Below are 115,343 nucleotides of genomic sequence, written 5' to 3' on the forward strand. Positions count from 1 at the left end.
CCCGAGGGATTCGGGTCAGACCACTCGCCGCGGAACGCGACCGATGGAAGGGGTGGACACGAGGCGGCGTCTGCGCGTGCTTTCGGCAACACGACCATCGCTGGGATGGTCCACGTTGTGCGTGTCACCACGCGGCGAGTGACGCCTTGCGGTTCGGACATCATGAAGGTTCCACCTTCGGGTCAGCCCGTGAATCACTGACTTTTCGCCCCGGGCTCCTCGTGGCGGGCACCCATGAACCAGGAGGAACTTGTCTCACCATACGGGACGGCGCGACCAGAGATCCTAGTGCTGGCCCCCACCAATGATGAAGACCGCGCGTCAGTCGGCTTTCATGACGCGCGCTGTCGTAGCAGATCGAGAATCAGCGCGGCGGTCCAACTGAACTGTCGCGTGCCGTGGCCCGCGCCCGTCCAGGGGTTGACGTACTCGGGGAAGTCCTCGGCCAAGGCGATGTCGACTGCCTCGTCGAGGCCGCTCTGCATCACGTCGGGTGCTCCGTGCTCGCGCAGCCCGGCGTGCAGCAGCCACGTCATGTTGAACCACGCCGGCCCGCGCCAGTAAAGGCCCGGGTCCAGATCGGGTGCCGTGGCGTCATAACTGGGCGCCATCACAGGCGGACGTATCCCCGCGATGCTGAGGAACCGCTCGCCTTGCAGTGTGGCCACCAAGGTCGCTGCTCGCGACTCACCGAGGACGTCTGCCGGGAGGAGCAATGGCAGGAGACCTCCGACGGTGGCCTTCTCGATGACATCACCAGTGCGGCGGTCGCGTGCACCGTACGCACCGAAGTCCGGGCACCACAGCATGTCCATCGCGGTCGTGATGCGCCCCGCTTCGGCGCGGTGCGGGGCGCCGTCTTTGCCGAGGGTCTCGGCGATGTCGGCCAGCGCGATCTCCGAGCGCGCCCAGAGGGCATTGGTCGTCGGATCCTCGACGACAAATGGGTGGTCCACGTCGGCGTCGTCGCACGCGTGGTCGCGATATCGCTCCGCGAGCCAGAAGTACTTGCCGTACTCCCGTCCGCTCGGCCGCTCGCTTGCCGCCGCATGGCGCAGATCAGGCCGCTCCAATGGGCTCTGCGGTGTCGCGGGCACCTCGGCGAGGGCCTCGTCCCACAACGGTGAGTTGTCCGTCCCCGACTCCCAGGGGTGCACGATCGTCGCCAGGCCGGTGTCCGCCGCCCGCCGTGTCCGCAGATAGCGATGCCACGCCACCAAACGGGGGTATGCCCGCTCCAAGAAGCGGCGACGCTCGGACTCCTGCGGGTCCTGGGTGTGGACCAGCCACACCGCCCATGCGTGGATCGGGGGCTGGATCAGCCCCGTCGTAGGCACGGGCGGACTTCCGGCCTGGTCCGCCGAGCGCCAGAACTCCGCGCTCGGCGCGTAGTCGTCGTCGCGGCGGGTGTCGTAGACGATCTGCGGGATCCGCCCGTCGGCCCACTGGCCCGACAGCAGGCTGTCGAGTTCCCGTTGCGCGCGACGCGGCGACAGGTGCCGCAGCCCAATCGAGATGAACGCTGAGTCCCAGCTCCATTGGTGGGGATAGAGTCCGGTCGCTGGCACGGTGTATGCGCCAGTCCAGTTGCGGCGCAAGACGATTGACGCCCGGACTTCCGGCATTGCGCTCGGTGGCATGACCGTCATCGCAGGTACCGCCGCAGCATCGGAGGCGCCGTCGGCAACACGTCCTTCGCCGGGCCAGACAGTCGTGACTCGACCGCGATTGGCCCGGTGTAGCCGCCTGCCCGCAGGGTCGCCATCTCCAACGCCCAGTCCACGTGTCCCGCGCCGGGCTCGAGCCCGTTGGAATCGGAGGCCTGCACGTGCGCGACGAGGTCCAGTGTGTCGCCGAGCGCCGCTGCAGGATCGGCTTCTTCGATGTTCAGGTGGAAGGTATCGGCCACCAGCCGGAAGGCCGGGTTGTCCACCGCGCGGCACAGGTCTGCACCCTGCGCAAGGGTGTTGACCATGTGATCCTCGTAGCGATTCAGCGGCTTCAGCAGGATCAGCGTGCCGACGGCGGCGGCGTGCTCAGCGAGTTGACCGAAGGCATCAATCAACTGGGCGCGGTCGCCTGCGGGGGAGCGTGGCGGCTCGAACGGCGGAAGCAGTCGGGAGAACATGCCATGGGACGCGGGCGTCACCGCGCCGACCCCGCCGATCTGCGCCATGACCGACAGTTGGGAGGTCAGTTGTCGGATGGCATCCCGTGCTAGGCCCTGGTCGAAGGCCCCGACGAAGTGCGACATCTCGACACAGGCCGTCGGTATGACGGCCCCGTTGGCGCGAGCGCGCGTCAACTCCGGCAGGCGCGCCTCGAAAGAGAAGTCGCCCTGCGCGCGCAGTTCGAGACCGTCGAATCCCCATGATCGGGCGACGGCGAACTTCTCCTCGACGTCCCGCCCCGGGACGTGCTGCTCCTGGACGAGGATCGGGTTGGTGAACTCGCTCACGCCGCCAGCACCACCTGGAAAGCAGCGGGTTCAGCGTCGAGGATCTCGACGCGGTGAGGTGCGGAAAAGCGCACGACGTTGGTCACGACGTTGGTCCGTTCCCGGCCGCGGACGGCCATTTGATGATCGGAGGATGTGCAACTTCAGCATACTTGATATGCAAAAGTGCTAACGTGCGGTCCGCGACATGACGAAGTGCGACCTATCCGCGACACAGGAGGCGGCACATGAGAAGAGACCATGGGAGCGGAGCTGGCCGACGGCGAGCCGCGGCGGTGGCACTCGCGGTGGGCGTGGCGGCAGGGGCCGGCGCGTGCGCCCCGGCGTCCGAGACAGAGTCCGACACGTTGGTGGTCTGGTCCCTGGAGAACCTGCCTGACCGGGTCGCCGCGACCAAGGCCAATCTCAAAAAGTTCACCAAGAAAACGGGGATCAAGGTCGAACTGGTCGCCGTCGACGAAGCGCAAGTGCCCTCCCTGATCCAGTCTGCGGTGCTCTCGGACACGCTGCCGGACATCATCGGCTCGCTGTCGTTGTCATACGTCCGGCAACTGCACGGTCTGGGTCTCCTCGACACCAAGACCAGCGGGTCGGTCGTAGCCGACCTGGGCTCCACAACCTTCGAGAAGTCCGCGCTGGAGTTGACTCGGGACGGCAGTCAGCAGTTGGCGGTGCCCTCCGACGCGTGGACCCAAATCCTCATCTACCGCAAGGACCTCTTCCGCAAGGCGGGCCTGAAGCCGCCGACGACATACGACGCAATCCGCACTGCCGCGCAAAAACTGAACACCAAAGGCCGGTTCGGAATCACCTTGGCGACCGATCCCGCCGATGTGTTCACCACGCAGACGTTCGAGTCGATGGCCCTGAGCAACGGCTGTCAACTCGTCACGGGCAAGGGCGAGGTTGCCTTGAACTCCCCGCCCTGCCAAGAGACCTGGAATTTCTACGGGGAGCTCGCCACGAAGCGATCGCCTAAGGGAACCCAGTCCGTGGACTCCACCCGCGCGAGCTATTTCAACGGCGACGCCGCCATGACGATCTGGTCGACCTTCATCCTCGATGAGCTGGCCGGGCTACGCAACGACGCCGCGCCCGCCTGTGATCAGTGCGAGGACGACCCGGAGTGGCTCGCGAAGAACTCCGGGGTGGTAACCGCCATCGGCGGACCGGACAAACCGCAAGGCACGACCTATGGCGAGGTCACGTCCTGGTCGATCATGGAAGGCGCGAAGGCCGCGGACTCGAGCAAACTGGTGCGGTACATGCTCTCCGAGGGCTACACCGACTGGCTGGGCATGGCCCCGGAGGGCAAGTTCCCGGTCCGCACCGGTGACGCCGACAACCCCAAGCGCTTCACCAACGCCTGGGCTGACCTCAAAGCGGGTGTCGACACCAAGAAGCCGCTTTCAGAGGTCTACGACCCGCAGACCATCAGTCAGCTGGGCTCGGTCGCGCAGCGCATCGACCGCTGGGCCATCGCTGAGGGCCAGGGCGGCCTGCTCGGCCCGGTGAGCTCGCAGCTGCCGATCTCCAAGACGGTCAGCGAACTCGGGTCGGGAGCGCTAAACCCGACGGGAGCCGCCCGAACGGCGCAGCAGGACGTCGTGACGATCCAGGAGGCGAACGACTGATGTCGACGATGTCTCTCCGGCGCCGAGCGCCGTCCTCCAACGCCCGTCAGGAGAATCGCGACGGGCTGCTGATGATCGCCCCCACAACGATCATCATCGGGATCATCATCATCGTCCCGATCCTGTGGAATGTCGTGCTCGCCTTCCAGGACAGCTCGCTGCGGACTATCGCCGAGGAGGGGCTGACCGGCTCGCCCACGCTCGACAACGTGATCGGCGTGCTCACCTCCCGCGGGTTCTGGTCTTCACTCCTGACGACGGTCATTTACTCGGTCGGTGCCACCGTCGGATCGATCGCGCTCGGGCTCGCCGCCGCGCTGGCCTTCCGGCGGCCCTTCCCCGGGCGTGGACTGATGCGAGCGGCGATGCTGCTGCCGTACGTCGCGCCCGTCGTGGCAGTTGCGTTCGTCTGGAAGGTCCTGCTCAACCCGCAGTACGGCCTGATCAACTCCTGGGGCACGACGTACTTCGGGTGGGACGAGCCGATCGACTTCCTCGGCCAAGAACCGTTCGCGCTGTTGACGGTGATCGGGTTCGAGGTCTGGCGCTACTTCCCGTTTGCCTTCATGTTCCTCACCGCACGGTTGGTGGCGCTGCCCGCCGACGTGGAGGAGGCTGCCAAGGTCGATGGCGCTTCGCCGTCCCAGTCCTTCCGACACGTGGTGCTGCCGCAGCTCATGCCGACTATCGCGCTGCTGGCACTGCTGCGCCTCATCATGGCGTTTAACAAATTCGACGACGTCTATCTGCTGACCGGTGGTACGGCCGGGACCGAGATCGCGCCGGTCCGGGTCTACGACCAACTCACCGGGAACCTCGACATCGGTGGCGCCGCCGCCAACGCCCTGGTGCTGGCAGTAATCCTGGCCCTGTTCCTGGTGGCCTACATGCGCTTCCTCGGACGAAAGGAGCAGTCGTGAATCGGCACGCCCTAGAGATGCGGCTGTGGCCGGTCCTGCGATGGGTTCTTATCGTCGGGCTCGTACTCATCACCGTGTTCCCGTTTTTCTACATGGTGCTGCTCAGCTTTGTCCCGATCGAGCAGTTGCTTCAGCATCCGGAGCGGCTGTGGGTTCCGTTCGATCAACTCACGACCGAGACCTACGCCGAGGTGCTGCGCAGTGAAGACGATGGCGGCCAAGGCTTTGCGCAGTTCATGCGCAACTCGGCACTCGTCGCGGTGGGTTGCACTGTCCTGACCTTGCTCGTGGTCATCCCGGGCGCGTACGCCGTTGCGCGGCTGCGTTTCCGCGGTCGCCGCTTCATGGGTGGACTGTTCCTAGCCGTCTACCTGTTCCCCGCGATCGTCATCGCCATCCCACTCTTCGTCGGATTCTCCAGGGTCGGGCTCGGGACGTCGTTGGTTGGCCTGGTGCTGGTCTACATCGCCCTGACCGTGCCGGTGTCGATCCACATGCTGCGGTCCTACTTCGAGACGATCCCGGTGTCGATCGACGAGGCGGCCACACTGGACGGCGCCAGCCGTTGGACCACTCTGACTCGCATCACGGTGCCCCTGGCGATGCCGACGATCATGTCGACGGCGTTGTTCATCTTCATGATTGCCTGGAACGAGTTGCTCTTCGCACTGCTGTTCCTGGTGACCGACCGGGATACCTGGACCGTCTCGCTCGGGCTGACCCAACTGTCTAACGGCATCGAGGTCTCCAAGACCGTCCTGATGGCCGGGTCGGTGCTGCTCACCGTGCCTGTGGTGCTGCTGTACGGTCTGGCCGAGCGAGCGTTGACCGAAGGCCTGACGGCCGGAGCCGATAAGGGGTGAAGCCGGGTGGGTTTCGGACCGGGTGAGGTGCTCGACCTCATCCGTCGGCGACAGGCATACACGCGTGCGCAGATCGCCGAAGTCACTGGGCTCTCCAGGGTCACGGTGGCCCAGCGGGTCGACGCCCTCATCGACGCCGGCCTGATCTCAGGGGCGGGCGAGGCTCGGTCGACCGGCGGTCGCCGCGCCACCCAACTGTCGTTCAACGCCGACGCGGGCGTGTGCGCCGTCGCGGCGCTCGAGACCACCCACGCTGACCTCGCACTGACCGACCTAGGCGGCGCCATCCTGACCCGCGCCCGGGTCGAGATTGACGTACGGGACGGTGCCGCAGGCACCCTCAGCCGCGTCACCGAGCCGTTGATGAGGCTGCTTGAGGGCGGGCCAGACCGACCACTCCTGGGGGTCGGCGTCAGCGTGCCCGGCCCGGTGGACCCGGTCACCGAACGGCTGAGCGACCCGCCGATCCTCCCGGGCTGGGACGCCTTCCCCATCGCGGAGACGATGACGCACCACGTTGATCGGCAGGTGCCGGTCGTGGTGCGCAACGACGCCGACGCGATGGCGGCCGGTGAATACACCGCCATGGACGCGCCGTCGGCCGCGCTCCTGTTGGTCAAGGTCTCGACCGGAATCGGCGCGGGCATGATGATAAACGGAGAGATCTTCCGCGGCCACGACGGAGCCGCTGGCGATATCGGGCACATTCGGGTCCCGGAGGCTGAGGACCGGGTGTGCCGTTGTGGGGCCACCGGCTGCCTGGCAGCCGTGGCGTCCGGGCGGGCGCTCGCCAGCCGCTTACGCGACGAGGGGCGAGAGGTTGACTCCGGGCGGGACGTACGTGAGTTACTCGCCCACGGTGATCCGGCGGCGACCCGGATGACGCGAGAGGCCGGGCGGATCATCGGTCGGGTGCTGGCCACGGTCGTGACCATGATCAACCCGGGCACGATGCTGATTGGCGGAGACCTTGCCTCGGCCGCTCTGCTGAGCGGCATCCGCGAGTCGCTGTACCCCGCCGCCTTGCCGCGAGCGACCCGGCATCTGACGATCGACCTGGCCGCGCTAGGGCACGATGCCGGGCTGGTCGGCATGGCCCAACAGGTTTTGCACGCCGAGTTGTCCGCCGACGCCGTCAACAGGAGACTTCCATGACCACACCCGTCCGCATCGGCCTGGTGGGCACCGGCTACCACGCCCGGCGCGTCCACGCTCCGCTGCATTCCGGCGACGGTCCGACCCGGCTGGCCGGGATCTGGGGGCGAGATCCGCACAAGACGGCGGCGATCGCCGCCGACTTCGGGGTCCCTGCGTGCGCCAGTCTCGACGAGTTGTTCGAGCGGTGCGAGGCGGTCGACTTCGCGGTCCCGCCCGACGTGCAGGCGCAGGTGGCGGTCCAGGCTGCGGAGGCAGGCAAGGCGTTGATGTTAGAAAAGCCGCTTGGTCTGACGCTAGCCGAGGCGGAGCGGGTGGCCGGTGCGGTGCGTACGGCTGGTGTCCCCGCCATCGTCGCGATGGCCAAGCGATTCCACCCCCGGACCGAGGAGTTCATCGCTGCGGCGGCCGAATTGCGGGCCTCCAGTCGGGTGTTGGGGCTCACGGCGCGGTTCTTCCATTCTGGGTTCCTCCCGGGCGGGAGCATCGGTGCTGACACCTGGCGACTGGCCGAGCACGGCGCACTGCGTGATCTCGGGCCCCACCTGCTGGACCTGGTCGAGTTGGCGGCCGGACCAATCACCGCGGTCCGCTTCGAACCCGCCGACGGCGCCTACTGCGCGGTGACGACCCGGCATGAGTCCGGAGTGGTCGGGCAGGTCGCGATGTCCGGGGCGATCCGAATTGACCGCCCACTGACCGATGTCGAGGTCTACTCCGACGGCGGGCACCTGCACTTCAACGCGGCGGAGATCGAGCACCAGCACACGTGGAACCGGATCCGAGACGAGTTCGCTGCGACCGTACGCACCGGCTCATCCGTCACCGTTGATGTCGACCGAGCGCTACAGATGTCGCAGGTCATCGACGCCATCGAACGCTCTGCCCGCGAGGGCAACCAGATCGAAGTGAACGGCTGATTGAGCAGGTTGCACCAATCAATCGCCGTCCGTCTCCCGACTGTTCACCCAGACCGTGCTACCGTCTTGCTGGTTGCAGTTGCAGTTCCTTGAGTGTCGAATGGCTCGCGAAGGCGGGCACGAGTACGTTCAGGGTCGGAAACGGCCCAGGGTGCCTCATCTAGCAACCGGTCCCAATTCTGGGGCCTTGACCATCATGTAGACAGATTGAGAGTTACACCCAATGGCACAGGGAACCGTTAAGTGGTTCAACGCTGAGAAGGGCTTTGGATTCATTGCCCAGGACGGCGGCGGCCCGGACGTTTTCGTCCACTACTCCGCTATCCAGACTCAGGGATACCGCAGCCTCGACGAGCAGCAGCGCGTCGAGTTCGAGATCACCCAGGGTGACAAGGGGCCGCAGGCCTCCGACGTCGCACCGATCTGAGTCTCGACCAGAAACTCAACGTCAAGGCCCCGCACCTCACGGTGCGGGGCCTTTTCGTATGTCGGGTTTCCGCGAGAGAGGTCAGCGCTTCGCGAGTTCGCTGAGGAAGTCCTTAGCCACAGGCGCCGCCTTGTCTCCGCCACCGCTGCCGCGGGGGACATCTTCGACCAAGACGGCGAACGCCACATCGCCCTGCCAACCAGTCAACCAGGCACGGGAGACCGGTTTGCCGCCTTCGCCGGTGAACTCGGCGGTGCCGGTCTTGGCGTAGACATCGCCCCCGGGGGTGCCGTTGAGCACCTTCCCCGTGCCCTCGGTCACGACCTTGCGCATCATGGTTTTGATGTCTGCGGTGGCTGTCGTGTTCAACGGTTTTGGCGTGCGTTCACCGCCAGCCCCCACGATGAGCTGGGGCGGGATCATGCTGCCTCTGGCTACCGAGCCAGTCATCACCGCGATCGACATCGGTGAGGCGAGGGTGCGGGCCTGGCCGAACGTAGTGGCCGCGTGATCGACCTCGCCCTCGGTCGGCGGGACGGAGCCGGTAAAGGCGCTCACGCCGAGTTGCTTGGTCCAGTCGACTCCGATGCCAAGGTCCGCGGCGGCCTTGGTCATCGCGTTCGGGCTCAGTTGGGTGCCGGCCTGGACAAAGGCGGTGTTGCACGAGTGGGCGAAGGAGTCCACGAAGGTCGAGTCATCGGGCAGGGTTTCCTGCTCGAAGTTTCCGATCCGGCGACCGTCGACCACGATGCTGGGCGGGCAAGGCACCTTCTCGCTGGACGCGAACCCGTCGGTGAGGAGTGCGTACGTCGTGGAGACCTTCAGGGTCGAGCCCGGCTGATACCGCCCGGTCAAGGCCCGGTTGATGCCTGAGGATGGCGAGTTTGCGACCGCGAGCACATTCCCGGACTTCACGTCGAGGGCGACGATCGCCGCAGGGGAACTGTCACCGGCTGCGGCCAGCGCCTTCTCAGCGGCGGTCTGAACGCTGGGATCCAGCGTTGTCCGTAGGTCTTTGCCGGCGGTGGACTTCGTTCCGTGAAGTACCTCGTCGCTGTTGCCCGCGACGGTGACCGTGAGCCCGCCCGTTGGCGCCAGCAGGCTGTTGAACTGGGCCTGCAGACCCGAGCGTCCCACGACTGTGTCTGGCCGGAGTTTTCGGTCCTTCTCAACCATTTCGGCGGTGACGGGGCCGACGGTGCCGAGCAGTGGTTGGCCGAAGGTACGCGTCGCGGCCAAAGGCTGTTGCCGCTTATTGACCACCACACCGGTCAGCGCCGAGATCTGATTTTCCTTGGCTTGGTAATCCGCCTCGCGGTAGGTGATGACCGAGATGAGAGCTGTGCTCTTTTTGCCCTGAGCGGCTTTGAGTTGAGCGGCGAGGTCGGATTGGCCCACGATGCCCTGCAATGACGTAGCACTGGCGGCGGTGGCCTTGGCCGGGTCCAGCGCGATGTCGTACACGGGACGGTTCGCCATGATCTTGGCGTTGTCCTTGCCCAGGATTTCCCCACGCTCGGCGGACGCTGACTGCACGGCGAAACTGCCGTTCGCGGGAAGCTTGGGATGCCAGAGCGAGACGTTTTCACGAACTTTGACGCCCCATCCGCCCTCGGCTTCTTGAAGAGACACCGGGTCGGTCCATGCGAAGGTCTTGCCGTCGCGCAGGGTCCACCGAACCTGCAGATCTGCGACCGCCGTCTTGCCATCGCGGTTCACGGTGCCGACTTTCACAGCCACCGGGCCGTCGCCGAGTGCGCCGGTGGCGGTCTTGAAGTTCTCCGCGGCGGCCGTCCCAGAGGATCCGAGGAAGCGCGCATCCTGCACCTTGCCCTTGCTCCAGGCGGTGGCCAGTTGTTGCGCCGCGGAGCGGGCCGCGTCGTCGGAGGCGGAGTCGGCGCGGTGGTCGGACACCACCATGTAGCCACCGATGCCGCCGGCCAGGATCACGCCGGCCGATATCGCGGTGAGGACGGTCCTACCAGCCATGTGCGCTCCTGTCGGCGAAAGGTACTAGCAGGATGCCCTAGTGTCGTCGATCGGCTTCTCGCTGGTTGACGTTGACGGCTCTGCCGCATCGGTCGTGGCTTTGGCCTTGGGCTTTGGCTTGGGTTTCGCTGAGCCCTTCGACTTTGGCGCCTTGCTGTCGTGCGGGGTTTCGATGCCCTTCTTCACGAGCGTACGGATCTTGTCGTAGTCCGGGTTGCCGGTGTTGATCGTCGGCGGCGAAAGGTTGACGCTGCGCATATTGCCCTTTTTCATCGTCTGCGCGAGGGTCGCGAACGCAGGCAGATAGTCCTGCGGGATGTCGAAGGTGATGTTGTCACCGGCCGCGCTCATGATTCCGGGGAATTTCTGAAGCAAGGTGGTCGGACTGGCCTGACTGACCAGGGCATTGACCATGCAGCGCTGACGGCGGGTTCGGTCGTAATCACTGGACAAGGCGCGGGAGCGGGCGTACCACAGCGCGTCGTAGCCATTGAGCTTGCGATCTCCCGGCTTGAGGTAGCCCTTGATGCTGCCTGGAATGACAACCCCGTTTTCGACCTTGCCGCCGATGGGGAGTTTTTCAGGCACGTTGACCCGGACCCCGCCGATGGCGTTGACGAGTTGCTCAAAGCCCTGCAGGTTGACCACGGTGGTGTAGTCGATCGGCTGCCCGACGACTTCCTCGACGACCTCGCGGGTGGTGTTGAGACCCGGGTTCTTCTCGTTCTTGGGGAACAACTCGCGCTCGTTGACGCCAGCCTCGGTCCAGACCGCATCCAGGATGCATTCGTTGCCGCAGTTATAGCCGTCGGGGTATTTCTTATGGAGGGGGTTGTCCTTGGGGAAGGGCACGTTCTGAAGGTTGCGCGGAAGGCTCACGAGCGTGGTGTCACCCGACCGAGTGTCGATGCTGACGAACATCACCGTGTCGGCCCGGATCTTGAAGCGTCCCGCGCCAGCGTCGGAGCCGATCAGCAGCATGTTGACGCGCGGTACGTTCCGCCACGGATCTTCACCGCCCTGGGCCGGGAGGTTTGACGTGCCGCCGCGCCCCTCGAAGCGGTCCTGTGACATGCGACTGAAGGCGTCCCGGGTGATGAGGACATAGTTCGCGCCGATGGCGGCCGGCGTGGCCACGACAAGGCACAACAGGGCCGCGAAGCCGCGATGCCACCACACCGTGCGCATGGACCATCCGTCTTTGCGGGTCTCCTGCGCGGTGAGCATGATCCCCAGGACCCACAGCAAACCGCCGACGACGAAGAGCGTGAGCAGGATGAACAGGCCGCGTGCGGTGAGGAAGCGCGCCGCTCCGGAGATCACGCCGCCACTGAGCAGGGAGTAGGCCGCGAGGAGCAGAACCACCACCGCGGCCAAACTCATGATCAGGCCGAGGGTGCGACGCCGGGTAAACACCAAGCCGAGCCCAGGAAGCAGGGCGCTAATACCGGTGAACCGGTAGGCGTTGCGTACGTCGTGTGCGTTCTGGATCTCGCGGGACCGACGGTCCGCACGCGACTCCGGAGTCTCTGACCGCGGTCGGTTCTGCCCCCGCTGCGGAGGTGTCGCAGGATGCTGCGGCATGGACCATGCTTTCTTTGTTGACGGTCGGGTCGGTCTTGACCCGCCGTTCGGAACCAGATCGCGCGATGGATGTGCCCGCAACCCGATCGTGACCTAAATGATACCGGGATGTTGTGCTTCTAACCAAAGTGCGGAGTGGTCAATCGAGGCTTATTCCTCACCTCTAGGACGCCACACGACCCTGGGAGGTTGCCGTACGTGCCTCAGTTTGGTGGGTGCTCCGGTGCGCAGGTAGCCTGGCGCACGCTTGCGTATGGAGGCGTCGCCTAGTCTGGTCTATGGCGCCCGCCTGCTAAGCGGGTTTGGGGCTACAACCCCATCGAGGGTTCAAATCCCTCCGCCTCCGCCATGCACTTCGTGCCCCCGGCCGTTCTCGGTCGGGGGCACGCTTGTTTGCGACGCGGCAGGTGAGGTGCTCAGCCAGCGCCGCAAAAGAACGAAGCGCACCACGGTGGCGATGAGGTTGCCCACGGTGAAAGCCACCACGGCCGCGACAGTGTCGGCCTGCGGGGCCATCCACTCCAGCACGGCCAGGGCCAATGCCGTCACGCCCAGCGTCATCGCCAGCAGAACGAGCGCTTTGAGCTGAACCTGCCAGTGACCCTCGCGTCCGGTCACCCCAAAACTGAAGCGACGATTCACGGCGGTGTTTGCGATGGTGCTCAGCACCAGCGAGAGGGCGCTGGCGACCTGGTGATGATCCAAGAGGTGCGCAAATAGCCAGAACAGTGCCGTGGCCAGGACCGTGCTCCCGACCCCGACGATGGCAAAGCGCACCAACTGGCCGCGCAGGACGGCGCGTCGATCAGGGTCGTGAGATCTGGGCATGGTCTTCCCGGGAAGGGGGCGGTCGATCTTCGGAGCGTACGAGCCCGTGGGGCCCAGGCGCACCGCCGGCCTGCTCGGCCATGAGTTCTGCAGCAGACCGAGGGGCTCGACCGAGGAGCTCGCTCAGCGCCGGGCTCATGGCCGCGAAATGACCGCTGCGGCTTGCCTGGAACATCGCGAGGCTGAAGCGGGCCGCAGCCTCGGGGATGCCCGCAGCGATCTCGCTGGCCACCCACTCCTCGTCGCCGAGGACGACTCGTTCGATCGTGCGCCCCGTGAGTTCGGAGCCGATGGCGGCGAAGTCGGCCAGGGTTACGGCGATTGGTGCGGTGAGGTCAATGGGCCCCTCGAAGGCATCCTCGCTGGTCAGGATGGCGGCGGCAGCCTCGCCCGCGTCAACCCGAGACGTCCATGAAAACGGACCGTCGGCGGGTTTGGCGATGACGCCGGTCTTCTGCCACGGCCCGAGCAACTGGCTTAGGTCGCCGAAGAAGCCGTTGCGCAGTGCCGTCCACGCGACGCCCGAGGTGGCCAGGTGGGCCTCGGCATCGGCGGCCAGGGCCGACCCGGGATAGGGCGAGTCAAAGCCTGCGCCGTGCTGGCTGGTGAACAGGATTCGCTGCGCGCCCGCCGCGACGGCGGCATCGATGGCTCGCCGGTGCTGGTCCGCGACATTCGCGTCCATGTCATTGGACGAGACCAAAAGCACCTGAGTGGCGCCCTCGAAGGACGCGCGCAGGGCATCGGGATCGTCATAACTTCCGGTGCGGACGCGTACGCCCTGGTCGGCGAGGTGCTGCGCGCGGGTGGCGTCCCGCACGCTGACCCCGACCTCATTCGCTGGGAGGCGACGGAGAAGGTGCTCGACAGTGACGCCGTTGAGCGCGCCGGTGGCGCCGGTGACCACGATCATGAGGGTTCCTTTCGAAGGGACGAGTCGGCTCGACGAGTCGACCGATGAGGGGGCTGACCTAACTTGACCTGATGAGTCAAGTTAGGAGATCTGGCCACGGTAGGTAAACTGACTGCTCGAGTCAACTTAGGCTCGAGTCGCGAAGGAGGTCACATGAGGCAGGAGCCTGCGCCCGTGCTGCGCGCCGACGCCCGCCGCAACACCGCACAGATTCGGGAGGCCGCGCTCAGTGTTTTTCGTGACCGTGGGCTCTCGGTGCCGCTGGAGGAGGTCGCTGCTGCCGCGGGCGTGAGCAAGGCGACGATCTTCAACCGGTTCGGTGGTCGAGTCGGACTTATCGAGACGGTGGTCGACCAGATCGTGGCAGTCGAGATGGACCGTATCGTTGCGCACACGCGGTCCCTTCCCGAACCGCGCGAGCGCATCGTGCACTACGTCACCGCAATGCGCGACCTGCAATATGACCGCCCAGCGGCCAATGACGTGCTGCTGCAGGCCTATCCGCACTCAGCTCAGCTGATGGACATTTGTCGAGCCGCGGGAGAGATGAATGCCGAGCTCATTGCCGATGGGCGGGCCGCCGGAGCGCTGCACCCGCAGGTCGGCGAGGCAGATCTGCACGCGCTCGTCGTGGACAACGCGCTCGCGTTGAAGCATGGGGCCAGGCCAGAGCGCGCCGACTACGACCGCCGGACCGGCTTTGTCCTGCATGGCATCTGCAGCGACTGAGATCAGTCGGTCGAGGTGTCCTCGGGTGTAGGTGTCGGCAACGTGACGGTGAAGGTGGTCTGTCCTGGCTCGCTGTGTACCCCGACGTGGCCGCCATGCGCGCTGACGACGGCCTGCACGATGGATAGGCCAAGGCCGGTGCTGCCCTCGCGGCGGGTACGCGCCTCGTCGCCGCGTGCGAAGCGCTCAAAGATGTGCGGCTGCAGGGGAGTGGGGATGCCCGGCCCGTTGTCGCTCACCGTGAGCTCGACTCCAGCAGGACCCTGCCGCACGCCCGTCGTAATCACCGTGCCGGCGGGAGTGTGCTTGCGGGCATTGCCCAGCAGGTTGATGAGCACTTGGCGCAGCCGTGCCTCATCCCCGATGACCTCACACGGCTCATCCGGAAGGTCGAGCGACCACTGATGGTCCTGTCCTGCGGCGCTGGCATCACTGACGCTCTCGATGACCATCATCGTGAGGTCGATACTGGCTCGTTCAAGAGGTCGGCCAGCATCGAGCCGGGCGAGCAGCAGAAGGTCCTCCACAAGTGCGGTCATCCGGTCAGACTCAGACTCAATTCGACTGAGTGCGTGCGTGACTGAGGTGGGTACCGGCTCGGTCTGGCGCCGCGACAGTTCGGCGTAGCCGCGAATCGAAGCCAGCGGCGTACGCAACTCGTGGCTGGCATCGGCGACGAACTTTCGCACCTGCAGTTCCGAACGATGCCGGGCCTCAAGCGCGTCGTCGACGTGGTCGAGAAGGTCATTGAGGGCCGATCCAACCTGGCCGACTTCGGTGCCCGGATCAGTGTCATCGGGCGGTACGCGCTCGTGGGTCCGACCTTCGCCCGCCGCGAGCGGAAGGTGGGCGACCCGCTGCGCGGTGGTGGCGACCCGGCGCAGTGGGCGCAGGTTGCGTCGTACGAGCCACCATGCGGCCAAGCCGATCAGCACCAGACCGAACAGGCTGACGGCAACCACCGTCTTGGTCAGCCGCAGCACCGAGTCCTCGACAGCAGAAAGCGGCAGTCCGCGGATGCTGATGACCTCTTGGGTGGTGACGGCGCTGGTGTCGGTGTCGATCACCTGGTCGTAGTGCTTGGCGCTCACGACACGGTATTTCTCGCCCAACACCGTCACGGTGGTGGGCGTCGTCCCCATCCCCTTCTCGCGCAGGTCGTCGACCTCCCCTTGGGCGATCACGGCCTGTCGGCCGTCTCGGCCAACGACCGCGCACGAACTCACCGTGCTGCGGGTACGCCGGTCATAGTCAGACAGCACCGTCCCGCGGACGTCGGTGGTGCAACTCAACTGCCCCAGCCCGACATCCGGTGGAGGGCCCGATCCTGGTCGGCCTTTTTCATCGCCGGTCATCGCCGACACCACGCCGACCAGGGAGCGGTCGACTTGATCGAGTTGGGCGTTACGCGAGGTCAGCACCGTCGCGGTGCCAGTCACCACCGTGACGAGCAGGTAAAGCGCGACGATCGAGACCACCAGCTTGGTCCGCAACGTCCACCCGCGCGGACCTCGTCCGCTCATGGTGCGGGCTTCAGGACATAGCCTGCGCCGCGCATCGTGTGAATCATCGGGTCACGACCGGCGTCGATCTTCTTGCGAAGGTAGGAGACGTACAGCTCAACCACATTGGCCTGGCCGCCGAAGTCGTAGTTCCACACGCGGTCGAGGATTTGTGCCTTTGACAAGACTCTCTTCGGGTTGCGCATCAGGAAGCGAAGCAGCTCGAACTCTGTTGCTGTCAAAGAGATTTCATCGCCGCCGCGGATAACCTCGTGGCTGTCCTCGTCGAGTGAAAGATCGCCCACGGTCAGCACGGACGAGGAGTCCGGAGCAAGCATGACTGAGCGACGAAGCAGCGCGCGCACTCGGGCCACCACTTCCTCCAGGGAGAACGGCTTGGTGACATAGTCATCGCCTCCGGCCGTCAGGCCAGCGATGCGGTCCTCAACTGAATCGCGTGCGGTCAGGAACAGCACGGGGACAGCGGGGGAACTCGCTCGGAGGCGGCGAAGCACTTCCCTGCCATCGAAGTCCGGGAGCATCATGTCGAGCACCACGGCGTCCGGGGCGAACTCCTTGGCCATGCGGACCGCCTCAGACCCGCTGCCCGCGCTGCGGACGTCCCACTTTTCCAGGCGAAGGGCCATCGACAACAACTCGGTCAGGTTGTCCTCGTCGTCGACCACCAGGACGCGAACAGGGCCGCCGTCGACCCGAACCAGGGGCGCATCTTGTGTGCTCATGGTCCCAGTCAACCGGCAGGCCCTGTGTCTCGACCAGGACTTTCCTGTGTGGATTCTGTGCGTACCCGATGAACCGGGTGGAACTCAGGTCGTCGCAGTGACCGTGCGCAGGTCCTGGCGGGTCTCCGGGGCCTTGGTGCGCTCGGCGTCGCTTTCCTTGTCGGTGACCAATTGCTGGGAGGCCCGCTCGGCCGCAACGCGCTCGCGGTAGGCCGCCACTTCACGAGCCTTCGTGGCCTCATCCCAACCCAGGACTGGCCCCACGATGTCGGCGGTCTCCTCGACAGCGTCGACGCCACGGTGCTTGGTGTCGATCGACATCCGGGTCCGGCGGGCCAGGATGTCGGTGAGGTGCAGCGCGCCTTCGTGGGTCACGGCGTACTTCAACTCGGCCCGCAGGTACTTTTCGGCGTTCTTGACTGGCTGCAAAAGCGTCTTGTCTTCGTCGGCGAGGGCGAGGACCTCGTGCAACTTAGAGCCGTAACGTCCCAGCAAGTGCTCCACTCGCCACTCCGGCAGACCGGTCTCGCGCGCGAGTTCGCTCTTGAGGTTCATCATGGCGGCGTATCCGTCGGCGCCGACCAACGGGACCTGCTCGGTGATCGACTCCTTCAAGTCACCGATGTCCTCGGCGGCGGCGTCGACTGCGTCCTTGGCCATGATCCGGTAGGTCGTGTATTTGCCACCGGCGATCGAGACCAGGCCGGGTACCGAACGCGCGACGGCATGCTCGCGGGACAACTGGCTGGTGTCCTCGCTCTCCCCGGCGAGCAGTGGACGCAGGCCGGCGAAGACCCCGACGATGTCGTCCTCGGTGAGCGGCACAGCGACGACCTCATTGAGGTGGTCGAGGATGTACGTGATGTCGGACTTGGTCGCCGCCGGGTGCTGGAGGTCCAAGTGCCAGTCGGTGTCCGTGGTGCCGATCAGCCAGTGCTGGTCCCAGGGGATGACGAAGAGCACGGACTTCTCGGTGCGCAGGATCAGGCCGACCTCGCCGGCGATCCGGTCGCGGTCGACCAGGATGTGCACCCCCTTGGACGCGCGCACCTTGAACTGTCCGCGGCCACCGACCATCTTTTGGATGTCGTCGGTCCACACGCCCGTCGCATTGACCACAACCTTGGCCGACACGGTGTAGCGCTGGTCGGTCTCGACGTCACGCACGATGGCGCCCACCACACGGTTGGCTTCCTTGAGGACCTCGACCACCTCGGCAGAAGCGAGCACCACGGCGCCGTAGTGGGCGGCAGTGCGGGCGACGGTCATGGTGTGGCGGGCGTCGTCGGCCTGGCCGTCGTAATAGCGGACGGCGCCGACCAGGGCATCGGATTTCAGCCCGGGGAAGAGGTTGAGTGCGCCGCCCTTGGTGAGGTGCTTCTGGCGGGGGACGGTTCGGGACGAGCCAGCCATCTGGTCATACATCGCCAAACCGGTCGCGACGTATGGGCGCTCCCAGCCACGGTGAGACAGCGGGTAGAGGAAGGGGACGGGGTGCACAAGGTGCGGGGCGATATGCGTCAGCATCATCTCCCGCTCCTTGAGTGCCTCGGCCACCAGCGAGAAGTTGAGCTGCTCGAGATAGCGCAGGCCGCCGTGGAAGAGCTTGCTGGAGCGCGATGAGGTGCCACTGGCGAAGTCGCGTGCCTCGACCAAGGCCGTACGCAATCCGCGCGTTGCGGCATCGAGTGCGACACCAGAACCGGTGACGCCCCCACCGATCACCAAAACGTCGAACTCACGCTCGGTGAGCTCGCGCCAGGCCTGTTCCCGTTGGGCAGGGCCGAGGGTAGAACTGAACGGCTGCATGACCATGGATTGGGGTCCTCTCGATGCGATTCGCGCCCGGAGCCACGAGCGTCCCAGCGACAAAGACCACCTTAGGCGCTGGCACAGCAGGCGCAGGCGGCACCCGGAAGATCTGACCCGAACGTAGTCCGCAGGTCACATTCAGGCCCAGACCAGAAGAAACGCTAGGCCAGAGGTGGTTGGGTGGGGTAGGAACAGGGTTGGTATGTCATTTTTTGTCAGTGCGGATCCGTAGACGTGGGTCGACGGGGAGAGTAGGTCTTCATGAGTTTGGGCCAAGTGTTCGTGAGCGAGGTCCTCGGGACCATGCTTCTAACGTTGCTCGGTTGCGGTGTAGTCGCGAACAACGTGCTCCCGAAGAACAACGGCTTCGGGGGCGGGTTCCTGATGGTCAACTTCGGCTGGGGGCTCGCGGTCTTCGCGGGTGTCTTCGCCGCCTTCAAGTCCGGTGCGCACCTGAACCCGGCGGTCACTGTTGGATTGCTGATCAACGGCGATGAGTACGCCAAGGGCGTCGAGATCACCGCGGCGTCGACGCTCGTCTACTTTGCTGCCGAAATGCTCGGTGCCATCATCGGTGCCGTGCTCTGCTGGGCTGCATATAAGAAGCAGTTCGACGAGCGCGAAGACGCCGGCTCCTTGGGCGTCTTCTCCACCGGCCCACAGATCAAGAGCAACGTCTGGAACGTCGTAACCGAGGTCATTGGGACCTTCGTCCTGGTGTTCGTCATCCTCGCTCTCGGCAAAACCCCTTCGGAACTTGGCCCGCTCGCGGTGGCGATGCTGGTGGTCGGTATCGGTGCCAGCCTTGGTGGCCCGACGGGATACGCCATCAACCCTGCTCGTGACCTTGGTCCGCGTATTGCCCACGCGCTCCTGCCGATCCCCAACAAGGACGACAGCAACTGGTCCTACGCCTGGGTGCCGGTCGTTGGCCCGCTGATCGGTGGCGTTCTGGCGGCACTGGTCGCCAACCTCTATATCTGAACGCTGTCGTCTAGAAGGAGCACTACATGAGCAAATACATCGCTGCCATCGACCAGGGCACGACCAGCACTCGATGCATGATCTTCGACCATGACGGCAAGGTTGCCGCGGTCGCGCAGATGGAGCACGAGCAGATCTTCCCGAAGGCCGGGTGGGTCGAGCACGACGCGAAGGAGATCTGGGAGAACACCCGCAAGGTCTGCGCCGAGGCGCTCGCCAAGAAGGACCTCAAGGCCGATGACATCGCGGCGGTCGGGATCACCAACCAGCGTGAGACCGCGGTGGTCTGGGACAAGACGACCGGTGATCCGGTTTACAACGCGATCGTCTGGCAGGACACGCGTACTGACGACATCGTGGAGGAGCTCGGCGGCTCCGAAGGCCCGGACAAGTACAAGGCCAAGGTCGGTCTGCCGCTGGCAACCTATTTCTCTGGGCCCAAGGTGACCTGGATCCTGGACAACGTCGACGGCGCTCGCGACAAGGCCGAGGCCGGTGACCTGTTGTTCGGCAACATGGACACCTGGCTGATTTGGAACATGACCGGCGGTGTCGACGGTGGAATCCACATCACCGACGTGACCAACGCCTCCCGCACGCTGCTCATGGACCTGGACTCCCTCGCCTGGGATGAGTCGATCGCCGCGGACATGAAGGTCCCGACGTCGATGCTCCCGGAGATCAAGTCCTCAGCGGAGGTCTACGGCGAGGTGCGGCCGAAGGGCGTGTTGGCCGGCGTACCCATCGCCGGAATCCTCGGTGATCAGCAGGCTGCGACCTTCGGGCAGGCGTGTTTCGAGGTCGGCAACGCCAAGAACACCTATGGCACCGGCAACTTCCTCCTGCTCAACACCGGTGAAGAGAAGGTCGCGTCCAAGAACGGCTTGCTCACCACGGTCTGCTACAAGATCGGCGACAACAAGCCGGTGTACGCCCTTGAGGGCTCGATCGCCGTCACGGGCTCGCTGATCCAGTGGCTGCGCGACAACCTCCAGATCATCAAGGATGCTCCAGAGGTTGAGACCTTGGCCAAGAAGGTTGAGGACAATGGCGATGTCTATGTCGTGCCTGCGTTCTCGGGCCTGTTTGCCCCGCACTGGCGCAGTGATGCGCGCGGCGTGATCGTGGGTCTGACCCGCTACGCCAACAAGAACCACATCGCCCGGGCGGCCCTGGAGGCAGTGGCCTTCCAAAGCAAGGAAGTCGTCGACGCGATGAACGCCGACTCCGGTGTCGACCTGACCGAACTCAAGGTCGATGGCGGCATGGTCGGCAACGACACCTTGATGCAGTTCCAGGCCGATCTGTTGGGCGTGCCGGTCATCCGGCCGCAGATCACCGAGACGACCTGTCTCGGCGCGGCCTATGCGGCCGGTTTGGCGGTGGGCTTCTGGGAGTCCGAGGACGAGCTGCGCAAGCAGTGGGCCGAGGACAAGCGCTGGGAACCGCAGATGGACGCGGAGACGGTGAAGGCGCGTACGACGAAGTGGAGCAAGGCCGTCAAGCGCACGCTGGATTGGGTCAAGGGCGAGGAATAGCTCACTCGCATGACGTGACCACCTGACCGACCGCGATGTTGGTCAGGTGGTCAGTCGATGTTGGTCACTGGGCGGACCACCTACCAGTGGCCGGATCTCCCCCGAGGTGATCCGGCCACCGGTCTACGGTGGTCCGCCCAGTGCGTTTTAGGGGGCGCCCGGCACGATGACCGAGTTCGAGGCGGTGTCGGTGGCGGTCCCGTCTGCGGTGCAATACGTCACGATCACCATCACGCGGTAGGTGCCCGGCGCGGCGTACTGATGGTGCTGTGGACCAGTGGAAAAGGCCGTCTGCTGGCCGGAGTCTGGTCCGCAGGCTCCTTGAACTTCCTGCACGGCGCTCGCGCCGTCGCCAAAACGAACGGTGTATTTCAGGACGCCACCAGAGGTGCCTCGAGCATCGGCCTTCCACGTGGCCGAGGTGCTACCTGATGGTCGTGTGGTCATGGAGACCGCAAGACCCTTGGTCGCTGGAACTGACCCGCGGGCCCGCGATCCCACGGAATGTGTCGGCGGGGACGTCACGGTGGGCTGCTCCTCGGTCGGCGGCGCCGAGGTCGATGAGGACGAGGGCGGCGCGGCCTGTTGAGTGCCTGTGGCGGCCGATCCCTGCGGAGCCGGTGTCGATCGCGCAGGTGGCGGCGTCGTCGACGGGCGGTCAGTGCGTTGAGTCGCCGGCGAAGACGGCTGCGTCGAGGGTGCTGAGGTTTCGGTGCCCGTCCCAAGACCCCCGCCCGGTGAGGTGGATGGCGTCGCGGCCGGGCTCAGGAGTTCTTCGGCCTGGGTGGGCCGGGAACCGTCGTTGATGAAGTGGCCGACGGCCATACTGCCGATCGCGATGGTCGCCGCGGCGAGTCCGGCGATGGCGAGCCGGAACGGCCAGGGCGAGCCCGCGGGAGCAGACTCCGTGACCGGCTCGGCCTGCATGGCGGCGGCGAACTCGGCTTCGCGTGCTGGGTCAAGATCCTTGGGCGTGACCGAATCAGCGGACGCGGCGAAGGCGTCTCGGAGTCGTTGTTCGAATGGGTCGGTCATGACGGTGCTGCTTCCAACTGCTGCTGTAGGGCCTTCATGGCGCGGCTGGCTTGGGATTTCACGGTGCCCTTGCTCACGCCCATGGCGTCGGCGATTTCGGCCTCGGAGAGCTCTGACCAGTAGCGCAGGACGAGGACCTCGCGCTGGCGGTCAGGTAGGTGTTTCAACGCCTGCAGCACTTCGCGGTGCTCCTCGGCGATCTCCAGGTCGGCATCGGCAGGAGGACCGACCTCTGGCTCGGCGACCTTGAGGTGAGCGCGGACGGTGCGCCGCCGCCGCAGGGTGGAGCGGGCTTGGTTGACCACGGCTCTGCGGATGTAGCCCACCGCGGCTCCGGGATCGCGAAGGGAGTGTTGGTTGCGATGCAGTCCAAGAAAGGCGTCCTGGACGACATCCTCGGCGGTCGCGATGTCATCGACGAGAAACCGGGCGAGCCGCACCATCGTGAGCCGATGGGCGGAGTACAGCGCAGCAAGGTCCACTTCTTGCGGCACGCAGGTTACCCCCTGAATCATCCTCTCGGCCGGGATGCTCGTGGGCGAGATCGGTAAGGCCAAGGTTGTCATGTGCGGCCTCCTTCGTCTCGGGGATTCGCCGAATGTTGCTGGTCTTACCCATGACGACGCATCAGTGCGCCAAAGGTTGCAGCGAGCGGAGACCGGATTTCTAGGAGCGGCGGGCGACCACCGTGAGTTCGCTGCGATTGTGCTGAAGTTGCCGCACGAACTCGATGTCGTAGGCCTCGCTCAGTGTCTCCAAACTCTCGTCGGCCTGTTTGATCGGATTCGAGGTGCCGATCTTGAAGGTCACGACGCCCAGGCCGCCGACGGTGAGCAGATCGGCTGCCTCGACCATCGTTGCCGCGGACAGGTGCGGGACCATCCGCATGTCGTTCACGATGAGATCCACGGGAGTCTGTGATCCTGCCGATGCGTGGAGGAACTCGCCGGCCGTCGTGCGGTGGTGGCGTACGCCGGGATCGTCGGCGAGGCGCGGATCGAGGTCCGCTGGGTCCACAGTGATGACGTCGGAGAATCCGATGTCGCGCAGGACTCGGGTCCACCCGCCAGGGCTCGCACCCAGATCGATGGCCGTGGTGCCGGTCGGCGTGCCGATCAAGCTGAAGAGTTCTTCGAGTTTAAAACCAGCGCGCGAAATCTGGTCTGGCCGGCTGGCCAGCCGAATCCGACCACCGGCCCAGTCGATGAGACCGTCCTGGCTCGGTCCCACGCCGGCAGTACTGCGTTCTTCACCGAGGCACACACTGACCGTGGACGGCGCGCCAGAAGTGACGATGCGCGCACCGGCATCCATCAACGCTTCGAGTAGGGGCCGGCGGACCTTGCCCGGCGCGTACGGCGATTGGCCGCTGTCCCAGACATGCAGGCTGATCTCGTCGCCCGGTTCGATCTGATCGAGTACGGCATCGAGAACCCAATCGACGGCGACCTCGGGCCCACCGCGCAGGGCGCTGGTCTTGGTTTGCGCGTCGGCCGCAGCGAGGTGGCGCACGAACTGCACCTCGTTGGCTCGGACGGCATTCGCGAGGCGATGCTGGGCGCTGGCGTCCTCAGGACCGGTCCGTAGTTCGACCACACCGGCGTCCTCGCCCAGGCGGCGGACGACGGAAACGGGGAGTGCGAGGCGAATCTCAGAGACCGCATGGCGATAGAAGTCGGGCGCGACGGAGAAGGTTACGGCGGAGGGCACGACCCCATCCCACCAGATGCGGACCGATTTAGCGTTGGCGAGAGGCTTCGTAGAGCGCCACGGTGCCGGCGGAGGCGGCATTGAGCGAGGATGCGGACCCGACCATCGGGATGGTCAGGACCTGATCGCAGGCCTCATGCCAGGCCCGTGCCATGCCTCGGGTTTCGTTGCCAATCACGATCAACGTCCGTCCCGTGAGGTCAGTCTCGGGGAGCGGGGTATCGCCTGATTCATCGGTTCCAAGCACGCTCAGGTCGAGTTGTCGAGCCCAGTCGAGCACGGTTGCCGTGGCATCGCAGCGCACCACCGGCACGGTGAAGAACGAGCCGGTGCTGGCGCGTACAGCCTTGGGGTCGTAGGGGTCTGCCGCGTGACCGGTGATGATCAGCCCGCTTCCGCCGAGGGCGTCGATGGACCGGATCAGTGTGCCGATGTTGCCGGGCGTACTTGGCCGGTCGAACACCAAGACCGGACCACCCATATGTGGGGCGATCCGGTCGAGGCGGTCGGGTGGCATGGTGACCACTGCGAGGAGCTCTGCGCCGTCCTCCTTCTCGGAGAGTTCGGCCATGAGGTCGGGGGAGAGTTCGTAGGTCTGAGCGGGTCGCTCGCGCATCATTGATGCGGCCCATTCGGAGCGGCGGCCAGTCTGGGCTAGCCAGGACTGGATCTCCCAATCGTGTTGTACGGCAAGGGAGATCGGGCGTACGCCCTGCACGATGAACGCTCCGGCACGGCTCCGCTTGGTGCGATTGGTCAGCAGTGTTTGCCACTGTTGAAAAGTCGCGTTGCGGCGGTCGATCCGGGTGAGGCGCACGCCCGTGACCCTACGCTCTCGCCGTTATGCGGTGACCGCGACCGATGCTTCGGCTGCGCTGAGCAGTGCCTGACGGTCAACGTCGCCGAGGACAGCGTCCAGTGCCGGGTCGTCGCTGCGCAGGATGGCAATGAGCGTGCGGACGGGTAGGTCCTGCATCACGTCGTGGGCGCCAGCGCGACCGGCGGACTCAAAGTGGTCGCGCATCCCCTCGCGCATGTCTTCGGCAATGGTCTTCAGCGAGGCGCTGAAGGCGGGCCGACGTCCGCGGCCACGCGGGCCGCGTCGTCCGCCGCCCATGCCGTCGCCGCCTCGGTGGCCGCGGTGACCCCGGTGGCCGCCACGACGGCGGTCGCGACCGGTGTCCCGGCCGCCCCATTCCTGGGTCACGTCAATGCCGAAGTGTTTCTGCATGGCGTCCCGGACGGCGTCGAGGTCGATGCCGATCGAGTTCAGCGCGTCGCGGTCGCGGTCCAGGCCGTCTTCGCCTGGTTGCTCGGGCTGCGCCTCGTGGAACGCGACGAGGCGCTCGCTGGCTGAGGCGTATTCCAGTCCGTGGTCACTCAGGATGCGGAAGGTGCGGCCGCGGACGTTGGTCAGCATGGCAACCAGCAAGTGGTCGGGGCCGATCTCACGGTGTCCGTGTTCGCGGGCTTCATCGCCTGCCTGGGTGAGGGTGATCTTCAACTCTGGGTTTCGTGTGGGAAACATGTGGTTCTCCTTGTGGAACGTGTCTGTGGTCGCACGGCGCGCTTATCGCGAGTGCTTTTGATGGACGGCTTGCCGGCTCACCTCGAGTGCGTCAGCGATCGCCTGCCAACTCCATTCCTGCTCGCGCGCTTTCTCGACCTGGATGTCTTCCAGGCGGTCGGCGAGCTGGCGGAGGGCGCGTACGGCATCGAACCCTTGCTGTGGGTCTAACGAAGTGCTCTCGGTAGGTTCCTTGACGTCGTCCATGTGTCAATAAAACATGACGGTGCTCGGGTTGTCAAGTTATATTGACGGACATGCGAGCGCCGACCTTCCCAATACCGGTCGAGCCGACTTCCCCAACGCCGGTCGAGCAGGCGAGCGCCGACTTTCCCCAACGCCGGTCGAGCAGGCGAGCGCCCTGGCGCGAGCCGTGTCGAGGCCTGTGGCGGCGAGAGTGGTCTCGATACGGCCTCGGCTAGCGCCTCGGCCTACTCGACCGGCGTTAGAACCCCCAAACGCTGGTCGAGCCGGGGAGCGCAGCCCTTTCTTAACGCCGGTCGAGCCGGGGAGCGCCTTGGCGCGAGCCGTGTCGAGGCCTCTGGGGTCGGGGGTGGTCTCGATACGGCCTCGGCTTGCGCCTCGGCCTACTCGACCGGCGTGAGAACCCCCAACGCTGGTCGAGCAGGGGAGCGCCTTGGCGCGAGCCGTGTCGAGGCCTGTGAGGTCGGGGGTGGTCTCGATACGGCCTCGGCTAGCGCCTCGGCCTACTCGACCAGCGTTGGGGGGTCTCGACAAGCTCGCGACCAGCGTTGGGCAAGCTCGACCGGCGGTATGGGGGTCTCGACCGGCGCAGACAGTGCAAGGGTGTGCGGGTGATGGAGTTTTTGGTGATCGCTGTTGTCGGTCTGGTGGTGATCGCGTTGTCGACGCTGCTTGGCCCGCGGCTCGGCGTTGCGGCCCCGTTGTTGTTGGTGGTGATCGGGGTCGGTGCGAGCCTGCTCCCGGTCTTTGATGGTGTGCTGATCGAGCCGGAGTGGATTCTGGAAGGGCTGCTTCCGCCTCTCCTGTATTCCGCGGCGGTCTCGATGCCGCCGATGAATTTCCGTCGTGAGTTTGGTGCGATCAGCGGCCTTTCCGTCGTCCTGGTGGTGGGCACCTCGCTGCTTTTGGGGCTGTTCTTCATGCTCGTGCTGCCAGACCTCGGGTTCGCCTGGGGCGTGGCGCTGGGGGCGATCATCAGCCCGACGGATGCCGTCGCCACGTCCATCGTGAAACGGTCGCCGGTATCGACGCGTGTGGTGGCCCTCCTGGACGGGGAGAGCCTGCTGAACGACGCGACTGCTCTGGTGCTGCTGCGTACGGCGATCCTTGCCACCGCGTCGGCGTTCTCGTTCTGGGGTGCGCTTGGGACGTTTGCCTACTCCGTCATCGTGGCCGTCGTGGTGGGTGGGCTGGTCGGGGCACTTAATCTCGCTGGGCGCCAGCGGGTTTCGGATCCGACGGTGAATACGGTGCTGTCGTTCACCGTTCCGTTCCTCGCCTCGATTCCGGCAGAGCTGTTGAACGGATCGGGTCTGGTCGCTGCCGTCGTCGCCGGCCTGGTCACTGGGGTGCGCGCGCCGCGCGAACTGTCACCGCAGAGTCGCCTTTCGGATGCGCAGAATTGGCGCACGGTGGAGCTCGTTCTCGAGGGAATCGTGTTCCTGACGATGGGTCTCCAGATTGAGTCGATCGTCAGGGATGTCATCCGCGATCACGACAGCGTCGGGATCGCGCTCGTGGCCGCGGGCGGTGCGCTGGCCTTGACGGTCCTCATTCGCGCCGCGTTCGTCGCGCCCCTTTTGTACCTGCTCAGTCAACGAGCTCGTCGGGGGTCCAAGCGCCAGGACTGGCTGCAGTCGTTGCAGGAGAACATGCAGTCCGAGGACGGCATGCAGACCACCCGCGACATGATCAGTGCCCGTAGTCGGCGTGCTCCAACCGAGCGGGATGTCGCTCGGTTTAGAACGCGGGTCACCCGCGCGCTCGCCGACATGGACTTCTTCCTGAAGCAGCCGCTTGGGTGGCGTGATGGCGCTGTGGTGGTGTGGGCCGGAATGCGCGGCGCGATTACTGTCGCGGCGGCACAGACCCTCCCCGAGGACGCCCCGCAGCGACCGCTGCTCATCCTGGTCGCCTTCATCGTTGCCCTGGCGTCCTTGCTCATTCAAGGAGGGACGATGGGGGCGTTGGTGTCGGCGTTGACGCGCGATGCCGGGCCGTCGGAGGAGGACCGCGCGGAGCGGGAAGCCGAGCAAGTCCGGATCATTGAATTGCTCCGTGACGCCGGGGCCACCATCCCTGAGGTGGAGCGGGACGATCAAGCCCCGCGTACCGAACAGTTCAACGCCGCGACGGGCTATCGACTCGCGGTGCTGGAGGCCCAACGCACCGCAATCCTCGACGCCCGCGATGACGGGACGTTCGCCGCTGAACTCTTGGAGAACACGTTGGATGACCTCGACGCCTCGCAGATCGCGATCGAGATGCGCTCCACGCACGTGAATTGACGTACCGCGCCCACGACAAAGCCCCGACTCGCAGATGCGAGTCGGGGCTTTGTGACTGTCTCGACACAGTGTGCACCCGTAGGGATTCGAACCCCAAACCTTCTGATCCGTAGTCAGATGCTCTATCCGTTGAGCTACGGGTGCGTGCGCTGCCGTGATGGACAGCGACGAGCCATACTAACCAAGCGCGCCGGGGATAGGCGAATCGAGCCCTCGTGGCGGGCTTCGGTCAGACCATCCGTGCGCTCGTGCTCCCGGATGGTCTGACAGAGATGGTGCTGAATCTGTAGTAATTGCAAGCGAATCCGCTAGGGCGAGCGAGACGGATAGGTCGCTAACCCTCCGATCGGTCAGTTCCGCTGCATCCACCGGTGAAACTAATGTGTCGAGCGTCACATCCGCCGACGCAGGAGGCTCTGATGGAGCGCACCGACCAGACCGAGACCACCGAGAGCACGGTGTCGACCGACGCTGTGGAGCACGCAGACACCAGCGCACCCGAGGGTGCTGTGACCGCCGAGAGCCTGATCGAAGAGGTCTCGATCGACGGCATGTGTGGCGTCTACTAGTCCACCCTCGGCAGGAGGAGATCCCATGACCGACGTGATGCTCGAGGAACCCTGGGCGCTGTCACCGTCCGTGGCGCTACGGCCGGAGCCGTTCGGTGCGCTGGCCTACCACTTCGGCAATCGCAAGCTCACCTTCTTGAAGCGGCCGGAGTTGGTCGCACTCGTCCGGGAGCTCGAGCATCACGCGGACGTACGGCACGCCTTAGAGGCCGGCGGCGTACCGACCGAGCAGCACACGGCCTATGTCGCGGCACTGCGCGGGCTGGCTGACACCGACATGATCCGCAAACGTCAGGAGGATGCGGCATGACTCTCGCACCGGTACGACCGAAATCGCCCGAACGCCCCATGGGTGGGCGCTTGATCGACCAGTTTGAGCTTGGATTGGATGCACCGATCTGCCTCACCTGGGAGTTGACGTACGCCTGCAATCTGGAGTGCGCGCACTGTCTCTCAAGTTCGGGGCGGCGTGACCCGCGCGAGCTCACCACCGAGCAGTGCAAGGCGGTGATCGACGAGCTGCATCGCATGCAGGTCTTCTACGTCAACATCGGCGGCGGGGAGCCGACCATCCGCCCAGATTTCTGGGAGCTGCTTGAGTATGCCGTCGCTCACGACGTGGGAGTTAAGTTCTCCACCAACGGAGTTCGTATTAATTCCGATCGCGCCCGCTTCCTCGCGAGCACCGACTACGTCGACGTGCAGATCTCGCTCGACGGCGCGACTGCTGAGGTTAACGACTACGTTCGGGGGCCCGGGTCGTACGACACCGCGATTCGGGCGCTAGCCAACTTGCAAGAGGCTGGCTTCGAGGACGCAAAGATCTCGGTGGTCTGCACCCGAGAGAACATCGGCCAACTCGACGACTTCAAGGCCATCGCTGACCAATACGGCGCCACCCTGAGACTCACTCGGCTGCGTCCGTCGGGACGTGGCGCTGACGTCTGGGACGAATTGCACCCGCTCCCTGAGCAGCAGCGAGAGCTCTATGACTGGCTTATGGCGCAGGGCGACGACATCCTCACTGGCGACTCGTTCTTCCACCTAGCGGCCTTCGGCGAGTCCCTGCCAGGGCTCAATCTCTGCGGTGCCGGCCGGGTGGTTTGCCTCATCGACCCCATTGGTGATGTCTACGCGTGCCCGTTTGCGATCCACGAGGAGTTCCTTGCGGGAAATCTGTTGCGCGACGGGGGTTTTGGGCAGGTATGGCAGACGTCACCGTTGTTCGCCGACCTGCGCTCACCGCAGACAGGCGGTGCGTGCAGCAAGTGCCAGTTCTTCGACTCCTGTCGTGGGGGCTGCATGGCTGCGAAGTTCTTTACCGGCCTGCCGTTGGATGGCCCAGACCCCGAGTGCGTTCAGGGCTACGGCGAGTCGGCCCTCGCCAGCGACCGGGTGATCCCCGCAGCGAGTCAGGACCATTCGAAGGCCAACCCGACGAGGAATCAGCCGGTCATGCTCACGCTGGGACGACGCCCGGACAACGACGACTCAGTCTTCGCGCCGCAAAGCCGACCAGTCTCGGCGTGTGCCGAGAGCCCGCTAGCTGGCTTCACCCCCTGACCGAACTACCCAGGAGACCTCGATGCCCAAGGCGGAATGGCTACAGAATCCGTGGAAGCGCAACCCCTGGTTCGAGTCAGTTGCGGTGGCGCAGGAGCGTGCCCGAAAGAGGCTTCCGAAGCCGGTGTATGGCGCGCTCATCGCTGGCTCCGAGCGGGGCCAGAGTGTGACTGACAACCAGGCGGCATTCGCCGAACTTGGTTTTGCGCCACATGTCGTCGGCCAGCAGACCGAGCGCGACCAGAGCACCACGGTGTTTGGCCATCAGGTGGGCTCGCCGGTCCTCATCAGCCCGACGGGGGTTCAGGCTGTGCACCCTGACGGCGAGGTCGCGGTGGCTCGCGCGGCGGCGGCCCGCGGCACGATCATGGGGCTCTCAAACTTTGCGTCCAAATCGGTCGAAGAGGTTGCCGAGACCGGAGCGATCACCTTCTTCCAGATGTACTGGACTGGAGCGCGTGACGTCATGGTGCAGAGAATGCAGCGGGCACACGACGCTGGCGCGCAGGGCCTGATCGCGACCCTCGACTGGTCCTTCTCGATGGGCCGTGACTGGGGCAGTCCAGAGATTCCGGAGAAGGTCGACCTGCGAACGATGGTCCGCATGGCGCCCCAGGTCGCCTTGCGGCCGGGCTGGCTCTGGGAGTTCGGCCGCACTGGGCAGATTCCCGACCTGACCGCGCCCAACCTCGCGCCCCCCGGCGGTTCTGCACCGACCTTCTTTGGCGCGTACTTCGAGTGGATGACTACGCCGCCTCCCACGTGGGATGACGTGAAATGGATGCGCGACACCTGGACCGAGATCAGCGGAACACCGTTCATCCTCAAAGGAGTCGGCCGGATCGACGATGCGCTCCGCGCGGTCGATGTCGGGGTCGCGGGGATCTCGGTGTCCAACCACGGTGGCAACAACCTGGACGGCACACCTGCTGCGATCCGCATGGTGAAGCCCATCGCCGACCGGGTGGGTGACCAGATCGACGTCGTGATGGATGGCGGTGTCCGGCGCGGCTCGGACGTGGTGAAGGCGGTCGCACTTGGCGCTAAAGCGGTCCTCATCGGTCGGGCCTACCTGTGGGGCTTGGCGGCCAACGGGCAAGCAGGCGTCGAGAACGTTCTCGATGTCCTGAACGGTGGCGTCGATTCGGCGCTGCGGGGCTTGGGCCTCTCCTCAGTCTCTGAGCTGACGCCCGATCACCTGCTCGTCCCTGATGGCTTCTACCGCGCGCTTGGACAACCAGCGAGCGAGCACGCGGCGTCGTGATCGCCGTCGAAGGCACCACGATGACGTCGCTGGAGTCGACGACTTGGCCACAGGTGGGTATGCCGGACCTCGTGATCGTGCCCGTCGGATCCCTGGAGCAACACGGTCCGCACCTGCCGCTGCATACTGACACCACAATTGCCGTCGCCGTCGCTCATGGCGTCGCGGAGCGGCTCTGCGCAGCGGCACAGAAGACCGTGGTGACTCCGCCGGTCGCGATGGGGTCCAGCGGCGAGCATCAGTCGTTTCCTGGGACCGTCTCGATCGGGACTGCGGTACTACGCCAGGTCCTCGTCGAGATCGTGCGCTCGGTACGCACCTGGGCCGACCGTGTTCTTCTGGTCAATGGGCACGGAGGCAATGTCCAAGCAGTCCGCGACGCAGTCGACCAACTCGTGCACGAAGGTCATGACGTTCGGTGGGTGGCGTGCCGCATCGAAGGCGCGGACCTGCATGCAGGACGGACAGAGACGTCCTTGATGTTGGCCCTGGCCCCCGACGAGGTGCGCCTGGACTCCTCAGAGCCTGGAAATACGTTGCCGCTTCACAAAATTCTGCCCGACATGTTCGCCGGTGGGGTCAGCGCCGTTTCGGCTAATGGCGTGCTGGGGGATCCCAGCGGCGCCTCGGCGCGGGAGGGAACAGCTTTCCTCGCAGCCATGGTTGAGGAGGTCCTCGATGGTGTCCTGGAACGGCGTGGGTCTGCATGAGTGAACGGGTCGCTTTGGTCACCGGCGCGGCCCGGGGGATCGGGGCTGCCGTGGTCAGCCGCCTCGCCGACGACGGAGTCGACGTCGTGGCCCTCGATTGGTGTGCGGGGCCTGCGGCAACTCCCTACGCGATGCCGACCATCGACGACCTCGAGCAGGTGGCCCACGGGCGACCGAATGTGCTGACTCGCGTTGCCGATGTCCGTGACCCCGCGGCCCTCAACTCGGTGGTCGATGATGCTCTTTCGAGGTGGGGCCGACTCGATGTTGCGGTCGCTGGAGCGGCTGTCGTCAGTGGGGGTTCACCCCTATGGGAGACCGATCAGGGCGAGCTTGATCTGCTGTGGGACATCGACGTGCGGGGCGTGTGGAACACGGCGGCGGCCGTGATCCCCGCGATGTTGAGCGGACCTGCACCCCAGGGCTGCCGGTTCATCGCCATCGCCTCGGCCGCCGGTTCGCACGGGCTGTACCGGCTCGCGGGTTACACGATGGCAAAGCATGCGGTGGTCGGTCTGGTGCGGGGGCTCGCAGCAGACCTGGTCGGCACGGGCATCTCCGCCGTCGCGGTATCGCCCGGGTCGACTCACACCCAGATGCTGGCGCAGACCGCAGCCCTTTACGGCACCAGTGTCGATGACCTCGTGACGCGACAACTGTTGCGCCGACCCTTAACAGCACCTGAGGTCGCAGCGACGATCGTGCACTGTTGTTCAGTCGACGGTGCCGCGCTCAATGGTGGGGTCGTGCACGCGGACGGCGGCTTCTCACCATGACTTCTCGCTTGAATGTCCTTCCGGTCGAACGATTTTCGCGCGGAATGTCCGTGCGGGTCCGAAGCGATGTGCGGCGGGTGAGCGATGACCTTCTGGTGGGTGGCTCGCCGTTGCGGGCGGTGCGCCTGACGTCGGCGGCGCAGGAGTTGATCGCGATCGCGGACGGCGATATCCACGTATGTGATTCGGTTTCGGCGGCGCTGGCGGCGCAGTTGGTCGACGGCAATGTTGCCGATCCGGTGCTGACCGGCGATGGAGTCGACCCAGCCGAGCTGACGGTGGTGGTCCCCGTACGCGACCGGGTCGGGCAACTCGATCGGATGCTCGCGGTGCTCCAGGGCGCATCGGTCATCGTCGTCGACGACGAATCCCTTGACCCAGAAGCCCTCGCGAAGGTCGCGAACCGGCATGGCGCCCGAGTGTTGCGCCTGCCCGTCAATCTCGGACCGGCCGGAGCGCGCAATGCCGGTCTGGCAGAGGTGATGACTCCCTATGTCGCCTTTGTCGACTCAGATGTCACCGTCAGTCCGGTCACCCTCTGTCGGTTGTGTCGGCACTTCTCCGACCAGTCGGTCACGATGGCCGGTCCGCTCGTACGCAGCGCGTCCCGCTCAGCCGCGCCGCGATGGTTTGAGCGATTCGACGAGCAGGTGTCGTCCTTGGCGCTCGGCACCCGATCCTGCTCCGTGAGGCCGGGCGCCGCAGTCGCCTGGCTCCCGAGCGCGTGCTTGGTCGCTCGAACTCATCGGCTGCGCGAGGTGGGCGGTTTCGCTGAGGACATGCGGGTAGGGGAGGACGTCGACCTGGTTTGGCGACTGGTCAACCTCGGTGACCGGGTGCGCTACGACCCCGATGAGACCGCGTGGCACGACACCCGCACGACCGTCCGGGATTGGCTCGGCCGAAAGTTCCTCTACGGCACGGGTGGTGCTGCACTCGCACAGCGCCACGGTCGCAATGGTGCCCCCGCCATCATGTCGGCCACGATGGCGATCGCGGCCGCCGCCGTACTCGTCCGGCGGGCATGGTCCGTCCCAGTCGTGGCGCTGGGGTTGGCGGTGGCCACCCGCAATCTGCACCTCCGGCTCCCACCCTCGGAGCACCGCCGCCGGTTGGTCCTTCGCCTTGGTTTGCAAGGTCTGGGATGGGCCATCCGGCAAGAGGCAGCGCTCCTGCTGCGGCACTGGTGGCCGGCGCTTGCTCTTGCCGCGATCTGCAGCAGAAATGTGCGCCGCGCCTACCTTTCGGCCCTGCTGGTCGACATCGTCGTAGCCCGGATCGACCACCCGAGGGCGCGCTGTGCGCCGCTCTCTCGACGCCTCGATGACCTCGCCTATGGATCCGGCCTCTGGGTAGGCGCCTTGCGGTCCAGGTCGATGGCTTGCCTTCTCCCACGACGGCCGGCATCGCGTTAGTCGCGGCTGGCTATCACGTTGGGACACATGGTGATTCGGCATGCCCCGGACAAGGTTCGACGCGGCGCGGGCGCGACCTATCCGGTCTGGCAGGTCGCGACCAATCCTTACGGTTGGGATCCGCTTGGGGGCCTACTAGATATGACTTTGGTCACATAGCGTCGCTGGCATCCGGCACCCGATCTAGAGGAGAGTCCGATGCAAGTTGACGAGCTGATCAAGCCGTTCCCTATCAAAGAGTTCCACCCCTTCCCGCGCGCTCTGCTCGGCCCGGGAGCGCACGAGATCGTGGGCCCAGAGGCGCTCAAGCTCGGTTTCCGCAAGGTGCTGGTCATGACGTCCGGACTGCGGGGCACCGACGTAGTCGAGAAGATCGTCGGGTCGTTGAAGTACCACGGGCTCGACGTAGTGCTCTACGACAAGGTTGAGTCCAACCCCAAGGACTACAACGCCATGGACGGCGCGAAGGCCTACATGGAGAACGACTGCGACTCGTTCGTCTCCATCGGTGGTGGTTCCTCGCACGACGCCTGCAAGGGCGCCCGGATCTCGGTCGCGCACGATGGCCGCAATGTCAATGAGTTCGAAGGCTTCAACAAGTCTGAGAATCCGAAGAATCCACCGCACATCGCCATTTCTACGACGGCTGGCACCGGCTCGGAAACATCCTGGGCGTACGTCATCACCGACACCACGACCGACCCGTCGAAGCCGCATAAGTACGTCGCCTTCGATGACGCCGCCGTGCCGACCCTCGCGATCGACGACCCGGTGCTGTACTACGACTGCCCACGACACTTCACTGCGCAGTGTGGCTTCGACGTTCTCGCGCACGGCTCCGAGCCATTCGTGTCCCGACTGGACTTCGAGCCCTCGTATGGCAACGCGCTGCGGTCCATCGAGCTGGTGAGCCAGAGCCTGGTGCGGGCGACCTGGAACGGCTATGACCTGGCCGCGCGTACCGACTTGATGAACGCGCAGTACATCGCCGCGCAGGCCTTCAACTCCGGCGGCCTGGGCATCATCCACTCGGTGAGCCACGCGACGAGTGCGTTCTTCGACACCCACCACGGACTCAACAACGCGATCGCCTTGCCGCGCGTCTGGGCGTTCAACTTGCCCGCGCGGTACAAGCGCTATGCGCTGATCGCGCAGGCCATGGGCGTCGACATCGGCGGTATGACCACCGTGCAGGCAGCCGACGCGGCCGTCGCGGCATCGATCCGGCTGCTGCGTGACTGCGGTATCCCAGAGAAGTTCACTGACATCACCAAGGGCACGCACGAGAAGAACCGCCTGGGTGAAGGCCCGACCGAGTTCTACAAGGATCGCCCGACGGTGACGGGCGACGCGGAGACGATCGACAACATCACCAACCACGTTCTGGGCGATGCGTGCACGGAGGCGAACCCACGCGAGTGCACCTTCGACTCGGTGCGGCCGGTGGTCGACCACGCCTACAACGGCGACTTGGACGACCTGCTGACCTGACCTGCACCACTTGGCCCCGCGAGTCGGTCACTGGTTATCCCAAGGGCCGGCTCGCGGCCACCAGCAGTTGAGCTTTCCGACCCCGAGGAGTGAGATGAGCCAGCCCGAGAGCGTCCAGGTTGAGGATGAGTTGTTCGCCGATGTGGACGAGGTCGCCCATCGGCTGGGGTCGGTCGGCTATCTGTGTGATGAACAGATCGCCACCACGGTCTTCATCGCGAGCAGGCTCGGGCGCCCGCTCCTGCTGGAGGGACCGGCTGGCGTGGGCAAGACCGACATGGCTCGCAGCCTGGCTCGAGTTCTTGGCCGCGAGTTGGTCCGGTTGCAGTGCTATGAGAGTCAGGACGAGTCTCGCGCCCTGTATGAGTGGGACTACGGCAAGCAGCTGCTCTATACGCAGATCTTGCGCGAGAAGATCGCCGAAATCGTCGGCGACGCAGCCGATCTCGACGAGGCGGTCGGGCGCATCGCGGCCCGTGAGGAGGTGTTCTTCTCCGAACGATTCCTGTCCGAACGCCCCCTCCTGAAGGCGATGCGGAATCCCGAACCCGTCGTCCTGCTCATCGATGAAGTCGATCGCTCGGACGAAGCTCTTGAGGCCGTACTGCTGGAGACTCTCGCCGAGAACCAGATCTCCATCCCGGAGATTGGCACCATCGAGGCGGTCTACCCGCCGCTGGTGATCCTCACGTCCAACAACACGCGCGACCTCTCCGCGGCGTTGAAGCGTCGCTGCCTGCACCTCTTCCTTGACTACCCAGAACATGACCGCGAGCTGGAGATCCTGAAGTCGAAGAAGACTGGGCTGAATGAGGCCGTCGCCGAGGAACTCGTTTCGCTCGTACAGGAGTTGCGTGGCCTCGACCTTCGCAAGGCTCCGAGTACCGCCGAGACCGTCGACTGGGCGCGTACCCTCGCGGTGCTCGGAGTCACCGAGCTCGAGCGCGGCACGCTCGACAACACGGCCAATGTCGTCCTCAAATACGAGCGCGATCTTGAGCGGGCGTTGCAGCACATCGCGACGCGCTACGGAGACGGAGACGGAGACTGGGCGGACAAGCCTGCCGGCCCAGAGGCGCAGCCGGTGCCGTCGGATGCTTCAGACCGGTCCCGCCCGCAGGGCGTGACGGACGGTCCAGCGGTCATCCACGAGCCGGACGATGCGCGAGACACTCGTGACGAACGCGAGCGCCCGGGTCGGCATGGCGCGGCGGCCTTCTTTGGCGGGCGTGGATCGGGCGCATCCGGCTCGCGACGCCGTCCGGTCTAAGGCCGCGCGCATGGACGCATCGCTGCAGCGTTTTGCGCAGATGCTCCGCCTCCATGGGGTCCGGGTGAGTACCGCAGAGGTGATCGACGCCGCCGGATGCGCCGCGCTCCCAGGCGTACTCGCCGATCGAGCACGTTTCCGGGCGGCACTGCGCGCGTGTTTTGTGACCCGGCCGAGCGATCTCACGACCTTCGATGAGGTGTTCGACCTCTTCTTCGGCGGCGGACAGGCGCGGGACGTCGTAGAAGCCGGTGGGTCGTCGGCGGAGATGTCTGACGGCGGCGATGGCCAGTCCTCGGACTCGCTGGACGAGATGGCTCTGGTCGATGGGACACAGGGCGCTGCCGAGATCCAGAGTGGGTCGGCGGGCGAGGCCGACATGCGGGAGTTCTTCGATCCCGATGTGCTGCGCTCCGGCTCGAACCTTGATGACGACGCTGATATCGCGGATCTTGCGGCGATGTCGGACGAAGTGTCGTTCAGTCCCTCAGGCGCGACCTCCCGTGGAACGGGGATGAAGGTCCAATTAGAGGTGTCCCGTTCGCGGGGGGTCGAGAACCCCGGTTCGCTCAGCCCAGCGACGGGTCAGGCACTGGATGTGACGCTATCCGACGACGAGGAAGATCGGCTGCTGACTTGGCTTGGAGCCGCCGGATCGAGCAGTTCGGATCCGTCTCTCGACGACGCGCAGATCACCGGTCTGCTGGAGCGTCTCCCCGCGCACCTCGCCGACCACCTGCGGAGATTGGCCGGGCTGCGGCGGACGACCCAGGTCGCCGGCGATATCAGCCCGGTCGTCCTTGATCGAGTGTCTCCGGCTGAGCGAGAGCGCTTGGAGGAATCCTTGCGCAGGCTCGCCCATGATCTGCATGGCGGCCTGAGTCAGCGCAAGAAGCCTCATCCGCGGGGCCGGATCGAGCCCATTCGTACGACTCGGTCGAGCATGCGCTACGACGGTGTGCCGTTCACGCCGGTCCGGGTTCGCCAGGTTCGGGAGCGACCGCGTGTGGTGGTCCTCGCCGACGTCTCCCTGTCGGTCCGGGTGACCGCACGCTTCACGCTGCACGTCATGCACGGGATGCAGTCTCAGTTCCGGCACGTGCGCTCGTTTGGCTTCGTCGACGAGTTGGTCGAAGTGACCGAGCTATTCCGGACTCATCCCGTCGAGCATGCCCTCGGTCTGATTTTCGGGGGAGAGATCCTCGACCCCGACGCCAGCTCTGACTACGGGACGGTTTTCGACCAGTTCCTGCACAACTATCCGGACGCGATCAACCACCGCACGTCCGTGGTGGTGCTTGGCGACGGCCGCAGCAACGGCAAAGACCCAGGGCTGGACAGCTTTGCGCAGATCGCCCGCCGCGCCAAGTCAGTCGTCTGGCTCAGTCCTGAGCCCTCCCGGTCATGGCGGCTCGGCACCTGCGCCATGCCGCAGTACGCGCCGCTGTGCGACCGAGTGGAGGTCGTCCGCGATCTTGCAGGTTTGGAGCGGACCTCCCGTTCGGGAGGCCCACTGTGAGCGCCGCGGCCCTCTCAGCGATCGACCCCGTTGGCCCACTCGTCGACGGTGCCTATCTCGATGACCTAGTCGAGGTCCGCAGGGTCAACCGCCTGGAAAGGGTGGGCGGTGCCACGGCTCTGCGCAGTCGCTACTTCGTCGTCGACACCACAGGTGCCCAACTGCGCGTATGGCATAGCGTGCCGCCAGAACACCGAGGCGAGGGCCTGACGACGCTTCTGGTCGATGAGCTTGGTGGCGCGGGTGTGATCGATGAAATCGACCTGTTTGAAAGGGTTTTCGTCGGCATCGTGCGGACGTTCGACGCCAAGGAGAGTGAGGCGATCGACGCATGGACCAGCTTCTATCGAGCGGGGTTGGAGCAGAGCGTTGCCGCGCCCATGTCCGAGCTGGCGGCGGTCCGCACCTTTGCCGCGGAGCTCGTACCTGCGGGCTCAGTTCTCGAACTGGGAAGTTGCTTCGGGTTCCTGTCGCTGCACCTCGCGCTCAACGGGCACCAAGCCACCGCGTCTGACCTGAACCCGGGGACGATGCACCTGCTAGGGCAGGTAGCCCACGCCTTAGGGGCTCCACTCCAGACCGCCATCATCGACGCCGCGGACGTGCCCTTGGCTGATCGTTCAGTCGACACCGTGCTGGCGCTCCACCTGCTCGAGCACGTCGATGACGACACCGGGGAACGCATTCTGAGGGAAGCCCTTCGTGTCGCACGGCGTCGAACGATCATCGCCGTGCCATTGGAAGAAACCCCGGACCCGACCTTCGGCCACGTCCGTTGCATCACGCTCGATGACCTCACCAACTGGGGCCAGCAAAGCGGCCGACCGTTTGGGGTGCGCGAGCACCACGGCGGCTGGCTCGTCGTCGAAGCGTGAACCCCGGTCAGAGCAGGTCGAGCTTGGACGCCTCGTAGACCGCTTCGGCCCGACTCGCGGCGCCGAGCTTGCGCAGGATGTTGCCGACATGGAACTTCGCTGTCGTCTCGGAAATGAACAGCCGCTTGCCGATCAACCGGTTCGAGAGGCCGTGCGCCAGGAGCTGCAAGACTTCGCGTTCGCGCGAGGTGAGCTCGGGTAGGGCCTCTGGGGCGTTCAGCCCGCTGACCATCGCGGCGGCAGAGCGGGGGTCGAAGGCGCTGCCGCCTCCGCTGACGTCACGGATGGCACGCACGAGTCCGGAGGTGTCGACGTCCTTGACCACATAGCCGCGTGCACCGGCCCGAATCGCACGAAGCACAAGGTCTTGGTTGAGGAAGGTCGTCAGGACCAGGACCGCCAGACCGGGATGCCTCGCGGTGAGTTCCGCGCACAGGTCGATGCCCTCGCTGTCCGAGGAGGTCGACAGCTTCAGGTCGAGGAGGACCACCTGCGGTTGCGCATGCGCGACGAGTGGCAGGGCCTCGGCGGGACTCGACGCTTCGCCGACGATCCGCAGATCGTGTTCGCGTTCCAGCACCGAGCGCAGTCCTTGGCGGACGATCGCGTGATCATCGACCAGCATGATCCGTACCTCATCCACGACACCGAGCTCGATGCTTGGCTGGGTGCGTTCGGACTCTAGGTTCATGACGCTGCCTCCTCGTCGCGTTCTATGGGAATGCGCGACACGACCCGAACGCCGCCCATCGTCGCCCGCCGGAAGGCGAGATTGCCGCCGATGGAGCGGATGCGTTTGTCCATGTTGGCCAGGCCGCGGTGTCGGCCATCACCGACTGCTGCCTGCTCCAGGCGCAGAACGCGCCGGAGCGCCGTGGGGTCGCCGTCGCCGTCATCGGAGATCGAGACGAAGAGATCGTTCTGGCGGTATCGCAACCGGATCGAGACGTGCCGGGCATCGGTGTGGACCAGCACGTTGAAGAGGGCCTCGCCGACTACTCGGGCGATCTCGTGGTGGATGGCGTCGCCAAGGTGGGTGTCTTCGCCCTCGGTCACGAGGGTGATGTTGAGCAGTGAGGTGTGGTGGGCGACCAGTTCCTTGATGAGTTCCTGGAGTGACCCGACGTCATCGTGCTGACCCGCCGTCAGCGCATAAATCGCGGACCTCATCTGCTCGACTGCGGTCTGCGTCAAGGACTTCGCGGTGCCAAGCTGGGAGGCGAGATCGGTCTGGCCAGCGGCCTCCGCCTCTCCCCGCGCCAGCTCGACCGCCATTCCCGCAGAGAGGACGTACTGCGTGACGCTGTCGTGCAATTCGCGGGCGATCCGGTGGCGTTCGTCGTCGATCAACTGGCGCCGGATCGCGACAGCCAGTCGTTGTTCGGTGGCGTGTAGCTCTGCGGTGCGTTGCGCGAGATCTTGTGCTTGTGCCTGTGCTTCACGCTTCAGCCGTTGCGCCTCGCGGTGCAGGTTGGCGCCATTCCGGTGTTGCTCCGAGGTGTGCAAGGCCATGGCCGCGAACCCGGCGAGTACGCGCAGCGCGGCCAAATCCTCCGATTCGGGGTGCGGGATGCTGGGATGAAAGATCGACAGCCCGCCCACGCGTCGGCTTTCGAGGTACATCGGGATGCGCGTCCAACTGTCGGTGCGCGCCGTCGGGACGGCGTGACCCGCTCTGATGGCACCGAGTTCGCGTCGCGCGACGTCGGGAAGATCCTCATCGGCAGCGCGCATCCGGCCGTCCGGTCCGACCGCGACGTAGCGCGGCCGAGCACCGTGGACATGGCCGTCGGAGAGCCCAAGAACGACCCACGCCGCGTCAAGGTGTACGGCTGCGGCTGAGGCGACGGCCTCCAGGACGGCCAGTGGAGCATCGGCGGTGCGTACGACGGCGCGCGAGATGCGATCCATGGCCCGGACGGTGCGTTGCATCCGTTCGTTCGATCGCACGAAGGCCGGGTAGTAGGAGTTCTTGCCCGAGCGGACCCCCGTGAGCCGGGACAGATCGGAGGCGTCGGAGCTCACAGCGCGGCCCGGAAGATGCGTTCGATATCGGCGGCATCGGATGACCTGGGGTTGGTGGTCAGGCAGGCATCGTCCAACGAGTTGCGAGAGAGCGCCTCGATATGGCTCTCGTCGAGGCCAAGTTCCCGCAGCGTCCGCGGTACGCCAACCTCATCAGCGAGCATCCGGATGCGCTCGACAAGGGCCTCGGCCACCTCCTCACCCGGCGCGCCCACTTCCCCGATGCCCAGGTGTCGAGCGATGTCGATGAAGCGTTCGGGTGCGCTCTCTGCGTTGTAGCGGATGACGTGGGGGAGCAGGACCCCGTTGATCACGCCGTGCGGGGCATCGAGCAGACCGCCGACCTGGTGGCTCATGGCGTGGGTCGCGCCGAGAATCGCATTGGTGAACGCCAGTCCCGCGTTGAGGCTGGCTTGCGCCATCCCCGAGCGGGCCGTGCTGTCGGTCGGTGCGGTCATCGTGCGGAGAAGGTGCTGGTCGACCAGACCGACCGCGTGCAGGGCGTGCACATCGGCAAGCGGGTTATGCGCGCGAGACACGAACGCCTCGATCCCGTGCGTGAGCGCGTCCAACCCGGTGGCGGCGTTGAGCCACTCCGGCATGGTGACCAGCAGGCGCGGATCGGTGATCGAGATCTCTGGGACCAGCGCTCGACCCATGATCGTGACCTTCACGTGCCGGGTGGTGTCGGTGACGATGCAGAACTGGCTCACGTCGGCGCCGGTGCCGGAAGTGGTGGGAACCATGAGGAGGGGAGGGATCTGGTGGCGGACGTGGTCGACCCCGCGGTAGTCGAGGATCGAGCCGGTCTGGCCAGCGAGGATCGCGACTCCCTTCGCGGCATCCATAGCGGAACCGCCGCCGATGCCGATGACGACGTCGCACCCCTCCGCCTCGTAGAGTTCGCGCGCTGACTCGACTTCGTGCTCGCGGGGGTTCGGCGTGATTTCGTCGAAGATGATCGAATGCAGCCCGACGTCGCTCAGGTGGCGTTGGGCGATCGTCACCCAACCCGCTTCAACGATGCCCCTGTCAGTCACGATGAGCGGACGTCGTGCGCCGAGTCGTCGCGCGGCGAAGCCGATCTCAGCGAGGGCACCGTCTCCGAAGACGATCTCCGGTGCGTGGAACTTGATGAGGGCCGCGCTGTCGTCTCCGTCGGGCCGTGCTCGCACCAAGTCGGTCACGTCGTCCTCCGTCGGCTGTCGCCCGTGGCGGTGTCCAGGTCCGATCATGGTAGGTCGCACCTACCCGGTCCGAACACCTTCGCGCTGCAGACCTACCCGATCAGGCAGGGGTCGACCAGCCCGATCGGGTGATTCGGGCAGTTAGCCCGAATACGGCAGCGCAGGCAGCCCACGAACCCCTGGCTGGCAGGCGAATACCGCTCCGGCGAGAGGTTCCTCGTCATCGCCGAGGTTCTCGCGGGACGTCGTGATGTAGAGCGTGTCGAGATCCGGTCCGCCGAAGGTGCACGCGGTGACCTGGGATGGCTCGACCGTGATGATGGCCTCGAGGCTCCCCTCGGGCGAATAGCGTCGAACGCCCGCGCCGCCGAACAACGCCACCCACACGCCGCCCTCGGCGTCCACGGTCAACCCGTCCGGTCCGCCCGTCACCGAGGCGTCCAACTCGACGAACGGCCGTCGGTTTGTCAGTCCCGCTTCGGGGGACCAGTCGAAGGCGCTGATCGTGCGGGTCGGGGTGTCGATGTAATACGCGAGCGTGCCGTCTGGCGACCACCCCAAGCCATTGGAGATGGTGAGGTCCGTCAAGATTTCGCTCGTCGAGCCATCGGGGTCGAGCCGCCACATCGACGCTGCGCCCGGCGTGACGGCGTATGCCATCGTGCCGCAGTAGAACGCTCCTGACGGGTCGCAGCCGCCTTCGTTGAAGCGAATTTCGTTGCCAGTCCACAACTCTCGCGCAGGCGTCAGGTCAGACAAATCGTTGGCGTGACCCAGGAGGAAGCCGCGTTCGCCCGCGACGACGGCGCCACCACCGGACCGGGGACGCATCGCTGCGGCAACGGAGCCGACGTGGGTGCGGGTGACGGTCCCGTCATCGCCGAGCAACAGGATGTCGCCGGCGAGCATGTCGACATAGCGAAGGCCGCCCCACGGTTCCCACCAGATCGGGCCCTCGGCGTGGTAGGCGTGCGGGGAGGACAGGGGTTCAGCGCGCATACCGTCAGCCTAGAGATCAGACGTCTTCGGCGTCTTGTGTCAGGGGATCCCATTTGGTGATGTGCGCATCGGTCCATCCACGCTTCTTGACCGCATCCCGGGCCTGCTGACGCAGCGTCGGGCTCAGGCGCTCGACATAGAGCTTGCCGTCGAGATGGTCGGTCTCATGCTGCAAGCAGCGGGCGAGGGTGCCCCCGTCAGACTCCACCACCACGGGGTTGCCATCGAGGTCAGTGCCGGTGACCCGCGCCCAGGTCGCTCGCGACGTCGGGAACCACTCACCGGGAACCGACAGGCACCCCTCGGAGCCCTCGGACGGCTCGGGGTCGCCCGGCGGAACCGGCCCGCGCTCCAGGACCGGATTGATGACGTGCCCTCGCTGCTGCACATCGTCGCCGTCTTCGCAGTCATAGATGAAGATGCGCCAGCGCGCACCGACCTGATTCGCTGCGAGCCCAGCACCATTCGCGGCTTCGTTGGTGTCGAACATGTCCGCAACCAGAGTGCGGATTTCGTCGGTCACCTCGCGGACCTTCTTGGTCGGTTGGTGCAGGGCCTTGTGGCCGATGACGGTGATGGGACGGACGGCCATGGTGGTTGCTCCGGGTCGATGACGTCGTACGCCGCGTAAGCCTAGAACGTCGGGCTTCGGCTAGTCCCACCAGCCGTCTGTGCTCTTGGGGACTCGTTCGTAGTCGGAGGCGTGCTCGCGGCTCACCTCGACGGCAGGCGCATCGTCAACCAACCCGGTCGGAGCATCGGGCACGGTCCGGCGGCGACGCCGAATCCAGCGCCGCCCAAAGGACGAACGATCTTCCGGCAGCAGGTAGGCGCCGATCGATTGAACGGGAAGGTCGGTGTCGTGCAAGGTGTCTGGCGGTCGGGGTCCGGTGTCGGGACCAGACCAGCCGTCGCCGCCGTCATCGTTCGGTGGGTCGTCCCAACCGTTGTCGTCGTCGGTCGCGAGAGATTCATCGCCGAAGATCTCTTGGCAGATGGTGCGATAGGTCGTGTCGGGATTCCGGACAAAGGTGATGCGCTGGAGCGCCTGTTCCTGGCCCGCGCTTTCGAGCGTAAAGGTGCCGTACCCGAGGAGTTGCCCGAGTGGACTGCGCGAGTACGACATGTCGGTCACCTTGCTCAGCGGCATCATCGCCACCTTGCGGGTGACGACGCCGTAGATCAGCAGGAGGCGCTTGTTGGTGGCGACGAACCAACTCACGTGCCAATTGATGAACGTCCAGGCCAGTCGGGCGAGAAGGGCGAACCACAGCCACCAGGCCAGGTCGGCGAGCATCCCCAGCCGAGCCGGCATCAGACTGCCGATCATGAGGACCATCACCAGAGAGACCAGTGTCGTGAGGACCGGTTCGATCTTGGCGGCCCAGTGTTCTTGCATCGCCACCCGGAGGCGCTCCTCGGGCAGGCGGTAAGGGGCGAGGCGGGCGATGGCACGCCGGTCGAACTCGCCCATCGCGGTTAGCCGCCGAGCAGGTTGGCGAAGAACTGCCCGATGTTTTCGAAGCCCTGCTTCAGGATGTCCCAGAGGTTGCGGACGGTGTCGGCCGACTTGTCGGGCGAGGTGATGACGGCATACACGAAGAAGGCCGCGATCACCCACGGCACGAACTGCCGGACTTTGGCCATGACGCCCTCTTCGAGAAATGTATGCCCCGCACCCGGGTGGCACAGAACCATTCGATGGTGCCACAGGAGTGACCCCTGTGACGGATGTGACGCGCCGAGGCAGGGGCTGAATGTCGACGACTCCCAAAGGAGTGTTTGACACTGGCCGACGCCGCATAGACACTCTCCAACATGTCTTTGGGAGATGACGCAGTGCGCCGACTGCGGGCCAGCGCCCACCCCGCCCGGCTGCGGATCATGTCGCTCCTCACCGGCGCCGAGCTCAGCGCGGCCGAGGTCGCCCGCGAGCTCGACCTCACCCAGGCCAACGCGAGTTACCACCTGCGCCAGCTTGCCGATTGCGGTCTCATCGAGGTTGCAGGCACCGAGAAGGTGCGTGGCGGGGTGGCCAAGCGCTATCGCTACGTCCTCGACTGCAACGCGCCGCGGGAGGGGCGTGCGGCGCGGCCCACGGCGGCGCAGGCCACCGAGGAGTTTCCGATGATCGTGGCCGCCATCTCGAGCGAGCTGCAACGGCGGTCCCATCACTATCGGCCATCCGCCGCCAACGACATCCCGAACGATTTCACCGACCTGGAGACCTGGATCGAGCCGGAGGTCTGGGCTGAGGTCGTCGAACTCGTCCAGCGCGCGAGCAGCCTCGCCCACCGAAACGCCCGCCCGCCGCGCACCGAGGGGGCGATTCCGGTGAGCTTCGTCGCCAGCCTGTTCCGGATGCGTATGGCCGAGGGTGGCGAGTCGTGAGCCGATCCCGCGCCTCAGAAGTGCTGGCAATTAAGGACTTTCGCTGGTTCTTCCTCGCGCGGTTGGTCTCCTCCCTGGGGTCGTCGATGGCGCCGGTCGCTCTCGCGTTCGCGGTTCTAGAGATCGACAACTCGCCGTCGGCGGTCGGGTTGGTCGTCGCTGGACGGATGGTCGCGCTCGTGGTCTTCCTCCTCATCGGAGGGGTGGTGTCCGACCGGGTTTCCCGACGAGTGGTGCTCCAGGTCTCGCACATCCTGACGGGATTGACTCAGGGGCTGGTGGCGTGCCTCATCATCAGCGGGCACGCGACGGTCATGTCGGTGCTGGTGATTGAGTGCCTGAACGGGGCGGTGTCGGCGTTCACGATGCCCGCTATGCAAGGCATCATCCCGCAGTTAGTCCCGTATCGGCTTTTGCAGCAGGCGAATTCGTTAATGTCGTTCACTCGGCATGGCAGCTTGTTGCTCGGCCCGGCGATCGCCGGGGCCATTGTTGCCGGTCCGGGTGCGGGGTGGGCGCTCGCGGTCGATGCGGGCACCTATGCCGTGGCCGTCATCGCCCTAGCCATGGTCGCGTTGCCGCCAGTCATCAAGCGCGAGTCGAGCATGGTCGCCGACCTGCGTGAAGGGTGGGGCGAGTTCGCTTCGCGGACCTGGCTCTGGGCGGTCGTGGTGGCCTTCGGTTTCCTCAACGCGATTCACGTCGGAGTGATCTCCGTGCTGGGGCCGTACTTCGCGAAAGAGCATCCGGTGACTCTGGGCGAGCGAGGCTGGGGTCTGGTGCTATCCGCCGAGGCCGTCGGCGCCTTGGTGATGACCTTCATCCTGATCCGGGGAGACATGAAGCACCCGTTGCGGGCCGGCATGATCGGTATCGCGTGCCTCGTACCGCTCATCATGGCGCTCGGACTGGCGCCGACATTGTGGGTCTTGATCCCCATCGCTATTTTTGCGGGGGCGGGCGGCAACGTGTTTGGCACGGGGTGGTCGATTGCCGTGATGGAGAACGTCCCAGCCGAGGCGCAGTCGCGCGTGTGGTCCTACGACATGTTGGGCTCGTTTGTCGCCATCCCCATCGGGACGGTGGTTTTTGGCTGGTTGGCCGAGGCAGTCGACCCGGGCCCACTCGTCGTCTGCGCTGGCGTGGCGTACGCCGCGCTGTGCCTGGCCACGCTGGCTGTCCCGAGCGTCCGCAACCTGTCCCGCGTCGCGAACTAACTGCGTTAGGTGCCCTTGACTGGGAAATTTCCCGGTCAGGGGGCACGTATCGCAGTTAGTTCCGGGTTAGTCGGCGGCGACGCCGTAAAGGCGGTCGCCGGCATCGCCGAGGCCAGGCACGATGTAGCCCTTGTCATTGAGTCGTTCGTCGACGGCGCCGGTGACCAGCGTGATGGGGACGTCGAGGTCGGCCAGTTCTTGGCGTACGGCCTCAATGCCTTCGGGTGCGCACAGCAGCGTGACCGCGGTGATGTCATCGGCTCCGCGCTCGGCGAGATAGCGAATCGACATCGCGAGCGTCCCCCCGGTGGCCAGCATCGGATCTAGGACGTAGCACTGGCGGCCGGAGAGGTCGTCTGGGAGTCGGTTGGCGTAGGTGACGGCCTCCAAGGTTGTCTCGTTGCGCACCATCCCGAGGAAGCCGACTTCGGCGCTCGGCAGCAGCCGCACCATGCCCTCCAGCATGCCGAGCCCGGCACGCAGGATCGGGACGATGAGCGGTTTTGGAGTCGACAACTTGATTCCAGTGGTGGGCGCTACCGGCGTCTCGATCTCGAACGGTTCGACGCGCACCTCCCGGGTCGCCTCATAGGCCAGAAGGGTCATGAGCTCTTCGGCCAGTCGTCGGAAGGTTGGTGAGTCGGTCCGCTGGTCCCGCAGATAGGTCAGCTTGTGAGCAATGAGCGGGTGGTCGGCCACGATGACGCGCATACGTCAGACTCTAGTTCGTGGATGACCTGCTTCCCCCCTCGCTCGCCGAGCGCTACGCCGGGTGGATGGATCGCGCGCTCGAGTTGGCCCGGATGGCCCCCGATACGGGGGATGTCCCGGTCGGTGCCGTCCTGGTGGACGAGAGTGGGGTGACGTGGGGCCAAGGAGTGAACCGTCGGGAGGCGGACGGCGACCCATTGGCGCATGCTGAGTTGCTCGCGGTCCGTGATGCTGCGCGTTCGCGGAGTGGCTGGCGATTGGATGGCCTCACCGTTGTCGTGACGCTCGAACCGTGCGCGATGTGTGCGGGTGCGCTCGCCCAAGCCAGGGTGGGACGCATCGTTTTTGGCGCGTGGGATCCCAAGGCCGGTGCGTGTGGCAGCGTGTGGGACCTGGTGCGGGACCGGCGGACCCCGACCTGGATCGAAGTTGTCGGTGGCATCCGCGAGCAGGAGTGCGCTGCCGAGCTGACCGCGTTCTTTGGTCGCCGGCGCTCTTGACCGAGGTGCGATGACCGGTCTAGCGTTCCATTCTACGTAATTCACATTCCACAATATGGAATTTATGGGGAGGGAGATTCAGGCATGTCGAGAATCGCCCAGCCAGGACAACCTCCTGCGCGCATGATGGGATCTATGCACGCCACGGTCAACGGAAGCGCCAGGACGCTTGAGGTTACGTCCCACACGAATGCCCTGGACTGGCTTCGGGGCCAAGGTCTGACCGGCGCCAAGGAGGGTTGCGCTGAAGGCGAGTGCGGCGCGTGCGCGGTACTCGTCGCCAGGGCGGGCGAGGACGGCGGCACCACCTGGACCCCGATCAATTCCTGCCTCATCCCCGCGGCGACCCTCCATGGTCAGGAAGTTGTGACCTCCGAGGGGCTCGGGTCACCCGATGACCTCCACCCGGTACAAACGGAGATGGCCAACCGCGGGGGATCCCAATGCGGTTATTGCACACCGGGTTTCGTGTGCAGCATGGCTGCCGAGTACTACCGACCGGGGCGTGCCGAAGCGGCGCCCGATGCGTCTGGCGAATCCGCCCATGAACATGGGCCCAACGGATTCGACCTGCACGCACTCTCGGGAAACCTGTGCCGATGCACGGGCTATCGACCTATTCAAGAGGCCGCCTACGCGTTGGGCGAGCCGAACAGTGGGGACCCGCTGCTGGCGCGTACGCACCAGGCGCCACCACGTCCCACCGCCAGCACTCTCGAGGGTCCCGACGGGACGTTCGTTCGGCCTCGCGATCTCCGGGAGTGCCTCGATCTGATCGCCACTCACCACGACACGGTCCTCGTCGCGGGCTCGACCGACTGGGGGGTCGATGCCAACCTCAAGGCGAGAAGAGTTCCGCTGCTCGTGGCGATCGACCACCTCGATGAGTTGCGTTCCCTGGAGATCGAAGACGCGCACATCACGATGGGTGCGGCCCTGACACTGTCGGAGATCGAGCGGCGACTCGATGACCGAATCCCGTTGCTCAACCAGATGTTTCCGCAATTTGCGTCTCGACTGATTCGCAATAACGCCACCCTCGGCGGAAACCTCGGCACGGGCTCGCCGATTGGTGACGCGCCGCCAGCGTTGCTGGCACTGGAAGCATCCCTCGTGCTCGCCTCCCGCGACGGTGAGCGCGAGATTCCCTTGGCCGATTACTTCACCGGGTACCGCCAACACGTCAGGGCGGCAGGCGAACTCATCAAGGCTGTACGCATACCCCTGCCACTGTCAACGACTAGCGCCTTCCACAAGATCGCGAAGCGCCGGTTCGACGACATCTCTTCTGTCGCAGTCGGATTCGCGCTGCAGATCGAGGGTGGAATGGTGCGCAAGGCGCGGATTGGTCTGGGCGGGGTCGCGGCAACTCCGCTGCGGGCCTATGCCACGGAGTCGGCACTGGAAGGACAGCCATGGGATCGCTCAACCGTCGTGAGTGCAGCGCGAGTCATGGCCGCAGAGGGAACGCCCATGGATGATCATCGCGCTTCAGCCGCCTACCGTTCGGCGATGTTGGGGATGGCCTTACGCAAGTTGCACGCCGACCATGCGGAGGTGCCGCGATGAGCGCCCTGTCTGAGCGTCCCGAGCATGCACAGGTCGGTGCAGTCCTGCCGCATGAGGCCGCAGCGGCGCACGTCACCGGCCGTGCGCTTTACACCGATGACCTGGTCGATCGCACCCCCCATGCGTTGCACGCGTGGCCCGTTCAATCACCGCACGCCCACGCCCGAGTCCTCGACGTGCGGCTGGACGCGGCGCTCGCGCTCGATGGTGTGGTGCGCATCCTGACCGCCCAGGATGTGCCCGGCATCAACGACGCGGGCACCAAGCACGACGAGCCCTTGTTCCCCTCAGAGGTCATGTTTGTCGGTCACGCCGTCGCGTGGGTGCTGGCCGAAACTCTCGAGGCCGCACGCCAGGCGGCAGCCATCGTCGAGGTCGACTATGAGCCGTTGCCGTCGGTGATTACCGTGCGCGAGGCCATCGCGGCCGAGAGTTTCCAAGGGGCGTCGCCGACCATGCAGCGTGGCGACTGCGAGGCGGGCATGGCGCGCGCACGACGCGTGTTCGATGGCGAGTTCGAGTTCTCCGGCCAGGAGCACTTCTACCTCGAAACCCACGCCTCGCTGGCGATCGTCGACGAGAACGATCAGATCTTCGTCCAGGCCAGCACCCAACACCCCACTGAAACCCAGGAGATCGTCGCGCACGTCCTCGGTCGTGCGAGCCACGAAGTTACGGTGCAATGCCTTCGTATGGGCGGCGGCTTCGGCGGCAAGGAGATGCAGCCGCACGGCTTCGCCGCGATCGCGGCCCTTGGTGCGACCCTGACCGGGCGGCCAGTTCGCCTGCGGCTCAACCGAACTCTTGATATGACGATGACCGGCAAGCGCCATGGGTTTCACGCAAAATGGCGCGTCGGTTTTGACGACGACGGGCTCCTCCAGGCGCTCGATGTCACCCTGACTGCTGACGCTGGATGGAGTCTCGACCTGTCCGAGCCCGTGCAGGCTCGCGCGTTGTGTCACATCGAGAACTCCTACTGGATTCCCGATGTACGGGTGCACGGCCGGTTGGCGAAGACCAATAAGACCTCCCAGACAGCTTTCCGCGGATTCGGCGGGCCTCAGGGCATGATCGTCATTGAGGACATTCTCGGTCGGTGTGCGCCAGCGCTTGGCATCGATGCCGAAGAGCTTCGTCGCCGCAATCTCTACGTCGAAGGCCAGCCCACGCCGTACGGCCAGCCGGTTCGTCAGGCTGAGCGTCTGCATCGAAGTTGGGCTCAGGTGAAGAGCACAGGTGACTGGAACCGGCGGGTAGCGGAGATCGCTGCCTTCAATGCCAGTCATGCAGACCGCAAGCGTGGCCTAGCCATCACGCCAGTGAAGTTTGGAATCTCCTTTAACTTCACCGCTTTCAATCAGGCTGGCGCGCTTGTGCACGTCTATAAGGACGGCTCGGTCCTGATTAACCATGGCGGCACGGAGATGGGTCAGGGGCTGCACACCAAGATGTTGCAAGTCGCGGCGACGGCACTTGGTTTGCCGATGAGTGCTGTACGCCTCGCGCCGACGCGCACAGACAAAGTGCCGAATACGTCTGCTACAGCTGCAAGTTCAGGCGCCGACCTCAATGGTGGCGCAGTCAAGAACGCGTGCGACCAGATCCGCGAGCGGCTGGCGCAGGTTGCGGCGCAGCGCCTGGGCGCAAGTCCAGCGGACGTTCGCTTTGCCAGCGGACAAGTGTGCGCCGTTGGACGCGAGCGCGACGGCATGGAGTGGAAGAGCGTCGTGGCCGATGCCTACATGCAGCGCGTTCAACTGTGGGCCGCTGGGTTCTATCGGACCGAGGGCCTGCACTGGGATACCAGCGTGATGCAGGGCTCGCCGTTCAAGTACTTCGCCTATGGCTGCGCAGCAGCGGAGGTCGAGGTCGAGGGATATACCGGCGCTTACACCACTCGCCGTGTGGACATCGTCCACGATGCTGGAGACAGCCTGTCACCGCTGGTTGATATCGGCCAGGTCGAAGGCGGATTCGTCCAGGGCGCAGGGTGGTTGACGCTCGAAGACCTTCGTTGGGAGGACGCCGACGGCGACAATCGTGGTCGCCTCCTCACTCAGGCGGCCTCGACCTATAAGTTGCCCAGCTTTTCCGAGATGCCACAGGAATTCAACGTCACGCTGCTGGAGCAAGCACACGAAGAGGGCGCGATCTATGGGTCGAAGGCGGTGGGGGAGCCGCCCTTGATGCTGGCGTTCTGCGTGCGCGAAGCGCTGCGGCAAGCGGCGGCCGCGTTCGGGCCAGCCGGGACGTGCGTCGAGTTGGCATCACCGGCCACACCCGAGGCGGTCTACTGGGCGCTGACTGAGGCGCGGGACAGTGGGGAGGTGGCGGATGGACTGGCACCAAGCGATCGGGTTCCTGCGGTCCACGCGTGAGGCCGGCGTCCTCGTGACGCTGACCGAGGCGCGTGGGCATACCCCTCGAGCGGCTGGCGCGAAGATGGTCGTTGCGGCGCAGCGGAGTTGGGACAGTGTCGGCGGTGGCAATCTCGAGGAGACGGTGATCGCTCAAGCGCGGGAGATGTTGCGCGATGGCGTGACCGCACCACGGTCACTGTCGTTCCGGCTCAACGACAAGTCGCCGACGAGCTATGGCCAGCAGTGTTGCGGGGGTGAGGTTTCGGTCATGCTCGACCCCATCGCGGTAGTTCCGGCCGTCGCGATCTTTGGGATGGGTCACGTTGGCTGGGAACTCGCGCGGATCCTCGATCGCCAGCACCTCGACTTGCACGTGGTCGATTCGCGCGCCGACCAGATCAGTGACGCGCACGTGAGCCGGCTGGACGGCCCTGCGCACGTGACGGCTCACCACTCGCCGGTGCCCGAACTCGTGCTCGGGCAGATTCCGAGCGGCACTCACGTACTCGTGATGACCCATGACCACAGCGAGGACATCGCGCTCATTGACAGCGCGCTTCGCCATAGCCACCTCGGATCCATTGGGTTGATTGGCTCCTCGGCGAAGTGGAGCCGATTTCGAGGTCGCCTCGCAGACGAGGGTCATACCGACGACGATCTAGCACGCGTGATCACACCCATCGGTCTTCCCAACCTCGACGGCAAAGAGCCTGCGGTCATTGCAGTTTCGGTGGCAGCGGCCACCCTCCAGCGAATCGCTGCGAACCGCCCGCCGGTCGAAAGTGCTCGCACGTGACCGTTTTCAGGGGCCGCGTGATCGATACCCCTGAAGATCCCTTCACCGGTGGAACGCTGCGCGCTGGCGCAGACACTGCGCTCTTGGTTCGCGACGGATTCATCATCGAGCGGGACGATGCGAGTGCGGTCCTGGCGCGTCACCCCGACGAGGAGGTCGTCACCCTCGCTGACGGCGTACTCCTGCCCGGCCTCGTCGACACGCATGTCCATCTGCCGCAGGTACGCGCCATCGGCGGGCTCGGTATGCCGCTGCTCGATTGGCTCGACCAACGGGCGCTCCCTGAAGAAGCACGTCTTGGCGATACCGAATACGCCTGCGGGGTGGCGCGTGACTTCCTCGCTGGGTTGCGAGCCAGCGGAACCACCACCGCGCTGGTGTTCGGTGCACATTTTGCGCCTGCGATGGATGAGTTCTTCCGACAGGCTGACGCATCCGGCCTACGCATCACCAGCGGCCTGGTGGTGTCGGACCGGATGTTGGGCGACGAACTCCACACCGATCCGGAACGGGCCATCCGCGAATCGCGCGACCTGGCGGATGCGTGGCACGGTCACCGGCGATTGCGCTACGCCGTGACACCACGCTTCGCGCTGTCCACCACACCCGCGATGCTCGAGGCCTGCCGCAGCATTCTCGACGAGGTCGACGGTGCGTACTTCACCTCCCATCTCAACGAGAACGTGCGTGAAGTCGACACGGTTCGCGAGCTCTTTGGTTCGACCTACCGCGACTACCTCGACACCTACGACCGACACGGCTTGCTTGGTGAGCGCGCCGTCCTGGCACATAACGTGCATCCCAGTGACCGCGAACTGGCCCGCCTCGCGGAGACCGCGACCGTGGTCGCGCACTGTCCCACCAGCAATGCCTCCCTCGGCTCGGGACATTTTCCGATGCGTCGGCACCACGATGCTGGGGTACGAATGGCGCTCGGCTCAGATGTCTGCGCGGGCACCGGATTCTCCCTTCTCAAGGAAGGCTTGCAGGCCTACTTCTTGCAGCAACTACAAGGCGAGGAGGGATTCCCGCTGACCTCGGCCCATCTGCTCTGGCTTGCGACACGGGCTGGTGCGCTCGCGCTTGGACTGGGCGATGAGGTGGGCGATTTGTCGGTCGGCAAGCAGTTCGATGCCATCTGGATTCAGCCCGACCGCGGCTCGGTCCTTGCCACCAACCTTGAATATGCGGTGAGTGACGCCGATGCGTTAGCCCGCATCTTTGCGTTGGGAACGCCCGCCGACGTGCGCCAGTCGTGGATTGCTGGCGGCGACCGATAGGCGATGATGCCTCGCATGCAAAGCGAGCGTGAGGCCACGAGCCCGCTATGGCGGGCCGCGCAGGCGTTCCGCGCCGCATCGTTGATCTACGTCATCGCGATTCAGGTGTCCTCCGACCAGGATTACGAGCGGCCTGGTCTCGCCTGGTCCCTCACCGGGCTGTTGTTGCTGTGGTCCGGTGTGGCCATCGTCGGTTTCACGCTCAAGATCGCTCGCGGCCGCCTGGTGGTGCTCGACCAGATTATGGTCACCGCCCTGATGCTCTCCTCGTACGCGGTCGCTGACCCGTCCTGGTGGAACCATCACCAAACGTTGCCGACAACGCTCTGGGCAGCCAATGCGGTGGTATCAGCGGGGCTTTGGGGCGGGCCGTGGTGGGGGATGGCCAGCGGGGCGTTGGTGAGCACGACGGCCATGATCGTCTCTGGCGAACTCAGCAACCTGTGGCTGGACGCGGCATTGCCAGTGCTCCTGGCGGTCGGTGGAGCCCTCGGAATCGCCGCATCCTCGGCCCGGAGGGCTCAGAATCAACTTGCCGAGGCCGTACGCCTGCGCGCCGCTACCGCCGAGCGGGAACGCCTCGGACGCGAGGTGCATGACGGGGTACTCCAAGTCCTCGCGCTGATGCGACGTCGTGGGGCGAGCGCAGAAGGCGAGTTGCGTGACCTCGCGCTGCTGGCGGGGGAGCAGGAACGCGCTCTGCGGACCCTTCTTGCCGGGCGACGACCGACCGCGGCACCCGGTGAGCACGTTGAAGTGGTCGCCGGATTGCACGATCTGGAAGCGTTGGGCGTGCGAGTGTCGGCACCGGCGGACCCGGTTCTACTGCCCGCACCTACGGGCGAGCCGTTGGTGGGTGCTGCTCGCGCCGCGGTGACCAATGCACTCCAGCACGCAGGCGATGAGGCGGACGTCTTCGTGCTGGTCGAGGATCTGCCCGATGAGGTGGTCGTGACCGTGCGTGACGACGGACGGGGAATCGAAGCCGGGCGGGTGCGCGCGGCCGAAACCGAAGGACGGATGGGCATCGCGCAGTCGATCAGAGGCAGGATGACCGATATCGGTGGCGAAGCCCGGCTCACCACGTCCCCGGGCGAAGGTGTCGAATGGGAACTGGCCGTGCGACGCGACCAACCGGAGGAGAAGTCGTGACTGACCACCCGATCACCGTCATGGTTGTCGACGATCACCCCATGTGGCGTGATGGGGTCAGCCGCGACCTGACCGCGGCCGGCTTCGACGTCGTGGCGACTGCCGATGGTGTGCGTACGGCCGGCGACCGGGCGGCGGCCACACAGCCGATCGTGGTGCTGATGGATATGACGTTGCTGGACGGCAATGGTGCTCAGGCGACAGCCGCGGTGCTCGGCGTCTCGGCGCACAGCCACGTGCTGGTGCTGTCGGCGTCGTCCGAGCGGGAAGATGTGCTCGAGGCGGTGAAGGCAGGAGCGAGCGGCTATCTCGTGAAGTCCGCCTCGGCGGCTGAGCTCGTCGATGCCGTCCAAGCCACCGCCCAGGGCCAGCCCGTCTTCACGCCGGGGCTGGCCGGGCTGGTGCTGGGCGAATATCGCCGGATGTCTGCTGAGCCCGCTACCGATGGCGCGCCGGTCCCCACGATCACCGATCGTGAAACGGAGGTCCTGCGGTTGGTTGCCAAAGGGCTGACCTCCCGCCAGATCGGCACCAGGCTGTCGGTGTCCCATCGCACCGTGGAGAACCACGTGCAGTCGACCTTGCGCAAGTTGCAGTTGGCTAACCGGGTCGAACTGGCGCGGTACGCGATCGAAAAGGGCCTCGACTAAGCACCCGTCAGTACCCGCGCGGAAGTCCCCACGCAGGACGCGTGGAACTACTCATGTCGTGAGCCGTCCGGGCGGCGAGGCTCATTCCATGAATACTCAAGTCACCGATCCGTTCGCGCCCCCTGGGTGGGAGACCGACTCACCGGCGCCACCGGAGGCGCCCCAACAGCCCTGGTGGCAGCGCGATGGGGTGATCAGCCGACTCTTGGTCCTTGCTGGCGTCGGCGTGACCCTCATCGGCGTCGTCATGCTGCTCGTCGTCGCCGCTCAGCACGGCCTGCTCGGCCCGCACGTTCGGGTCGCCGGCGGCGGGGTGTTGTCCGCCGCGCTGATCGGCGCCGGGTGGCGCGTCATGGACCGTCCGGGTGGACGTATCGGGGGAGTCGCCCTGCAAGCCACCGGCTTCGCGGGAATCTTCCTGGAGATCCTTGCGATCACGACGTTCTACGAGTGGGTGCCGCCGCTCGTCGGCCTGGTGCTCGCTTTTGGTGCCACTGTCGGCGGCGCCTTGTGCGCGATGCGCTGGAATGCGCAAAGCCTGGCCGTCCTGGTGATCGGGTCCGGCGCGCTCTTGGCGCCGTTCCTCACCCGCGAGTTGAACTCCACGTTGGTGGCGTTCTTGCTCGTGTTCGCCGTGGTCGGCGCGATTCCGGAGATCCTGCGTGGCTGGGAAGCGTTGGCGCTGGTGCGTACCACCCCCGTCGTCGTGGCTGCGGTCGCCGCCTTCGGTCTCGAACCGACGATGACCAGCACCACACCGTCAGTCATTGATTTCCTGACCTGCCTCAGCATCCTCATGGTCGGACTCGTCTCTGGACTCGTGAGCATGCGCCAGCACGCGAACCCATTGCCCCTCATCGCGATGGCGATCACGTCGTTGCCAGCGTTCGGGGTCGGCGCGATGCTGGAGACCTGGCCCGCCGTCAGTTGGTATGCACTCATCGCAGCGATCCTGATCGCTCCAGTGCTCTTGGTTCGTGACCTTGATCGCGTCCATGTCGTCACGCTCGGCGTCCTGAGCGCGTTCAGCATGCTGATCTGTGTAGCCCTTCTGACGGTCAGCTACCAGACGGCGCTACCGCTCTTGGGCCTGTCGATCGTGTTGTGTGCGATCGATCTGGTTCGTCCCTCGGCCGCGACTCAGATCGCGGGTCAGGCGATGCTGTTGGTCGGTGGCCTCTATCTGATGAATGATGTTCCGCTGGGTGAGTTCGTCAGGGCGGACCTCGCGGCCGGACTGTCGGCTGGCGCGGCAGTCTCCGCCTGGGTCGGTGTGCTTGCAGCCGCGGTGGCGGGTGTCTCGGCGGCCCGGTCGAGTGCTGTGGTGCGCGATGCGCGGCCCGGGTTCCTGGTCGGCGACCTCATGGTTGGCCTGTACTTCATGACCGCCGGATTCGTTGCTGCGAGTGTGCAAGCCCTCGGAGTCAGTGCGGGCTTCCCGCTCGGCCAGTTCCTGTCCACGGCTACCGCCATGGTGGTTGCGGTGGCGCTGCTTGCCTTCGGACTGCGCCGCCCAGACCACGCTCGGGTCGCGTTGACCGCCGGACTCGGATTGGTTGCGGCAGCGCTGGCCAAGCTGTTTCTTTTCGACCTGGCATCAACGGGCGGACTCGGCCGTGCGGCTGCGTTCTTGGTCGTTGGTCTGCTGTTGCTGGCCGCCGGCACCCGTTATGCGCGGACCTTCGCTGAGCGCGGAATGAAGCCAGCGGTCTAGTCCGTGAACGTTGGTGGGCCGGGAATCTCGTACTCTAGGGGCATGCTTTCGAATGACCCTGACGACGAATGTAGTCCCCTGCCGGGTAGCGCCCGGCTCACCAGCTGGGTCAGCCGATGAACATCACGATCGGTCTGGCCAGCATCGTCCTCCTGACACTTGCCACCGCATACTTCGTGGCACAGGAGTTCGCGTACGTCGCCGTTGACCGCGGCAAACTGAAGCGTCTGGCCGAAGAGGGAGACAAACCCGCCGAGCGCGCGCTCCGCGTCACCTCGCGTTTGTCCTTCGCTCTATCCGGCGCCCAACTCGGGATCACCGTCACCGCCTTGCTCGTCGGATATGTCTCCGAGCCCTACCTCGGTCAGGGCCTCGCCGAGCTTTTGGTGGGAGTTACCCCGCTATCGTCGGCGGCCTCCCTTTCAATCTCGGTGATCTTTGCGCTGGTATTCAGTACCGCGATTCAAATGGTCGTGGGCGAACTCGCCCCCAAGAATTACGCAATCGCCCGGCCGGTCGCACTGGCCCGTTGGCTCTCGCGGTCCACGCTGGCCTACCTTGCGATTGCCGGCCCGCTGATCAAGCTCTTCGATGGTGCGAGCACCAAATTGTTGCGCTCAGTCGGCATCGAGCCCGTCGAAGAACTTGCGCACGGCGCCTCCGCCGAGGACCTGCAGCACATCATTGATGAGTCCGAGGCTGGCGGACTCCTGGACGCCGACCTGAGCCAGTTGCTTGACCGGGGCTTGGCCTTCTCGGAATTAACCGCGGGCGAGGCGATGACCCCCCGCGTCGACGTCGAGACCATTCCGGAGACTGCGACGGTCGCTGAGGTCGTCGAGCGCCTGGGCACCGGCCACTCCCGGTTCCCCGTTGTCGGCGAATCGGTGGATGACGTCGTCGGTTTGGTCGGCACGCACGAGGTCCTTGACGTTCCGCCAGCGGAGCGCAGCAGCCGTCGGGTGTCCGACGTGATGGACGAGCCGCTGCGACTGCCCGACACCGTCCCGCTCCCGGGCGCACTTGAGCAATTGCGGGCAGCGCATCGCCAGCTCGCGGTCGTCGTGGATGAATACGGTGGCCTCGCGGGCGTGCTCAGTCTGGAAGACATCTTGGAAGAGGTCGTGGGCGAGATTGAAGACGAGGGCGACGCGCCGGAGGTCAACGAAGTCCCCAGTGATGACGGTTGGAGCGTGCCCGCCCGTAAGCGCCTGGATGAGATCGAAGACCAGACCGGAATTTCCCTGACTGAATCCGATGACTACGACACCCTCAGCGGACTGGTCCTGTCCGAGCTGGGCCGTACGGCCGAGGTCGGTGACGTCGTCGAGGTCAGTTGGACCCACCATGACGGCGAGGAGACGCAGAGCCGGGGCGCTCGCTTGATCGTCGAGGCGGTGAGCCGCCACGTGCCAGAGACGGTGCGCTTGGTTGACACCGGAGCTGTCGCGCCGAGCGAAGAGGAGGTTTCGCGATGAGTATTGGTGTCGCACTGAGCCTTTCGCTGGTCCTGCTCATTCTCAATGCGTTCTTTGTGGCCGCGGAGTTCGCGGTGATCGCGAGCAAGAAGCACCGCCTGCAGGATGCCGCCGAGTCGGGTGGGCGCGCGGCGCGTGCGGCGCTCGATGCCTCACGCGAACTCACGCTCATGCTGGCCGGTGCCCAACTCGGGATCACCTTGTGCACGCTCGGCCTCGGTGCACTGGCGAAGCCGGCAGTCAAAGAACTGCTGTCGCCGGTCCTCAAGTTGACCGGCCTGCCCGATGCCTTCGCCACGGGCATCGCGTTTGCCTTGTCTGTGGCCGTCGTGGTCTTTCTGCACATGGTGGTGGGCGAAATGGCGCCGAAGTCCTGGGCGATCTCTCACCCTGAGCGCAGCGCCACCTTGCTCGCGTTGCCGTTCCGGGCTTTTACGCGGTCGGTCCGCTGGGCGCTCACCGGCCTGAACGCGGTGGCAAATGCGTTAGTGCGGTTGGCCAAGGTCGACCCGGTGGACACGGTGGCTGACGCGCATGGGCCACAGGAACTTCAGATGCTGCTGGCTCAGTCCCATGAACACGGCGTTCTGCCGGACCATGAGCACCGCATGCTCAGCGGGGCGCTTCGACTAGAGCAGGAGACGCTCGCGGATGTCACGCGTCCCTGGCGGGAAATCGTCGGCGTCCAGGTCGATGCGACCATGGATGAAGCGTGCGAGATGAGCCGGTCTACGGGTCGTTCGCGACTCGTCGTGCTCGACGGTGAGGACGCTGTGGGTCTGGTGCACGTACGTCAACTGTTGATCGCTCCTGCGACCTCGAGCGTGCGCGAACAGATGCACGAGATCGTGTCGATTCCAGCGGCGGAGCCGTTGATTGACGCATTGGAGACCATGCGGGCACGGCGCGCGCACCTGGCGCTGGTGACGTCCGGATCGATGATGATTGGTCTCGCGTCCCTGGAGGATGTGTTGGAGCGCGTCGTCGGTCGGTTCGACGACGAGTCCGACCTGATCGACGCTTAAGCGCCCGCAACCGACTTCGGTCAGACCATCAGTGCGCATGTGCTCACGGATGGTCTGACCGAAACGTCGGGGCATCGCCCTTGACATCAGTGCAATGTCACATAACATAAAGCCATGACCCAGCCCACTCCGTGGCGCGGCATCCACGTCGCCACTGCCCTGCCCTTCCACGACGACCTCTCCGTTGACTACGACGCCTGGGGTGAGCATGTGCGTTGGCTCGCTGAAAACGGCATGGACGGTGTGACCCCCAACGGGTCACTCGGTGAGTACCAGACTTTGACCGATGCGGAGCGTGCGAAGGTTGTCGAGGTCGCGGCTCAGGCGTCTCTCGAAGGCTTCGGCCTCATGCCGGGCGTGGCTGCGTACGGGTCACAAGAGACCTGCCGCTGGATCGAGCAAGCGGCCAGTGCCGGAGCGCACTCCGTGCTCCTGCTGCCGCCGAACACTTTCCGAGCCGACCGCGAGACGGTTCTGGAGCACTATCGCGCGGCGGCTGCTGTCGGACTGCCCATCGTGGCCTACAACAACCCGATCGACACCAAGGTTGATCTGACTCCTGACCTACTCGCGGAGTTGCACGGCGAGGGTCTCATCGTGGCCATCAAGGAGTTCACTGGAGACGTACGGCGCGCGTACGAGATCCGTGAACTGGCGCCTGACCTTGATCTGCTCGTGGGGAGCGATGACGTGCTGTTGGAGCTTGGTCTAGCGGGCGCAGTCGGATGGATCGCTGGCTACCCGAACGCCCTGCCGAACTCGACCAAGGAGCTCTATGACCTTGCGACGTCAGGGGATTCGGCAAATCTCGACCGTGCCCTCGAGCTGTACCGCGACCTGCACTCCCTGTTGCGATGGGACTCCAAGACCGAGTTCGTCCAGGCGATCAAGCTCTCAATGGACATCGCTGGTCGTCCAGGTGGGGCGTGCCGACCGCCGCGCCGGGCGCTCCCGAGCGACATCGCCGAGCGAGTGACCGTCGACACCAAGATTGCACTGTCCAAGGGCTACAACTAGTCCATGGCGCAGCTTCCCTTTCTCACCCGTGACGACATTGCTGCTCTCGCGACCGATGCCGATGCCGTCGACTTCCTGCACCACGCGTTAGAGGACGGTCGGGTCGATCCGGAGCAGGACAGCGCGCGGCTGTTCTCTCCGGCGCCTGGCGGCGAGTTCCTCTTCATGCCAACGGGCGGGCAGGAGTGGTCCGGCGTCAAACTGATCACCATCGCGCCCGGAAATCCCGCGAACGGCAAGCCGAAGATTCAGGGTCACTACACACTGATCCGCAGCGCCGACCTGGAGCCGGTCGCGATGCTCGATGGCATCGAGCTCACCCTTATGCGAACCCCTGCAGTGACCGTTTTGGCGGTACGCCAGTTGCTGGCGGCAGGACCACAGCGCTCCGAGGGACCACTTCCTGTCGTCATTTTCGGCACGGGACCCCAGGCCGCGCGTCACTTGAGCATGCTGGCGGATGTGGTCGGGCCAGTCGATGCAGTGGTGGTCGGACGGCGCGACGGGTCTGCTGAAGCATTCGTTGAATCTTTCTCCGCGGACGGAGTGCAGACGCGAGCAGGCACGGCAGAAGACGTACGTCACGCTGCGGTGGTGATCTGCGTAACCTCTTCAGCAACACCGGTATTGGACGGCGCATTGATCTCTGACAACACGATCGTGGCGGCTGTTGGGTCGCACGGTGCAGACAAAGCCGAGCTTCCCGCCGACCTAGTGCGACGCGCCGATGTCGCCGTGGAAGCGCGGGCGTCGGCCATGCGGGAGTCGGGCGACCTGCTGCAGGCGCGTCCGGCTCAAGAATGGGAAGACCACACCATCGGAACGCTGGCGGACTTGGTGAACGGGTCCTTCACCCGCCACGCTGGAAAGCCAGCGGTTTTTTCTGGTGTCGGGATGGCCTGGGAAGACCTCGTCATCGCCACCGACCTTTGGAACAGGAGTCAGGGATGAATAACGGACAGCAGGCTTCCGTCGATCAGCTGGTTGCGACGGCTGCGACCGCCGCAAACGCCTGGGCCGGTGCGTCGCGCGCCGACCGGGCGCGCGTGCTCGACTCGGTCGCGGATGCTCTCGACGCGGCCGCGGATCAACTGATCCCGCTCGCTGAGAAGGAAAGCCATCTTCCGCTTGCTCGGCTCCAAGGGGAACTCAAGCGGACGACCTTCCAGATCCGTCTGTTGGGAAGCGCGGTAGCTGATGGCGGCTATCTCGACGTTCGAGTCGATCGCCCCGACCCGGACTGGCCGATGGGCGCCCCGCGACCTGACTTGCGGCGTACCGCGATTCCGCTCGGGCCGGTGGTCGTCTTTGCGGCCTCCAACTTTCCCTTTGCGTTCAGCGTTGCGGGCGGCGACACAGCCGCCGCGCTGGCAGCCGGATGCCCGGTGCTGGTCAAGGCACATGGTGGACACCCCGAACTCTCGGACGCCACGGCCGAGATCGTGACCGCGGCACTGCAGCAGGCAGGCGCGCCGGACGGACTGTTCGGCATGGTGCACTCCGAAGAAGACGGACGCGCGTTGCTGACGCACCCTGACGTCAAGGCCGGTGCGTTCACGGGCTCGATTCCGGCGGGTCGAGCCTTGTTCGATATTGCACAGTCCCGCCCAGAGCCGATCCCGTTCTTTGGTGAACTCGGCAGCACTAACCCTGTCGTCGTGACACGTGGCGCAGCCGCGAAGCGCGCGGACGAAATCGTCGAGGGTTTCGTGGGGTCATTCACGATGGGTGCCGGCCAATTCTGCACGAAGCCAGGCATTTTCGCGGTCCCTGCCGAGTCCAAAATGGTCGAACTTATTCGCGCCGCAAGCTTCCCGGACGCCGCGCCGATGCTCAATGAGCGTATTGCGAGTGGTCACGAACGAGTACGCACGCAGCTGAAGGACATTGATGGTGTCGACGTCGTGGCGGAGCACGCGGAGGCCGCGAGCGATTCGACCGCGCCGTTGCTCTTGCAGACGACCGGTGAGAACTTCATCAACAAGGTTGATGAGGTTGCGGTCGAGTGCTTTGGGCCGACTGCCCTTGTGGTGACCTACCGCGACGACCAGGAAGCCTTGGCCATCGCGGATGCATTGGAGGGTCAACTCACCGCCACCATCATGGGTGAAGACGACGACGACCTTGTGCCTGAACTCGCAACTACGTTGGCACGCAAGGCTGGTCGCGTGTTGTGGAACCAATGGCCGACCGGCGTCTCGGTGACCTACGCGCAGCAGCACGGCGGACCATACCCGGCTAGCACCGCAGCGGGCACGAGTTCGGTGGGTACCGCCGCCATCACCCGGTTTACCCGGCCGGTTGCGTGGCAGGGCTTTCCTGAGCATCTGCTGCCTGAGGAACTGCGCGATCATTCCACGGCCGCAACCCCGCGGACTGTCGACGGGCGGCTTGGAGGTGACCCCCAGTGAGGACCACCCGGGTCATCCACGCGGTCGATTCCCACACCGAAGGAATGCCGATGCGCGTTGTCACCGGAGGGGTCGAGACCTTTCCGGGGGACACGATGGCCGAGCGTCGTGCGTGGTTCATCGAAAATCGGGATGACTTGCGACTGTTTCTCATGCGTGAGCCGCGCGGCCACGCGTCGATGAGCGGGTCCATCCTGCAGCCGCCAACTCGGCCGGATGCGGACTTCGGAGTGCTCTTCATTGAAGTCAGTGGCCTCCTGCCGATGTGTGGACACGGCACCATTGGCACGGCCACTGTGCTCGTCGAAACCGGCATGGTTCCGGTCGTCGAACCGGTGACGACGATCCGGTTGGATACCCCCGCCGGTCTGGTCGAAGCCGCGGTCACTGTCAAAGACGGCCACGCCGAGTCAGTGACCCTTCGCAACGTGGCCTCGTTTGTCGTGGGACTGGATCGGGTGGTCATGGTGCCTGGCCTTGGCGACGTGCGTTACGACATGGCGTTCGGCGGCAACTTCTATGCCGTGGTCGACCTGGCGGACCTTGGACTACCGTTCGAGCGATCAGCAAAGCAGCGCCTGTTGGACGCCGGATTGGCGATCATGGGCGCCATCAACGAGCACGATCGGCCACAGCACCCGGTCCAGTCCGACATTGCTGGATGTCGTCACGTCTACCTCAAGGCACCCGGATCAACAGCGCAGCACTCGCGCCATGCCATGGCGATCCACCCTGGATGGTTTGACCGGTCGCCCTGCGGGACGGGCACGAGCGCGCGGATGGCGCAACTCCATGCTCGCGGCGAGCTTGGCCTCGGGGCCGACTTCATCAACGAATCGTTCATCGGAAGCCAATTCGTCGGGCGGTTGGTCGAGGAAACCACGGTCGGTGGACGTCCCGCCGTCATTCCCCTGATTACGGGGCGGGCCTGGGTGACCGGGACTGCCCAATACATGCTCGACCCCACTGATCCATTTCCCCACGGTTTTGACCTGTGAGCGAATCAGGATGAACGGCGCGGCGGACGTGGTGGTAATTGGCGCTGGGGCTGTGGGAGCAGCCGTCGCCTGGTACGCCACGCGCGCGGGTTTGAGCGTGGAGGTGCTTGAGCGGGGCTCGATCGTCAGCGGAACCTCGAGTGCTTGCGAAGGCAATCTGTTGGTCTCTGACAAAGAGGCAGGGCCCGAACTCGACCTCGCGCTCTACAGCCATCATGTCTGGAATACCGATCTGGCCGAGTACGCCCACCTTTGGGAGTTCGAGGCCAAGGGTGGTCTCGTGGTGAGTTCAAGCGCAGCAGGTGCGGCGGGCTTGGCCCAGTTGGCCAACCGGCAGCGGCGCGCTGGAGTGATGGTGCAGGACGTGGCGGCCGACGAAATCCACGACTACGAGCCGCATCTCGTGGAGGGGATGGCCGGTGCCGCGTTCTATCCCCAGGACTGTCAGGTGCAGCCCATGCTGCTCGCTGCGCACCTGTTGCGGCTGGCGCGCGAAGGCGGTGCGCGCGTACGCACCCAGACTGAGGTCACCGGGATTATCCGTGCGGGGGAGCGGGTCGTGGGCGTTCAGACTGAGCGCGGTGACATTGCTGCGGGTCTAGTGGTGAACGCCGCAGGCACCTGGGCAGGCGAGATCGCCGCCATGGCACAGGTCCGGGTGCCGGTTCTGCCTCGGCGCGGTTTTATCCTCGTGACTGAGCCCCTTCCGCCGACTGTCTTTCACAAGGTCTATTCCGGCGAATACGTTGCGAGCACGCAGAGTTCGGACGAGGGCCTGCAGACCTCAACCGTCGTTGAAGGCACTAAGTCGGGGACGATCCTCATCGGCTCGTCACGGGAGCGGGTCGGCTTTGACCGAGCCCCCTCACTCCCAGCGCTTCGGGAGATCGCAGGTAATGCGCTGGCGTTGTTCCCAGGCCTGGCAGAGGTCGCCGTGATGCGTAGTTATCTGGGTTTCCGGCCGTACTGCCCAGACCATCTCCCCGTGATCGGACCCGATCCGCGTGCGCCGGGTCTTTGGCATGCGGCGGGGCACGAGGGCGCGGGCATTGGGCTGTCGGTCGGCACCGCTGCGTTGCTGGTGCAGTCCATCGTGGGGTCGTCGGTGGAGATGCCCTTGGCGCCTTTTGCTCCGGAACGGTTCTCTTGGAAGACCGCATCGTGAATGATCGGATCACCTTGACCCTCAACGGAAGTGAGCTCACGGGGCGCGCGGGGCAAAGCATCGGATCGGTTTTGACCGAACAGGGCGTTCGCTCGTGGCGGACCACGCGCAACGGGGGTCGGCCCCGCGGATTGTTCTGTGGCATTGGTGTCTGTTTCGACTGCCTGATCACCGTGGACGGCCGGCCCAACCAACGCGCCTGTCTGGTGACTGCTGAAGATGGCATGGTGCTGAGCACCGAAGGGCTCCCTCGTGGCTAGGCCGACGTTGACCTTTGACGTGCTGGTGGTGGGCGCCGGGCCAGCAGGTCTCGAAGCGGCAGTGACCGCTGCCGAACACGGCCTCGCCGTTGCTCTCATCGATGCCGCCCGCTATCCAGGTGGGCAGTTTTGGCGCAACGCTGGAGACGACGCCGCGGCCGGACAACACGGCTGGTCGCGATTTACCCGCCTGCGCGCCCGACTGCTGCGCGTTGAGGCCGATGGTCGGCTCGCGTACCTGCCCGGCCACGACGTGTGGTTCGTGGAGCCGTGTGAATCCGGCTACCGCCTGCACCTGAGCGCTCCCACCGGCACAGCGGCCGGGCCCGGATCGGTGGCGGCGCCCCACCTGGTGCTGTGCCCGGGTGGCTACGACCGCCAACTCCCGGTGCCTGGTTGGGATCTTCCTGGTGTCATGAGCGCAGGAGGGGTTCAGGCACTGCTGAAGGGCCATCGCACCCTGGCCGGGAAGCGCGCGGTGATTGCTGGGACGGGACCATTCCTGCTCCCTGTTGCCACTGGGCTCGCTGCGGCGGGCGCCGAGGTCGTCGCGCTCTGTGAGGCCGGGAGCCCAGCGCGTTGGGCGAGGAACCCTCGTGGCGCACTATCGGTGCCCTCCAAAGGAATTGAAGCCCTGGGCTACGCCCTTCAACTGGCGAGACAGCGCATCCGATATCAGACACGTACGGTCGTGTCCGAAGTGTTTGGGGACTCTGAGGTTGCGGGTGTACGCCTGTCGCGCCTTGACCGACATGGCGAGCTGCGCGCAGATGCTCCGACTCGGGAGATTGCGGCTGACGTGGTGGCTTTTGGTTGGGGATTTACGCCGTCGCTCGAACTGATCACCGCAGTCGGAGCGTCCACCCGGGTCGATATTGATGAGTCCTTGGTCGTCGCCGTGGATGCCTGGCAGCGAACTGATGTGGCCGGCGTCTACGCCGCGGGCGAGGCAACCGGCGTCGGAGGCTCGGTGCTCGCACAAGCTGAGGGTCGGCTCGCTGGTTTGGCGGTCGCCAGAGACACCGGTCACGACATCGACATCCGGGACGCCGTCCGGACGCAGTCGGCGATCAGTCGCCATCGCGCATTTGCTGCCGCTATGCACCGGGCGCACCCGATCCCCGAAGGCTGGCGGAGTTGGCTGCGCGAGGACACGGTGCTGTGTCGGTGTGAAGAGGTGCAGATTGGCGATGTTGAGCACGTCCGCGACCTGCTCGGGGCGAGCGACGCGCGGACGGTGAAGTTGCTCGCTCGGCCCGGAATGGGCTGGTGCCAGGGCCGAATCTGTGGCTTCGCAACCGCGAAACTGGCTACGGGAAAGGGCCGTCCGCTGGCGCACGCCGACCTGGCCGCAACGGCAAAACGCACCCTCGCAGCGCCAGTGTCCTTGACCCACTTGGCGTCGGAGCATGGTGAGCCTCCGCCAGCGTCCTAGGATCGTGGCGTCCAGGCCGACAACGAATGGTCCGTGGTGAGTCAGCTCAGCAGCCCCCAGCGGTTCGAAAAAGTGAGCCTGCGCGACCAGGTGTCGCGCGCGCTGCGTGCTGCCATTGTGTCGGGCGAACTTGAGCCCGGTGAGATCTATTCGGCGCCAGCGCTGGGATCGCGGTTTGGGGTGTCGGCAACGCCGGTCCGCGAGGCGATGCTTGACCTGGTTCGCGAGAACCTCGTAGAGACGGTCCCCAACAAGGGCTACCGCGTGACCGAGATCAAGGATGAGGATCTCGATCACGTGACCGAACTGCGCATGCTCATTGAACCGCCGCTGGCGGGCCAAGTGACCGCGCACGTCCCAGAGTCTGACTTCCCCGTGCTACGCGCCGCGGCACAGTTGATCGTTGATGGTGCCGAAGCGGGGGACCTTGTCGCCTACACCGAGAGCGACCGACAGTTCCATCTGAAACTCCTTGCCTACACGGGCAACCCACGAGTGACCGCGCTCATCGCCGAACTCCGCGGGCAAACTCGACTGTTCGGGCTGGCTTCATTGCTGGAACGCGGCGAGCTGGTCGACTCGGCACAGGAGCACCACGCCATCCTGGACGCGGTCGAGGCGCGCGACGCCGAGCGAGTCGAATCGTTGATGCGCGACCACATCCGCCAGACCCGTGGGCGATGGGCGCATCCTGACCACGATCAGTAGCCCGTAACATGGGCCTTTCGTGATGAATACCTCTATCTCCCTACCTCGCCGCACGTTCGCCGTCATTAGTCACCCGGACGCCGGTAAATCGACCCTCACCGAGGCGCTTGCGTTGCACGCCGATGCCTTGGATGAGGCAGGAGCCGTCCACGGAAAGCGTGGCCGCCGAGCCACCGTGTCGGACTGGATGGATATGGAGAAGGCGCGCGGAATCTCCGTCAGTTCCACTGCGCTGCAGTTCACCTACCGCGATCACGTGCTCAACCTGGTCGATACCCCGGGCCACGCAGATTTCTCCGAAGACACCTACCGGGTGCTCTCTGCGGTCGACTGCGCGATCATGCTGGTCGACGCCGCCAAGGGCCTAGAGGAGCAGACCCTCAAACTCTTCCGCGTTTGTGCGCAGCGCGGCATCCCCATCATCACCGTGATCAATAAGTGGGACCGCCCGGGCATGGAGCCCCTGGAACTGATGGACGAGATCGAGCGGGACATCAACGTCCAGCCCACCCCGCTCACCTGGCCGGTCGGTATCGCGGGTGAGTTCCGAGGGGTGTTGGAGCGCTCGTCCGGCGACTTCGTGCAGTACGAAAAGACACCGGGCGGCGCGACCAAGGCACAGCAGCAACGGCGTACCGCCGCTGAGGCGCAGGACCTCGTCCCTGACGAGTGGACAACCGCCCACGACGAGGCCGGTCTCCTCGAAGCAGTCGAGGCCACCCACGACCAACAGCGCTTCCTCGCCGGCGAATCCACCCCGGTGCTCTTTGCCTCGGCCCTTCTCAACTTTGGCGTCTCCCACTTGCTCGACACCTTGGTCGAGCTTGCGCCCGGCCCGGCTCCAGCCGTCACGGTGTCTGGCGATCTGCGCGGCCTCGACGAACCGTTCAGCGCGATGGTCTTCAAGGTGCAGGCCGGTATGGACCCGGCTCACCGCGACCGCCTGGCCTTCGCGCGCGTGCAATCCGGGATGTTCGAGCGCGGGATGACCGTCACCCACGTCCCGACCGGACGGCCGCTGACGACCAAGCACGCGACCGTCGTCTTCGGACGCGAGCGCTCGACCGTCGAGCAGGCGGTTCCGGGCGACATCATTGGACTCGTGAACTCATCGGAGTTGGCTGTAGGCGACACCATCAGCGCGACGCCCGTCGTGGAGTACCCGCGCATCGTGCGGTTCAACCCGGAACATTTCGCCGTGGCCCGGGCGCGCGATACCGGCCGATTCAAGCAGTTCCGCAGCGGTATCGAGCAACTCGACCACGAGGGCGCGATCCAGGTGTTGCGCTCAGATCTGCGAGGAAACCAGGCGCCGGTTCTTGCCGCCGTCGGACCGATGCAGTTCGACGTGGTCAAGGCACGGATGGAGCACGAGTTCCGGACCGTCATCGACCTGGAGACCCTGCCCTACTCGCTAGCCCGCGAAGTGACCACTGAACAAGCCCCTGTGGTGAACCGGGAACGCAACGCCGAGGTGTTGCACCGGTCCGACGGCACCTTGTTGGCGCTCTTCTCTGACAAATGGCGTGCGCAGGCGATCACCCGAGCCCATCCCGATCTTGGACTCGTCCTGACCGACTGACCGCGCGGCTCTAGACTCACGAGTGCAGCTGGTTCATGGCTGACGCTGAGGCGTCAGTGGTGTCGAGTCATCCACGTGGGTGATGAGAGGGAACCCGGTGAGAATCCGGGACTGTCCCGCAGCGGTGAGTGGGAACGAATGCCGTGTAATGCACTGGGTTTTCCTGGGAAGCGACGGCGAGTAGGAGCGGCTTCGGTCGTGTGCCCGCGAGTCCGAAGACCTGCCAGATGTGCCGGGTACGCCGTACCCGGCGGTTTCCGCCTCGTGGATTGGGCGTGCGGACCTCTTCGACTGTGTCGACCGCTGTGGTCGTGTCGGTGGATTGGGTGTTGTGCTCCTCGGGCGGTAGCCGTCTCGACTGCACAAGGGAGAACACTCTCGTGACAACCCCCATTACCGCGACCGTTCTTGGTTTGCCGCGCATCGGCCCCCGTCGCGAACTGAAGAAGGCCATCGAGTCGTACTGGGCTGGGCGCATGAGCGCCGCAGACCTGGACTCGGAGGCACGACGATTGCGTACCGCGCAGGTACGCACACTGATCGACGCGGGACTCGATTCAATCCCGGTCAACACCTTCAGTTATTACGACCAAATGCTCGACACGGCCGTCATGCTCGGCGCGCTTCCGTCGCGCTACACGGAGTCCGGCCAACCACTTGATCAGTACTTCGCGGCGGCCCGTGGCAATGATGCACTCGCGCCGCTGGAGATGACCAAGTGGTTCGACACCAACTATCACTACATCGTTCCTGAGATCGGGCCTGACACGGCATTCTCTTTGCACCCGGAGAAGGTGCTCGCCGAGGTGGCCGAGGCGCGTGAGATCGGTGCGGCGGCGAGGCCCGTACTGATCGGCCCGGTCACCTTCCTGAAGTTGGCGAAGCCGGTCGGCGGTGAATCCGCTTTGCTTGCAAGGACTTCGGAGCTCGTGCCGCTTTATATCGACCTACTGCAGCAACTTGCAGACGTTGGCGTCGACTGGGTGCAAATCGACGAGCCGAGTTTGGTCACCGACCTTGACGACGATGAACTGCAGGTAGTGCGAGCGACCTATGACGCGCTTGCCAGGTCGACGAGTCGTCCGGCGATTCTGCTCGCGACCTACTTCGGCTCGCTGGGCGGTGCCGCCTCGGCAGTCGCGGCGGTCGACGGACTGGCAGTGGACTTGGTCGCCGGCGAAGCGCCCGCGCGGGAAGCGCTGCGGGGCAAGCAGATTGTGGCCGGAGTCGTGGATGGTCGAAACATCTGGAGGAACGATCTGGATGCGTCCCTCGCGACCCTGTCGTCGATCGTCGAGGCGGCAGACACGGTCGCGGTGTCGACCTCGTGCTCGCTCCTGCACGTGCCGTACTCCCTCGAAGGAGAAGACGGCCTCGACGACGCGCTGCGTTCCTGGCTTGCCTTTGGCGCTGAGAAGACGGCAGAGGTCACGACTTTGGCTGCAGCACTGCAGGATTCGGCATCAGTGAGTGCGCAGTTCCAAGCGTCTCGCGACGCGATTCAGGGGCGTCGAGAGGACCCGCGGCTCCAGCGGGAAGACGTCCGCGCACAACTGGCCGACGTGGATACGTCGGCGCGTACGCGGCGACCAGCCCAGGAACGCCGAGAGTTGCAGGCCGAGCGACTGAACCTTCCGCCGTTGCCGACAACCACGATCGGGTCCTACCCGCAGACCGCGGAGATCCGCTTGGCGCGGGGTGATTTGCGGAAGGGGCGCATTGACGAGGCCGAGTATGCGCGCCGCATGAGGGCGGAGATCGACGCAGTGATCGACCTCCAGGAGCAACTCGGCCTGGACGTCTTGGTGCACGGTGAGCCGGAGCGCAACGACATGGTGCAGTACTTCGCCGAGCTGCTCGACGGGTTCGCCGCCACCACCAATGGGTGGGTGCAGTCCTACGGCACCCGGTGCGTACGCCCCCCGATCCTGTTCGGCGACGTGGCCCGCCCCAAGCCCATGACCGTCGATTGGATCGGCTACGCCCAGTCGCGAACTGCCAAGCCGGTCAAGGGAATGCTCACCGGGCCGGTAACGATCCTGGCGTGGTCCTTTGTGCGCGATGATCAGCCTCTCGCGACCAGCGCAGACCAGGTCGCTCTCGCGATCCGTGCGGAAACGATCGACCTGGAATCCGGTGGGGCGGCCATCGTCCAGGTCGACGAGCCGGCCCTGCGCGAGCTCATGCCGCTGCGCAAAGCCGACCAACCTGCCTACCTGGAGTGGGCGGTGAACGCCTTCCGGCTAGCCACGAGCGGCGTCTCGGACGCGGTGCAGGTGCACACTCACCTGTGCTATTCCGAGTTCGGTGAGGTCATCGAGTCGATCGCGGCCCTCGATGCCGATGTCACATCCCTGGAAGCGGCGCGCTCCCGCATGGAGGTGCTCGATGACCTCAATGCGATCGGCTACGACCTCGGCGTGGGCCCGGGCGTCTATGACATCCACTCACCGCGGGTGCCTAGCGTCGAGGAGATCGCGACGTCGCTGCGCGCGGCCTTGGCGGCCGTACCTGCCGAGCGGTTGTGGGTCAATCCGGACTGCGGTCTCAAGACGCGGGGCAACGCGGAAGTCGCCGAGTCGCTGCGCCACCTGGTCGAGGCGACCCGGCAGGTACGCCCGTCGTCTTGAACTGCTCGTGCGGCCCCATGGCCGTGGCCGCGTGCGGGCACATAGGGTTGAAGAGCGACATGCTCGCATTACGACGAGAGGTGACGAATGGCTGACTACACACTGCCCGAACTTCCCTACGACTACGGTGCGCTCGCGCCGCACATCAGCGGCGAGATCATGGAGTTGCACCACTCCAAGCATCACGACACCTACGTCAAGGGCGCCAACACCGCCCTTGAGCAGATGGCGGAGATGCGTGACAAGGACGAGTTGACGAAGGTCAACCTGCTGGAAAAGAACCTTGCGTTCAACCTGGCCGGTCACGTGAACCACTCGGTCTTCTGGCCGAACATGTCTCCGGACGGCGGCGACAAGCCCGACGGTGAATTGCAGCAGGCGATCGACGACCAGTTTGGGTCGTTCGATGCTTTCCGCGCTCACTTCACGGCAAGCGCGCTGGGTATCCAGGGCTCCGGCTGGTCGATTCTGGCTTGGGACTCTATTGGTCAGAAGTTGCTGATCTGTCAGCTCTATGACCACCAGGGGAACCTGCCGGTCGGACTGACCCCGCTGTTGATGCTCGACATGTGGGAGCACGCGTTCTACCTGCAGTACCGCAACGTCAAGCCGGACTACGTCAAGGCGTGGTGGAACATCGTCAACTGGGCCGATGTCATCGAGCGGTTTACCCGTGCGCGGGAAGCCACCTCGGGCCTCATCACCCCGTAAATCACGACCCAAACGTGGGGTGCGCAGACTGATCTGCGCACCCCACGTTTGGCTGTCCGCCGCGAGATGATCGCTGCCCACGAGTTACCGGAGCGCCGAGGTTGCGCGCCGATGCGATCACGACATATGGTGTCCGAGTTGCTGGTTCAACCCCATATCTTCCGATCTGGGGTTGTCGTAAGAGGGAACCTGGTGTAAGTCCAGGACTGCCCCGCAGCGGTAAGTGGGAACGACCGTCGTCATGTGATCACTGGGTTTGATGCCCGGGAAGAGGCGGCTAGTAGGTGAGCGCAACGCTCGCGCCCACGAGTCCGAAGACCTGCCAGCAAGCACCGCCCCGCCGGGGTGGTGTGTCTGTGGGCCGCGCGGGACGGTCGATGGGCGGAGCAGTTGCTGCCGTGGCTTCTCCGTCTGCCGTCCTTGCCTGGCCCGTGGGCCCGAAGTACCTCGAGGGAAGGACGACCCGGATGGCCTCAATCCACGTCACCAAGCGCGATGGCTCGCGCGAGCCGTATAACGCCGACCGTATTAACCGCGCTATCGAGAAGGCTGCCGTCGGTCTTCCGGACCAGATGTCGATGACGATGCAGGTCGCCTCAGAGTTGGAGATCACGCTCTTCGACGGCATCACCACCGAACAGTTGGACGAGGCCGCGATCCAGGTTGCCGTCCAGAACGTCAAGGACGACCCGGACTTCGACGTCATCGCCTCCCGGCTGCTCCTCAAGACGATTTACAAGAAGGTGCTCGGCGACTTCGAGACTCACACCGAACTAGCCCTGCTGCACCAGGCCCGCTTCCCGGGATACATCCGCGAAGCCGTGGAAGACGGACTGTTTGATCCGCGCCTCGCGTCGGCATTCAACCTCGAAGAGTTGGCCGCTGAGCTCAACCATCACCACGACGAGGCGCTGCGCTACATCGGCATCATCACCCTGCGGAACCGCTACATGGCTACCGGCCCAGCCGGACGACCGCTTGAGGTGCCCGCCTACTTCTGGATGCGCGTCGCGATGGGCCTCTCGGTCAACGAGAAAGAGCCCACGCAGGCCGCCGTCCGCTTCTACCGCAAGATGTCCAGCCTCGACTACCTTGCTGCCGGTTCAACCCTCGTCAACGCGGGCACCATCTCGCCCCAGCTCTCGAACTGCTTTGTCATGCAGATGGACGACGACATCGAGCACATCGCGACGTCGATGCGCGATGTCATGTGGCTGACAAAAGGCACTGGCGGCATTGGTCTTTCGGTCACCAAGCTGCGCTCTGAGGGTTCGCCGATCCGGAGCAACAACACCAGCTCTACGGGTCCAATCCCGTTCATGCACACAATCGACTCGATCCTGCGTGCGGTCTCCCGCGGGGGCAAGAAGTTCGGCGCCTTGTGTTTCTACATGGAGAACTGGCACCTGGACTTCCCGCAGTTCCTCGACCTGCGGCAGAACGCCGGCGATCCCTACCGGCGGACGCGTACCGCCAACACCGCGGTCTGGATCTCTGACGAGTTCATGAAGCGCGTCGACAGCGACGACGCCTGGTATCTCTTCGACCCGCTGGAAACTCCCGACCTGGTCGAGCTCGTCGGCGATGAGTTCTCTGCGCGTTACGCCGAGTATGTGGCACTCGCCGAGGCCGGCAAGATGCGCAAGTTCAAGAAGATCCGCGCTCGCGAGCAGATGACGGCCATCCTGGTGTCGCTGCAGACCACCTCGCACCCCTGGCTGACGTGGAAGGACTCGATCAACCTCCGCGCGCTCAACAACAACACCGGCACGATCCACCTGTCCAACCTGTGCACCGAGATCACGCTGCCGCAGGACCGCGACAATACGGCCGTCTGCAACCTGGCCTCGATCAACCTGTCGCGCCACCTTGTGGACGGCGAATGGGATTGGGACCGGCTGGCTGAGAGTGCCCGCCTTGCAGTGCGCCAGCTCGACAACCTCATCGACATCACCCGCTCGTCGGTGCCGCAGTCGGAGCACTCCAACGAGCAGAACCGTGCCATCGGCCTGGGAGTCATGGGCTTCACCGATGTCTGCGAGCGGTTGGGCCTGCCCTACGCCAGCGAGCAGGCGTACGAACTCATCGACCAACTGGTCGAGTTCGTCAGCTGGCACGCGATCGATGAGTCCGCAGACCTGGCTCAGGTGCGCGGTGCGTACCCGAACTTCGAGGGTTCTGGCTGGTCCCGCGGCATGGTGCCGTTCGACACGATCGCCATCCAGGAGCAGCGCCGCGGCGTTCCGGTCAATGTCGACCGCACGACCCGGATGGACTGGGATGTGTTGCGGGAGAAGGTTTCTCACGGTGTTCGCAACGCCACGCTCATGGCAATCGCGCCGACCGCCTCCATCGGTCTGGTGGCTGGTACGACCCCGGGTCTGGACCCGCAGTTCTCCCAGCTCTTCAGCCGTGCGACCTCGTCGGGCAAGTTCCTTGAGGTCAACCGCAACCTGGTGAAGGCGCTGCAGGAGCGTGGCCTGTGGGAGTCCGTACGCGGGGAGCTGCTGCAGTCGCAGGGTGACCTCTCCAACGTGCCCGACATCCCCGCGGACCTGCTCGAGGTCTACCGGACCTCCTTCCAGCAGCCAGCGGATGCCTACCTTGAGGTCGCGGCGCGGGCGCAGAAGTGGATCGACCAGGCCATTAGCCGCAACCTCTACCTGGAGACCCGCGACATCGGTGAGATGACCCGGATCTACAGCGAGGCGTGGCGCAAGGGTGTGAAGACGACCTACTACCTGCACATGAAGCCGCGGCACACCGCCGAGCAGTCGACGGTGGCGGTCAACAAGTCCAAGAGCTCTGGCCGCTCCGGGGGTGGCTTCGGATTCGCGCGCAAGCGGGCCGAGGTTCCCGCCGTCGCCGCGCCAGCAGTTGCTGCTGTTCCGGCTCCGCCCGTGGAGGCACCGGTCGTGGAGGCACCGTCGGCGCCAGTGGTGGCCGAGCCGGTCGCACCAGCGGCCCCGGTGATCGAGCAGCCCGTTGCACCTGCGCCTGTGGTGCAGCAGCCAACGGCTCCGGCACCAACGCCCGTTGCCGAGACCCAGCCCGTCCGCCAGGAGGTCGAGGTCGTCCAGGACGACGACGTCCTGGTCTGCCCCACTGATCCACAAGAACTCTTGAATTGCGAGGCCTGCCAGTGACCGCCGTATCTGCCACGCACAACACCCAGATTCTGGGAACCGGGATTAGCGAAGGCTTGCTGCTCAAGCCGATTCGGTACGACTGGGCCTACGAGCTCTACAACCAGGCGGTCGCCAACACATGGTTCCCGCACGAGGTTCAGTTGGGTGAGGACCTGGCCGACTTCGAGCGTATGACCGACGAGGAGCGCCATGCCGTCACCTTCCTGATGAGCTACTTCAACCCCAATGAGTTGCTCGTCAACAAGGCGCTTGCGTTCGGGGTCTACCCCTACATCAACGCACCCGAGGCACACCTGTACCTCGCGAAGCAGATGTGGGAGGAAGCCAACCACTGCGTCGCGTTCGAATATGTCCTGGAGACCTTCCCGATCAACCGCGCCGAGGCGTATGACGCGCACGTCACCGTGCCGTCGATGGCGGCCAAGGAAGAGTTCGAGGTCCGCTTCATCCAGCGGATGTCGGAGCAGACCCTCGACATCAACACCACCGAAGGCAAGCAGGACTTTGTCCGAAACCTGGTGGCGTACAACGTGATTCTGGAAGGGATCTGGTTCTACAGCGGGTTCATGGTCGCGTTGTCGTTCCGCCAGCGGAACCTCCTTCGTAACTTCGGTTCGTTGATTGACTGGATCGTGCGCGATGAGTCTCTGCACCTGAAGTTTGGGATGAACCTCATCCTGACGGTGCTCGAAGAGAACCCGGACCTGCAGACCGAGGAGTTTGCGGCCGAGATTCGCCAGATGATCTTGGACGGGGTGGTGATGGAAGAGCGTTACAACCACGACCTGCTGCCCAACGGCATCCTGGGGTTGAACGCGGACTACATCAACACCTATGTGAAGTACCTCGCCGACCGTCGGCTTGAGGAACTGGGATTCGAGCCGGAGTTCAACGTCAGCAACCCCGCGAAGTGGATGGCCACGGCCAATGACACCTTGCAGTTGGTGAACTTCTTCGAGGCCATCAACACCTCCTACGAGGTGGATGCCAAGGCCGGCTCATAGTCATGAGTTCATCCACCCCGGCCGGGCGGGCGACGATTGCCCCGCCCGGCCGAGGTGAACCCGAGGCGCGTCGTTCTCGAGGGCTGCTTGCTATCGGCCCAGCTTTTGTGGCGGCGGTTGCCTACGTCGACCCGGGAAACATCGCGACGAACACCGCGGCTGGGGCGACGTACGGCTTTCTCTTGCTGTGGGTCGTGGTCTTGGCGACCTTGATGGCGGGCCCGGTGCAATACCTCTCCGCAAAACTCGGTCTGGTGACAGGGAAGTCGCTCCCGGCGTATGTCGCCGGGCGAGTGTCTCGGCGAGCCCGGATTGCCTATTGGATGCAGGCCGAAGCGGTCGCCATCGCGACTGACATCGCCGAGATCATAGGCGCGGCGCTCGCGATGCACCTGCTCTTTGGGATGCCGCTCGTTCCCGCGGGCCTGATCGCGGGCGCGATCGGCATGCTGCTTCTGGCGGCCCGGGACCGGCTTGGTCGCCGGTTCCTGGAGTCGATGTGTCTGGTGTCGCTCTTCGTCATCGGAGCGGGATTTGTGGTCGGTGTGCTCACCAGCCCACCCGGGCTGGATGACCTGGCGGGCGGCCTGGTCCCCGCGCTGGGCGGCGCCGAAACCGTCCTCCTTGCAGCGGGCATTGTGGGCGCGACGGTGATGCCGCACGCGGTCTACCTGCACTCGTCTTTGACGGCTGAGCGGCCCGTTGATCGGGGTCACCTGATGCAGCGCCTCCGGTGGACGCGGATGGATGTCGGCACCGCGATGATTCTCGCCGGAGGTATCAACGTCTCGATGCTGGTGCTTGGTGCCACGGCATTGCGTGGCGTCCCCGACGACTCCTTCGGCGCCGCCGCGGCCGCACTCACCGAGCGGGTGGGCGACGGCGCTGGCACGGCGTTCTTGGTCGCGCTTCTGGTGTCGGGCGTGTCGTCGACAGCGGTGGGTACGCACGCCGGCGCCGCCATCATGGCGGGGCTTTTGCACCGGCAAGTGTCGCCGCTGGTGCGTCGCGCGGTCACCCTCGTCCCCGCGCTCGTCCTTTTGGCCTCGGGCCTGGAACCCGTCACCGTCCTGGTGCTCTCACAGGTCGCGCTCGCGCTCGGTCTACCGTTCGCGCTGATCCCGTTGCTGCGGGCGACGTGCGACGCGAAGCTCATGGGACCCTGGCGTAATCATCGGGCGCTCACGGCAGTTGCTGTCGCCATCGTCGCCATCGTCGTCGTGATCGACTTGGTGCTTGTCGGATTGGTGGTGACCGGACGTGGTTGATGAATCGACTGCTACTCCGAGCGGAACTCGGCTCACGCTCGCCTACATCATGAGTGCCAGTGACACCAACCTGATGGGGACGGTGCACGGCGGCAACGTGATGAAACTGGTCGACGATGCGGCAGGGACGGTCGCGGCGCGGTACTCCGGTGGCCCCGCCGTCACGGCGTCGATGGACGAGATGTTGTTCTTGGCGCCAGTCCGGGTCGGTGACGTCCTGACAGTGAACGCGCAGGTGAACTGGGCTGGGCGGACCTCGGTCGAAGTGGGCGCCCGGGTGGAAACCACCCGGTGGGACCAGTTGAGCGAGCCGATCCATGTGGCCACGGCTTATCTGGTCATGGTCGCGGTGGATCAGGAGGGGGTTCCCCGGACAGTGCCGTCGCTGAACCCCGTCAGCGACGAGGATCGGCGACGCCTGCGGGAGGCCGAGATTCGGCGTACGCACCGCCTCGCCAGACGCGCCGCCATCAAAGAATCGCGCAACGCGTGAGGCGCCTGGACACTCGCGGCTGATGTCGGTCAGTGGGCGTAGATTGCCCGTGGCTATTTTCCAGGCAATCCCACGGAGCTTGAGTGACCTACCCCACGAATGCCGCACCAGACCAGGTGCGATTCGCCCACGAAGCTGAAACCACCTCCGTACGTGCGGCGCTCCGCTCGCCGAAGCGACTAAGGATCGAAATCCTCGGCGGCTTGGTGGTGGCGCTCGCGCTGATCCCCGAGGCGATCTCGTTCTCGATCCTTGCCGGGGTCGACCCCCGAGTGGGGCTGTTTGCCTCGTTCACCATGGCGGTCTCGATCGCCTTCCTCGGTGGGCGTCCAGCGATGATCTCGGCCGCAACCGGTGCTGTCGCGCTTGTCGTGGCACCGATCGTCAAGGACCACGGTCTCGACTACCTGATCGCGACCGTCATCCTCGCCGGCGTGGTGCAGGTTGTTCTCGCGTTGCTCGGTGTGGCCAGATTGATGCGGTTTATCCCGCGCTCGGTCATGGTCGGCTTTGTTAACTCGTTGGCGATCCTGATCTTCATGGCACAGATCCCGCATCTCATCGATGTTCCCGTAGCGGTCTACGTGCTGGTTGCCATCGGCCTGGTGGTGCTGGTGGCGTTGCCGCGGGTCACGACGGCGGTTCCCGCACCGCTGGTGGTGGTGGTGACGCTCGCGGCCTACACGATGGCCACTGGCCTGGACATCCCCACGGTTGGCGACGAGGGCGAGTTGCCCGAAAGTCTGCCGGCGTTGCTCATCCCGGATGTTCCGTTCACGCTGGACACGCTCAAGATCATTGCGCCCTACGCGCTGGGCGTCGCCTTCGTCGGACTTCTTGAGTCGCTGTTGACGGCGAAGCTGGTCGATGACATCACGGACACTCACTCGGATAAAACCCGCGAGGCGTGGGGCCAGGGCGGCGCCAACATCATCACGGGCTTCTTCGGTGGCATGGGCGGCTGCGCCATGATCGGCCAGACGATGATCAACGTGAAGTCGTCCGGGGCGCGTACCCGGATCTCCACGTTCTTGGCCGGAGTCTTCCTGCTCGTCCTCGTGGTCGGTCTCGGTGACCTCGTGGGCCAAATTCCGATGGCCGCGCTGGTCGCGGTGATGATTATGGTGTCAGTCGGCACCTTCGACTGGCACAGCATCCGCCCGTCAACGCTGAAGCGGATGCCGTGGAGCGAGCTCATCGTGATGGGCAGCACCGTCGGGGTGGTGGTCCTGACCAGCAACCTTGCGATCGGCGTCATCGTGGGGGTGCTCGCCGCAATGGTGGTCTTCGCTCGCCGAGTCGCGCACTTCACCGAGGTCAGCCCGGTCGCTCAGGCCGATGGCGCTAGCCGGACGTATCACGTACGGGGTGAACTGTTCTTCGCGTCCAGCAATGATCTGGTGAGCCAGTTCGACTACGTCGGTGACCCCGAGTTGGTCATCATCGACCTGACCGATTCTCATATCTGGGATGCTTCAGCGGTCGCTGCGCTTGATGCGATCACGCAGAAATATGCGAGCAAAGGTAAGCGGGTCGAGGTCGTCGGCATGAACGACTCGAGCACGAGTCGGCATGAACGGCTGTCTGGTCACCTACCCAGCCTCTGACGCGTGCTGAACGATCCGAGGTCACACATGTGACCATGGCGAGGTACTCAAGCGCTGTCGCGATCATCGTCGACAGCCGATGCCGGTCAAGGCCAGCGGGTGTACTCCCTTGGGCAGCGGGACCTTCCCGAGGAGTATGCAGGCGCGAGTCAGCTATAGACGTCAGCCGTGGTGTCCTTCTCCTCCGGCGCGGGACTGGTGTGCAGCCGGGAGACGAGCCGGTCGATCACAAACCCGAGGGAGAGGGCGACGATCACGCCAACGAACGCAGCCAACAGCGGCCGCCCGCCGAGGAGTTCGCCGGCGACGGTACCGATGAGTACGGCCCACCCTGACCAGGCCGCGCAGGCGACGGTGTCGAAGGCAAGGAATCGTCGCCAAGACATGCCAGACGTTCCGCAGGTCAGCATGACCGCGACTCGTCCGATGGGGACGTAGCGAGAGGTGAGGATGACGACTCCGCCTCGCTTGCGTACCTCGCGGGTGGCCCAGGCGATGCCGCGGGCGGTGCGCGGAGTGCGTTGCCATCGAAAGCGATCCGTCCCGACGCGCCGCCCGATCGTGAACAGCATCGAATCTCCGAGGATGCCGCCGATCCAGCCGACGATGCCCAGCCACCAGAGGTTGATGCCGTTGCCCAGCGCGGCGAGGGCAACGATGACCGAGTCGCTGGGGAGCGGGGGGATGAACGCGTCAAAGATCGCGAGTCCGCCGACTGCGGCATAAACCCAAGGCTGGCCTGCCAGCTCGAGAATCGAGTCGTTGATGGCGTCGAGCACGTACGGGTCCCCCATGAAAGTTCCGGATTCGTCAGCCACAACGCTCACGGCCCGTTGAGGGTTCCTCGTGGGTGCCTAACCAGCTATGGCGCTCGCCACATCCGGGAACGAGGTGGGCACATAGCCGCCGCGTGCCTGCTCACCGCGAACGAGTTCTCCGGAGCCTGTCTCGGCGGTACCGAGGACGCCCGATGGGTCCACAAGCCGCACATCATGGCCGTCGACGTGGAGGCGTCGAATGCCTTCGAGCACGACGCGTCGAGCGATGTCGTTTGCCGTGTGCACCCGGTCCAGATCGATGATGACAGGCGACTCACCCACGGGTTCCTCGGCGAATCCTCGCACCACCCGCTCGGACTCGATGAGTTGCAAGTCGCCCACGATCTCGTGCGTCGGGACGCCTTCGCGCACGGTGCGCCGCCATACCGAGCGGCCCGACTCGGTCGCATTCATGAGGTGCAAGCCCATGTCACGGTTCATGCGCTCGAAGAGGCGCACCCCGCGCGTGCTGTTGCCGTGCGGGTCGAGGCGTGGCGAGAACGCGGCCAGGCCGACCTGCCCTGGCAGTACGCCCATGAGCCCGCCAGCAACACCGCTCTTGGCGGGGATGCCGACTGAAGTCAGCCAATCGCCCGCCGAGTCGTACATGCCGCACGTTGCCATCACGCTCAGCACCTGCCGGTTAACCGCGGGGTCGAGCACCTGATCGCCCTGGGGAGTCCGACCACCGGCAGCGAGCACCGATGCCATGCGGGCCAGGTCGCGAACCGTGACCGACGCCGAGCACTGCCGGGTGTAGCCGCGCACCACGTCGGCTGGTTCGCCTTCGAGCGTGCCGACTGTGCGCAGCATGTAGGCCAGGGCCATGTTGCGGTCGGCGGAGGAAAGCTCGGACTCGAAGACGTCCTCGGCGATGGACAACTCACGCCCCGCTAGGCGGCTGTACAGATCCAGGATGCGTTCCGTGCGCCCCTCGGCACCGTCGCCCTTCACCAGTGCATGGGAGGCGATCGCGCCGGCGTTGATCATCGGATTGAGGGGCCGGCCGGTTTCTGGGTCGAGTGAGATCTCGTTGAAGGCATCGCCGGAGGGCTCGACGTCGATGTGCTCGAGAACGGACTCCAGACCCCGGTCGGCGATCGCGAGCGCGTAGGTGAACGGCTTGGAGATGGACTGGATCGTGAACTCATCGTCGGCGTTGCCGGCCACATAGACCTCGCCGTCGAGCGTGGCGATCGCGATGGCGAGCCGGTCCGGGTCGGCTTGGGCGAGCTCGGGGATGTACGAAGCGACTTCGCCCCCGTCCTCACCAACCGATTCAACCAACTGGTGCAGGTAATCGATCATGGGAGTCTGCATCGGGTCACTGTAGTTTGGCGCGCTCCGTCTCTCATGTGGGGACCGCAACGAAGAACTGACCTGTGGGTTCTTCCGGTGAGGACCAGGTCTCGCCGGAGCCCTCGTGTGACCCCGGTCAGGGATCGAGAGCGCGGCGTCGCTCGAGCAGAACGGTGTCGCGCCATACTCCGTCGAGTTGGGCGATGCGGCTGCGCACGGCGATCGTCTGAAAACCGGCCGCGTGGTGCAGGGCGATGCTGGCCCGGTTTTCTGGAAAGGTCGAGGCCTGAAGCGTCCACAGTCCTCGGGCGTCGGCCTCGGTGACCTGGCGGTGCAGCAAGGACTTGCCGACTCCACGCCCACGTGCGGACTCGGCTACGTAGACCGATGTCTCACCGACCCCGGCGTAGCAGGCGCGGCTCGAAACCGACGCGATAGCAGCCCAGCCGACCACGGTGCCATCGAACTCGGCGACCCACCGATGATCGTTCAGCCATTTGTCTTCGAGGTCGGAGACCGCAGGGACTTCGGTCTCGAACGTGGCGTTGCGGGTGGTGATGCCCTCGGCGTAGATGTCGCGTACCTTCCTGAGGTCCTTCTTGAGCATCGCTCGCGTGGTCACATCGGCTGGCAGGTCAGTTGGGCAGCAAGGCAATTCCGCCATCGTTCCCATGACGACGTCGGCCGCGTGCGGCAGGCCGGTGCAGCAGGATGGGTTCACCGACACCACGCTGGAGGTGCCGACTTTGTCGACCATGACGAAGCCGACCTCGGCCAGTTTGCGGACGTGGTGGGAGCAGGTGGACTGGCTGATCCCGACCTGAACAGCGAGGTCTCCGACTCGCAGCGCACCAGCCGGACTGGTTGCCACGGTGTGCAGCAGTCGCACGCGCGTGGCGTCGGCCAGGGTGCCGAACCACTCGGCGTACTTCTCGGCAGACTCCACATCAAGGGCGGTTCTGGTGGGCTCGGTGGTAGTCACGGGACGTGACAATACATCGACGTCGATCGATTGACTCCATCGACAGTTGTCGATATGTTCCGCTTCATCGAGCCGTCTCGATTAAAGGAGTCAGTCATGGAGGCCTTGCCTCTGGTAGTGATCGGAGCCGGTCCGTCCGGTCTTGCCGCGGCCGCCAATGCGCAGCAGCGTGGTCTGCCGACAGTTCTGTTGGAGGCAGGTCACCAAGCGAGCACCTGGGTGCGGGAGTGGGGTCACATCCGACTGTTTTCGCCGTGGTCTGAGCTGGTCGCCGCTGCCGCGGGGAAGGTCCTCGCCGAGGCCGGTTGGACGGCCCCCGAGTCGTCGTCCTACCCCACGGGTCAGGACTGGGCGGACAAATACCTACAGCCGCTAGCCGACGCGCTTGACGCCACCGATGAGGTCACCGTGCGGTATGATGCACGCGTCGTCGGTGTCACTCGTCGAGGCCGAGACCTGACCGTCGACTCCGGTCGAGACGCCGAGCCGTTCATGGTTCAGGTCCAGACGGCTACGGGCATCGAGCGAGTCACCGCGCGGTTCGTGATTGACGCATCCGGCACCTGGGGCGGGCCGAATCCCCTTGGTGGTGACGGCCTTCCGACGATCGGCGAACCTGCTGCCGCGGACCGGATCACCTACCGGGTCCCGAACCTGCGCGATGCGCAGATCCGCGCCCGGTACGCCGGGCGGCACGTGGTCGTGGCCGGCACCGGCGCCTCGTCACAGAATGCTCTCGTTGAGCTCGCGGACCTCGCCAAGGAGCAGCCTGGCACGCGGGTGAGTTGGTTGGTGCGACGCTCCTCTGCGAGTGGCGCGTTCGGCGGTGGCGACAACGACCAGCTCGTCGCGCGCGGCGCACTAGGCGCCAGAGCACGCGAGGCGGTCGAGTCGGGAGCGATCACTGCAGTCACCGGGTTCCGCACGTCAGACGTGACGACCGCGGGCGACAAGACCGTGACCCTGGTCGCGTTCGACGGACGGGAGGTCGCCGGTGTCGACGAAGTCATCGCGGTGACCGGGTTCCGACCCGACCTGAGCATGTTGTCCGAGGTGCGCCTCGATCTCGACCCAGTCCTGCAGGTGCCGACTGCACTCGCACCGCTGATTGACCCGAACGTGCATTCCTGCGGCACTGTCTATCCGCACGGTGCCAAGGAACTCGCCCAGCCCGAGGTCGGGTTCTACCTCGCGGGCATGAAGTCCTACGGGCGAGCATCTTCATTCCTCGCCCTGACCGGGTATGAGCAGGTCCGTAGCGTCGTCGCGGCGATCGACGGCGACAGCGCGGCGGCCGAGCGGGTCGACTTGAACCTGCCGGATTCCGGGGTGTGTGGCGGTTCCGGCCTGTTCGACGAGGAGGACAAGGCACCCCAGGGCGGTGGCGGCTGTTGCGGCTCATGACCAACGCGACTGCCCTCGTGCTGCTCAGCGGATTGGCGGTGGCGGGTCTGTTGAGAGGCCAGGGATGAACGAACCGACCTTCTCCAGTGCGCCCTTGACGGGTCGGTAATAGACCCAGGTCCCGCGTCGTTCGCTCTCCACCAGCCCAGCCTCGCGCAGCTTTTTCAGGTGGTGCGACACGGTCGGTTGCGACACCCCGACGTCCGGGAAGTCGCAGACGCAGACTTCGTCGGGTGAGGTCGCCAGGCGCACAAAAAACCGCAAGCGCACCGGGTCGGCCAGCGCCTTCAGGAGTCGGGCCAGGTCCTCCGCCTCGGCTGCCGCCAGATCGCGGCCTGGAGTCCGTACACAGGTCTCGTCGACCAACTCCAGCACAGCCCGCTCATCTGTTGTCGCCACCATCCAGCAATATTGACAACTGTCGATTCAAGGCGCAAGTATTGGGCTGCATCGACGTTCATCAATTCAGGAGGTTCATGGTGGCGGCCGCGCCCAGCGACACCGAGGCCATCCCGCACAAACTGTCGACGCTGGACCGGTTCTTGCCGGTATGGATCGGCGTGGCGATGCTTGCGGGGGTGCTTCTCGGACGGCTGGTGCCGGGCCTGGGTGGCGCGCTGAGTGCGGTCGAGGTCGAGGGTGTATCGCTGCCGATCGCCATTGGACTGCTCATCATGATGTACCCGGTGCTGGCCAAGGTTCGGTATGACCGCCTCGACACCGTCATGGGCGACCGGCGCCTGTTGGTGACCTCACTCGTGCTGAATTGGGTCCTGGGGCCTGCGCTGATGTTCGCCCTGGCATGGATCTTCCTGCCCGACCTGCCCGAATATCGCACGGGTCTGATCATCGTCGGCCTGGCCCGGTGTATAGCGATGGTGATCATCTGGAACGACCTCGCGTGCGGTGACAGGGAGGCCGCCGCGGTGCTGGTGGCGGTCAACTCGGTGTTCCAGGTCCTCATGTTCGCCGTGCTGGGCTGGTTCTACCTGTCGGTCCTGCCGGGCTGGCTCGGACTGGAGCAGACCGACCTCAACGTCTCGGCTTGGAAGATTGCCGGATCGGTTCTGGTCTTCCTCGGCGTCCCGCTGCTCGCCGGCTACCTGTCCCGACGCCTCGGGGAGCGAGCCAAGGGGCGAGATTGGTACGAGTCGGTCTTCCTGCCCCGCATCGGACCGTGGGCGCTCTACGGGCTGCTGTTCACCATCGTCATCCTGTTCGCGCTGCAGGGCGAACAGATCACCAGCCAGCCCGGCGACGTCGCCCGGATCGCGCTGCCGCTGTTGGCCTACTTCGCGCTCATGTGGGGTGGTGGGTATGCCCTCGGCAAGGCGAGCGGTATGTCGTACGAACGCACCACGACGCTGGCGTTCACGGCTGCCGGCAACAACTTCGAGCTCGCTATCGCGGTCGCCATCGCCACCTTCGGAGCCACCTCAGGCCAGGCTCTCGCCGGAGTGGTCGGCCCGCTCATCGAGGTCCCCGTCTTGGTCGGGCTGGTGTATGTCTCGCTCGCCCTGCGCAACCGCTTCCCTCATGAACCGCCCCCCAGGTTGCCAAACCGCTGAACCGCCTGAGCCGCAGGAGAAACCCGCATGGTTGATAAGCCCTCCGTCTTGTTCGTATGCGTCCACAACGCTGGCCGCTCACAGATGGCTGCCGGTTTCCTGCAGCACTTGTCTGGCGGCGCCGTCGAGGTCCGCTCCGCCGGATCGGAGCCGGCCGACCAGGTCAATCCGGCCGCCGTCGGGGCCATGGCCGAGGTCGGCATCGACATCACGTCCGAGACGCCCAAGATCCTCACCCCCGAAGCGGTGCAGGTCAGCAATGTCGTCATCACCATGGGGTGCGGCGACACCTGCCCGTTCTACTCAGGCAAGCGATACGAGGACTGGGTCCTGGAAGACCCCGCGGGCAAAGGGGTGGAGTCCGTGCGACCGATCCGCGATGAGATCCGTGGTCGCGTCGTCGCGCTGCTGGAGTCGCTTGGTGTCTCGGAGTCGGATGTAGGTTCGCGGCGAATGTGCCCGTGACGCGTGCCCCTGACCTGCGTTTTGACCGTTGGGTGTCGGTGGATCGTTGCCACTATCTTGTCGAGATCCTCAGGCCGGCCCGGGTTTGGTCGTTGAGGTTTGGGTCAGTGGTAGTCGTGGACTACGGCGTGGCCGGTTCCGCGGCTGATCATCCACTTGTTGACGGGGACGGTGACGATGAAGGCGACGGCGAGGGCGAAGGCCAGCGCGCCCCAGAAGGTCGGGCTGGCCAGCCCGGCTTCCATCGCGCCGGGCACGGCAAGCATCACGCCGTTGTCGACGATCTCCATGACCGCGATCGAGACTGTGTCGGCGATGAGGGCGATCTTGACGGCTTGGCGGAACGGCACGCCCGCGCGGAGGACGCCGCGCATGGTCAGGGCGTAGCCGAAGAAGAACGCCAGGACCACGGCGAGGGCGATTGTTGCCAGGTTGGACCAGCCGAGCGCGGTGCCGATGACCATCCCGAGGATCTCGCCGATGGCGCAGCCGGTGAGGCAGTGGAGTGTCGCCGAGGCCGCGGTCCGCCAGGAGGACGTGTCGTGCTGTCCGTGGTGATGGGCGTTCTGGTGCTGGTGGTCGTGTTCTGTGCTCATGGGATCCTCCGACTTCGATACCCCTCTGGGGTATACGGCTACGACCAGTGAACCGTGCGAACTGTCTCCTTGTTCCATGCGCTGATGGAGATTCGATGGAGGTTCGTCACCGGTTGGCGAGAGTGGCGCACTCCTTGGCCGGTGCGCGCGCACCGGTGGATGAGACTGGTCGACATGGATGACACAGGTAGCGCGGCTGCCAGAGTCCTGGTGATCGAGGACGAACGGGCGCTGGCCGGGATGGTCGGCAACTACCTCGATCGTGCCGGGTATGCGGTCCGAGTGCTTCATGACGGCCTGGAGGCGGTCGCGACGGCCCGGGAGTGGGCTCCGGACGTGCTGGTGCTCGATCTCGGATTGCCGGGTCTCGACGGGGTGGAGGTGTGTCGACAGGTTCGTACGTTCTCTGACTGTCTGGTGCTGATGGTGACGGCGCGGGATGAGGAGACAGATACCTTGATCGGGCTGTCTGTCGGCGCGGACGACTATCTGACCAAGCCGTTTCGGATCCGTGAACTGGTGGCGCGGGTCGGGGTGCTGCTGCGTCGTCCTCGTACGGCTTTGGGCGAGCTGTCGGCGCCCGTTCGGCGCCTGGGTGACCTGGAGCTCGACCCCCAAGCGCGGACTGTGACGGTTGCGGCGCGACCGGTGCACCTCACGCGTATCGAGTTCGACCTGTTGGCGACCCTGCTAGGTCAGCCAAGGCGCGCGTTCGCGCGGCGGGCGCTCATCGACAACGTGTGGGGAGTGGACTGGGTGGGGGATGAGCACTTGGTGGACACCCACATCAAGCACCTCCGTCGGAAGCTGAGTGACGATCCCGCTCGGCCGCGCTATGTGTCGACGGTGCGCGGAATCGGCTACCGCGCCGGTGATGGGTCGTGACGTCCAGGCGCCGGGCCCGGCTGGTAACCGGCCTGATGCTCGCTCAGGGAGCCGTCCTGGCTGTCGCGGTCCTCGTGGCGGTGGTCGTGGCTGCCGCGGTCGGCCCGCCGCTCTTCCACGAGCACATGATCCGTGCGGGGGCGGACTCCAGCTCGGACACTCTCGCTCATGTCGAGGAAGCGTTCCGCTCCGCGGGGTTGATCACTCTGGCCGCCGCGTTCGGGGTCGCGCTGCTCATCGCAGCGGCTGTGACCTTTGTGCTGGGGCGGCGACTCACCCGGCCGCTGGATGCGCTTGCGCGGGCGGCAGATCAGGTCGCCGCTGGTCGGCACGATGTCCAGGTGCGCCCCGTGAGGGCGCCGGTCGAGCTGGCGACCGTCACCGACGCGTTCAACCAGATGGCGCGCGATCTGGACCAGACCGAGCAGGTTCGCGCGAGGCTGTTGTCCGACCTGACCCATGAGGTGCGCACTCCGCTGACCACGCTGACGACTTACCTTGATGCCCTCGATGACGGCGTCGCTGAGCCCTCACCCCAGACTCTGTCGGTGCTACGGGAGCAGGTCGACCGCCTCACCCGGCTCGCCCAGGACATGGGAGCAGTGTCGCGCGCCGAGGAGGCGGCAGTGGCGCTGCGCGCAGAACCGGTCAGCGTGCAGGACCTGGTCGCGTCGGTCGTGGCCCCGCTGCGTCCGCGTCTGCCCGGGAGCCTGGTTCTCGAGGTCGACATCCCAGACGCGGCCGCTGTGCGCGGAGACCGCGCGCGGCTCCAGCAGGTCCTCACCAACCTGCTCGACAACGCGTGCCGACACACTCCTTCGGGTCGCGTGTCGGTGGTCGCCGTCGTCCAGGAGCGGTCCGTCGAGATCCGGGTGGCCGACACCGGCGACGGCGTACCGGCCGAGGCCCTACCCCACCTTTTCGAACGGTTCTACCGCGCCGACACCGCGCGCGACCGCGACCATGGCGGTTCCGGTCTGGGTCTGGCGATCTGCCGCGCTGTGGTGCACGCGCACGACGGCACGGTCACCGCGTCCAGTGCGGGACCGGGGCAGGGCGCCACGTTCACCGTTACTCTGCCCAAGGCGTCCTGAGGCGCGTCGATCATGCTGTGGGCGGGCAAGCATCCCTTTGAGCGTTCGTACCACCGAGACGGCGGCTCGCTTGGCCGGCAGTCGGCCGGAGCGAACTCGGCCGCGGCAGCGTGCAGCGCGTAGTGCACGGCGCTGACCCGAGCTAACTCCATCGAAACTCCACCGAATGCCCATCCATGACGTCGCGTTGGCTCGGCAGGATCGGAGCCTCACCCCCCACGATGCCCGCCCTGATCGGAGCCTGCCCATGAACCGTCGTCGCGCCGCTTTCGTCGCAGCCTCAGCCCTTGTATCGGGCATATCGCTCGCTGGGTGCGGAGCCGATAGCGACAGCGGATCGGGTGGCCACGGCGGCCACACCCCGACCTCGACCGCGAGCAGCAGCCCTTCAGGGACGCGATCAGCCGGTGCTGCGCGGCAGGGCGACATCGCGTTCGCGCAGGGCATGATCCCCCACCACAAGCAGGCGGTCGAGATGGCTGACATCGCGCTGAAGAAGCCATCAGCCTCGGCCGACGTCCGCAAGCTCGCGACCGCGATCCGCCGAGCCCAAGACCCGGAGATCAAGACGATGACGCGCTGGCTCACCTCCTGGGGCGCACCGACCGCGATGCCCTCCAGCGGTGGCCACGCCGGCCACGACATGGGCGGCATGATGACTCCCGCAGAAATGGCGTCCTTGAAGAAGGCGAACGGGCGAGGGTTCGACCGGCAGTGGATGACGCTGATGATCAAGCACCACCAGGGCGCGGTGAAGATGGCCACCGACGTCAAGAAGACCACCCGCAACCCGGACGTGCGGACCCTGGCGAACGCGATCATCAAGGGCCAGACCGCCGAGATCACCACCATGCGCCGCCTGCTCGACAACGCCTCCTGATCGGCGGTCCTGGTGAGGGTGACACGTCGACAGCTAGTTACTGCCACCGGCGCGGGTGTGCTCGGCAGCGTCAGCGCCGCGTGCCAGGTTGACAGCACCCCGCCCAGTCCGGCAGCGACCAGGAGTGCGGAGAGGTTGCGTGACCTCGTGATCACTCACGTGCACGCTGTCGCCACCGATCCAGGGACCGGTGTCCTGTTGGCCGCCACGCACGAGGGGCTCATTCGGCTCGACCAGCGCCCGCGGCGAATCGGCCCCGTCGTCGACCTCATGGGCTTCACCATCCGCGCCGACGGCACCTACCTCGCCTCCGGACACCCCGGACTCGGGACAGACCTGCCGAACCCGGTCGGGCTGCTCACCAGCCGCGACAGGGGGCGCACCTGGCAACCTCGTTCCCGCGCAGGCGAGTCCGACTTCCACGCCCTCGCCGCGACCAAGACCGCGGTCATCGCATATGACGGCACGCTGCGGGTCTCGACCGACCTGACCAGCTGGACGCAGCGCGCCATCCCGGCCCCGCCACGCACCCTGAGCGCCTCGACCACTGGAACCGTGCTGGCCACCACATCGCTAGGGCTGCTCGCCACGAGCAACGACGCCCGGACCTGGGCCAGGATCACCACCCCGCTCTTACCGCTTGTCGCCGCGTGGGCGAGCCCGCGAGTCATCGTGGCCGCCAGCACCACCGGCAGGCTCATGCTCAGCCGCGATGCCGGCCGCACCTGGACCACCGGCACCACCCCCGTCGGGCAGGTCGACGCGATCAGCGGCACCATGACCGGCGATCGCATCGAGATCGTCTACGCCAGCGAGACACTGATCCGTCGCAGCCGGAGCGTGGACACGGCAGGTGCGCTCATCCCGACGGCGGAATGAGAGGCCCGCATGCACGGTCAACCGCCGAACAGTGCACCCGTCGGACAACAAGGCGGCGGAAGGACACGCCGTGGCCACGAAAGTGGCGAGAGGACACGTTAGATGGCAACCCACATGCGGGGCTGAGCTGTAGGAAGTCAGCGGAACTGACGGTCGGGCAGCGCTGTGACCAGTAGGTTGACAGGCTGGTGTCGACGTCGCTTTGCCACGATCTTGTCGAAATCCTCGGCGGTGCCTGGCTGGTCTGGCAAGGTGTGCGCGAGCACCGCGGCTGGATCTGGATCGGGGCCGGGGTCGCCGCGCTGGGCGCGTACGGTCTGGTCGCCACCTTGCAGCCCGACGCGAACTTCGGGCGGATCCTCGCCGCGTATGGCGATGTCTTCGTCGCCGGGTCTCTGGCCTGGGGCATGGTTGCCGATGGTTACCGCCCTGACCGGTGGGGCATTGCCGGCGCGCTGGTGTGCCTGGTCGGTGTCGTGCTGATCATGTACGCACCCCGCGCCGGGTGACCGGCACGGCAACGGTGTCGGCGCGGTCGGCTTCCCTCGCCCGCGAGCCTCGCATGTCAGCATGCTGCTATCATCGCAATATGACGATGAAAGCGCGTGATGTGGATCAGTTGGTGGGGGTTGAGGTGTCGGCGCTGGTGCCGGCGGCGTGCATGTTCAAGAGCCTGGGGGACCCGACCCGGTTGGCGATCGTGCAGCATCTGGCGCTGGGTGAACATCAGGTGCATGAGCTGACCGCGCATCTGGGGTTGGCACAGTCGACGGTCTCGCGCCATCTGGCGTGTCTGCGTGACTGCGATCTGGTCGAGTCCCGGCCGGTGGGTCGCTCGTCGGTGTACTCCCTCAAGCATCCCGAGCTACTGGGGTTGCTGGCCGAGGCCGAGGCGCTGCTCGCGGCGACCGGTGAAGCGGTGCGGCTGTGCCCGACCTTCGGCGGGGGTGAGCACGCGTGATGCGCCGGGCGCCCGAGGCGCGGCGTGCGGTAGCGCGCGGTGCCTGGCCGGCGGTCCCGGTTGGGCGCGAGGTTTTCGGAGTGGGGGTAGCGCGATGAGTGACGCGTGTGGGTGTAGTGCACCGCCGGTTGACGGTGAGGAGGCGCCGGAGCGCTTGTGGCAGGTCCGCGAGCTTCAGTTTGCGTTGGTGTCTGGGGTGCTGCTGCTGGCTGCCGTGATCGGTGGGTGGGTCGGCCTGTCACGCCAGGTGACGGTGGGTCTTGAGGTCGTGGCGTTGCTGGTCGGCGCGTACACCTTCGTGCCGTCGACTCTCCGCCAGCTGGTCAGGGGCAAGATCGGGGTCGGCACGCTGATGACGGTCGCCGCGGTCGGCGCGGTGATCCTCGGCGAGGTCGGGGAGGCCGCGATGCTTGCCTTCCTGTTCTCGGTGAGTGAGGGGTTGGAGGAGTACTCATTGGCCCGGACTCGCAGAGGGCTTCGTGCGCTGTTGGCGTTGGTGCCTGACACGGCGACGGTCGTGCGGGATGGGGTGGAGTCGGTCGTGGCACCGGCTGACCTTCAAGTGGGCGATCTTATCGTGGTCAAGCCGGGCGAGCGGGTCGCGACCGATGGAGTCATTCAGCAAGGTCGCACCGCGCTGGACGTGTCCGCCATCACTGGTGAGTCGGTCCCGGTCGAAGCGGGTGCGGGCGATGTGGTGTTCGCCGGTGCGATCAACGGTACCGGTGTGCTGCAGGTGCAGGTCACGACCACGGCCGCGGACAACTCGCTGGCGCGGATCGTCAGGATTGTCGAGGCCGAGCAGTCCCGCAAGGGCGCGAGCCAGCGGCTGGCCGACCGGATCGCGAAACCGCTGGTTCCGGCGGTGATGGTTGCCGCGGCGGTGATCGCCGTGGTGGGAAGCCTGCTTGGCGACCCGGCGACCTGGATCGAGCGGGCGCTGGTGGTGCTGGTGGCTGCGTCGCCGTGCGCCCTGGCGATCTCTGTTCCGGTGACGGTCGTGGCCGCGGTCGGTGCCGCGAGCCGGTTGGGTGTCCTGGTGAAAGGTGGCGCGGCGCTTGAGGTCCTCGGGAAGGTCAACGCGGTAGCGCTGGACAAGACCGGGACGTTGACCGCCAACCGCCCGCGGGTGATCGATGTGGCCGCGGTTGAGGGCGTGACCCCTCAGCGGGTGCTGCAGCTGGCCGCAGCGCTGGAGGCGCGCAGCGAGCACCCACTCGCCCAGGCGATTCTCGCGGCCGTCGACCACGCCGAGCCGGCCGCCGATGTCGAGGCGGTGACCGGGGCTGGCCTGACCGGCCACTATGACGGGCAGGTGCTGCGCCTGGGCCGCCCGGGGTGGGTGGAGGCCGGGCCACTGGCCAGCGATGTGGAACGCATGCAGCAGGCCGGGGCGACGGCGGTACTGGTCGAGGTCGATGGGCAAACCGTGGGCGCAGTCGCCGTGCGTGATGAGCTGCGCCCGGAGGCGCGCGAGGTCGTCGAAGACCTGCGCGGCAGCGGCTACCAGGTGGCGATGCTGACCGGTGACAACCACACGACGGCGGCGGCTCTCGCGGCAGAGGTCGGCATCACCGACGTACACGCAGAGCTGCGTCCCGAGGACAAGGCTGGGCTGATCCGGCAGCTTCGGGAGCACCGGTGCGCGGCCATGGTGGGTGACGGCGTGAACGACGCGCCCGCGTTGGCGACTGCCGACCTGGGCATCGCGATGGGCGCGATGGGCACCGATGTCGCGATCGAGACCGCCGACGTCGCGCTGATGGGTGAGGACCTGCGGCACCTGCCACAGGCGTTCAAGCACGCGCGCCGTGCCCGCCGGATCATGCTGCAGAACGTGGGCCTGTCACTCGCGCTGATCGCGGTTCTGATCCCGCTGGCACTGCTGGGTGTGCTCGGGCTGGCCGCGGTCGTCCTGGTCCACGAGCTGGCCGAAGTCGTCGTCATCGCCAATGGTGTTCGCGCCGGGCGCGTACGAGCCCTGACGGCCGCGCCATCTGGTGACCGGGCGACCTCCGCCGCTTTGACCGCCTCGGGCGCGGCGCCCTCGTGACGGCAGCGCACCAGAGCCGGCCGCCCGTGACGCGCACCCGGTCGGTGATGGCTGTCACGGTGCTGTTCCTGGTCGCGGCCGCCCTGGCCCTGGGGGAGCTGGCCAAGCGCGAGCTGTCGGGCTCCGCGGTCGACCTTGGCGTGATCGAGCTGCGCCTGGGGTTCAACCCCGGGGTGGCGTTCGGCCTCGGCGGCGCCCTGCCCGGCGGGGTGGTGCTGGCCATCACCGCAGCACTCATCGCGGGGCTGGCCGGGGTGGCGTGGAGGGCTGCGTCAGCTCCCTCGCCAGTCACCCGGATCGGTCTGGTCGCGCTCCTGGGCGGTGCCCTCGCCAACCTGATCGACCGGGCCGCCGACGGTGTGGTGACGGACTACCTGCACACCGGTTGGTTCCCGACGTTCAACCTTCCCGACGTGCTGATCTGCTGCGGCGCGGCCGCCGTGGCGATCGCCGCGGCCAGGGACCAGCCCGTGCAGCAGACGCCGTGAGCCGGGGCGTGATGGCCGGCGGACCGGCCCGGCGCACCGTCCTGGGCCTGGCCGCCGCCGCACTGGCCGGCGGTACCGCAGGGTGCGGCAACGAGTCCTCGGCGATCCGGAAGCAGGCACGCGAGGGTGAGGAGAAGGGCTACATCGCCGGCGACGGACAGATCGAGATCCTTGCCCCAGCCCGGCGCGCTGGCCCGGTCACCCTGACCGGCACCACCCTGAACGGGACCCCGTGGGCGTTGTCCTCCCAGCGGGGCCGAGTCGTTCTGCTGAACGTGTGGGGCTCATGGTGCCCGCCGTGCCAGACCGAGCTGCCCCACCTGCAGGACGCGTGGGCCAAGTACCAGGCCGCCGGAAAGCCCGTGCGGTTCATCGGACTCCTGCAAAAGGACTCGGTCGCCTCGGCCCGCTCAACCCTCGCCAAGTTCAAGATCACCTACCCCTCGCTGCGCGACGACGGCGGCAGGTCCCTGCTGAACCTCCAAGGAAAGGTCGTGACCGTGCCGACCACCCTCGTGTTCGACCGCGACGGCAGGATCGCAGCCCGGGTGTCCGGCGGCTCCACCGCCGCCACCTTCCGCGGCCTCGTCGACCAGATCCTCGCCGAAAGGCCGCCACGTGCTCGCTGATCCCGCTGACCTGGTCGCCACCGGCGCGTTGCCCCTGGCCGTCCTTCTCGCGTTCACCGCCGGAGTGGTCTCGTGCGCGTCCCCATGCGTGCTGCCGCTGGTACCGGGGTTCCTCGGCTACGTGTCCGGGCTGGCCGGGCAGGCACAGCGCGCGCGGATCGTCTGGGGAGCACTACTGTTCGTGCTCGGCTTCTCGCTGGTCTTCGTCAGCCTCTCCGTCGCACTCAACACCGTCGTACAGCTCGTCAACGGGCACCGCACCACACTCATGCGTACCGGCGGGGTCATCCTCATCCTGCTGGCGGCCGTCTACCTCGGGTTCCTCCGCCAGCGAGGCCTCAACGTCCGCTGGCGGCCAGCCACCGGCCTGCTCGGCGCACCCGTGCTCGGTGTCATCTTCGGGATCAGCATGAGCCCATGCGTCGGGCCGGTCTACGCAGCGATCCAGGTCGCGGCATCACCACTCAACGGGGACGGCACCCCGCTCGCGCGCGGAGTGCTCCTGGCCATCGGGTACAGCCTCGGCATGGGACTACCGTTCCTGCTCATCGCCGCCGGATGGGCCCGAGCCGAACGCGCATCCCGATGGCTACGACAGCACCACCGCCCGATCCAGATCTTCGGCGCGACCGTGATGCTGACCATCGGACTGCTCATGGTGACCGGGCTCTGGCAGCACGCCATGCTCTGGATCCAGGCGAACCTGGTCTCCACCTTCACCCCAGCCCTGTGAACACCCGCCCTCACGAGGAGGCCACCGTGCGAACCCGACTACACGTCCTGCCCACCGACCCGACCAGCCCCAACTCACCGACAGATCCGACCGGCGACACCGGGTCACCCCCTGCGGGGCTGACGCGGCGCGGCCTGGTGACCGCGGCCGTCGCGGTCGGTGCACCATTGGTCGCGGGATGCGGTTCCGCCGACAAGCCCGGCCCGTCGGGTTCGACCGCGCGTGCCGAGCGGGAGCGGACACCACTGACCCACCCGAGCGGGCTTACCTACGGGCGGTGGCTGCGGCCCAGCAGCCACCTGCTGGACGCGGCCGGGACCAAGGCCGTCCTGGTGGAGTTCCTCGACTTCGAGTGCGAGGCCTGCGGCGGGATCTTCCCCGTGATGGAACAGCTGCGGCGCGAGCTGCGCGGCGACCTGACGTACGCCATCCGCTACTTCCCGCTCGCCGGGCACCGCAACTCCCAGCCCGCCGCGCGGGCCGCCGAGGCCGCCGCGCGGCAAGGACGTCTGGAGCCTATGTACCAGCAGCTGTTCCGAAACCAGCAGGAATGGGCCGAGCAGCAGGGACCGGTCGATGCGGTCCTACGGAAGCTGGCCACGGCCGCCGGGGTGGACATGAAGCGTTGGGAACGAGACCGCGCCTCCACCGGCGTCGCCCGCCGGGTCGCGCTGGACGCCGCGGACGCTGCCGCGCTGAAGCTGCAAGGCACGCCCAGCTTCTTCCTCAACGGCAAACCGTTCAAGCCCAAGAGCCCCGACGACATCCGGCGCGCCGTCCGCAAGGCCGCGGGGTGAGTACCCCGCCCGGGACCGGGCTCACCCGGCGGCGGTCGTGGGTGCTCACCCTGGCCGGCCTGGTCGGGCTCACCGCCTCCGCGGTCCTGGCGGTCGAGAAGTACCAGCTGCTGAAGAACCCGTTCTACGTCCCCAGCTGCAGCGTGAACGAGACCCTCAACTGCACCCAGATCATGCAGTCCGACCAGGCCGCGCTGTTCGGGTTCCCCAACCCCTACCTGGGCCTGGTGGGATTCACCGTCGTCGTCACCATCGGGGCCGCGGCCCTGGCCGGTGCCCGCTTCGCACCCTGGTTCTGGCGGGGGTTGAGCGCCGGGATCGCGATGGCGTTGCTGCTCGTGCTGTGGTTGGCCTACCAGAGCATCGCCGTGATCGGAGCACTGTGCCCCTACTGCATGCTCGTCTGGGCCGCCGTCGCGAGCCTGGTCGTCACCGTCTGGCCGACCATGAGAGTGCGCGCGGACGACACCTGAACCGCCGTCAGCCCACGCGCTGCACGGCCGCAGGTCGCGCTGCGAGCCGACGGGGAACTAGGCCGAGAGCTCTTGGCGACCAGCGCGGCAGGCACGGGCTCAGTACCTTGCCCCAGACCCGACATCTGATTCGTCTCAGGCAAGGGTCGGCGCGTGCGTGTGATGCGTCATGGCCGGACTTGTGCGGCCATCATCGCGAGGCGCTGGGCGAGTAGCGGGTCACGAAACGTGCCGCGTGTGGCGGTTGCGGGGGCGCCGACCGACTGCCACGTCACCGGGGTGATCCGCCAGCTCGAACGCGCGGTCACACAACCCCGGGCCGTGTGTCGCAACGCCGCGGCGACGAAGTGCGGCGCGTCGTAGGGGACGGGGTCGAGGCGCGGGCGCAGGACGCTGTCGCGCGCCTGGGTGAGCTGGCGCAGCCAGACGTCCTCATGGCGATGGAATGCCAGACCGAGGCGGCGGTCGTAATAGGTGCGGAACCACACCGCGGCTTCCTCGTCGGTGAGGTCGTCCTCGCACGCCAGCAGCACGGCCGTCAGCGCGTCCAGCCGCTGGCTCGCGGCGACATCGATAGCCGGTGGGGTGCCCCACCGCGGGTGAGTGGTGTGCCTGCGGACCGGGTCGTGGGTGCTTCAAGGCGGGATCCAGGTGAGGGGGCCGTCGTCGTCGACGGCGAGGGTGTGCTCGATCAGCCAGCGGATGTGCTGGAGGGTGTCGATGTCCGTGTCGCCCATCGTCAGCGCTCGGGTTTTCACGCCTGTGCGCAGCGGCTTCGGGGCTAGCTGCAGGTCTCCGTTGGTGTACACGCGCCAGAACAGCTGTGCCCATTGGCGCAGCGTCCGCGTCGGCTCCTGGTCGGCCGGTCCGGTGAGGGCGCGCGGTATCAGTCGCAGCAGGAGGTCAGGGTCGGCGCAGACCAGGCGTCGCTGCTGGTAGTCGATCGGGGGCGGGTCGGCTTCGAGCCGGGTGGCGAGGTCGTCCAGTGCCGTGAGCAGCTGCGGCCACTGGTTGGTGCGTCGAAGCCGCGTGAGACGTGCTGGAGGTCGGCTGCGAAACGTGAACGGCAGTCCGAGAGCGACGGCGATGTGCTGCCAGGTCCGCACGGTCCCGATCCGGGCCAGCAGCATCGCGTTGACCGCGGCCGCGTCGCGACCCTCGCTGAGGTGATCCGGGACCGCGCCGGCCCACAGCCGTTGCGGAATCGCGGACAACGGCAGCTCCCCGTCACGGGCGGTCAGCGGGTGCGCGGGGTCGCGCTGCGCGGTGTGCGGGTACCGAGGACGGGCGTTCGCGGTACGGAAGGTCAGCTGCAGGGTGGGCGACATCGTGGGGCCTGTGGTCGAGAGCACGACGTACGCCAGCAGCGGGTTGTGCTCGTGGTGCCGCAGGTTGCGGACCACGTACTGCGGGGCATGCCGCCCGCCGGGAGTGATCAGCTCGGCGAGCTTGGGCGCCGCGACCGAGACATCACCCTCGAGCAGGAGCGTCAGCCGTGGAAGGACCAACCGCAGCTGCTCGATGGGGTCGGGCTTCAACGAGAACGGCTTGGCACCATCGGTGCTGCTGGCGTCCAACAACTCCAGGACCGCGAAGAACGCGTCCCGGTAGGTGAATTCTTGCCCGAGGAACCGGTGGCGCTCGGCCGGCCGGGTGTGGCCGATCACCGCGATGTCGTAGAGAAGGCTTTGGACTCGGACCAACCGGTCCACGCGTGAGGGCTCGACGACCTCCGCCTCGCGCAGGTCCTGCCCGCACCGGGGGATCCTGCGCCGGTGGCCAGCTTGGACGCCGCGCAACGGCCTCGTGCACTCCCACGCGGGCCGGTCGCTGGCCAACCACGCGCCGCTGGTCCAGGGCTGCCAGGCGCACTTGGGGCACAGGCTGTTGAGCGGGATGCCGTGCTCGATGCAGATCATCGACAACGGCTGCTGCCACAGCTGCTTCCAGCCGCCGCCCCGGTCGGCGAGGCAGCGCGGGCAGTACCGCGTCCCGAGCGGCTCGCGCGTCTGGCGCGGGCGGTACCTTTCGAACCAGTCCTCGACCAGCGCCGAGACCGCGATCGCCTCCTGGGCCGGGCGCAGCAACGGCCCGTCGGGCATGCCGAGCGCGTCAAGGAGCCGCTGATGGTGCGGCGCCAGCGCCGCGGCGAAGTTCGCCGGAGTCCAGGAGCTGACCGGCACCTGCATCGAGTCGAACATCGCCCGCACCGACAACCCGTAGCGGTGCGCGAGCCGGACCGCCCAGCTCGTGGCCGGCTCGTCCTCAAGGGGACGGACCGCAACCGGCAACCGGCTGATGTCCCCGCCGGGGATCGCGGACAGACGACGGCGCTGCGCCGACCTCGACGCACCGGCGCTGCTACGCGGTGCGTTCGCCGGCGTCGGCGGCATTGTCGATCGGGACGTCGGTCAGGATCTGCTCGGTCAATCGCTCGGTGCCCGAGGTGATCGCCACGTAACAGGCCCGGTCCAGCAGACCGGTCAGCGACCCGATCCGCCCCTGGGTGCGGCGGTGCAGCAGCTTCGCGTGCTCACTGAGCATGCCCGGGTGGGCCCGGGCCAGCATGAGGTGCTTCTCGAATGCCTCCAACAGCTCGGCCCAGGCACGGAAGCCGTTCGTGGACTTGATCGTGAACGGGACCACCGGGCAGCGCGTCGCGCGGCGACCCGTCTGCGCCAGCGCGGCGTCCGTGCCATCCATGCCCTCGTCGAAGAAGCTCCGCTCAAGCAACCCGACACCGACGTAGACGAACGTGACCGGCATCTCGTTGGCAAGCCACTTCAGGTGATTGCTGACCTCGGTGCCGTCACGATGGCGAAAGTTCACGAAGTGCAGGTCGTCCACGATGATCAGTCGGGTCTCGCAGCTGAGGACGCAATCCACCGCCAGCGAGCCGAGCTCGGCCCGCGTGGACTTGGATGCGGCGGGGTGCCCGTAGAACTCCAGCAACTTCTTGTTCAGGCTCTTCAGCGTCATGCCCGCGGACAGTGGCACGAATGCCACTGGGAGGCGCTGATGGCCTTCGTCGGTCTCCAGCCCGTACCGGCGCAACTCGCGCCGCTGGAAGTCGCGCCCGTACCGGGGCGCTGCGGTCGTCTTGCCCAAGCCCGGGTGGGCGTCCACCACGACCATGCCACGCAGGCTGGAGGCGTCACGACGCCCAGACGCCATGACTTGATCGATGACCCGGTACGTCGCCTCCAGCTGCTGGGTGCGCACCGTCGGAAGGTTCGCGTTCCACACCATCCGCGCCTCGTTGTAGTCCTCCAGCTCTTCCTGGGACAGGGCGTCCATCGCCGTCCGCGACAGCACCTCGAAGCGAGGCCGGGGCGCGGTCTGCACAAACCGGGCCCAGCCCTGCTTGCGGGACAGGCTGTACGCCTTGGGCGCGTGTGCGCCCAGCCAGGTAGCCCAGGGATTGCTAATCGTCGAACACCTCCAACCCGCCGTCGGGGTGTTCGGCGTAGTACGCGTCGAACACATCGTCCGGGTCGCCCGTCAACGCCGGGCCCGCGCGCCGAGCCCGGTGCTGCAGCAGGTCGATCACACCGACATCGGACGCGGCGTCGCGCGGTTCCTCGCCTTCCTCAAGGTCGCGATGTGCTCGCTGCGCGCTCAACCGCACCGCCAGATTCCGGTCGCGCCGGTTGGTGACCTGCTGCTTGGACCAGTCGCTCAACAGCTGCGCCACCGCATCTGAGGGGTCGACGAACCGCTTCTCCTCAACACTCAACCGGCGCGTGTACGCGGCCGCGTCCTCGGAGAAGGGCGCATCCAGGCCGGTCGCGTGCTCCCACTCCAATCGGTGCCAGACCCCCTCATCCGGATCCTTGAAGTACACCCAGCGGACGTCGTCGGCATCGACCATGAACGGCCACTTGCCACCATGCGCCCCACCGAACGACGAGCGGCGTCCGCGGTACCGATTCAGCCCAGCCCCGTTGTACCGCTTCCCGCGGATCTCGATCCCGTAGTGCTGGATGGTGCGCCACTCCACCTGCAGCAGCTCACGCACCAGGTCCTCACCCACAGGCAGCTGGTGACACCCCGCCTGCGCCACGCCACGAGCAAACATCTCCGCCGGGCTCAACGGCACCTGAGGGAGTCGCGCGTCGACCAGGCCCGCGTGCGGAGTGTGGTGGTAGATCCCGACCCACTCCCGCAGGATCTGCTCCAGCTCGGACACGTACAAGAACGCCTGGCCCTCGACGTCCTTGCCGCGGGAGAACACGTCCGGGCCCTTGTACGCAGGAAGCCGGGCGAGCAGCTGCTGCCGAAGCGTCTTGAAGAACCTCTCCACCGTGGGCTTGTCCGTCGGCTTGCCCGGGATCGCCGGCTGGATGCTGATCCCGAACCGGCGGCAGATCGACGCGACATGCTCGGACAGATACACCTTGCCGTGGTCGACGACGATCGAGTCAGGGACCATCGGCGGCTGGTCATCCGCACTGGCGCCCGAGCCCCAACGTTGCGGTGTCATGGTCTGGTACAGCACGCCCGCGACGTCGCTCGACCTCGCCGCCACAGGCCGCAGCGACAGCCCGGTGATGCGCCGGTTCTGCAGGTCCATCGCCACCGTCAGATCGAGATTGACCCACCGCAACGTGATCGGCTCCATCGCGAAAACATCCAGCCGAGTGCTGTCCATGACCAAGAACTCGCCCGGCCGATCCGCCTGCAGCCGCCCAAACACTCCCTGCGGCCGCTGCGCGACCGACCGACGCTGCTTGGCGGCGCCAAAGGTGTACCGCCCCTTGTCCAGCTCATTGACGCGCCGACGCGCGGTCCGCTCCGAGGGCAGCACACCATCGGGGACCTCCTCCAGGAACACCTGGTTGGTCCTGGCGATCACCGCACCTCGCGTCGGGTTCGACGCGTCCGTGTACTCCGTAAGCACCTGCCGGCACACCTCGTCCCAGCGAGGATCGACAGCACGTCTCCCGGGCTGCAACATCCGGGAGTCGATCAACCCAGCCGGCCCCTCACGCTCATAGCGTGAAAGGCGTCGCTCCAGGGTGCGGACAGAGACGCCGAGCTCAGATGCCTTGACCCTCAGGCGGTCGCTCAGCGCGACATCAGGATCGGGCTCCATCAGCTCGACCATCACCGCGACGTCCTGCTCCAGCCGTGCCCGCGCACGAGGGGTCAACGAGGCCAACCGCACACTCGTCAGTACGTCGCCCGTCTCGTCCGAGGCGCTCTGCTGCGCATCCGGACTGGCTGCTGTGTGCAACGAGTCGATCGACACCACACACACCTGGTCGCCCCGCCGCAGCCGCGCCGACGGACCCGTCAACGCTTCGAGGTCCCAGCTCGCGCCGTCCCACCACACCGCGTCGCCAACGCGCAGCCGGACCTTCTCAGACACCCGACACCTCACAGCGCGCGGCGTCCCGCACCACCGAGCCGCTGGACAGCGGCACAGTCATGTCGATCACCCAGTCCCTATGCCAGATCATCGCCAGCGCGGCCAGCCGTACCGCCTTGGCATCGTGGCCCAAGGCGAGCACCTCAGCCTCGACCTCGCCCAATACGCGCCCGGCCGCTCGCACCGTCATGGCCGCGGCGAGCGTTGCCTCTGGCACGAACTCGCGCCGCCGACCAGCACCCACGTACCGGACATTCCGCAGCACCGTGGGGTCGACACCAGACCACACCTCGTAACGCCAGCCCCGCGCCGCGCACAGTCGACCCGTCCACGCGAACACCTCGGCGACCTCGGGCTTGTCCAGGAGGTCCGCCGGCTTCACATCGACGACCACGACCTCCTGCTCGGCCCCGGCAAAAAAGAAATCAGGGGCGTGCCGTCGGATCTCACGGCCATCGCGCCCGGTCAACCAGAACGGCTGACTCACAATCCCGTGCACCCACGGATCGAAGTCGGCCATCCACAGCCGGTCACGCTCCAACAGGCTCTCGTACCCAACATGCGAGCCAGTCGTCGAGGACCAATGCCAACCGCAGTAGTTTCGCTGCCCCACCCGCGACCGAAGGCCCCGCGCCGGCGCGGCGGTCAGCAGAGGCTCAACGCCGACCTCGCCCAGCGTGGTCGACACCCACTCGCCCGACGCGTCAGCGAACCGCAACCCCACGTCGAGCAAGTCCGCCGCGCTCACACCCTGAGCATGCCCTCAGACGACAACTTAGTGGCCAACCGACACGCAACCGACAAGTTATTGGCCAACCGACAAGTTATTTGGCCACCTACATCGGACCAGGCTCGGTGAGCGCGGCGGGTTGGGAACAATTCCGCACTCCGTGTAGTTGAGTCTGGTAAGCGCAACTTAACCGAGTCTTGGTTTGACAAGTACCGCCGAGACAGAGTTGAGTCTGATGCAGTCAATCTGACCCAGAGCAACAAGGAGATCCATTCATGGGACGTGCGGTAGGCATCGATCTCGGCACCACGAACTCAGCTGTCGCTTTCCTCGACGGCGACGACTCGGAAATCATCGCGAACGCCGAGGGCGGGCGTACGACGCCTTCGGTCGTCGCGTTCTCCAAGACGGGCGATGTGCTGGTCGGCGAGTTGGCTAAGCGCCAGGCCGTCACCAACGTCGACCGGACGATCCGCTCAGTCAAGCGCCACATCGGCACCGACTGGAGCCAAGAGATCGACGATCGCAAATACACCGCGCAGGAGATCAGCGCGCGCACCCTTCAGAAGCTCAAGCGCGACGCCGAGTCCTTCCTGGGCGAGGACGTCACCGACGCCGTCATCACGGTGCCGGCCTACTTCGACGACGCCGAGCGCCAGGCCACCAAGGAGGCCGGAGAAATCGCGGGCCTCAACGTGCTGCGCATCATCAACGAGCCGACGGCGGCGGCGCTCGCATACGGCCTCGACAAGGGCAAGGAAGACGAGCTCATCCTGGTCTTCGACCTCGGTGGCGGCACGTTTGACGTCTCCCTGCTCGAGGTTGGCAAGGACGCCGACGACGGCTTCGCGACCATTCAGGTTCGCGCCACCAGCGGTGACAACAAGCTCGGCGGTGACGACTGGGACCACGCGATCGTGGAGCACCTGCTCACAACCGTGAAGAACACCTCCGGTGTGGACTTGTCCAAGGACAAGATCGCGATGCAGCGTCTGCAGGACGCGGCGGAGCAGGCCAAGAAGGAACTCTCCTCCTCGACCTCGGCGAATGTGTCGATGCAGTACCTGTCGATGGGCGAGAACGGCCCGATCCACCTGGACGAGACCATCACCCGCGCACAGTTCGAGAAGCTCACCGCGAGCCTGCTCGAGCGCACCAAGAAGCCCTTTGAGAACGTCATCAAGGACGCCGGGGTCAAGGTCGGCGACATCGACCACATCGTGCTGGTTGGTGGCTCGACCCGGATGCCCGCCGTGACGGCGGTCGTCAAGGAACTGACCGGTGGCAAGGAGCCCAACAAGGGCGTTAACCCCGACGAGGTCGTCGCGGTCGGCGCGGCGCTGCAGGCTGGCGTGCTCAAGGGCGAAAAGAAGGACGTCCTGCTCATCGATGTCACCCCGCTGTCGCTGGGTATCGAGACCAAGGGCGGCATCTTCACCAAGCTCATCGAGCGCAACACCGCGATCCCGACCAAGCGCTCGGAGGTCTTCTCCACGGCTGAGGACAACCAGCCGTCGGTCGACATCCAGGTCTTCCAGGGTGAGCGCGACATCGCCAAGATGAACAAGTTGCTCGGCGACTTCGAACTCTCCGGCATCGCCCCGGCACCCCGCGGCGTACCGCAGATTGAAGTCACCTTCGACATCGACGCCAACGGCATCGTGCACGTTTCGGCCAAGGACCGCGGCACCAACAAGGAAGCCTCGATCCAGATCACTGGCGGCTCGGCTCTGCCCAAGGAAGACATCGAGCGCATGGTGAAGGAGGCCGAGGAGCACGCGGCTGAGGACAAGAAGCGCCGTGAGGAGACCGAGGGCCGCAACACCGCGGAGCAGCTGGTCTACTCGACCGAGAAGTTCCTTGGCGACAGTGGCGACAAGGTGCCGGGCGAGAACAAGACCGAGGTTGAGGCCGCACTGACCGACCTCAAGGACGCGCTCAAGGACGAGGCCACTCCGGCCGCGGACATCGAGACCAAGTCCAAGACCCTGTCTGATGCTTCGCAGAAGATGGGTGCTGCGGTCTATGCCCAGGCCGAGAACGCCGATGCTACGCCAGGCGCCGATCAGGCGGGCGAGACTGGCTCGGAGTCGACCGATGACGATGTCGTCGACGCCGAAGTGGTCGACGAGAGCGACGAGGACTCCAAGGGGACCAAGTGACAGACGTCAACCCCACCCCTGCCGGCTCGCAGGAGCCGGCAGGGGAGGAGCCCACGATCATCCGTGACCGACGTCGGATCGACCCGGAGACCGGGGAGGTGCGTACGCCGTCGGCAAGTAGCGAAGCGACCGAGGCGACCTCCGAACCCAAGCTCGAGACCGAGACGGACGACGTCGCCGCTGACCCGGGCTTGCCCGAAGGTGAAACCGAAGCGGAGGGCCCGCTCGCCGCTGAGTTGCAAGATGAGCTTTTGCGCGAGAAGGCCGCGCGGCACAACGAGCGCGAGCGTTTCAAACGTGAACGGTCCAAGGACCGTGAGGCGAGCATCGGGTCGGTCGTTGAGTCGTTGCTCCCTGTCCTGGACGACGTGCACTACGCACGTGAGCACGGCGAGTTGGCGGGCACCCCTTTCGAGAAGATCGCCGACAAACTAGAGGCGATCCTTGGCCGCTACGGCGTCGAAACGATTGGTGCCGTAGGCGATCCGTTCGACCCCTCGCTGCACGAAGCGCTCATGCACGTGGAAGCCGAGGTGCCCGAGGGCTCCGAAGGCACCACGGTGGTACAGGTCATCCAGCCAGGGTTCAAGATCGGTGACCGGGTTGTCCGCGCGGCCCGCGTCAGCGTCGCTGACCCGGTGTGATCGCTTGACTAGCAACGAGTTCACTAAGGAGGTGTGATGGCAAGTCAGGACTGGTTCGAGAAGGACTTCTACGCAATCCTTGGCGTCTCCAAGGACGCCTCGGAGGGCGACATCAAGAAGGCCTACCGCAAGTTGGCGCGCCAATGGCACCCCGACCAGAACCCCGGTGATGAGGCTGCCGAGAAGCGGTTCAAGGAGATCGGCGAGGCCAACGCCGTGTTGTCCGATGCCGAACAGCGTCAGGAATACGACGCAGTCCGACAGATGGCGCACGGGGGCGCCCGCTTCACGGCGGGTGGTCCCGGCGGCGGCGCCGGGGGCTTCGACGACATCTTCAGCGCTTTCGCTGGCGGCCAAGGTGGTCAGGGCGGACCTCAGATGAGGTTCTCTCAGGGCGGCGGCCAAGGGATCAATCTGGAAGACATCCTGGGCGGAATGCAAGGTGGCGGCAGCCCCTTCGGCCGTTCGTATGCCGACTATGGCGCACCAGCCGGACCTCGGCGTGGTCGCGATGTTGAGGCACGAACGTCGTTGACGTTCCGTCAGGCGGTCACCGGCGACACCATCACGCTGCGCGCTGCGGGCGGAGAGACCGTGACCGCCCGAATCCCTGCTGGGGTCAAGGACGGTCAGAAGATTCGATTGCGCGGCAAAGGTGAGCCGGGGGAGCCTGGCGCATCCGCAGGCGACCTCATGTTGCAGGTCGCGGTCGAGCCGCACCCGGTGTTTGGCCGGGACGGCAACAACCTCACGATTGATCTGCCCATCACCTTCGCCGAGGCCGCGTTGGGCGCGACGGTCGAGGTGCCCACCTTGGACGGAAACCCGGTCAAGGTACGCGTGGCTGCTGGCACCCCCAGCGGGCGGACATTGCGCATCAAAGGCCGAGGAGTCAAAAGCACCAAGGCAACTGGCGACCTTCTCGCCAGGGTGCAGGTCATCGTTCCGCAGCGGCTTACCGACGAGGCTAAGGCCGCCGTCGAGGCGTTGCGCGATCAGGAAGGCGACACCGACCCGCGCGCCGACGTCGTGGCAAAGGCTTCGACATGAACCGCCTCACTGATGACAAGACTCCGGTCTATGTCATCTCTGTCGCGGCCGAACTGGCGGGGATGCACGCGCAAACCCTGCGTCAGTACGACCGCCTCGGCCTGGTCACCCCCTCCCGCACGGGTGGGGGTGGCCGGCGTTATTCCGCGTCTGATGTTGCGATGTTGCGCCGCGTCCAAGAGATGTCCCAGGACGGCGTGAGCCTGGAGGGAATCCAGCGGGTGCTCGAGTTGGAGAATCAGGTCGCCGCTCTGCGGTCACGTATCGCCGAGCTGACCGAGCAGGTTAGCCGTCTGGAGCAACAGTCAGGTGCCAGGGTTTTCGCGGCCTCGCCCGATGGTCAGATCGTCGCGCTTCGACCTGGCGAACGTCCGGAGCGCCGGGTGGGAAGTTCATTGGTGGTGTGGCGCCCGCGCGTCAGATGACGCCGCCCGGCGATCGGGTGGAATTATGGCACCGTGGTTCATTACCTGTTGGTGTTTCCCGACCGTGCTGACGCCGAGACGGTGGCACACGACTTGCGCGAAGAAACCGACTTCGCTGAGGTCCGGGTCATTCGCGAAGCGCTCGCTGGCGAGGACGACTCCGAGGACCACGACTGGGCGGTCTATGTCCGGATCGAGACCCTCGATGACCCGACGAGCGCGCCGGCTCGCGCCTTGACGGATCGGTTCACCGCGCTGGCGCAGGAGCACGGCGGCTGGCTGGACGAGGACGTCTCTCCCACCTCGTAAACCGCGATAGGCAAGCCCGGCCGGGAACCGGCAAGTTGCGAGAAAATTAGCGCTCATTCACATATGTGAGGTGCGTCACCGAATATCTTTGCGGAGGCCGTCGCCCGGCGGCCGGTTGTCTGCGAGGAGATTTTCACTTATGACCGTTCGCGTCAGGCGCGGTACCGCCCTGTGGGTTGGGGTGGCAACGAGCGCGCTGGTGGTAGCCCCACTGGCCACGGCTCCGCCACTAGCCTCAGCTGATCCATCGTCCTCTGGCCCTAAGGGCCGCTACATCGTCCAGGTCACGGGCGCGCCGATCGCGAGTTACAACGGTAGCTCCAGCATCAAGCGCACCAAGCCCGCAAAGGGCAAGAAGGTCAACCGCAGTTCAGCGGCGGCGAAGGAATACGGCGCGGCCCTGAAGGTCAAGAAGAACAAGGTGTTGTCATCGGTCGGCGTCTCTACCGATGCCGTCACACATGACTACAAGGTGACGTTCAACGGATTTGCTGCCAAGTTGACCCAAGAGCAGGTCGCGGCGCTGCGCAAGTCCTCCAGCGTCGTACGCGTCTGGAAAGACGAGGTCCGGCACCAAGACACCACCACTACGCCAGACTTCCTCGGCCTGTCCGGGAAGAAGGGCACCTGGGCCAAGGAATTCGGCGGCATTAAGAACGCTGGGCGCGGCATGATCATCGGCGTGGTCGACTCCGGAATCTGGTCCGACCACCCTTCATTCGCGCCGACGGGACAGACCAAAGCCGAAGCAGAGACCATCGCCAGCAAGTGGAAGGGCACGTGCGACGCGGGTGTTGAGGCGCCCAAGGTGACGTGCAACAACAAGTTGATCGGTGCGCGCTACTTCAGGGCCAGCGGGTCTGTGCCGACGGAAGACTTCGCGTCGCCGCGTGACTTCGGTGGCCATGGCACGCATACCGCGAGCACCTCTGGCGGAAACGCGAACGTCAAGGCTGAGATTTACGGCGACACAGTCGGCAAGGTCTCCGGCATCGCACCGCACGCGCGGATTGCCGCGTACAAGGCGTTGTGGGGCGAAGCGGGTACGGGTGCGACTGCTGACCTGGTGTCCGCGATCGACGCCGCGGTCGGCGATGGCGTTGACGTCATCAACTATTCCGTTTCGGGTTCACGTACCGCAGTCGTGAGCCCCGATGAACTTGCCTTCCTCGGTGCGGCTGACGCCGGCGTGTTTGTCGCGACGTCGGCCGGAAATGACGGAACCGATATCGGCCCGTCGAGCGTGGCGCACAACTCGCCCTGGACCACGACCGTGGCGTCCTCGACGCACGACCGAGGTGCCGCGAAGACGATCACTCTTGGCAACGGCAAGAAGTACGAAGGCGTTGGCGTCCGGAAGGCCGTCCCGTCCTCGCCCATCGTGAACGCCGAGGACGTTTCCGTGAAAGGCGCGCCCGAGCTCTTGGCGAGCCAGTGCCAGACGGACGTGGACCCCGACAAGGCTGGCGCGCAGCCCGCCCTAGACCCGGCCAAGGTCAAGGGAAAGATCGTGGTGTGCACCCGAGGCGGCAACGATCGCGTCGTCAAGAGTGACGCCGTGAACGCAGCAGGCGGCGTCGGAATGGTGCTCGTCAACACCGACCCCGCGGAATCGCTCGATGCCGATTACCACGTCATCCCGACGATTCAAGTCACGCCAGCCAACGGCAAGCCCATCAAGGCGTATGCGTCCAAGAAGAAGTCCACTGCCGCGATCTCAGCGGCCGATGAGTCCACAGTGCGCGCCCCGGCGATGTCTGGTTTCTCTTCTTATGGACCGGCATTGGCTGGCGGCGGCGATCTGCTCAAGCCCGACATCACGGCGCCCGGCTCCAATGTGATTGCCGGCGTGGCTCCTCCGGGCAACTCGGACAACCTGTTCGGTTCCTACTCGGGCACCTCAATGTCGGCTCCGCACATTGCGGGCATCGCGGCGATGGTCATGCAGAAGAACCCGACCTGGTCACCCGCCGCGGTGAAGTCGGCCATGATGACCACGGCGACCACTAAGGACAACGAAGGCAAGCAGATCCAGCGCGGTGACAAAGACGCCACGCCGCTGGACTATGGCGCCGGACATGTTCAGGTCAGCAAAGCCTTCAAGCCGGGTCTGGTCTATGACGCGGGCTACAGCGACTGGCTGAAGTACGCCTGTGGGCTGGGTCAGCTGCAGCTGGTCACCAGCGAAGAGACCTGCGACGTCGTCGGCAGTACCGACTCGAGTGACCTCAACTACCCGAGCATCGCCGTAGGCGACCTCGTGGATAGTCAGACGGTCAAGCGCACGGTGACCAACGTCGAGAAGAAGGCGGCCACCTACACCGCCAAGGTCGATGCTCCCGCTGGAGTCAGCGTGACGGTCACCCCGCGCACGCTGAAGGTGCCGGCCGGTCAGTCTCGCTCGTTCGAGGTCACGATGCGTCGCACCACGGCGACGTTGGACGAGTACGCCTTCGGCCAGTTGACGTGGAACGGCAACCGTGGCCAGAGCGTCCAGAGCCCGATCGCGGTTCAGCCGCTATCGGTGCGTGCGCCGTTGTCGATTAACGGCACGACGACCTCCGGTTCGCGGGCGATGGAAGTCACGACTGGATACGCTGGCCCGCTCAACACCACAGTGCATGGCCTCACTCCCAGCACGGTGACCTCTAAGGAGGCGACCACCGCGAAGCCGGCTGTCTTCACGGTCAAGGTTCCGAAGGGCACCTCGGTCGTGCGTTTCGCCACCTACGACGAGGATTACGCGGAGGGCACGGACCTGGACGTCGTGCTCAAGAAGGATGGTGCGGTTGTGGCCGAAAGCGCCGGAGCCACGGCGGATGAGTCCATGACGTTCGAAGGTCTTGAAGCCGGTACGTACACGGCGGAGGTCGTGATCTTCTCCGGTGCGGCGAGCATGCCGGTCCGGCTGAACAGTTTCTTGGTGATGCCAAAGGCGGCGGGCAACCTCACGGTTGATCCCGCTGCACTGCAGGCAAAACTCGCGAAGCCGTTCACGATGACGGCGAAGTGGTCTGGCCTTGAGGCCGGTAAGCGTTATCTCGGAGTGATCCGCTACGACAACGGAACGCCTGACCTGGACAAGAAGACGGTGGTGTCAATCGACACCACCAAGGCTTCGTCCTAGTCAGATCCACCGCAGCGCTGGTCGGGGCTTCCCGGCCAGCGCTGCGTCATGTCAGAGTTGAGTGGAATACGCTCAACTTGGTGGATGTTGGTCCCAGTAGGAACAGAATTTTTCGACACTGGAGGCTGCATTGGACCTTTCGTTGACCACCAAATCGCAGGAAGCGCTAGCCGCGGCCGCTGCAGGCGCGGCTACCGCCGGCAATCCGCATGTGGAGCCCGCGCACCTGCTGCTCGCACTCACAGACCAAACCGATACGACCACGGCACCCTTGCTGGAGGCCGTCGGCGCGACTCCCGCTGCCGTGCGCAGCACCGCTGAGCAAGCACTGCGTAGTGTGCCGTCGGCGACCGGAAGTACCACCGCGCAGCCGTCTTTGTCGCGGGGGCTGGCGCACGTGTTGGAGCAGGCTCGCCAGTTGATGACGTCCATGGGCGATTCGTTCGTGTCGACCGATCATCTACTCGTGGCACTCGCCCGCACCGGAGACTTCGGTCTGGACGCCGCAGCGCTTGAAGCGGCGGTCCCGGCAACCCGGGGTGGCGGCAAAGTGACCAGCGCAGCGCCCGAGGGCACGTATGACGCGCTGGAAAAATATGGAACCGACCTGACCGCCGTTGCTCGTGAAGGAAAACTTGACCCGGTTATCGGGCGGGATAGTGAGATTCGCCGGGTGGTTCAGGTGCTCTCGCGGCGTACCAAGAACAACCCGGTGCTCATCGGTGATCCAGGCGTCGGGAAGACCGCCGTCGTGGAGGGGCTGGCGCAACGCATTGTTGAGGGTGACGTCCCAGAATCGTTGCGCGACAAGCGACTTGTCTCACTTGATCTGGGTGCCATGGTTGCGGGCGCGAAGTATCGAGGTGAGTTCGAAGAGCGCCTCAAGGCTGTCCTCGAAGAGATCAAGAGCAGTGACGGTGAGGTGGTGACCTTCATCGACGAACTCCACACCGTGGTCGGCGCTGGCGCTTCAGGCGAAGGCGCGATGGATGCAGGCAACATGCTGAAGCCGATGCTCGCGCGCGGCGAACTTCGGATGGTCGGGGCGACGACGCTCGACGAATACCGCGAGCATCTCGAGAAGGACCCAGCCCTTGAGCGCCGCTTCCAGCAGGTGTTCGTCGGTGAGCCCTCGGTCGAGGACACCATTGCCATCCTGCGTGGCCTCAAAGAGCGCTACGAGGCTCACCACAAGGTCGCGATCTCCGATTCCGCGCTGGTCGCGGCGGCTGCGCTATCTGATCGCTACATCACCAGCCGACAGTTGCCGGACAAGGCGATTGACCTGGTCGATGAGTCAGCCTCGCGGTTGCGCATGGAGATCGACTCCTCACCGGTGGAAATCGATGCGCTGCGACGCGCGGTGGACCGGCTCAAGATGGAGGAGCTGCATCTGGCCGGTGAGACCGATGATGCCTCCCGGGAACGTCTGGAGCGTCTGCGTGCTGACCTGGCTGACAAGCAGGAGGAGTTGTCTGCACTCACGGCCCGGTGGGATTCTGAAAAGGCGGGACTTAACCGAGTTGGAGACCTGAAGGCACAAATCGACGAGTTGCGGACGCAGGCCGATCGCCTTCAGCGAGAAGGGGATTACGCAGGTGCGTCCAAGTTGCTCTACGGGGACCTGCCCGAGCTGGAGCAGCAACTGCAAAGCGCTCAGGATGCCGAAGCAACAGCGTCAACGGCCGGCGGCGTGGCGCCGATGGTCAAGGACGAAGTGGGAGCCGATGACATCGCCGATGTCATTTCGTCGTGGACGGGGATCCCCGCGGGACGCCTGCTCGAAGGCGAGACCGAGAAGTTGTTGCGGATGGAGGAGGTGTTGGGCGAACGCCTGATCGGTCAGGTCGACGCGGTGCGTGCGGTGTCCGATGCCGTACGCCGCTCGCGGGCCGGGATCGCTGACCCTGACCGTCCTACGGGTTCCTTCCTGTTTCTCGGGCCGACGGGTGTCGGAAAAACCGAGCTGGCGAAGTCACTTGCCGATTTCTTGTTCGATGACGAGCGCGCCATGGTGCGCATCGACATGTCGGAATACGCCGAGCGCCATGCAGTGGCGCGCCTGATCGGCTCGCCCCCGGGCTACGTCGGGTACGAAGAAGGCGGTCAACTCACCGAGGCCGTACGCCGTCGGCCGTACTGCGTGGTCCTGCTTGATGAGGTGGAGAAGGCGCACCCGGAAACCTTCGACATTCTGTTGCAGGTGCTCGATGATGGTCGGCTTACCGACGGTCAGGGGCGAACGGTCGACTTCCGTAATGTCCTGCTGGTGATGACCTCCAACCTGGGATCGGCCTTCTTGGTGGATCCGCTGCTGTCCGCCGAACAACGGCGCGACTCGGTGATGACGGCCGTGCGCCAGGCCTTCAAGCCGGAATTCCTCAACCGGCTTGATGAGCTGGTGATCTTCGAGCCGTTGACCAAGGCAGAGCTTGCGCACATCGTGCAGTTGCAGGTGGCCGAACTTGACCGGCGACTGGTTGACCGACGCATCACGCTCGAGGTCACCGACGCCGCGCGGGCATGGTTGGCGGAGGCGGGTTTCGACCCGGCCTACGGTGCTCGTCCGCTGCGGCGTTTGGTTCAGAAGCAGATCGGTGACCGACTCGCAACAGCGTTGCTTTCGGGCGATGTGCGCGACGGCGGTCGGGCGCAGATCGACCTATCCGACTCCGGGGACCACCTGACTTTGCGCTGAGCCCAGGTTATTTCGGCTTCGGCGAGGTCTAAAAAAATAACCATGCGCGAATCTCCCACGCGGAGCATTAGTGCAAGTACCGTTCATCCATCACCACGCATCATTAACGCGTCGACCCAAGAAACTTCGTGACCCATCGAGGCTGGGAGGTCTGCGCGGCAATCACTCATGGCTGAAATGAGAGGTTTTGAGATGGACAGAACTCGATCGATCACTGGGGCATTAGCGGTTACCACCGCGACACTCCTGGGTGCGGCAACAGTAGGCCCGATCGGCTCCGCGTCGGCAGAGTCCAAGGCGGTGCCCAACGTCGCCAAACTGGCCGGGAATGCGCTGGCCAAGCAGAAGATCACGTGGAGCAGATGCTCTGAGTTACAGCCCGCGTCGGTCCAGTGCGCGACCATCAAGGTGCCGCAGGATTGGCATGACGCCCAGAATGGCAAGACCTGGGACGTCGCGATTTCCTACAACAAGTTGAATGATCACAAAGATGATCATTTCAAAGGCGCCATCATGGGAAACCCGGGCGGTCCTGGTGGGTCTGGCCTATCGATGGCGGCCGGTTTTGCTCAGTCCATGCCAGATTTGAATCCTTACTATAACTACATTGGATTTGACCCGCGTGGCACCGGCAAGAGCAGTCACGCCAGTTGCGAATACACCGTGGACCCCAATGACACCAGTAAGTTCGCCGAGTGGAAGGCGATCGGCAAGGCGTGCGCGGGTGACCCTCAGGCGAAGACAATCACGACCGAGCAGACGACGTACGACATGGATTTCATTCGTCACCTGCTGGGCCTGCCCAAGCTCAACTACCTCGGCTACTCCTACGGGACCTGGCTCGGCTCCTGGTACTCCAAGGTCTTCTGGTCCAAGGCGGACCTCATGGTGCTCGACTCCGCTCTTGATGTGACGGAGCCGACCTACCAGCACGACAAGGAGTTCGAACCGTGGGCGTTCCCTCGCCGGACTAAGCTGTGGTCGAAGCCATATGAGGTCCGTCAGGACGCGGCCGAGCCAGGTGTCAGTACGCAACCGGCTCCGGCGGCGAGCGCCTCGACCGAGAAGCAGCG

At 65.7% G+C, this 115,343-nt stretch carries 107 protein-coding genes, 2 tRNA genes and 2 riboswitches (2 of these 111 cut by a window edge); of the genes, 73 read left to right on the forward strand and 36 right to left on the reverse strand.

The genetic code is table 11. The annotated features are described in order from the left end of the window. The 4 genes from F562_RS0115285 to F562_RS21325 all read right to left on the reverse strand — a co-directional run. Positions 1-164 carry the start of a hypothetical protein gene (locus F562_RS0115285; RefSeq protein ID WP_018157845.1) on the reverse strand. 391 nt of this gene lie to the left of the window's left edge, so 164 of the gene's 555 nt are visible here — the first part of the coding sequence; its start codon is at positions 162-164; its stop codon lies beyond the left edge, outside the window. Between the two features lie 168 nt (positions 165-332). After that, the gene (locus F562_RS0115290; RefSeq protein WP_211206463.1) at positions 333-1,640 is read right to left on the reverse strand and encodes an MGH1-like glycoside hydrolase domain-containing protein; all 1,308 of its coding nucleotides are present in this window, start codon (positions 1,638-1,640) and stop codon (positions 333-335) included. A 5-nt stretch (positions 1,641-1,645) separates the two neighbouring features. Beyond that, on the reverse strand, positions 1,646-2,458 hold the full coding sequence (locus F562_RS0115295) for a sugar phosphate isomerase/epimerase family protein (RefSeq protein WP_018157847.1): 813 nt from the start codon (positions 2,456-2,458) through the stop codon (positions 1,646-1,648). After that, on the reverse strand, positions 2,455-2,577 hold the full coding sequence (locus F562_RS21325) for a hypothetical protein (RefSeq protein ID WP_018157848.1): 123 nt from the start codon (positions 2,575-2,577) through the stop codon (positions 2,455-2,457). The genes F562_RS0115295 and F562_RS21325 overlap by 4 nt, the downstream gene beginning before the upstream one ends. Positions 2,578-2,685: 108 nt before the next feature. Between F562_RS21325 and F562_RS0115305 the strand changes: the two genes are divergently transcribed. From F562_RS0115305 to F562_RS0115330, 6 genes are all read left to right on the forward strand, one after another. Then, on the forward strand, positions 2,686-4,092 hold the full coding sequence (locus F562_RS0115305; RefSeq protein WP_026181316.1) for an ABC transporter substrate-binding protein: 1,407 nt from the start codon (positions 2,686-2,688) through the stop codon (positions 4,090-4,092). Then, positions 4,092-5,012 carry a carbohydrate ABC transporter permease gene (locus F562_RS0115310; protein ID WP_018157850.1) on the forward strand — a complete coding sequence of 307 codons (921 nt, stop codon included), beginning with the start codon at positions 4,092-4,094 and terminating at the stop codon, positions 5,010-5,012. The genes F562_RS0115305 and F562_RS0115310 overlap by 1 nt, the downstream gene beginning before the upstream one ends. After that, a complete protein-coding gene (locus F562_RS0115315) occupies positions 5,009-5,875 on the forward strand; it encodes a carbohydrate ABC transporter permease (protein WP_018157851.1) in 867 nt (288 codons plus the stop codon). The genes F562_RS0115310 and F562_RS0115315 overlap by 4 nt, the downstream gene beginning before the upstream one ends. A 6-nt stretch (positions 5,876-5,881) precedes the next feature. After that, a complete protein-coding gene (locus tag F562_RS0115320; protein ID WP_018157852.1) occupies positions 5,882-7,030 on the forward strand; it encodes an ROK family transcriptional regulator in 1,149 nt (382 codons plus the stop codon). Then, positions 7,027-7,950 (forward strand): Gfo/Idh/MocA family protein, encoded by a 924-nt coding sequence (locus tag F562_RS19525; protein ID WP_018157853.1) that lies wholly within the window; start codon positions 7,027-7,029, stop codon positions 7,948-7,950. The genes F562_RS0115320 and F562_RS19525 overlap by 4 nt, the downstream gene beginning before the upstream one ends. 223 nt (positions 7,951-8,173) lie before the next feature. After that, positions 8,174-8,377, forward strand: a complete 204-nt coding sequence (locus tag F562_RS0115330; protein WP_018157854.1) for a cold-shock protein — start codon at positions 8,174-8,176, stop codon at positions 8,375-8,377. Positions 8,378-8,458: 81 nt separating this feature from the next. On the opposite strand, the gene F562_RS20390 is transcribed toward F562_RS0115330, so the two are convergent. Then, positions 8,459-10,366, reverse strand: coding sequence for a penicillin-binding transpeptidase domain-containing protein (locus tag F562_RS20390; RefSeq protein WP_018157855.1), 1,908 nt, complete (start codon positions 10,364-10,366; stop codon positions 8,459-8,461). A 24-nt stretch (positions 10,367-10,390) separates the two neighbouring features. Next, on the reverse strand, positions 10,391-11,950 hold the full coding sequence (locus F562_RS19535) for an LCP family protein (protein ID WP_018157856.1): 1,560 nt from the start codon (positions 11,948-11,950) through the stop codon (positions 10,391-10,393). Between the two features lie 255 nt (positions 11,951-12,205). On the opposite strand from F562_RS19535, the gene F562_RS0115350 reads away from it, so the two are divergent. Next, positions 12,206-12,299, forward strand: a tRNA-Ser gene (locus F562_RS0115350). Here F562_RS0115350 and F562_RS20660 read toward each other — a convergent pair. Both F562_RS20660 and F562_RS0115360 read right to left on the reverse strand, forming a co-directional pair. Next, positions 12,278-12,778, reverse strand: coding sequence for a GtrA family protein (locus F562_RS20660; protein WP_026181317.1), 501 nt, complete (start codon positions 12,776-12,778; stop codon positions 12,278-12,280). The genes F562_RS0115350 and F562_RS20660 overlap by 22 nt on opposite strands. After that, a complete protein-coding gene (locus tag F562_RS0115360) occupies positions 12,756-13,691 on the reverse strand; it encodes an NAD(P)H-binding protein (protein WP_018157858.1) in 936 nt (311 codons plus the stop codon). The genes F562_RS20660 and F562_RS0115360 overlap by 23 nt, the downstream gene beginning before the upstream one ends. Before the next feature lie 153 nt (positions 13,692-13,844). On the opposite strand from F562_RS0115360, the gene F562_RS0115365 reads away from it, so the two are divergent. Continuing rightward, a complete protein-coding gene (locus F562_RS0115365; RefSeq protein ID WP_018157859.1) occupies positions 13,845-14,420 on the forward strand; it encodes a TetR/AcrR family transcriptional regulator in 576 nt (191 codons plus the stop codon). 2 nt (positions 14,421-14,422) lie between these two features. Here the strand turns inward: F562_RS0115365 and F562_RS0115370 are convergent, their stop codons facing one another. The 3 genes from F562_RS0115370 to F562_RS0115380 form a co-directional block, all read right to left on the reverse strand. Next, positions 14,423-15,943 (reverse strand): sensor histidine kinase, encoded by a 1,521-nt coding sequence (locus F562_RS0115370; protein ID WP_018157860.1) that lies wholly within the window; start codon positions 15,941-15,943, stop codon positions 14,423-14,425. Beyond that, a complete protein-coding gene (locus F562_RS0115375) occupies positions 15,940-16,665 on the reverse strand; it encodes a response regulator transcription factor (RefSeq protein ID WP_018157861.1) in 726 nt (241 codons plus the stop codon). The genes F562_RS0115370 and F562_RS0115375 overlap by 4 nt, the downstream gene beginning before the upstream one ends. An 84-nt stretch (positions 16,666-16,749) precedes the next feature. Beyond that, the gene (locus F562_RS0115380) at positions 16,750-18,480 is read right to left on the reverse strand and encodes a glycerol-3-phosphate dehydrogenase/oxidase (RefSeq protein ID WP_018157862.1); all 1,731 of its coding nucleotides are present in this window, start codon (positions 18,478-18,480) and stop codon (positions 16,750-16,752) included. A gap of 258 nt (positions 18,481-18,738) precedes the next feature. On the opposite strand from F562_RS0115380, the gene F562_RS0115385 reads away from it, so the two are divergent. After that, the gene (locus F562_RS0115385) at positions 18,739-19,461 is read left to right on the forward strand and encodes an MIP/aquaporin family protein (protein ID WP_026181318.1); all 723 of its coding nucleotides are present in this window, start codon (positions 18,739-18,741) and stop codon (positions 19,459-19,461) included. Between the two features lie 26 nt (positions 19,462-19,487). Then, entirely contained in the window at positions 19,488-20,999 is a 1,512-nt protein-coding gene (gene glpK, locus F562_RS0115390) for a glycerol kinase GlpK (RefSeq protein ID WP_018157864.1), read from the forward strand. Positions 21,000-21,146: 147 nt separating this feature from the next. Here the strand turns inward: glpK and F562_RS0115395 are convergent, their stop codons facing one another. The 6 genes from F562_RS0115395 to F562_RS20665 all read right to left on the reverse strand — a co-directional run bounded on the left by F562_RS0115395 (position 21,147) and on the right by F562_RS20665 (position 25,518). Next, positions 21,147-22,034 (reverse strand): hypothetical protein, encoded by an 888-nt coding sequence (locus tag F562_RS0115395; protein ID WP_018157865.1) that lies wholly within the window; start codon positions 22,032-22,034, stop codon positions 21,147-21,149. After that, positions 22,031-22,600, reverse strand: coding sequence for an RNA polymerase sigma factor (locus F562_RS0115400; protein ID WP_018157866.1), 570 nt, complete (start codon positions 22,598-22,600; stop codon positions 22,031-22,033). Before F562_RS0115400 ends, F562_RS0115395 begins: the two co-directional genes overlap by 4 nt. A gap of 100 nt (positions 22,601-22,700) precedes the next feature. Next, positions 22,701-23,744: an SAM-dependent methyltransferase gene (locus F562_RS0115405; RefSeq protein WP_018157867.1), complete on the reverse strand. Its 1,044-nt coding sequence runs from the start codon at positions 23,742-23,744 to the stop codon at positions 22,701-22,703. A gap of 28 nt (positions 23,745-23,772) precedes the next feature. Beyond that, a complete protein-coding gene (locus F562_RS0115410) occupies positions 23,773-24,561 on the reverse strand; it encodes a TrmH family RNA methyltransferase (protein WP_018157868.1) in 789 nt (262 codons plus the stop codon). 24 nt (positions 24,562-24,585) lie between these two features. After that, positions 24,586-25,272, reverse strand: coding sequence for a Clp protease N-terminal domain-containing protein (locus F562_RS20395; protein ID WP_018157869.1), 687 nt, complete (start codon positions 25,270-25,272; stop codon positions 24,586-24,588). 42 nt (positions 25,273-25,314) lie between these two features. Beyond that, complete coding sequence (locus tag F562_RS20665) at positions 25,315-25,518, reverse strand: hypothetical protein (protein ID WP_083915574.1); 204 nt, start codon at positions 25,516-25,518, stop codon at positions 25,315-25,317. Positions 25,519-26,129: 611 nt separating this feature from the next. On the opposite strand from F562_RS20665, the gene F562_RS0115425 reads away from it, so the two are divergent. Continuing rightward, the gene (locus F562_RS0115425) at positions 26,130-27,803 is read left to right on the forward strand and encodes a cation:proton antiporter (protein ID WP_018157871.1); all 1,674 of its coding nucleotides are present in this window, start codon (positions 26,130-26,132) and stop codon (positions 27,801-27,803) included. Between the two features lie 71 nt (positions 27,804-27,874). Here the strand turns inward: F562_RS0115425 and F562_RS0115430 are convergent. Continuing rightward, a tRNA-Arg gene (locus tag F562_RS0115430) sits at positions 27,875-27,947 on the reverse strand. 275 nt (positions 27,948-28,222) lie between these two features. On the opposite strand from F562_RS0115430, the gene mftA reads away from it, so the two are divergent. The 11 genes from mftA to mftM all read left to right on the forward strand — a co-directional run bounded on the left by mftA (position 28,223) and on the right by mftM (position 39,255). Beyond that, positions 28,223-28,372 (forward strand): mycofactocin precursor MftA, encoded by a 150-nt coding sequence (gene mftA, locus F562_RS21255; RefSeq protein WP_018157872.1) that lies wholly within the window; start codon positions 28,223-28,225, stop codon positions 28,370-28,372. Positions 28,373-28,397: 25 nt separating this feature from the next. Then, positions 28,398-28,682 carry a mycofactocin biosynthesis chaperone MftB gene (gene mftB / locus F562_RS0115440; protein ID WP_018157873.1) on the forward strand — a complete coding sequence of 95 codons (285 nt, stop codon included), beginning with the start codon at positions 28,398-28,400 and terminating at the stop codon, positions 28,680-28,682. Next, the gene (gene mftC / locus F562_RS0115445; RefSeq protein WP_018157874.1) at positions 28,679-29,935 is read left to right on the forward strand and encodes a mycofactocin radical SAM maturase; all 1,257 of its coding nucleotides are present in this window, start codon (positions 28,679-28,681) and stop codon (positions 29,933-29,935) included. Before mftB ends, mftC begins: the two co-directional genes overlap by 4 nt. Positions 29,936-29,957: 22 nt before the next feature. Then, complete coding sequence (gene mftD / locus F562_RS0115450; protein ID WP_018157875.1) at positions 29,958-31,199, forward strand: pre-mycofactocin synthase MftD; 1,242 nt, start codon at positions 29,958-29,960, stop codon at positions 31,197-31,199. Then, a complete protein-coding gene (gene mftE, locus F562_RS0115455) occupies positions 31,196-31,909 on the forward strand; it encodes a mycofactocin biosynthesis peptidyl-dipeptidase MftE (RefSeq protein WP_018157876.1) in 714 nt (237 codons plus the stop codon). Before mftD ends, mftE begins: the two co-directional genes overlap by 4 nt. Next, on the forward strand, positions 31,906-32,685 hold the full coding sequence (locus tag F562_RS0115460) for a mycofactocin-coupled SDR family oxidoreductase (protein ID WP_018157877.1): 780 nt from the start codon (positions 31,906-31,908) through the stop codon (positions 32,683-32,685). The genes mftE and F562_RS0115460 overlap by 4 nt, the downstream gene beginning before the upstream one ends. Further along, entirely contained in the window at positions 32,682-34,100 is a 1,419-nt protein-coding gene (gene mftF / locus F562_RS0115465) for a mycofactocin biosynthesis glycosyltransferase MftF (RefSeq protein ID WP_018157878.1), read from the forward strand. Before F562_RS0115460 ends, mftF begins: the two co-directional genes overlap by 4 nt. A gap of 198 nt (positions 34,101-34,298) precedes the next feature. Further along, positions 34,299-35,591, forward strand: coding sequence for an NDMA-dependent methanol dehydrogenase (gene mdo / locus F562_RS0115470; protein WP_018157879.1), 1,293 nt, complete (start codon positions 34,299-34,301; stop codon positions 35,589-35,591). Positions 35,592-35,685: 94 nt separating this feature from the next. After that, positions 35,686-36,861, forward strand: a complete 1,176-nt coding sequence (locus F562_RS19550; RefSeq protein WP_018157880.1) for an AAA family ATPase — start codon at positions 35,686-35,688, stop codon at positions 36,859-36,861. Positions 36,862-36,871: 10 nt separating this feature from the next. Continuing rightward, the gene (locus F562_RS0115480; protein ID WP_026181320.1) at positions 36,872-38,380 is read left to right on the forward strand and encodes a VWA domain-containing protein; all 1,509 of its coding nucleotides are present in this window, start codon (positions 36,872-36,874) and stop codon (positions 38,378-38,380) included. Next, complete coding sequence (gene mftM / locus F562_RS0115485) at positions 38,377-39,255, forward strand: mycofactocin oligosaccharide methyltransferase MftM (RefSeq protein ID WP_018157882.1); 879 nt, start codon at positions 38,377-38,379, stop codon at positions 39,253-39,255. Before F562_RS0115480 ends, mftM begins: the two co-directional genes overlap by 4 nt. 7 nt (positions 39,256-39,262) lie before the next feature. Here mftM and F562_RS0115490 read toward each other — a convergent pair whose 3' ends face one another. From F562_RS0115490 to F562_RS20970, 7 genes are all read right to left on the reverse strand, one after another. Then, the gene (locus F562_RS0115490; protein ID WP_018157883.1) at positions 39,263-39,946 is read right to left on the reverse strand and encodes a MadR family response regulator transcription factor; all 684 of its coding nucleotides are present in this window, start codon (positions 39,944-39,946) and stop codon (positions 39,263-39,265) included. Then, positions 39,943-41,280, reverse strand: coding sequence for a MadS family sensor histidine kinase (locus F562_RS0115495; RefSeq protein WP_018157884.1), 1,338 nt, complete (start codon positions 41,278-41,280; stop codon positions 39,943-39,945). Before F562_RS0115495 ends, F562_RS0115490 begins: the two co-directional genes overlap by 4 nt. Beyond that, positions 41,277-42,467 (reverse strand): iron-containing alcohol dehydrogenase, encoded by a 1,191-nt coding sequence (locus F562_RS0115500; RefSeq protein WP_245553665.1) that lies wholly within the window; start codon positions 42,465-42,467, stop codon positions 41,277-41,279. Before F562_RS0115500 ends, F562_RS0115495 begins: the two co-directional genes overlap by 4 nt. A 141-nt stretch (positions 42,468-42,608) precedes the next feature. Then, a complete protein-coding gene (locus F562_RS0115505) occupies positions 42,609-43,466 on the reverse strand; it encodes an SMP-30/gluconolactonase/LRE family protein (RefSeq protein ID WP_018157886.1) in 858 nt (285 codons plus the stop codon). 16 nt (positions 43,467-43,482) lie between these two features. Beyond that, the gene (gene def / locus F562_RS0115510) at positions 43,483-44,058 is read right to left on the reverse strand and encodes a peptide deformylase (RefSeq protein ID WP_018157887.1); all 576 of its coding nucleotides are present in this window, start codon (positions 44,056-44,058) and stop codon (positions 43,483-43,485) included. A 60-nt stretch (positions 44,059-44,118) separates the two neighbouring features. Continuing rightward, entirely contained in the window at positions 44,119-44,940 is an 822-nt protein-coding gene (locus F562_RS20400; protein ID WP_083915577.1) for a PH domain-containing protein, read from the reverse strand. A gap of 5 nt (positions 44,941-44,945) precedes the next feature. After that, positions 44,946-45,113, reverse strand: a complete 168-nt coding sequence (locus F562_RS20970; protein ID WP_018157889.1) for a hypothetical protein — start codon at positions 45,111-45,113, stop codon at positions 44,946-44,948. A 171-nt stretch (positions 45,114-45,284) separates the two neighbouring features. On the opposite strand from F562_RS20970, the gene F562_RS0115525 reads away from it, so the two are divergent. Beyond that, a complete protein-coding gene (locus F562_RS0115525) occupies positions 45,285-45,857 on the forward strand; it encodes an ArsR/SmtB family transcription factor (protein WP_018157890.1) in 573 nt (190 codons plus the stop codon). After that, positions 45,854-47,074 (forward strand): MFS transporter, encoded by a 1,221-nt coding sequence (locus tag F562_RS0115530; RefSeq protein WP_018157891.1) that lies wholly within the window; start codon positions 45,854-45,856, stop codon positions 47,072-47,074. Before F562_RS0115525 ends, F562_RS0115530 begins: the two co-directional genes overlap by 4 nt. Positions 47,075-47,140: 66 nt before the next feature. Here F562_RS0115530 and upp read toward each other — a convergent pair whose 3' ends face one another. Beyond that, on the reverse strand, positions 47,141-47,785 hold the full coding sequence (gene upp, locus F562_RS0115535; RefSeq protein WP_018157892.1) for a uracil phosphoribosyltransferase: 645 nt from the start codon (positions 47,783-47,785) through the stop codon (positions 47,141-47,143). Positions 47,786-47,850: 65 nt separating this feature from the next. Between upp and F562_RS0115540 the strand changes: the two genes are divergently transcribed. From F562_RS0115540 to F562_RS0115665, 26 genes are all read left to right on the forward strand, one after another. After that, positions 47,851-48,285: a nucleoside deaminase gene (locus tag F562_RS0115540; protein WP_040386089.1), complete on the forward strand. Its 435-nt coding sequence runs from the start codon at positions 47,851-47,853 to the stop codon at positions 48,283-48,285. Between the two features lie 135 nt (positions 48,286-48,420). Next, entirely contained in the window at positions 48,421-49,854 is a 1,434-nt protein-coding gene (locus F562_RS0115545) for a xanthine dehydrogenase small subunit (RefSeq protein WP_018157894.1), read from the forward strand. After that, on the forward strand, positions 49,851-52,235 hold the full coding sequence (gene xdhB / locus F562_RS0115550) for a xanthine dehydrogenase molybdopterin binding subunit (protein WP_018157895.1): 2,385 nt from the start codon (positions 49,851-49,853) through the stop codon (positions 52,233-52,235). Before F562_RS0115545 ends, xdhB begins: the two co-directional genes overlap by 4 nt. After that, positions 52,192-53,013 carry a xanthine dehydrogenase accessory protein XdhC gene (gene xdhC, locus F562_RS0115555; RefSeq protein ID WP_018157896.1) on the forward strand — a complete coding sequence of 274 codons (822 nt, stop codon included), beginning with the start codon at positions 52,192-52,194 and terminating at the stop codon, positions 53,011-53,013. The genes xdhB and xdhC overlap by 44 nt, the downstream gene beginning before the upstream one ends. Continuing rightward, positions 53,010-54,293: a guanine deaminase gene (locus F562_RS0115560; protein WP_018157897.1), complete on the forward strand. Its 1,284-nt coding sequence runs from the start codon at positions 53,010-53,012 to the stop codon at positions 54,291-54,293. The genes xdhC and F562_RS0115560 overlap by 4 nt, the downstream gene beginning before the upstream one ends. 15 nt (positions 54,294-54,308) lie before the next feature. Beyond that, positions 54,309-55,445: a MacS family sensor histidine kinase gene (gene macS / locus F562_RS0115565; protein WP_018157898.1), complete on the forward strand. Its 1,137-nt coding sequence runs from the start codon at positions 54,309-54,311 to the stop codon at positions 55,443-55,445. After that, positions 55,442-56,095 (forward strand): response regulator, encoded by a 654-nt coding sequence (locus F562_RS0115570; protein WP_018157899.1) that lies wholly within the window; start codon positions 55,442-55,444, stop codon positions 56,093-56,095. Before macS ends, F562_RS0115570 begins: the two co-directional genes overlap by 4 nt. Positions 56,096-56,183: 88 nt before the next feature. Beyond that, positions 56,184-57,809, forward strand: coding sequence for a DUF2339 domain-containing protein (locus tag F562_RS19565; RefSeq protein ID WP_018157900.1), 1,626 nt, complete (start codon positions 56,184-56,186; stop codon positions 57,807-57,809). A 116-nt stretch (positions 57,810-57,925) separates the two neighbouring features. After that, positions 57,926-59,287 (forward strand): hemolysin family protein, encoded by a 1,362-nt coding sequence (locus F562_RS0115580; RefSeq protein WP_018157901.1) that lies wholly within the window; start codon positions 57,926-57,928, stop codon positions 59,285-59,287. Continuing rightward, positions 59,284-60,312, forward strand: a complete 1,029-nt coding sequence (locus F562_RS0115585) for a hemolysin family protein (RefSeq protein ID WP_018157902.1) — start codon at positions 59,284-59,286, stop codon at positions 60,310-60,312. Before F562_RS0115580 ends, F562_RS0115585 begins: the two co-directional genes overlap by 4 nt. Before the next feature lie 114 nt (positions 60,313-60,426). Beyond that, a complete protein-coding gene (locus F562_RS0115590) occupies positions 60,427-61,329 on the forward strand; it encodes a dihydrodipicolinate synthase family protein (protein ID WP_018157903.1) in 903 nt (300 codons plus the stop codon). Positions 61,330-61,332: 3 nt separating this feature from the next. Continuing rightward, positions 61,333-62,280 carry an ornithine cyclodeaminase family protein gene (locus F562_RS0115595; RefSeq protein ID WP_018157904.1) on the forward strand — a complete coding sequence of 316 codons (948 nt, stop codon included), beginning with the start codon at positions 61,333-61,335 and terminating at the stop codon, positions 62,278-62,280. After that, positions 62,277-63,740 (forward strand): aldehyde dehydrogenase (NADP(+)), encoded by a 1,464-nt coding sequence (locus F562_RS0115600; protein ID WP_018157905.1) that lies wholly within the window; start codon positions 62,277-62,279, stop codon positions 63,738-63,740. Before F562_RS0115595 ends, F562_RS0115600 begins: the two co-directional genes overlap by 4 nt. Continuing rightward, positions 63,737-64,738 (forward strand): proline racemase family protein, encoded by a 1,002-nt coding sequence (locus F562_RS0115605; protein WP_018157906.1) that lies wholly within the window; start codon positions 63,737-63,739, stop codon positions 64,736-64,738. The genes F562_RS0115600 and F562_RS0115605 overlap by 4 nt, the downstream gene beginning before the upstream one ends. A gap of 10 nt (positions 64,739-64,748) precedes the next feature. Then, a complete protein-coding gene (locus F562_RS0115610; RefSeq protein ID WP_018157907.1) occupies positions 64,749-65,903 on the forward strand; it encodes an NAD(P)/FAD-dependent oxidoreductase in 1,155 nt (384 codons plus the stop codon). Further along, positions 65,900-66,163, forward strand: coding sequence for a (2Fe-2S)-binding protein (locus F562_RS0115615; protein ID WP_018157908.1), 264 nt, complete (start codon positions 65,900-65,902; stop codon positions 66,161-66,163). Before F562_RS0115610 ends, F562_RS0115615 begins: the two co-directional genes overlap by 4 nt. Beyond that, positions 66,156-67,598, forward strand: coding sequence for an FAD-dependent oxidoreductase (locus tag F562_RS0115620; protein ID WP_026181325.1), 1,443 nt, complete (start codon positions 66,156-66,158; stop codon positions 67,596-67,598). Before F562_RS0115615 ends, F562_RS0115620 begins: the two co-directional genes overlap by 8 nt. A 33-nt stretch (positions 67,599-67,631) precedes the next feature. After that, complete coding sequence (locus tag F562_RS0115625) at positions 67,632-68,306, forward strand: GntR family transcriptional regulator (protein ID WP_018157910.1); 675 nt, start codon at positions 67,632-67,634, stop codon at positions 68,304-68,306. Positions 68,307-68,328: 22 nt separating this feature from the next. Then, a complete protein-coding gene (locus tag F562_RS0115630; RefSeq protein WP_018157911.1) occupies positions 68,329-69,888 on the forward strand; it encodes a peptide chain release factor 3 in 1,560 nt (519 codons plus the stop codon). 40 nt (positions 69,889-69,928) lie between these two features. Beyond that, positions 69,929-70,130, forward strand: a riboswitch (cobalamin riboswitch). 138 nt (positions 70,131-70,268) lie between these two features. Next, complete coding sequence (metE, locus tag F562_RS0115635; RefSeq protein WP_018157912.1) at positions 70,269-72,518, forward strand: 5-methyltetrahydropteroyltriglutamate--homocysteine S-methyltransferase; 2,250 nt, start codon at positions 70,269-70,271, stop codon at positions 72,516-72,518. 87 nt (positions 72,519-72,605) lie between these two features. After that, entirely contained in the window at positions 72,606-73,229 is a 624-nt protein-coding gene (locus F562_RS0115640; protein ID WP_018157913.1) for a superoxide dismutase, read from the forward strand. 125 nt (positions 73,230-73,354) lie between these two features. Further along, a riboswitch (cobalamin riboswitch) is annotated at positions 73,355-73,570 on the forward strand. Positions 73,571-73,696: 126 nt separating this feature from the next. After that, the gene (locus F562_RS19570) at positions 73,697-76,375 is read left to right on the forward strand and encodes a ribonucleoside-diphosphate reductase subunit alpha (RefSeq protein WP_018157914.1); all 2,679 of its coding nucleotides are present in this window, start codon (positions 73,697-73,699) and stop codon (positions 76,373-76,375) included. Continuing rightward, positions 76,372-77,382 carry a ribonucleotide-diphosphate reductase subunit beta gene (locus F562_RS0115650; RefSeq protein ID WP_018157915.1) on the forward strand — a complete coding sequence of 337 codons (1,011 nt, stop codon included), beginning with the start codon at positions 76,372-76,374 and terminating at the stop codon, positions 77,380-77,382. Before F562_RS19570 ends, F562_RS0115650 begins: the two co-directional genes overlap by 4 nt. 2 nt (positions 77,383-77,384) lie before the next feature. Then, positions 77,385-78,650, forward strand: a complete 1,266-nt coding sequence (locus tag F562_RS0115655; protein ID WP_083915578.1) for an Nramp family divalent metal transporter — start codon at positions 77,385-77,387, stop codon at positions 78,648-78,650. 49 nt (positions 78,651-78,699) lie between these two features. Further along, positions 78,700-79,143 carry an acyl-CoA thioesterase gene (locus F562_RS0115660; protein WP_211206465.1) on the forward strand — a complete coding sequence of 148 codons (444 nt, stop codon included), beginning with the start codon at positions 78,700-78,702 and terminating at the stop codon, positions 79,141-79,143. Between the two features lie 83 nt (positions 79,144-79,226). Continuing rightward, positions 79,227-80,750, forward strand: coding sequence for a SulP family inorganic anion transporter (locus tag F562_RS0115665; protein ID WP_018157918.1), 1,524 nt, complete (start codon positions 79,227-79,229; stop codon positions 80,748-80,750). Between the two features lie 149 nt (positions 80,751-80,899). Here the strand turns inward: F562_RS0115665 and F562_RS0115670 are convergent, their stop codons facing one another. The 3 genes from F562_RS0115670 to F562_RS0115680 all read right to left on the reverse strand — a co-directional run bounded on the left by F562_RS0115670 (position 80,900) and on the right by F562_RS0115680 (position 83,849). Further along, positions 80,900-81,577: a DedA family protein gene (locus F562_RS0115670; protein ID WP_051080179.1), complete on the reverse strand. Its 678-nt coding sequence runs from the start codon at positions 81,575-81,577 to the stop codon at positions 80,900-80,902. Positions 81,578-81,604: 27 nt separating this feature from the next. Further along, entirely contained in the window at positions 81,605-82,888 is a 1,284-nt protein-coding gene (locus F562_RS0115675) for a glutaminase (protein WP_018157920.1), read from the reverse strand. A 115-nt stretch (positions 82,889-83,003) separates the two neighbouring features. Continuing rightward, the gene (locus F562_RS0115680) at positions 83,004-83,849 is read right to left on the reverse strand and encodes a helix-turn-helix domain-containing GNAT family N-acetyltransferase (RefSeq protein ID WP_018157921.1); all 846 of its coding nucleotides are present in this window, start codon (positions 83,847-83,849) and stop codon (positions 83,004-83,006) included. Positions 83,850-83,945: 96 nt separating this feature from the next. Between F562_RS0115680 and F562_RS0115685 the strand changes: the two genes are divergently transcribed. Beyond that, positions 83,946-85,253 carry an NAD(P)-binding domain-containing protein gene (locus tag F562_RS0115685; RefSeq protein WP_018157922.1) on the forward strand — a complete coding sequence of 436 codons (1,308 nt, stop codon included), beginning with the start codon at positions 83,946-83,948 and terminating at the stop codon, positions 85,251-85,253. Positions 85,254-85,277: 24 nt separating this feature from the next. On the opposite strand, the gene F562_RS19575 is transcribed toward F562_RS0115685, so the two are convergent. After that, positions 85,278-85,655, reverse strand: a complete 378-nt coding sequence (locus tag F562_RS19575; RefSeq protein ID WP_083915579.1) for an ArsR/SmtB family transcription factor — start codon at positions 85,653-85,655, stop codon at positions 85,278-85,280. Between the two features lie 74 nt (positions 85,656-85,729). Here F562_RS19575 and arsB point away from each other — a divergent pair, with 74 nt between their 5' ends. Beyond that, positions 85,730-86,821, forward strand: a complete 1,092-nt coding sequence (gene arsB / locus F562_RS0115695) for an ACR3 family arsenite efflux transporter (protein WP_018157924.1) — start codon at positions 85,730-85,732, stop codon at positions 86,819-86,821. Between the two features lie 27 nt (positions 86,822-86,848). Next, positions 86,849-87,286 carry an arsenate reductase ArsC gene (locus F562_RS0115700; protein ID WP_018157925.1) on the forward strand — a complete coding sequence of 146 codons (438 nt, stop codon included), beginning with the start codon at positions 86,849-86,851 and terminating at the stop codon, positions 87,284-87,286. Between the two features lie 104 nt (positions 87,287-87,390). On the opposite strand, the gene F562_RS0115705 is transcribed toward F562_RS0115700, so the two are convergent. Next, positions 87,391-87,882, reverse strand: coding sequence for a DUF4396 domain-containing protein (locus F562_RS0115705; protein ID WP_018157926.1), 492 nt, complete (start codon positions 87,880-87,882; stop codon positions 87,391-87,393). A 174-nt stretch (positions 87,883-88,056) separates the two neighbouring features. Between F562_RS0115705 and F562_RS0115710 the strand changes: the two genes are divergently transcribed. The 12 genes from F562_RS0115710 (at position 88,057) to F562_RS19585 (ending at position 97,754) form a co-directional block, all read left to right on the forward strand. Next, positions 88,057-88,767 carry a response regulator transcription factor gene (locus F562_RS0115710; protein WP_018157927.1) on the forward strand — a complete coding sequence of 237 codons (711 nt, stop codon included), beginning with the start codon at positions 88,057-88,059 and terminating at the stop codon, positions 88,765-88,767. Further along, entirely contained in the window at positions 88,764-89,861 is a 1,098-nt protein-coding gene (locus tag F562_RS0115715) for a sensor histidine kinase (protein ID WP_026181329.1), read from the forward strand. Before F562_RS0115710 ends, F562_RS0115715 begins: the two co-directional genes overlap by 4 nt. 247 nt (positions 89,862-90,108) lie before the next feature. Beyond that, complete coding sequence (locus tag F562_RS0115720; RefSeq protein ID WP_040386096.1) at positions 90,109-90,741, forward strand: DUF305 domain-containing protein; 633 nt, start codon at positions 90,109-90,111, stop codon at positions 90,739-90,741. A 147-nt stretch (positions 90,742-90,888) separates the two neighbouring features. Next, the gene (locus F562_RS0115725; protein WP_018157930.1) at positions 90,889-91,620 is read left to right on the forward strand and encodes a F510_1955 family glycosylhydrolase; all 732 of its coding nucleotides are present in this window, start codon (positions 90,889-90,891) and stop codon (positions 91,618-91,620) included. Between the two features lie 188 nt (positions 91,621-91,808). After that, entirely contained in the window at positions 91,809-92,129 is a 321-nt protein-coding gene (locus tag F562_RS0115730) for a YnfA family protein (RefSeq protein ID WP_018157931.1), read from the forward strand. Positions 92,130-92,209: 80 nt separating this feature from the next. Then, the gene (locus F562_RS0115735) at positions 92,210-92,581 is read left to right on the forward strand and encodes an ArsR/SmtB family transcription factor (protein ID WP_018157932.1); all 372 of its coding nucleotides are present in this window, start codon (positions 92,210-92,212) and stop codon (positions 92,579-92,581) included. Between the two features lie 94 nt (positions 92,582-92,675). After that, positions 92,676-94,634, forward strand: coding sequence for a heavy metal translocating P-type ATPase (locus tag F562_RS0115740; protein WP_018157933.1), 1,959 nt, complete (start codon positions 92,676-92,678; stop codon positions 94,632-94,634). Positions 94,635-94,660: 26 nt separating this feature from the next. Then, positions 94,661-95,122: a signal peptidase II gene (locus tag F562_RS0115745; protein ID WP_211206466.1), complete on the forward strand. Its 462-nt coding sequence runs from the start codon at positions 94,661-94,663 to the stop codon at positions 95,120-95,122. Continuing rightward, complete coding sequence (locus tag F562_RS0115750) at positions 95,119-95,751, forward strand: TlpA family protein disulfide reductase (RefSeq protein ID WP_245553667.1); 633 nt, start codon at positions 95,119-95,121, stop codon at positions 95,749-95,751. The genes F562_RS0115745 and F562_RS0115750 overlap by 4 nt, the downstream gene beginning before the upstream one ends. Further along, a complete protein-coding gene (locus F562_RS0115755; protein ID WP_018157936.1) occupies positions 95,741-96,484 on the forward strand; it encodes a cytochrome c biogenesis CcdA family protein in 744 nt (247 codons plus the stop codon). The genes F562_RS0115750 and F562_RS0115755 overlap by 11 nt, the downstream gene beginning before the upstream one ends. A 26-nt stretch (positions 96,485-96,510) precedes the next feature. After that, entirely contained in the window at positions 96,511-97,281 is a 771-nt protein-coding gene (locus F562_RS19580) for a DsbA family protein (protein ID WP_018157937.1), read from the forward strand. Then, positions 97,278-97,754, forward strand: a complete 477-nt coding sequence (locus F562_RS19585; protein WP_018157938.1) for a vitamin K epoxide reductase family protein — start codon at positions 97,278-97,280, stop codon at positions 97,752-97,754. Before F562_RS19580 ends, F562_RS19585 begins: the two co-directional genes overlap by 4 nt. Before the next feature lie 167 nt (positions 97,755-97,921). On the opposite strand, the gene F562_RS0115770 is transcribed toward F562_RS19585, so the two are convergent. The 5 genes from F562_RS0115770 to F562_RS0115790 form a co-directional block, all read right to left on the reverse strand. Beyond that, positions 97,922-98,287: a hypothetical protein gene (locus F562_RS0115770; protein ID WP_018157939.1), complete on the reverse strand. Its 366-nt coding sequence runs from the start codon at positions 98,285-98,287 to the stop codon at positions 97,922-97,924. Positions 98,288-98,389: 102 nt separating this feature from the next. Beyond that, a complete protein-coding gene (locus tag F562_RS19590; protein ID WP_018157940.1) occupies positions 98,390-100,147 on the reverse strand; it encodes a TniQ family protein in 1,758 nt (585 codons plus the stop codon). Next, positions 100,116-101,099: an AAA family ATPase gene (locus tag F562_RS0115780; protein ID WP_245553668.1), complete on the reverse strand. Its 984-nt coding sequence runs from the start codon at positions 101,097-101,099 to the stop codon at positions 100,116-100,118. The genes F562_RS19590 and F562_RS0115780 overlap by 32 nt, the downstream gene beginning before the upstream one ends. A gap of 79 nt (positions 101,100-101,178) precedes the next feature. Beyond that, on the reverse strand, positions 101,179-103,125 hold the full coding sequence (locus tag F562_RS0115785; protein ID WP_018157942.1) for a DDE-type integrase/transposase/recombinase: 1,947 nt from the start codon (positions 103,123-103,125) through the stop codon (positions 101,179-101,181). Next, positions 103,118-103,873: a TnsA-like heteromeric transposase endonuclease subunit gene (locus F562_RS0115790; RefSeq protein WP_018157943.1), complete on the reverse strand. Its 756-nt coding sequence runs from the start codon at positions 103,871-103,873 to the stop codon at positions 103,118-103,120. Before F562_RS0115790 ends, F562_RS0115785 begins: the two co-directional genes overlap by 8 nt. Before the next feature lie 257 nt (positions 103,874-104,130). Here F562_RS0115790 and dnaK point away from each other — a divergent pair, with 257 nt between their 5' ends. The 8 genes from dnaK to F562_RS0115830 form a co-directional block, all read left to right on the forward strand. Continuing rightward, a complete protein-coding gene (gene dnaK, locus F562_RS0115795; RefSeq protein WP_018157944.1) occupies positions 104,131-106,017 on the forward strand; it encodes a molecular chaperone DnaK in 1,887 nt (628 codons plus the stop codon). Next, a complete protein-coding gene (locus F562_RS0115800; protein ID WP_018157945.1) occupies positions 106,014-106,661 on the forward strand; it encodes a nucleotide exchange factor GrpE in 648 nt (215 codons plus the stop codon). The genes dnaK and F562_RS0115800 overlap by 4 nt, the downstream gene beginning before the upstream one ends. A 36-nt stretch (positions 106,662-106,697) precedes the next feature. Then, positions 106,698-107,711, forward strand: a complete 1,014-nt coding sequence (locus F562_RS0115805; protein ID WP_018157946.1) for a DnaJ C-terminal domain-containing protein — start codon at positions 106,698-106,700, stop codon at positions 107,709-107,711. Continuing rightward, on the forward strand, positions 107,708-108,136 hold the full coding sequence (locus F562_RS0115810) for a heat shock protein transcriptional repressor HspR (RefSeq protein ID WP_018157947.1): 429 nt from the start codon (positions 107,708-107,710) through the stop codon (positions 108,134-108,136). The genes F562_RS0115805 and F562_RS0115810 overlap by 4 nt, the downstream gene beginning before the upstream one ends. A 33-nt stretch (positions 108,137-108,169) precedes the next feature. Further along, entirely contained in the window at positions 108,170-108,445 is a 276-nt protein-coding gene (locus F562_RS0115815; protein WP_018157948.1) for a hypothetical protein, read from the forward strand. 139 nt (positions 108,446-108,584) lie between these two features. Next, a complete protein-coding gene (locus F562_RS0115820) occupies positions 108,585-111,572 on the forward strand; it encodes a S8 family peptidase (RefSeq protein ID WP_018157949.1) in 2,988 nt (995 codons plus the stop codon). A 130-nt stretch (positions 111,573-111,702) separates the two neighbouring features. Then, the gene (gene clpB, locus F562_RS0115825; RefSeq protein WP_018157950.1) at positions 111,703-114,270 is read left to right on the forward strand and encodes an ATP-dependent chaperone ClpB; all 2,568 of its coding nucleotides are present in this window, start codon (positions 111,703-111,705) and stop codon (positions 114,268-114,270) included. 192 nt (positions 114,271-114,462) lie between these two features. After that, positions 114,463-115,343, forward strand: partial view of an alpha/beta fold hydrolase gene (locus tag F562_RS0115830; protein WP_018157951.1) — the 5' portion only. 799 nt of this gene lie beyond the right edge of the window; the window shows 881 of its 1,680 coding nt (coding positions 1-881); the start codon lies at positions 114,463-114,465; the stop codon falls past the right edge of the window.

The organism is Demetria terragena DSM 11295 (assembly GCF_000376825.1).
Classification (GTDB): domain Bacteria; phylum Actinomycetota; class Actinomycetes; order Actinomycetales; family Dermatophilaceae; genus Demetria; species Demetria terragena.

Coding starts and splice junctions, on each gene's coding strand:
- F562_RS0115290 (WP_211206463.1), bottom strand. CDS start 1,640: ATGCCACCGAGCGCAATGCCGGAAGTCCGGGCGTCAATCGTCTTGCGC.
- F562_RS21325 (WP_018157848.1), bottom strand. CDS start 2,577: ATGGCCGTCCGCGGCCGGGAACGGACCAACGTCGTGACCAACGTCGTG.
- F562_RS0115305 (WP_026181316.1), top strand. CDS start 2,686: ATGAGAAGAGACCATGGGAGCGGAGCTGGCCGACGGCGAGCCGCGGCG.
- F562_RS0115310 (WP_018157850.1), top strand. CDS start 4,092: ATGTCGACGATGTCTCTCCGGCGCCGAGCGCCGTCCTCCAACGCCCGT.
- F562_RS19525 (WP_018157853.1), top strand. CDS start 7,027: ATGACCACACCCGTCCGCATCGGCCTGGTGGGCACCGGCTACCACGCC.
- F562_RS0115330 (WP_018157854.1), top strand. CDS start 8,174: ATGGCACAGGGAACCGTTAAGTGGTTCAACGCTGAGAAGGGCTTTGGA.
- F562_RS20390 (WP_018157855.1), bottom strand. CDS start 10,366: ATGGCTGGTAGGACCGTCCTCACCGCGATATCGGCCGGCGTGATCCTG.
- F562_RS19535 (WP_018157856.1), bottom strand. CDS start 11,950: ATGCCGCAGCATCCTGCGACACCTCCGCAGCGGGGGCAGAACCGACCG.
- F562_RS20660 (WP_026181317.1), bottom strand. CDS start 12,778: ATGCCCAGATCTCACGACCCTGATCGACGCGCCGTCCTGCGCGGCCAG.
- F562_RS0115360 (WP_018157858.1), bottom strand. CDS start 13,691: ATGATCGTGGTCACCGGCGCCACCGGCGCGCTCAACGGCGTCACTGTC.
- F562_RS0115365 (WP_018157859.1), top strand. CDS start 13,845: ATGAGGCAGGAGCCTGCGCCCGTGCTGCGCGCCGACGCCCGCCGCAAC.
- F562_RS0115370 (WP_018157860.1), bottom strand. CDS start 15,943: ATGAGCGGACGAGGTCCGCGCGGGTGGACGTTGCGGACCAAGCTGGTG.
- F562_RS0115375 (WP_018157861.1), bottom strand. CDS start 16,665: ATGAGCACACAAGATGCGCCCCTGGTTCGGGTCGACGGCGGCCCTGTT.
- F562_RS0115380 (WP_018157862.1), bottom strand. CDS start 18,480: ATGGTCATGCAGCCGTTCAGTTCTACCCTCGGCCCTGCCCAACGGGAA.
- F562_RS0115385 (WP_026181318.1), top strand. CDS start 18,739: ATGAGTTTGGGCCAAGTGTTCGTGAGCGAGGTCCTCGGGACCATGCTT.
- glpK (WP_018157864.1), top strand. CDS start 19,488: ATGAGCAAATACATCGCTGCCATCGACCAGGGCACGACCAGCACTCGA.
- F562_RS0115395 (WP_018157865.1), bottom strand. CDS start 22,034: ATGACCGACCCATTCGAACAACGACTCCGAGACGCCTTCGCCGCGTCC.
- F562_RS0115400 (WP_018157866.1), bottom strand. CDS start 22,600: ATGACAACCTTGGCCTTACCGATCTCGCCCACGAGCATCCCGGCCGAG.
- F562_RS20395 (WP_018157869.1), bottom strand. CDS start 25,272: ATGTTTCCCACACGAAACCCAGAGTTGAAGATCACCCTCACCCAGGCA.
- F562_RS20665 (WP_083915574.1), bottom strand. CDS start 25,518: ATGGACGACGTCAAGGAACCTACCGAGAGCACTTCGTTAGACCCACAG.
- F562_RS0115425 (WP_018157871.1), top strand. CDS start 26,130: ATGGAGTTTTTGGTGATCGCTGTTGTCGGTCTGGTGGTGATCGCGTTG.
- mftA (WP_018157872.1), top strand. CDS start 28,223: ATGGAGCGCACCGACCAGACCGAGACCACCGAGAGCACGGTGTCGACC.
- mftB (WP_018157873.1), top strand. CDS start 28,398: ATGACCGACGTGATGCTCGAGGAACCCTGGGCGCTGTCACCGTCCGTG.
- mftC (WP_018157874.1), top strand. CDS start 28,679: ATGACTCTCGCACCGGTACGACCGAAATCGCCCGAACGCCCCATGGGT.
- mftD (WP_018157875.1), top strand. CDS start 29,958: ATGCCCAAGGCGGAATGGCTACAGAATCCGTGGAAGCGCAACCCCTGG.
- F562_RS0115460 (WP_018157877.1), top strand. CDS start 31,906: ATGAGTGAACGGGTCGCTTTGGTCACCGGCGCGGCCCGGGGGATCGGG.
- mftF (WP_018157878.1), top strand. CDS start 32,682: ATGACTTCTCGCTTGAATGTCCTTCCGGTCGAACGATTTTCGCGCGGA.
- mdo (WP_018157879.1), top strand. CDS start 34,299: ATGCAAGTTGACGAGCTGATCAAGCCGTTCCCTATCAAAGAGTTCCAC.
- F562_RS19550 (WP_018157880.1), top strand. CDS start 35,686: ATGAGCCAGCCCGAGAGCGTCCAGGTTGAGGATGAGTTGTTCGCCGAT.
- F562_RS0115480 (WP_026181320.1), top strand. CDS start 36,872: ATGGACGCATCGCTGCAGCGTTTTGCGCAGATGCTCCGCCTCCATGGG.
- F562_RS0115490 (WP_018157883.1), bottom strand. CDS start 39,946: ATGAACCTAGAGTCCGAACGCACCCAGCCAAGCATCGAGCTCGGTGTC.
- F562_RS0115505 (WP_018157886.1), bottom strand. CDS start 43,466: ATGCGCGCTGAACCCCTGTCCTCCCCGCACGCCTACCACGCCGAGGGC.
- def (WP_018157887.1), bottom strand. CDS start 44,058: ATGGCCGTCCGTCCCATCACCGTCATCGGCCACAAGGCCCTGCACCAA.
- F562_RS20400 (WP_083915577.1), bottom strand. CDS start 44,940: ATGGGCGAGTTCGACCGGCGTGCCATCGCCCGCCTCGCCCCTTACCGC.
- F562_RS20970 (WP_018157889.1), bottom strand. CDS start 45,113: ATGGCCAAAGTCCGGCAGTTCGTGCCGTGGGTGATCGCGGCCTTCTTC.
- F562_RS0115525 (WP_018157890.1), top strand. CDS start 45,285: ATGTCTTTGGGAGATGACGCAGTGCGCCGACTGCGGGCCAGCGCCCAC.
- upp (WP_018157892.1), bottom strand. CDS start 47,785: ATGCGCGTCATCGTGGCCGACCACCCGCTCATTGCTCACAAGCTGACC.
- F562_RS0115540 (WP_040386089.1), top strand. CDS start 47,851: ATGGATCGCGCGCTCGAGTTGGCCCGGATGGCCCCCGATACGGGGGAT.
- F562_RS0115545 (WP_018157894.1), top strand. CDS start 48,421: ATGCACGCCACGGTCAACGGAAGCGCCAGGACGCTTGAGGTTACGTCC.
- xdhB (WP_018157895.1), top strand. CDS start 49,851: ATGAGCGCCCTGTCTGAGCGTCCCGAGCATGCACAGGTCGGTGCAGTC.
- xdhC (WP_018157896.1), top strand. CDS start 52,192: ATGGACTGGCACCAAGCGATCGGGTTCCTGCGGTCCACGCGTGAGGCC.
- macS (WP_018157898.1), top strand. CDS start 54,309: ATGCAAAGCGAGCGTGAGGCCACGAGCCCGCTATGGCGGGCCGCGCAG.
- F562_RS19565 (WP_018157900.1), top strand. CDS start 56,184: ATGAATACTCAAGTCACCGATCCGTTCGCGCCCCCTGGGTGGGAGACC.
- F562_RS0115580 (WP_018157901.1), top strand. CDS start 57,926: ATGAACATCACGATCGGTCTGGCCAGCATCGTCCTCCTGACACTTGCC.
- F562_RS0115585 (WP_018157902.1), top strand. CDS start 59,284: ATGAGTATTGGTGTCGCACTGAGCCTTTCGCTGGTCCTGCTCATTCTC.
- F562_RS0115590 (WP_018157903.1), top strand. CDS start 60,427: ATGACCCAGCCCACTCCGTGGCGCGGCATCCACGTCGCCACTGCCCTG.
- F562_RS0115595 (WP_018157904.1), top strand. CDS start 61,333: ATGGCGCAGCTTCCCTTTCTCACCCGTGACGACATTGCTGCTCTCGCG.
- F562_RS0115600 (WP_018157905.1), top strand. CDS start 62,277: ATGAATAACGGACAGCAGGCTTCCGTCGATCAGCTGGTTGCGACGGCT.
- F562_RS0115610 (WP_018157907.1), top strand. CDS start 64,749: ATGAACGGCGCGGCGGACGTGGTGGTAATTGGCGCTGGGGCTGTGGGA.
- F562_RS0115630 (WP_018157911.1), top strand. CDS start 68,329: ATGAATACCTCTATCTCCCTACCTCGCCGCACGTTCGCCGTCATTAGT.
- F562_RS0115640 (WP_018157913.1), top strand. CDS start 72,606: ATGGCTGACTACACACTGCCCGAACTTCCCTACGACTACGGTGCGCTC.
- F562_RS19570 (WP_018157914.1), top strand. CDS start 73,697: ATGGCCTCAATCCACGTCACCAAGCGCGATGGCTCGCGCGAGCCGTAT.
- F562_RS0115655 (WP_083915578.1), top strand. CDS start 77,385: ATGAGTTCATCCACCCCGGCCGGGCGGGCGACGATTGCCCCGCCCGGC.
- F562_RS0115660 (WP_211206465.1), top strand. CDS start 78,700: ATGAGTGCCAGTGACACCAACCTGATGGGGACGGTGCACGGCGGCAAC.
- F562_RS0115675 (WP_018157920.1), bottom strand. CDS start 82,888: ATGCAGACTCCCATGATCGATTACCTGCACCAGTTGGTTGAATCGGTT.
- F562_RS0115685 (WP_018157922.1), top strand. CDS start 83,946: ATGGAGGCCTTGCCTCTGGTAGTGATCGGAGCCGGTCCGTCCGGTCTT.
- F562_RS19575 (WP_083915579.1), bottom strand. CDS start 85,655: ATGGTGGCGACAACAGATGAGCGGGCTGTGCTGGAGTTGGTCGACGAG.
- arsB (WP_018157924.1), top strand. CDS start 85,730: ATGGTGGCGGCCGCGCCCAGCGACACCGAGGCCATCCCGCACAAACTG.
- F562_RS0115700 (WP_018157925.1), top strand. CDS start 86,849: ATGGTTGATAAGCCCTCCGTCTTGTTCGTATGCGTCCACAACGCTGGC.
- F562_RS0115705 (WP_018157926.1), bottom strand. CDS start 87,882: ATGAGCACAGAACACGACCACCAGCACCAGAACGCCCATCACCACGGA.
- F562_RS0115710 (WP_018157927.1), top strand. CDS start 88,057: ATGGATGACACAGGTAGCGCGGCTGCCAGAGTCCTGGTGATCGAGGAC.
- F562_RS0115720 (WP_040386096.1), top strand. CDS start 90,109: ATGAACCGTCGTCGCGCCGCTTTCGTCGCAGCCTCAGCCCTTGTATCG.
- F562_RS0115735 (WP_018157932.1), top strand. CDS start 92,210: ATGACGATGAAAGCGCGTGATGTGGATCAGTTGGTGGGGGTTGAGGTG.
- F562_RS0115740 (WP_018157933.1), top strand. CDS start 92,676: ATGAGTGACGCGTGTGGGTGTAGTGCACCGCCGGTTGACGGTGAGGAG.
- F562_RS19590 (WP_018157940.1), bottom strand. CDS start 100,147: ATGCCGCCGACGCCGGCGAACGCACCGCGTAGCAGCGCCGGTGCGTCG.
- dnaK (WP_018157944.1), top strand. CDS start 104,131: ATGGGACGTGCGGTAGGCATCGATCTCGGCACCACGAACTCAGCTGTC.
- F562_RS0115805 (WP_018157946.1), top strand. CDS start 106,698: ATGGCAAGTCAGGACTGGTTCGAGAAGGACTTCTACGCAATCCTTGGC.
- F562_RS0115810 (WP_018157947.1), top strand. CDS start 107,708: ATGAACCGCCTCACTGATGACAAGACTCCGGTCTATGTCATCTCTGTC.
- F562_RS0115820 (WP_018157949.1), top strand. CDS start 108,585: ATGACCGTTCGCGTCAGGCGCGGTACCGCCCTGTGGGTTGGGGTGGCA.